This window comes from Chitinophaga sp. LS1 (assembly GCF_034274695.1).
GTDB lineage: Bacteria > Bacteroidota > Bacteroidia > Chitinophagales > Chitinophagaceae > Chitinophaga.
Window position 1 is genome coordinate 1,903,159 of sequence record NZ_CP128362.1, and the last position, 115,343, is coordinate 2,018,501.

97 protein-coding genes and 1 tRNA gene (2 of these 98 only partly in view) are annotated in these 115,343 nt (G+C 44.6%); 54 read left to right on the forward strand and 44 right to left on the reverse strand.

Translation table 11 applies throughout. The features are described from left to right. From QQL36_RS07855 to QQL36_RS07875, 5 genes are all read left to right on the forward strand, one after another. Positions 1 to 36, forward strand: the end of a protein-coding gene (locus QQL36_RS07855) for a FixH family protein (RefSeq protein ID WP_179091031.1). Its footprint begins 402 nt before the window's first position; the window shows 36 of its 438 coding nt (coding positions 403–438); its start codon lies off the left edge, out of view; its stop codon occupies positions 34 to 36. 17 nt (positions 37 to 53) lie between these two features. Next, positions 54 to 767, forward strand: a complete 714-nt coding sequence (locus QQL36_RS07860) for a sulfite exporter TauE/SafE family protein (RefSeq protein ID WP_083721937.1) — start codon at positions 54 to 56, stop codon at positions 765 to 767. Positions 768 to 772: 5 nt separating this feature from the next. Next, positions 773 to 2,131 carry an oxygen-independent coproporphyrinogen III oxidase gene (hemN, locus tag QQL36_RS07865; protein ID WP_321569459.1) on the forward strand — a complete coding sequence of 453 codons (1,359 nt, stop codon included), beginning with the start codon at positions 773 to 775 and terminating at the stop codon, positions 2,129 to 2,131. A 435-nt stretch (positions 2,132 to 2,566) separates the two neighbouring features. Then, positions 2,567 to 3,511 carry a UDP-3-O-(3-hydroxymyristoyl)glucosamine N-acyltransferase gene (locus tag QQL36_RS07870; RefSeq protein WP_083721935.1) on the forward strand — a complete coding sequence of 315 codons (945 nt, stop codon included), beginning with the start codon at positions 2,567 to 2,569 and terminating at the stop codon, positions 3,509 to 3,511. Between the two features lie 60 nt (positions 3,512 to 3,571). Then, positions 3,572 to 4,234, forward strand: coding sequence for a hypothetical protein (locus QQL36_RS07875; protein ID WP_083721934.1), 663 nt, complete (start codon positions 3,572 to 3,574; stop codon positions 4,232 to 4,234). Here QQL36_RS07875 and QQL36_RS07880 read toward each other — a convergent pair. From QQL36_RS07880 to QQL36_RS07900, 5 genes are all read right to left on the reverse strand, one after another. Next, positions 4,220 to 5,212, reverse strand: a complete 993-nt coding sequence (locus tag QQL36_RS07880; protein WP_083721933.1) for an SDR family NAD(P)-dependent oxidoreductase — start codon at positions 5,210 to 5,212, stop codon at positions 4,220 to 4,222. The two genes, QQL36_RS07875 and QQL36_RS07880, sit on opposite strands and share 15 nt — an antisense overlap. A 19-nt stretch (positions 5,213 to 5,231) precedes the next feature. Next, on the reverse strand, positions 5,232 to 6,092 hold the full coding sequence (locus tag QQL36_RS07885) for a 3-hydroxyacyl-CoA dehydrogenase NAD-binding domain-containing protein (protein ID WP_321569460.1): 861 nt from the start codon (positions 6,090 to 6,092) through the stop codon (positions 5,232 to 5,234). A gap of 104 nt (positions 6,093 to 6,196) precedes the next feature. After that, positions 6,197 to 7,225: a phenylalanine--tRNA ligase subunit alpha gene (gene pheS, locus QQL36_RS07890; protein ID WP_083721931.1), complete on the reverse strand. Its 1,029-nt coding sequence runs from the start codon at positions 7,223 to 7,225 to the stop codon at positions 6,197 to 6,199. Between the two features lie 24 nt (positions 7,226 to 7,249). After that, the gene (locus QQL36_RS07895; protein ID WP_083721930.1) at positions 7,250 to 7,939 is read right to left on the reverse strand and encodes a response regulator transcription factor; all 690 of its coding nucleotides are present in this window, start codon (positions 7,937 to 7,939) and stop codon (positions 7,250 to 7,252) included. A 16-nt stretch (positions 7,940 to 7,955) separates the two neighbouring features. Continuing rightward, positions 7,956 to 9,341 carry a HAMP domain-containing sensor histidine kinase gene (locus QQL36_RS07900; protein ID WP_321569461.1) on the reverse strand — a complete coding sequence of 462 codons (1,386 nt, stop codon included), beginning with the start codon at positions 9,339 to 9,341 and terminating at the stop codon, positions 7,956 to 7,958. A gap of 239 nt (positions 9,342 to 9,580) precedes the next feature. Here QQL36_RS07900 and QQL36_RS07905 point away from each other — a divergent pair, with 239 nt between their 5' ends. After that, complete coding sequence (locus QQL36_RS07905; RefSeq protein WP_083721928.1) at positions 9,581 to 10,363, forward strand: GLPGLI family protein; 783 nt, start codon at positions 9,581 to 9,583, stop codon at positions 10,361 to 10,363. 30 nt (positions 10,364 to 10,393) lie between these two features. Beyond that, a complete protein-coding gene (locus tag QQL36_RS07910; RefSeq protein ID WP_083721927.1) occupies positions 10,394 to 13,291 on the forward strand; it encodes an outer membrane beta-barrel family protein in 2,898 nt (965 codons plus the stop codon). Between the two features lie 185 nt (positions 13,292 to 13,476). Here the strand turns inward: QQL36_RS07910 and QQL36_RS07915 are convergent, their stop codons facing one another. Then, a complete protein-coding gene (locus tag QQL36_RS07915) occupies positions 13,477 to 13,782 on the reverse strand; it encodes a hypothetical protein (RefSeq protein ID WP_083721926.1) in 306 nt (101 codons plus the stop codon). 319 nt (positions 13,783 to 14,101) lie between these two features. On the opposite strand from QQL36_RS07915, the gene QQL36_RS07920 reads away from it, so the two are divergent. Continuing rightward, complete coding sequence (locus tag QQL36_RS07920; protein WP_321569462.1) at positions 14,102 to 14,884, forward strand: hydroxypyruvate isomerase family protein; 783 nt, start codon at positions 14,102 to 14,104, stop codon at positions 14,882 to 14,884. A gap of 12 nt (positions 14,885 to 14,896) precedes the next feature. On the opposite strand, the gene QQL36_RS07925 is transcribed toward QQL36_RS07920, so the two are convergent. From QQL36_RS07925 to mqnC, 3 genes are all read right to left on the reverse strand, one after another. Beyond that, positions 14,897 to 15,439: a GNAT family N-acetyltransferase gene (locus tag QQL36_RS07925; RefSeq protein ID WP_083721924.1), complete on the reverse strand. Its 543-nt coding sequence runs from the start codon at positions 15,437 to 15,439 to the stop codon at positions 14,897 to 14,899. Positions 15,440 to 15,504: 65 nt separating this feature from the next. After that, positions 15,505 to 16,113, reverse strand: a complete 609-nt coding sequence (locus QQL36_RS07930; RefSeq protein ID WP_083721923.1) for a hypothetical protein — start codon at positions 16,111 to 16,113, stop codon at positions 15,505 to 15,507. Positions 16,114 to 16,234: 121 nt separating this feature from the next. Continuing rightward, positions 16,235 to 17,359, reverse strand: coding sequence for a cyclic dehypoxanthinyl futalosine synthase (gene mqnC / locus QQL36_RS07935; protein ID WP_321569463.1), 1,125 nt, complete (start codon positions 17,357 to 17,359; stop codon positions 16,235 to 16,237). A gap of 109 nt (positions 17,360 to 17,468) precedes the next feature. Between mqnC and QQL36_RS07940 the strand changes: the two genes are divergently transcribed. The 5 genes from QQL36_RS07940 to QQL36_RS07960 all read left to right on the forward strand — a co-directional run bounded on the left by QQL36_RS07940 (position 17,469) and on the right by QQL36_RS07960 (position 22,806). Continuing rightward, positions 17,469 to 18,689 (forward strand): aspartyl protease family protein, encoded by a 1,221-nt coding sequence (locus QQL36_RS07940; protein ID WP_321569464.1) that lies wholly within the window; start codon positions 17,469 to 17,471, stop codon positions 18,687 to 18,689. 32 nt (positions 18,690 to 18,721) lie between these two features. Beyond that, positions 18,722 to 19,630, forward strand: a complete 909-nt coding sequence (locus QQL36_RS07945) for an aspartyl protease family protein (RefSeq protein WP_179091029.1) — start codon at positions 18,722 to 18,724, stop codon at positions 19,628 to 19,630. An 85-nt stretch (positions 19,631 to 19,715) separates the two neighbouring features. Further along, a complete protein-coding gene (locus QQL36_RS07950) occupies positions 19,716 to 20,951 on the forward strand; it encodes a M16 family metallopeptidase (RefSeq protein WP_083721919.1) in 1,236 nt (411 codons plus the stop codon). 15 nt (positions 20,952 to 20,966) lie between these two features. Continuing rightward, positions 20,967 to 22,250: a M16 family metallopeptidase gene (locus tag QQL36_RS07955; protein WP_083721918.1), complete on the forward strand. Its 1,284-nt coding sequence runs from the start codon at positions 20,967 to 20,969 to the stop codon at positions 22,248 to 22,250. A gap of 145 nt (positions 22,251 to 22,395) precedes the next feature. Continuing rightward, the gene (locus tag QQL36_RS07960; protein ID WP_083721917.1) at positions 22,396 to 22,806 is read left to right on the forward strand and encodes a lysozyme inhibitor LprI family protein; all 411 of its coding nucleotides are present in this window, start codon (positions 22,396 to 22,398) and stop codon (positions 22,804 to 22,806) included. On the opposite strand, the gene QQL36_RS07965 is transcribed toward QQL36_RS07960, so the two are convergent. From QQL36_RS07965 to QQL36_RS07975, 3 genes are all read right to left on the reverse strand, one after another. Beyond that, positions 22,807 to 23,697 carry a YitT family protein gene (locus QQL36_RS07965; protein WP_083721916.1) on the reverse strand — a complete coding sequence of 297 codons (891 nt, stop codon included), beginning with the start codon at positions 23,695 to 23,697 and terminating at the stop codon, positions 22,807 to 22,809. A 47-nt stretch (positions 23,698 to 23,744) separates the two neighbouring features. Beyond that, the gene (locus QQL36_RS07970) at positions 23,745 to 24,884 is read right to left on the reverse strand and encodes a formimidoylglutamase (protein ID WP_321569465.1); all 1,140 of its coding nucleotides are present in this window, start codon (positions 24,882 to 24,884) and stop codon (positions 23,745 to 23,747) included. Between the two features lie 169 nt (positions 24,885 to 25,053). Beyond that, positions 25,054 to 25,302: a hypothetical protein gene (locus QQL36_RS07975; RefSeq protein ID WP_083721914.1), complete on the reverse strand. Its 249-nt coding sequence runs from the start codon at positions 25,300 to 25,302 to the stop codon at positions 25,054 to 25,056. A 376-nt stretch (positions 25,303 to 25,678) separates the two neighbouring features. Here QQL36_RS07975 and QQL36_RS07980 point away from each other — a divergent pair, with 376 nt between their 5' ends. Then, the gene (locus QQL36_RS07980; RefSeq protein WP_083721913.1) at positions 25,679 to 26,773 is read left to right on the forward strand and encodes a glycosyltransferase; all 1,095 of its coding nucleotides are present in this window, start codon (positions 25,679 to 25,681) and stop codon (positions 26,771 to 26,773) included. A 104-nt stretch (positions 26,774 to 26,877) separates the two neighbouring features. On the opposite strand, the gene QQL36_RS07985 is transcribed toward QQL36_RS07980, so the two are convergent. Then, positions 26,878 to 27,234, reverse strand: coding sequence for an arsenate reductase family protein (locus QQL36_RS07985; protein ID WP_083721912.1), 357 nt, complete (start codon positions 27,232 to 27,234; stop codon positions 26,878 to 26,880). Between the two features lie 70 nt (positions 27,235 to 27,304). Between QQL36_RS07985 and polA the strand changes: the two genes are divergently transcribed. From polA to QQL36_RS08000, 3 genes are all read left to right on the forward strand, one after another. Then, positions 27,305 to 30,121: a DNA polymerase I gene (gene polA, locus QQL36_RS07990; RefSeq protein WP_083721911.1), complete on the forward strand. Its 2,817-nt coding sequence runs from the start codon at positions 27,305 to 27,307 to the stop codon at positions 30,119 to 30,121. A 162-nt stretch (positions 30,122 to 30,283) separates the two neighbouring features. Then, a complete protein-coding gene (locus QQL36_RS07995) occupies positions 30,284 to 30,805 on the forward strand; it encodes a GNAT family N-acetyltransferase (RefSeq protein WP_083721910.1) in 522 nt (173 codons plus the stop codon). A gap of 87 nt (positions 30,806 to 30,892) precedes the next feature. Further along, positions 30,893 to 32,041 carry an aminopeptidase C gene (locus QQL36_RS08000; RefSeq protein WP_321569466.1) on the forward strand — a complete coding sequence of 383 codons (1,149 nt, stop codon included), beginning with the start codon at positions 30,893 to 30,895 and terminating at the stop codon, positions 32,039 to 32,041. Positions 32,042 to 32,192: 151 nt separating this feature from the next. On the opposite strand, the gene QQL36_RS08005 is transcribed toward QQL36_RS08000, so the two are convergent. Together QQL36_RS08005 and QQL36_RS08010 are read right to left on the reverse strand one after the other, a co-directional pair. Beyond that, complete coding sequence (locus tag QQL36_RS08005) at positions 32,193 to 32,501, reverse strand: hypothetical protein (protein ID WP_083721908.1); 309 nt, start codon at positions 32,499 to 32,501, stop codon at positions 32,193 to 32,195. Between the two features lie 11 nt (positions 32,502 to 32,512). After that, positions 32,513 to 33,130 (reverse strand): L-threonylcarbamoyladenylate synthase, encoded by a 618-nt coding sequence (locus QQL36_RS08010; protein ID WP_083721907.1) that lies wholly within the window; start codon positions 33,128 to 33,130, stop codon positions 32,513 to 32,515. A 161-nt stretch (positions 33,131 to 33,291) separates the two neighbouring features. Here QQL36_RS08010 and mtgA point away from each other — a divergent pair, with 161 nt between their 5' ends. Beyond that, positions 33,292 to 33,966, forward strand: coding sequence for a monofunctional biosynthetic peptidoglycan transglycosylase (gene mtgA, locus QQL36_RS08015; RefSeq protein ID WP_235643535.1), 675 nt, complete (start codon positions 33,292 to 33,294; stop codon positions 33,964 to 33,966). On the opposite strand, the gene QQL36_RS08020 is transcribed toward mtgA, so the two are convergent. The 4 genes from QQL36_RS08020 to QQL36_RS08035 form a co-directional block, all read right to left on the reverse strand. Further along, positions 33,943 to 34,482: an ATP-binding protein gene (locus tag QQL36_RS08020; RefSeq protein ID WP_321569467.1), complete on the reverse strand. Its 540-nt coding sequence runs from the start codon at positions 34,480 to 34,482 to the stop codon at positions 33,943 to 33,945. The genes mtgA and QQL36_RS08020 overlap by 24 nt on opposite strands. Next, on the reverse strand, positions 34,461 to 35,081 hold the full coding sequence (gene pnuC / locus QQL36_RS08025; RefSeq protein WP_083721904.1) for a nicotinamide riboside transporter PnuC: 621 nt from the start codon (positions 35,079 to 35,081) through the stop codon (positions 34,461 to 34,463). The genes QQL36_RS08020 and pnuC overlap by 22 nt, the downstream gene beginning before the upstream one ends. A gap of 136 nt (positions 35,082 to 35,217) precedes the next feature. Next, positions 35,218 to 36,879: a PNGase F N-terminal domain-containing protein gene (locus QQL36_RS08030; protein ID WP_321569468.1), complete on the reverse strand. Its 1,662-nt coding sequence runs from the start codon at positions 36,877 to 36,879 to the stop codon at positions 35,218 to 35,220. A gap of 115 nt (positions 36,880 to 36,994) precedes the next feature. Further along, positions 36,995 to 37,588 carry a NifU family protein gene (locus QQL36_RS08035; protein WP_083721902.1) on the reverse strand — a complete coding sequence of 198 codons (594 nt, stop codon included), beginning with the start codon at positions 37,586 to 37,588 and terminating at the stop codon, positions 36,995 to 36,997. A gap of 213 nt (positions 37,589 to 37,801) precedes the next feature. Here QQL36_RS08035 and QQL36_RS08040 point away from each other — a divergent pair, with 213 nt between their 5' ends. Further along, on the forward strand, positions 37,802 to 38,254 hold the full coding sequence (locus QQL36_RS08040) for a methylglyoxal synthase (RefSeq protein ID WP_072358941.1): 453 nt from the start codon (positions 37,802 to 37,804) through the stop codon (positions 38,252 to 38,254). Positions 38,255 to 38,433: 179 nt separating this feature from the next. After that, positions 38,434 to 39,978 carry a glycoside hydrolase family 10 protein gene (locus QQL36_RS08045; RefSeq protein ID WP_321569469.1) on the forward strand — a complete coding sequence of 515 codons (1,545 nt, stop codon included), beginning with the start codon at positions 38,434 to 38,436 and terminating at the stop codon, positions 39,976 to 39,978. 105 nt (positions 39,979 to 40,083) lie between these two features. Here the strand turns inward: QQL36_RS08045 and pafA are convergent, their stop codons facing one another. After that, positions 40,084 to 41,727, reverse strand: a complete 1,644-nt coding sequence (gene pafA / locus QQL36_RS08050) for an alkaline phosphatase PafA (protein ID WP_321569470.1) — start codon at positions 41,725 to 41,727, stop codon at positions 40,084 to 40,086. Positions 41,728 to 41,880: 153 nt separating this feature from the next. Next, entirely contained in the window at positions 41,881 to 42,768 is an 888-nt protein-coding gene (locus QQL36_RS08055) for a glycerophosphodiester phosphodiesterase family protein (protein WP_321569471.1), read from the reverse strand. Between the two features lie 266 nt (positions 42,769 to 43,034). Between QQL36_RS08055 and QQL36_RS08060 the strand changes: the two genes are divergently transcribed. From QQL36_RS08060 to QQL36_RS08090, 7 genes are all read left to right on the forward strand, one after another. Continuing rightward, positions 43,035 to 43,805, forward strand: coding sequence for a DeoR/GlpR family DNA-binding transcription regulator (locus QQL36_RS08060; RefSeq protein WP_321569472.1), 771 nt, complete (start codon positions 43,035 to 43,037; stop codon positions 43,803 to 43,805). 331 nt (positions 43,806 to 44,136) lie between these two features. Further along, complete coding sequence (gltB, locus tag QQL36_RS08065; protein ID WP_321569473.1) at positions 44,137 to 48,663, forward strand: glutamate synthase large subunit; 4,527 nt, start codon at positions 44,137 to 44,139, stop codon at positions 48,661 to 48,663. A gap of 28 nt (positions 48,664 to 48,691) precedes the next feature. Continuing rightward, on the forward strand, positions 48,692 to 50,167 hold the full coding sequence (locus QQL36_RS08070; RefSeq protein ID WP_083721899.1) for a glutamate synthase subunit beta: 1,476 nt from the start codon (positions 48,692 to 48,694) through the stop codon (positions 50,165 to 50,167). Positions 50,168 to 50,416: 249 nt separating this feature from the next. Further along, positions 50,417 to 51,028 (forward strand): hypothetical protein, encoded by a 612-nt coding sequence (locus tag QQL36_RS08075; protein WP_321569474.1) that lies wholly within the window; start codon positions 50,417 to 50,419, stop codon positions 51,026 to 51,028. Positions 51,029 to 51,188: 160 nt separating this feature from the next. Further along, complete coding sequence (locus QQL36_RS08080; protein ID WP_321569475.1) at positions 51,189 to 56,255, forward strand: translocation/assembly module TamB domain-containing protein; 5,067 nt, start codon at positions 51,189 to 51,191, stop codon at positions 56,253 to 56,255. 1 nt (position 56,256) lies between these two features. Beyond that, on the forward strand, positions 56,257 to 58,557 hold the full coding sequence (locus tag QQL36_RS08085) for a BamA/TamA family outer membrane protein (protein WP_321569476.1): 2,301 nt from the start codon (positions 56,257 to 56,259) through the stop codon (positions 58,555 to 58,557). Positions 58,558 to 58,575: 18 nt separating this feature from the next. Beyond that, on the forward strand, positions 58,576 to 58,959 hold the full coding sequence (locus tag QQL36_RS08090) for a septal ring lytic transglycosylase RlpA family protein (protein WP_235643533.1): 384 nt from the start codon (positions 58,576 to 58,578) through the stop codon (positions 58,957 to 58,959). 65 nt (positions 58,960 to 59,024) lie between these two features. On the opposite strand, the gene QQL36_RS08095 is transcribed toward QQL36_RS08090, so the two are convergent. Further along, a complete protein-coding gene (locus tag QQL36_RS08095) occupies positions 59,025 to 59,576 on the reverse strand; it encodes a type 1 glutamine amidotransferase domain-containing protein (protein ID WP_083721895.1) in 552 nt (183 codons plus the stop codon). Positions 59,577 to 60,130: 554 nt separating this feature from the next. Between QQL36_RS08095 and corA the strand changes: the two genes are divergently transcribed. Beyond that, on the forward strand, positions 60,131 to 61,237 hold the full coding sequence (gene corA, locus QQL36_RS08100) for a magnesium/cobalt transporter CorA (protein WP_083721894.1): 1,107 nt from the start codon (positions 60,131 to 60,133) through the stop codon (positions 61,235 to 61,237). Here the strand turns inward: corA and QQL36_RS08105 are convergent, their stop codons facing one another. Further along, positions 61,238 to 61,741, reverse strand: a complete 504-nt coding sequence (locus QQL36_RS08105; RefSeq protein WP_083721893.1) for a DUF2480 family protein — start codon at positions 61,739 to 61,741, stop codon at positions 61,238 to 61,240. A gap of 214 nt (positions 61,742 to 61,955) precedes the next feature. Beyond that, positions 61,956 to 64,079, reverse strand: a complete 2,124-nt coding sequence (locus tag QQL36_RS08110) for a SurA N-terminal domain-containing protein (RefSeq protein ID WP_321569477.1) — start codon at positions 64,077 to 64,079, stop codon at positions 61,956 to 61,958. A 767-nt stretch (positions 64,080 to 64,846) separates the two neighbouring features. Here QQL36_RS08110 and nadA point away from each other — a divergent pair. Next, the gene (nadA, locus tag QQL36_RS08115) at positions 64,847 to 65,854 is read left to right on the forward strand and encodes a quinolinate synthase NadA (protein ID WP_083721891.1); all 1,008 of its coding nucleotides are present in this window, start codon (positions 64,847 to 64,849) and stop codon (positions 65,852 to 65,854) included. A gap of 950 nt (positions 65,855 to 66,804) precedes the next feature. Here nadA and QQL36_RS08120 read toward each other — a convergent pair. The 3 genes from QQL36_RS08120 to QQL36_RS08130 form a co-directional block, all read right to left on the reverse strand. Continuing rightward, complete coding sequence (locus QQL36_RS08120) at positions 66,805 to 67,503, reverse strand: SDR family oxidoreductase (RefSeq protein ID WP_321569478.1); 699 nt, start codon at positions 67,501 to 67,503, stop codon at positions 66,805 to 66,807. Between the two features lie 80 nt (positions 67,504 to 67,583). After that, on the reverse strand, positions 67,584 to 68,501 hold the full coding sequence (locus QQL36_RS08125) for a helix-turn-helix domain-containing protein (protein ID WP_321569479.1): 918 nt from the start codon (positions 68,499 to 68,501) through the stop codon (positions 67,584 to 67,586). 32 nt (positions 68,502 to 68,533) lie between these two features. Further along, a complete protein-coding gene (locus QQL36_RS08130; RefSeq protein ID WP_072358978.1) occupies positions 68,534 to 68,773 on the reverse strand; it encodes a FeoA family protein in 240 nt (79 codons plus the stop codon). Positions 68,774 to 68,903: 130 nt separating this feature from the next. Here QQL36_RS08130 and ybeY point away from each other — a divergent pair, with 130 nt between their 5' ends. The 4 genes from ybeY (at position 68,904) to QQL36_RS08150 (ending at position 73,753) form a co-directional block, all read left to right on the forward strand. Continuing rightward, complete coding sequence (ybeY, locus tag QQL36_RS08135) at positions 68,904 to 69,335, forward strand: rRNA maturation RNase YbeY (RefSeq protein ID WP_083721888.1); 432 nt, start codon at positions 68,904 to 68,906, stop codon at positions 69,333 to 69,335. 329 nt (positions 69,336 to 69,664) lie between these two features. Beyond that, entirely contained in the window at positions 69,665 to 71,533 is a 1,869-nt protein-coding gene (gene mnmG, locus QQL36_RS08140; protein ID WP_321569480.1) for a tRNA uridine-5-carboxymethylaminomethyl(34) synthesis enzyme MnmG, read from the forward strand. A gap of 659 nt (positions 71,534 to 72,192) precedes the next feature. Then, positions 72,193 to 73,332, forward strand: a complete 1,140-nt coding sequence (locus QQL36_RS08145; protein WP_083721886.1) for a lactonase family protein — start codon at positions 72,193 to 72,195, stop codon at positions 73,330 to 73,332. Positions 73,333 to 73,378: 46 nt separating this feature from the next. Then, the gene (locus QQL36_RS08150) at positions 73,379 to 73,753 is read left to right on the forward strand and encodes a hypothetical protein (protein ID WP_143708773.1); all 375 of its coding nucleotides are present in this window, start codon (positions 73,379 to 73,381) and stop codon (positions 73,751 to 73,753) included. A gap of 4 nt (positions 73,754 to 73,757) precedes the next feature. Here QQL36_RS08150 and cls read toward each other — a convergent pair whose 3' ends face one another. Continuing rightward, positions 73,758 to 75,236 (reverse strand): cardiolipin synthase, encoded by a 1,479-nt coding sequence (gene cls, locus QQL36_RS08155; protein WP_083721885.1) that lies wholly within the window; start codon positions 75,234 to 75,236, stop codon positions 73,758 to 73,760. 241 nt (positions 75,237 to 75,477) lie between these two features. Between cls and QQL36_RS08160 the strand changes: the two genes are divergently transcribed. Further along, positions 75,478 to 80,247 (forward strand): DUF3320 domain-containing protein, encoded by a 4,770-nt coding sequence (locus QQL36_RS08160; RefSeq protein WP_321569481.1) that lies wholly within the window; start codon positions 75,478 to 75,480, stop codon positions 80,245 to 80,247. Between the two features lie 119 nt (positions 80,248 to 80,366). On the opposite strand, the gene QQL36_RS08165 is transcribed toward QQL36_RS08160, so the two are convergent. The 8 genes from QQL36_RS08165 to QQL36_RS08200 form a co-directional block, all read right to left on the reverse strand. Beyond that, a complete protein-coding gene (locus QQL36_RS08165; RefSeq protein WP_083721883.1) occupies positions 80,367 to 81,497 on the reverse strand; it encodes a vWA domain-containing protein in 1,131 nt (376 codons plus the stop codon). A gap of 112 nt (positions 81,498 to 81,609) precedes the next feature. After that, on the reverse strand, positions 81,610 to 83,832 hold the full coding sequence (locus QQL36_RS08170) for a DUF5682 family protein (RefSeq protein WP_321569482.1): 2,223 nt from the start codon (positions 83,830 to 83,832) through the stop codon (positions 81,610 to 81,612). Between the two features lie 9 nt (positions 83,833 to 83,841). After that, a complete protein-coding gene (locus QQL36_RS08175) occupies positions 83,842 to 84,918 on the reverse strand; it encodes an ATP-binding protein (RefSeq protein ID WP_083721881.1) in 1,077 nt (358 codons plus the stop codon). 23 nt (positions 84,919 to 84,941) lie between these two features. Then, positions 84,942 to 86,417, reverse strand: coding sequence for a DUF5691 domain-containing protein (locus QQL36_RS08180; protein ID WP_321569483.1), 1,476 nt, complete (start codon positions 86,415 to 86,417; stop codon positions 84,942 to 84,944). 16 nt (positions 86,418 to 86,433) lie between these two features. After that, complete coding sequence (locus tag QQL36_RS08185) at positions 86,434 to 87,729, reverse strand: SWIM zinc finger family protein (RefSeq protein ID WP_321569484.1); 1,296 nt, start codon at positions 87,727 to 87,729, stop codon at positions 86,434 to 86,436. Between the two features lie 15 nt (positions 87,730 to 87,744). Continuing rightward, the gene (locus QQL36_RS08190; protein ID WP_083721878.1) at positions 87,745 to 88,083 is read right to left on the reverse strand and encodes a hypothetical protein; all 339 of its coding nucleotides are present in this window, start codon (positions 88,081 to 88,083) and stop codon (positions 87,745 to 87,747) included. A 20-nt stretch (positions 88,084 to 88,103) separates the two neighbouring features. Then, positions 88,104 to 89,018, reverse strand: coding sequence for a carotenoid biosynthesis protein (locus QQL36_RS08195; RefSeq protein ID WP_321569485.1), 915 nt, complete (start codon positions 89,016 to 89,018; stop codon positions 88,104 to 88,106). A gap of 77 nt (positions 89,019 to 89,095) precedes the next feature. Continuing rightward, a complete protein-coding gene (locus QQL36_RS08200) occupies positions 89,096 to 90,367 on the reverse strand; it encodes an MFS transporter (protein WP_321569486.1) in 1,272 nt (423 codons plus the stop codon). A gap of 105 nt (positions 90,368 to 90,472) precedes the next feature. Here QQL36_RS08200 and rpiA point away from each other — a divergent pair, with 105 nt between their 5' ends. Genes rpiA through QQL36_RS08225 form a run of 5 tightly spaced genes read left to right on the forward strand, consistent with a single transcriptional unit; the run spans position 90,473 to position 93,693 of the window. After that, the gene (rpiA, locus tag QQL36_RS08205; protein ID WP_320579896.1) at positions 90,473 to 91,147 is read left to right on the forward strand and encodes a ribose-5-phosphate isomerase RpiA; all 675 of its coding nucleotides are present in this window, start codon (positions 90,473 to 90,475) and stop codon (positions 91,145 to 91,147) included. 41 nt (positions 91,148 to 91,188) lie between these two features. Beyond that, entirely contained in the window at positions 91,189 to 91,743 is a 555-nt protein-coding gene (locus tag QQL36_RS08210; protein ID WP_083721875.1) for a methyltransferase family protein, read from the forward strand. A 13-nt stretch (positions 91,744 to 91,756) separates the two neighbouring features. Then, entirely contained in the window at positions 91,757 to 92,590 is an 834-nt protein-coding gene (locus QQL36_RS08215) for a sulfurtransferase (protein ID WP_321569487.1), read from the forward strand. Positions 92,591 to 92,607: 17 nt separating this feature from the next. Beyond that, positions 92,608 to 92,970 (forward strand): DUF1304 domain-containing protein, encoded by a 363-nt coding sequence (locus QQL36_RS08220; protein ID WP_321569488.1) that lies wholly within the window; start codon positions 92,608 to 92,610, stop codon positions 92,968 to 92,970. A gap of 21 nt (positions 92,971 to 92,991) precedes the next feature. Then, positions 92,992 to 93,693, forward strand: coding sequence for a class I SAM-dependent methyltransferase (locus tag QQL36_RS08225; RefSeq protein ID WP_321569489.1), 702 nt, complete (start codon positions 92,992 to 92,994; stop codon positions 93,691 to 93,693). 222 nt (positions 93,694 to 93,915) lie between these two features. Here QQL36_RS08225 and QQL36_RS08230 read toward each other — a convergent pair. The 3 genes from QQL36_RS08230 to recQ all read right to left on the reverse strand — a co-directional run bounded on the left by QQL36_RS08230 (position 93,916) and on the right by recQ (position 97,049). Further along, positions 93,916 to 93,988, reverse strand: a tRNA-Phe gene (locus tag QQL36_RS08230). Positions 93,989 to 94,063: 75 nt separating this feature from the next. Next, complete coding sequence (locus QQL36_RS08235) at positions 94,064 to 94,837, reverse strand: DUF3050 domain-containing protein (protein WP_321569490.1); 774 nt, start codon at positions 94,835 to 94,837, stop codon at positions 94,064 to 94,066. 10 nt (positions 94,838 to 94,847) lie between these two features. Then, positions 94,848 to 97,049: a DNA helicase RecQ gene (gene recQ / locus QQL36_RS08240; protein ID WP_083725029.1), complete on the reverse strand. Its 2,202-nt coding sequence runs from the start codon at positions 97,047 to 97,049 to the stop codon at positions 94,848 to 94,850. A gap of 283 nt (positions 97,050 to 97,332) precedes the next feature. Between recQ and QQL36_RS08245 the strand changes: the two genes are divergently transcribed. The 3 genes from QQL36_RS08245 to QQL36_RS08255 are packed head-to-tail and all read left to right on the forward strand — an operon-like array spanning position 97,333 to position 100,540. Beyond that, complete coding sequence (locus QQL36_RS08245; RefSeq protein WP_321569491.1) at positions 97,333 to 98,307, forward strand: KpsF/GutQ family sugar-phosphate isomerase; 975 nt, start codon at positions 97,333 to 97,335, stop codon at positions 98,305 to 98,307. Positions 98,308 to 98,311: 4 nt separating this feature from the next. Next, positions 98,312 to 99,403 carry a mannose-1-phosphate guanylyltransferase gene (locus tag QQL36_RS08250; protein WP_321569492.1) on the forward strand — a complete coding sequence of 364 codons (1,092 nt, stop codon included), beginning with the start codon at positions 98,312 to 98,314 and terminating at the stop codon, positions 99,401 to 99,403. A gap of 3 nt (positions 99,404 to 99,406) precedes the next feature. Then, entirely contained in the window at positions 99,407 to 100,540 is a 1,134-nt protein-coding gene (locus tag QQL36_RS08255) for a methionine aminotransferase (protein ID WP_321569493.1), read from the forward strand. Between the two features lie 64 nt (positions 100,541 to 100,604). On the opposite strand, the gene QQL36_RS08260 is transcribed toward QQL36_RS08255, so the two are convergent. From QQL36_RS08260 to QQL36_RS08270, 3 genes are all read right to left on the reverse strand, one after another. Then, positions 100,605 to 101,285: a carbonic anhydrase family protein gene (locus tag QQL36_RS08260; RefSeq protein ID WP_321569494.1), complete on the reverse strand. Its 681-nt coding sequence runs from the start codon at positions 101,283 to 101,285 to the stop codon at positions 100,605 to 100,607. Between the two features lie 48 nt (positions 101,286 to 101,333). Continuing rightward, positions 101,334 to 102,983 (reverse strand): SulP family inorganic anion transporter, encoded by a 1,650-nt coding sequence (locus tag QQL36_RS08265; RefSeq protein WP_321569495.1) that lies wholly within the window; start codon positions 102,981 to 102,983, stop codon positions 101,334 to 101,336. Positions 102,984 to 103,161: 178 nt separating this feature from the next. Beyond that, the gene (locus QQL36_RS08270) at positions 103,162 to 103,452 is read right to left on the reverse strand and encodes a hypothetical protein (RefSeq protein ID WP_083725041.1); all 291 of its coding nucleotides are present in this window, start codon (positions 103,450 to 103,452) and stop codon (positions 103,162 to 103,164) included. 289 nt (positions 103,453 to 103,741) lie between these two features. Here QQL36_RS08270 and QQL36_RS08275 point away from each other — a divergent pair, with 289 nt between their 5' ends. From QQL36_RS08275 to QQL36_RS08290, 4 genes are all read left to right on the forward strand, one after another. Continuing rightward, positions 103,742 to 104,071, forward strand: coding sequence for a PadR family transcriptional regulator (locus QQL36_RS08275; RefSeq protein ID WP_083725043.1), 330 nt, complete (start codon positions 103,742 to 103,744; stop codon positions 104,069 to 104,071). Between the two features lie 41 nt (positions 104,072 to 104,112). Beyond that, positions 104,113 to 105,894: a PspC domain-containing protein gene (locus QQL36_RS08280; protein ID WP_321569496.1), complete on the forward strand. Its 1,782-nt coding sequence runs from the start codon at positions 104,113 to 104,115 to the stop codon at positions 105,892 to 105,894. Positions 105,895 to 106,045: 151 nt separating this feature from the next. Then, entirely contained in the window at positions 106,046 to 108,181 is a 2,136-nt protein-coding gene (feoB, locus tag QQL36_RS08285) for a ferrous iron transport protein B (protein ID WP_321569497.1), read from the forward strand. 69 nt (positions 108,182 to 108,250) lie between these two features. Beyond that, on the forward strand, positions 108,251 to 109,153 hold the full coding sequence (locus QQL36_RS08290) for a M28 family peptidase (protein WP_321569498.1): 903 nt from the start codon (positions 108,251 to 108,253) through the stop codon (positions 109,151 to 109,153). Here the strand turns inward: QQL36_RS08290 and QQL36_RS08295 are convergent. Next, the gene (locus QQL36_RS08295; RefSeq protein ID WP_321569499.1) at positions 109,148 to 109,723 is read right to left on the reverse strand and encodes a hypothetical protein; all 576 of its coding nucleotides are present in this window, start codon (positions 109,721 to 109,723) and stop codon (positions 109,148 to 109,150) included. The two genes, QQL36_RS08290 and QQL36_RS08295, sit on opposite strands and share 6 nt — an antisense overlap. Positions 109,724 to 109,774: 51 nt before the next feature. Between QQL36_RS08295 and paaA the strand changes: the two genes are divergently transcribed. From paaA to nadD, 5 genes are read left to right on the forward strand one after another with little or no spacing between them, the layout of a single operon-like run. Next, on the forward strand, positions 109,775 to 110,776 hold the full coding sequence (gene paaA, locus QQL36_RS08300) for a 1,2-phenylacetyl-CoA epoxidase subunit PaaA (protein WP_321569500.1): 1,002 nt from the start codon (positions 109,775 to 109,777) through the stop codon (positions 110,774 to 110,776). 20 nt (positions 110,777 to 110,796) lie between these two features. Next, positions 110,797 to 111,162, forward strand: coding sequence for a 1,2-phenylacetyl-CoA epoxidase subunit B (locus tag QQL36_RS08305; RefSeq protein WP_321569501.1), 366 nt, complete (start codon positions 110,797 to 110,799; stop codon positions 111,160 to 111,162). Between the two features lie 5 nt (positions 111,163 to 111,167). After that, a complete protein-coding gene (paaC, locus tag QQL36_RS08310) occupies positions 111,168 to 111,911 on the forward strand; it encodes a 1,2-phenylacetyl-CoA epoxidase subunit PaaC (protein ID WP_321569502.1) in 744 nt (247 codons plus the stop codon). Between the two features lie 25 nt (positions 111,912 to 111,936). Continuing rightward, positions 111,937 to 112,413: a 1,2-phenylacetyl-CoA epoxidase subunit PaaD gene (gene paaD, locus QQL36_RS08315; RefSeq protein WP_321569503.1), complete on the forward strand. Its 477-nt coding sequence runs from the start codon at positions 111,937 to 111,939 to the stop codon at positions 112,411 to 112,413. Positions 112,414 to 112,459: 46 nt separating this feature from the next. Continuing rightward, positions 112,460 to 113,029 carry a nicotinate (nicotinamide) nucleotide adenylyltransferase gene (gene nadD / locus QQL36_RS08320; RefSeq protein WP_321569504.1) on the forward strand — a complete coding sequence of 190 codons (570 nt, stop codon included), beginning with the start codon at positions 112,460 to 112,462 and terminating at the stop codon, positions 113,027 to 113,029. Here nadD and QQL36_RS08325 read toward each other — a convergent pair whose 3' ends face one another. Next, positions 113,030 to 114,064, reverse strand: a complete 1,035-nt coding sequence (locus QQL36_RS08325) for an AI-2E family transporter (RefSeq protein ID WP_083725063.1) — start codon at positions 114,062 to 114,064, stop codon at positions 113,030 to 113,032. 273 nt (positions 114,065 to 114,337) lie between these two features. On the opposite strand from QQL36_RS08325, the gene QQL36_RS08330 reads away from it, so the two are divergent. The 3 genes in view from QQL36_RS08330 to QQL36_RS08340 are tightly spaced (at most 28 nt apart) and all read left to right on the forward strand, a layout consistent with a single transcriptional unit that may run on beyond the window. Then, complete coding sequence (locus QQL36_RS08330; RefSeq protein ID WP_083725065.1) at positions 114,338 to 114,535, forward strand: YtxH domain-containing protein; 198 nt, start codon at positions 114,338 to 114,340, stop codon at positions 114,533 to 114,535. Between the two features lie 26 nt (positions 114,536 to 114,561). Further along, on the forward strand, positions 114,562 to 114,993 hold the full coding sequence (locus QQL36_RS08335) for a hypothetical protein (protein ID WP_083725067.1): 432 nt from the start codon (positions 114,562 to 114,564) through the stop codon (positions 114,991 to 114,993). Between the two features lie 28 nt (positions 114,994 to 115,021). Beyond that, positions 115,022 to 115,343, forward strand: partial view of a hypothetical protein gene (locus QQL36_RS08340; RefSeq protein ID WP_321569505.1) — the 5' portion only. It continues 50 nt past the right edge of the window; the window shows 322 of its 372 coding nt (coding positions 1–322); it begins with the start codon at positions 115,022 to 115,024; its stop codon lies beyond the right edge, outside the window.

Consider the following 115,343-nt stretch of genomic DNA (forward strand, 5'->3'; position numbering starts at 1 on the left):
CACTACGTCCAGGAAGAGAATATATCGGTGAACTAATTTAAACAGCACACAATATGTTCCTGACATTTCTTTATGCGCTTTCGCTGGGTTTTATAGGCAGTTTTCACTGCATAGGTATGTGCGGGCCGATAGCGCTTACTTTGCCGGTTCAGCACCTGGAAGGTACGCGCAGGCTGGGAGGCATATTACTGTACAATGCAGGACGTGTGAGCGCTTATACAGGCCTTGGCATCTTTTTCGGATGGCTGGGCAGACAATTTTATCTCGGTGGCCTGCAGCAATGGCTTTCTATTACAGTAGGAGGGTTATTGCTGCTGGTCATTTTTTTTCAGTACGGATGGAAGTCCTTTCGTCTTCCTGCAATAGGAGGATTTTATACCAAAAGAATTAAATCGATCCTTGGCAACTTACTTCGTCAACGTCGTTTCAGTACACTTTATGCAATCGGTTTTTTCAACGGCTTACTGCCCTGTGGGTTGGTTTACTTCGCCATAGCAGGCGCGATAGCAACAGGTGCAACCTGGCAGGGAGCACTGTTCATGACAGCTTTTGGAACGGGCACCTTACCGGCGATGGTAGCGGTAAGCTGGTTCACAGAGCTGATCAGTCTGCGCTTCCGTAACCGCATCAGACGTTTCATACCCGTTATAGCCGGCATTATGGCCATCTTGCTGATCATGCGTGGCCTGAACCTGGGCATTCCGTATATCAGTCCGGTACTTTCTCCTCAGGAAGAGCGGGTTTCTTTACACTGTATTAAACCTTGACTACAATGACTCTCATTCAGAAATATAATACCGCTGCACCACGGTACACCAGTTATCCCACCGTTCCCTACTGGGATGAATCAACCTTTGATGCTACAAGATGGAAACAATCCCTGCAGGAGTCTTTTAAGGCGACCAACTCAACCGAGGGTATCAGCATTTACATACACCTTCCTTATTGCGAAAAATTGTGCACTTATTGTGGATGCAACAAGCATATAACCATCAATCATGGGGTAGAAAAGCCCTATATGGACGCTATCTTACGGGAGTGGGGCCTCTACCTTAAACTGTTTGAAAAACGCCCGAGAATCCGCGAAATTCACCTTGGAGGAGGTACGCCTACTTTCTTCAGCGCCGACAACCTGGCGCAACTCATCATTGGTATTTATGAACATGCTGACCTGATCTCTGATGCGTCTCTGAGTTTTGAAGGGCATCCCAATAATACCACTGTGGCACATATGCAAACCCTGTACAATTTAGGGTTCAGACGTATGAGTCTGGGTATCCAGGATTTTGATCCAAAGGTGCAGGATATTATCAACCGTATACAACCTTTTGAAACGGTGGAGCGGGTTACGAACGAGGCCAGGGAGATTGGATTTACTTCCATCAACTATGACCTGGTGTATGGTTTGCCTTTACAAACGATGACAAGTGTACAGGATACCATTAATAAGATTATCAATCTGGGTCCGGACAGGATTTCATTCTATAGCTATGCACACGTACCCTGGATCAAGGGAAATGGTCAGCGCAAATATTCTGAAACAGACTTGCCTAAGGATGAAGAAAAACGCGCGCTGTACGAATTGGGTAAAACGATGTTTGCTGAAAATGGGTATACAGAGATAGGAATGGATCACTTTGCCCGTCCACATGATTCCCTGTACCGCTCAGCACAGGAGGGTACCCTGCACCGCAACTTTATGGGTTATACAGATCATCATACTTCACTGATGATTGGTTTAGGTGCATCATCTATCGGCGATAGCTGGTATGCTTATACACAAAACGAGAAGACGATCGATCGGTGGATGGAAAGGGTAAACAACGATGACTTTCCGGTAGTAAGAGGACATATTCTGAGTACCGAAGACCTGTTACTTCGCCGCCATATTCAGGCACTGATGTGCAATTTTGAAACTACCTGGAACAAGGCAGATGTGCAGTGTGATGCGATTGTAGAAGGTTTGCAAAGACTGCAGGAACTTGAAAAGGATGGGTTGGTTGCTGTAAAACCAAAGAAGGTTTTTGTAACAGAAAAAGGACGTCCTTTTATCCGTAATATCTGTATGGCATTTGATGCTCGTTTATGGCGCAGACAACCACAATCACAGCTATTCAGTAGTGCTATCTAAATCTTATTGACTTCATTCTTATTGCTTTACGTTGAATGTGTATCCTGAGATTGGAATTTTTTCCAAAAAATGGAATAACCATGCTATGATAAATTATCACATAATTGTGATAGCACTATCGGCTGAAATATTGATGAATAAAGGGTTTGAGTGAGCATAAAAAAAGTCTGACCGTTTTTTACAATCAGACTTTCTTGTTATGTGAATGGGTTAGTAAGTACAGGGAACAAAAATTCCCTACACAATATTAAAAAGAATTTTATCACAAAAGAAAAAAAATGCAAACTTTTTTATTCACACCACTAAAAAAAGTGTGGATAACAACAGTTAAAAAGCACAACTGAAAGATTTTTTGTGCCGGCAATCAAACCAAATTTACACAAACGATAATATCCCGATTCTCACCTACCTTTGTTGCACTAAACAGCAGAATATATGAAGTTCAATGCTCCAATACCGGTAACCGAAATCGCTGCATACATAGGCGCAGAGCTGGAAGGCAACGATCAGCAAATGGCAACCGGCATTAACGAAATACATAAGGTTACTCCGGGTGATATTTCATTTGTAGACTTTGAAAAGTACTATGATAAGTGTCTGCGTTCTGCAGCAACAATTATTATCATCAATAAAAAAGTTGACTGTCCTCCCGGTAAAACATTGCTTGTATTACCTGATCCGTTCAGTGCTTATGTTAAAATTGTGAAAAGGTTCCGTCCTTTTGAACCAGCGACCAAACCCATCAGCGATACTGCGGTAATAGGGAAGGACACTATCATTCAGCCAAATGTGTTCATCGGAAATCACGTTACTATCGGCGAGAACTGTCTTATTCATCCCAACGTTACCATCTATGATCATACAGTAATTGGCAACAACGTAATCATTCATGCAGGTACCGTGATTGGCGCAGATGCATTCTACTTTAAGAAAAGAGCAGACAGGGAAGTGATGTATGATAAGATGGAAAGCTGCGGTCGCGTGATCATTGAAGACGATGTGGAAATCGGCGCTGGCTGTACCATTGACAAGGGTGTAAGTGGTGATACTATCATTGGTCGCGGTACTAAGTTTGACAACATGATTCATATCGGTCATGGTACCGTAATTGGTCGTAACTGTCTTTTTGCTGCACAGGTAGGAATCGGTGGTAAAGCACATATCGAAGACAATGTGATCCTCTGGGGTCAGGTAGGTGTATCCAAAGATCTGGTGATTGGTAAGGGAGCTGTGGTGCTGGCACAAAGTGGTGTACCAGCTTCACTGGAAGGAGGAAAAACGTACTTTGGTTCTCCGGTAGAAGATGCACGCATGAAGATGAAAGAACTGGCATGGATCAAACGTATCCCTGAAATCTGGGAGAAATTAACGTCTAAATAAACGCTTTTGTAAAATAGCTTCTGCCACCCTGCAGAAGCTATTTTTTTATACATTTGGAACATGCTTTTCCGAACATTGCTTCTCCTGTTTTCCACCCTGACTGCCGTAGCCCAGAAAGGGCTTACCGAAGTTCCTGTCACTATTAAAGACGGCTGGTTTACCGCCAAAACAATTTCCTTCGATAAGTATACCACAGGCGACCGTAAAAACGGTATCGATCAACCTGCTTCTTTCTCCTTCATAAAGAACCCCATTGACGCCTTCAATTTCCAGCTGCTATGTGATACCTGCAACACAGGGAGTAAGGCGCATATTCAGTCGCTATTTACCCCTCGCATCGCTTTCTCAGATCGTTCGTTACCATCCGTACTGGAACATGTTGAGGCTAACAATAAACTTACTTATATCGTCATCCAGGTTGCCGATTCTACTTTGGGTACCTGGGAAATGATCCTCCGGAATATGACTTATCTGGACCTGAACGACAACAAACAGGCAGGCATACTCCGCTCTTCACTGGGAGAGTTCAAAGTCACTGCCAATAACCATTTTGGCATCGTAAATTCTTATGAAAATATCCGGTACGAATTTGTGTACCGGAAGAAGGTAGTGGCGGCAGTCATACCTGGTAATAGTCCCCGGGTATGGTTAGACCTGAATAATTTAAAAGAGGAACAGCGCATTGTAGTTGCTGCAGCAATAGCGGCATTACTGCTTAGATGAGGACAGCATCTTTTTCAGATATGCTTTACTCATACGGGCCACCGTTTCTTTCAGTGGTGTAAACGTAAAGTCCGGCAATACCTCCTTTATCTTCCCGTTATTGTAGTATACTTTCAGTTGCGCAGTATGTGCAGTTTCTTTTGTTAACACGGCCTTTTTTCCGGTGATCTTACTCTTCAATGTTTCTATCCGCCATACTATCTCTGCCTGCCATGGTTTCACCAGTTTATGTGGCGGCTTTTTGCCCAGTTGTATCGCCATTTCTGTAAACAGATCTACATATCGCCAGTTGTCTGCGGAGATTACAAAACGTTGTCCGCTTACATTACTTTCCATCAGGCGTATCATCACTTCAGCCACGTCTTCCACATCTGTGAAACCAGTAATTCCTTCTGTATAATAAGGGAATTCTTTCCAGGCATTTTTAATGAGCAGACCGGAACCATCTTCCCAGAAATCAGGGCCCAGGATAATCGATGGGTTTACGATGGCAGCAGGTAATCCTTCTGCAATACCTCTCCATACTTCCATCTCTGCCCTGTACTTACTCACGGCATATTGTGAATTGTGATGACTATCCTGCCATTCAGTATTTTCATCGATCATCTGCCCGGTCTTTGCACGCCCCAGGGCAGCTACGGAACTCACATGTACCAGTTTTTTCACGCCAGCATCCAGCGCCAGATTTACCACATTGGCAGTACCATCTATGTTCACTTTCATTATCTGCTCACGCGCTTCCGGGCGGAATGATACTACACCTGCACAGTGATAGACTTTTTCAACACCTTCCATGGCTTCTTCCAGTGCGACTACATCCAGTACATCACCTTTTATCCAGGTGATTTTGTCTGCAATTTCTTTGAGCTGTTCAGGAATTTCCTTGCGGTATAATGCCCTTACAGGTACGCCTGTTTTCACCAGTTTTCGTAATAAATGACTGCCTAAAAATCCCGTTCCTCCTGTTACTAATATCATGTAATCTTGTTCCGTTTGTCTAAAGATAATTATAAAACCCTTTCCCGGTTTTCTTTCCTAAATCACCGGCCTGCACACAGGTTATCTGTAATGGACTCGGCGTAAAACGGGGAGCCTTTGCAAATGCATCGTACAATGATTGCGTCACGGCAAGGTTTACATCGTTGCCGATCAGGTCCATCAGGGTAAAAGGTCCCATTCTGAAACCTGCACTTTCCAGCAGGCGATCTATTGTTTTGTACGGTGCAATTCCTTCCGTTGCAACCTGCATGGCTTCTAAATAATAATGCCTGGCAACCCTGTTTACAATAAAGCCGGGAGTATCCCTGACCTGTACCGGTGTTTTACCCATTTTAACTGCCAATGCATGCAACAGTTGTGCAACACTGTCCGTTGTTTTTTCACCACTCACAATCTCCACCAGTTTCATTACCGGTGCGGGATTAAAAAAGTGCATGCCCGCTACCCGTTCAGGATGAGGCACCGCCGCTGCAATGGATGATATGGAGAGAGAAGAGGTGTTGGAAGCGAAGATCGTGTACTCATTATTCACAGCCGCTAATTCCCGAAATAATGCTGTTTTAATATCGATTTTTTCCACGATGGCCTCTATAATCACATCTGCCTTTACATCGCCGGTATGTGCCGTAAAATGCAGGCGTTGCATGATCTGGACCGCCATCCCTTCCTTCAGTTTTCCTTTCTGCTCCAGGGTGGATAATTGACTACTGATCTGTTGTCTGGCTTTGTCCAGCATAGCTGGTTGTACATCGAACAATACTGTGTTGAAACCGCTGGCAGCGGCTACCTGTGCTATGCCGACGCCCATGGTGCCAGCCCCGCATACAGCGATCGTTTGCATTTGTTCCAGATGGATCATCTTCGTCTTTTGGGGGTAAAAAAGAAAAACAGGAGAAAAGGCGTATGGATAATTCAATTGCGCGCTTTTCTCCTGCTTGTAAATATATTCAAATATGCTTGTTGCTAGACTGCTCCTTCAAATTGTTCCAGGAATCGAACATCATTTTCTGAGAATAACCGCAGATCCTTAATCTGGTATTTCAGCATAGTAATACGTTCTATACCCATACCGAAGGCAAAACCAGTGTATTTTTCAGGATCGATACCACAGTTCTCCAACACCTTCGGATGCACCATACCACAACCCAGGATTTCTACCCAACCGGTATGCTTACATACGTTACAACCCTTACCACCACAGATGTGGCAGGAAATATCCATTTCTGCACTGGGTTCAGTGAACGGGAAGTAGGAAGGACGGAAGCGGATACGGATATCTTCGCCAAACAGCTCTTTTACGAAGTGATAGAGCGTTTGTTTCAGATCAGCGAAAGAAACGTTTTCATCAATGTACAATCCTTCTACCTGGTGGAAGAAGCAGTGTGCACGGGCGGAAATAGTTTCATTGCGGTATACACGTCCGGGACAGATGATACGGATAGGCAGCTCACCTTTTTCCATTGCCCTTACCTGTACGGAAGAAGTATGGGTGCGCAGCAACCAGTCCGGTGCCTTGCTGATGTAGAAAGTATCCTGCATATCCCTGGCCGGGTGATTTTCCGGCAGGTTCAGTGCGGTAAAGTTATGCCAGTCATCTTCTATTTCAGGCCCTTCTGCAATCGCAAAACCCAGGCGTTCAAATATGCTGATGATGTTATTTCTTACTATGCTGATAGGATGACGGGTACCCAGGCGGTGAGGTTCCGCAGGCAGGGTAAAGTCCGCATCGGTAGCGGCAGCACCGGCACCATCTTTCAGGTGTTCAAATTGCGCATAGCGCTCTTCTACGAATTGCTTAAACCCGTTGAGCAGTAAACCGAATTCTCTTTTCTGCTCTTTGGGCACGTTCGCCATTTCTCCGGATATAGCTTTTACAATCCCTTTGGTACCAAGGAATTTGATGCGGAATGCTTCCAGGTCGGCAGCTGTGGCCGGTTCAAATGCCTGGATTTCCTGTTTGTAGGCAGCTATTTGCTGTTCTATGTGATCCATAAGACAGCAAAGATAATGATATACTCAGAAAATTAATTTATAACCCACGCCCCGGATGTTGACAATTTGTACCCTTGGGTCATCTTTGAGGTAGCGGCGCAATTTGGTGATGAAAACGTCCATGCTGCGGGCGTTGAAAAAGCTGTCGTCGCCCCACAAATCCAGCAGTATACTCTTCCTTTCTATTACCTGGTTCAAATTTTCTGACAGGCGCCGCAGTATCTCAGCTTCCCGGTGGGAGAGGAAAGCAGTTTCATGATTGCGGGTCAGGGTTTGCTTGGTGTAGTTGAAGTGGTACTGGCCAATCTGGATTACATCGGCACCAGAAGCCTCCTGCGCCGCTGGCTGATCATTGAACCGCTGCAGCAAAGCTTTGATCCTTACAATCAGCTCATCCATACTGAATGGCTTTTTCAGATAGTCATTGCCTCCCAGTTCAAATCCTTTTACCACATCCGCAGTCTGGGATTTGGCTGTGAGAAAGATAATCGGGGTCACTTTGTCCTGTTTCCTGATTTCTGTAGTAACGGTGAAGCCGTCCATGTTTGGCATCATGATATCCAGCACCACCACATCTGGTTTGTGCTGATGGTACAAATCCAGTCCTTCCTTTCCGTCAGTCGCGTAGAGCATTTCAAAGCCACGCATTTCCAGACTATCTTTTACGATTTGTCCCAGTTGCCATTCGTCTTCTATCAATAATACTTTAGCCATAGTTACAGATTTAATCTCAGACAGGTATCTGGATGATAAATTCGCTGCCTTTGTCCGGTTCACTGTGTACTGTGATACGACCATCGTGCAGTTCTACTATTTTCCTGACATAACTGAGGCCCAGTCCGAATCCCTTCACATTGTGCAGGTTGCCGGTCGGTACCCGGAAGAAAGTATCAAAAATATTTTCCTGGTATGTTTTAGGAATACCTATGCCATTATCTTTTACCCGAACGATCAAGTTACCGTTTTCTATGGAACTACGGATGTTTACCACAGGCAATTCTCCTGAGTACTTGATGGCGTTGTCCACGAGGTTATTGATCGCATTTGACAAGTGGGTACGGTCTACATTTACCAGCCGCTCACCGATCAGGTTATCATACCTGAATTGCACGGGTCTGTTAGTTTTGAGCTGGTGATTAGTAATGATCGTATCCATGATTTCGTTGATGTCCGTTTCTTCTTTGTACAGCTCTATTTCTTCTCTTTCTTCCGACGCGATGTGCAATACTTTTTCAACCAGGTCAGACAACCTTTGCAGCTCCTGCTTGGAGATGTCGAGGTAAGTTTGCGTTTTGCGCTGATCGTTGAGGGCATTGAAATTCTGCATGGCTTCAACAGCTGCATATACTGTAGCGATAGGCGTTTTCAGCTCATGCGTCATATTGTTGATGAAATCATTCTTTACCTCTGAGAGTTTCTTTTGTTTCAGGATGGTACGCAACATGTAGATAAAGCAGATCGTCGTCAGCACCAGCAAAACAAAGGAACCTACCAGGGTCCAGAGCATCTTGGCAAGGATGTATTGCATGGGTGATTGAAACACCGCCTGAACAAAAAGGTTGCTTGCGGGGTTGAATGGGATCTTGCTTGTCTTTTGTGGACCCCGTCTGCGCAGACTATCGCGGAAACTTTCCCTGGCAAAACCTTCAAAGTTGATATGAAAAGTATCCAGGTGGAAATCAGTTTTGATCTGACGGCCGTGGAGTTCTGCACTAAAGATGGAGTCCAGCTTTATCAGTTTGACACTATCGCTGGTAATATTGTTCAGGAGCAGGAAATCGGAAATTTGCCTGGCCAGCGTATCGGCATACACACGGCTGGGATTCTGATGAGGACCGGCATGATCGTTCGCATCGACCATTACGTGCATGCGACCTTCGCCCTCTTCGGGACCAGGACCAGGAGGAGGTATATCGCCACCAGGGCCTCTCAGGCTGTCTCCATGCTCTCTGTTAAAGCGCCTGAAGTACCGGCGTACGTCGGCAAACTGTTTGTTGTAGACAGCTGTACGCAATGATTCGTTAATATCTTTACTGAACTGTTCTAACTGTATGTGATAAGAGTTATATAACCAGTATCCCTGGAACATGTAGATGCCTAGAATGCATATACACATGAGTATCAGAATGTTTCGGATCCGCTGGCGCATTATATCAATGAATTTATCATGCAAAGCTATTTGATTATAGGATAATCATGGCTATCCCCTTAACAGTAATTAACAGTAAATAAGGAACCTTAACCATTGCGCCCATATTATGTTCTTTCATTAACAGTAATTAACAATAAATAAAGCTATTTAACCTGAAAATGCGTGCCGAATATTGACTTTTGTGAAAGAAAAAAAACAAACACATGAACCATTTATCAAAAACCCTCTTTGGTGCCGCCCTGATAGCCTTCACTGGCTTCACGGCACAGGCACAGGACAAGAACAGCGGTGTGATCGATTATGAATTGAGTCAAAAAATGCCTCCAAGAGGCGGTGATGGCGGCGATGAAGAAGGACAAGTAATCACTATAAACCAACATTTCTTTTTCGCAGCCGGCCACGGTAAGCTGGAAACAGAACGTCCTAACTTTGGTGGCGGCATGGATCGTCAGGGACCTCCTCCTCCTCCGGGTGAAGGTGGTGAACAAGGCCCTCCTCCAGGAGTTGGTGGTGGCCGTTTCCGTGGTGGATTTGGTATGATGGGTGGCGGATTCGTAGACCTGCAGAGCCATAAATACCTGCAAACATTTACCAAACCAGATGACTCTACTAAAACCTACTTTGCAGAAGAAGATTTCCGTCCGGCAAAAGATGTAAAACCGGGTGATAAGACTAAGAAAATCGCTGGTTACAATTGCAAAAAAGCTACTGTGACCGTAAGGGATGAAACTTATACCGTATGGTATACAACTGACCTGCCTTTCAGCTACAGCCCTGTAAATGGCCTGTTACCTGAACCAAATGGCGTCGTACTGGCTGCTGAAAGTAACAACCGTTCCTTTACAGCAAAGAAAGTAGACTTTAAACCGGTACCTCCTGAAAAAGTTTCCCTGCCTGGTAATGCGGAGAAAGTGAGTGAAGAAGAAATGCACAAAATGCGTCAGGAGGCCAGAGATAAATTCCGTGACAGACAAAACAGGAATTAAAAGACTACTACTTTAACTTACATCCTCCTCATGAAAAGGATCCCCCTTATGACTTTGTGCCTGATCCTGATTGCGCTTATATCCAAAGCGCAATCAGGTCAGGTTAAAGGAGAACTGACTGACTCAACCGCATCTCATCCTTTGGCTGATGCCACCGTAGCATTGCTGAATGGCAAGGATTCTTCTCTTGCAGCTACTGCATTTACTGACAAAAAAGGTGGCTTCAGCTTTACCGGTCTTTCTGCCGGTGGCTACCGGGTATATATTACTTACCTGGGTTATAAACCAATTTTCAAAAGCATTACTGTATCTGCTGCACAACCTGTAGTTGATATGGGTACCATTCACCTCCTGGGCAAAGGTATCACCCTGGGTGAAGTGGAGATCATACAGGAAATACCGCCTGTTGTGGTAAAAAAAGATACCCTCGAATTCAATGCAGATGCTTTCAAAACCCGCGAAAACGCAGTGGTGGAAGACCTGCTTAAAAAACTGCCCGGTGTTACTGTGGATAAAGATGGAGTGATCACAGCACAGGGTGAAACGGTAAAGAGAGTATTGGTAGATGGTAAACCATTCTTTGGCGATGATCCCAAACTCGCCACTAAAAATCTACCTGCTGAAGTGATCGATAAAATTCAGGTGATAGACCGTAAATCAGATCAGGCACAGTTTACAGGTATCGATGATGGTAATACTGAAAAAGCCATCAATATCACAATTAAAAAAGACAAGAAAAAAGGGGTATTCGGAAAGGCATCTGCCGGCTATGGTACAGATGATCGTTTTGCTATCAATGCAAATGCAAACGCCTTCCGCGATAACCGTCAGCTCTCTTTCCTGGGTAGTGGTAATAACGTCAATAACATGGGCTTTACCATGCAGGACGTATTCAACTTCTCCAGCAGCAACAATGGCAGTGGTGGTAGTAACGGCCGTAGTGGCGGCGGTGGCAGAGGTGCTGCTCAATCTACTATCAGCAACCTGGGTGGTAACAGCACCACAGGCATCACCACCAACTGGAATGCAGGTTTCAACTATAATCAGGACTTTGGATCAAAATTAAAAATCAATGGTAGTTACTTCATCAACGATGTAAAAACTGAAACTAAAAATCAGAACACAAAGCAAACTTTTACATCCGATAGTTCTTACTATTACAACTCTACTACCGGTTCCCTTACTCAAAATAAGAACAACCGTCTCAACATGCGGATCGAGTATGAAATTGACTCTTTCCACTCTTTGATATTTACCCCTACATTCTCCTATACTGATGGTAGTACTAATTCAACCAGCTACTACCAACAGCAGGATAACAATAAAGTAACCTCTATCGATGGCTCCAATACCAACCGTAGTGGTGCTTCTTCTCCAAACTTTTCAGGCTCTGCATTGTACCGTCAGAAGTTTCATAAAACAGGTCGTACGCTGAGCGCCAACTTTACGTATGGATATAATACTACCGATCGTCAGAACTATTATAAGTCGCTGGACGAATATGTAGCGACTGATACTACGTCCGCTTATACCAGCGGTTATGACAGGAAGACAAATGCGAATAACATCGGTAAAAATTATCAGGCAACATTGACGTACACTGAACCGTTGATGAAAGACAGATACCTGGAACTGGATTATACTTATAGCAATAATTATAGCTCTTCCAAAAACCTGACTTATGATGCAAATGCTTCCGGAAAATATGATGTGCTGAATGATAGCCTGAGTAACATTTTTGAAAATACATTTTCTTCTAATCAGGCAGGTATTAATATCCGTACGAACAAGTTCAAGTATGACTATACCTTCGGTATGAATGTGAGGTTTAATAGTCTGGTGAATGATAACGTAAGCAGGAATACACATATCTCTCAGTACACAGTGAACTACTTTCCATCTGCAAGTTTCAACTATAATTTTGAGCAGGGTAGAAGGTTCCGTTTCCGCTATAATGGTAGCACAACACAACCAACTATTTCTCAGTTGCAACCACTACCAGATCTGACCAATTCACTGTATGTACAGCAGGGTAATCCTAATCTAAAGCCTACGTTCACACATAGTCTGATGGCGGGTTACAACGCATTTAACAGAAGTTCATTCCGTGGTATTTTTGTAAATGCAAATGCAACATTCGCCAACAACCAGATTGTAAATGCGAACCGTACAGATGACTCTACCGGTAAGCAATACACTAAACCGATCAATACGAATGGGGTGTATTCACTGAGTGGTAGTATGGTGAACTCTATTCCCATCAAGAATCACATCACTTCTCTGAATATCAGTACGAACGTTTCTTACAAAAGAGATGCGAGCTTCACAGGTGAAGATGAGGATTTCAGCGATATCAAGAAATACTATACCAGAAACTTCAGTCTGACCGAAGGCATTACATTCAATTACTTCTTCAAAGAATTATTTGATGTATCTACATCTGGTAGTGTACAGTATGCAGCAGCACGATACGACATCCTGCCAAGCAACAACACCAACTATTTCAACTATTCATTCTCTCTGGATTTCAACATCAATCTGCCTGCAGGTTTTCAGGTGGGCAGTGACATGACATACACATTGAATGCAGGCCGGGCTGCGGGTTACAACGTAGATTATACTTTGCTGAACGGATATGTATCCAAGTTTGTGGGGAAGAAAAAACAGGGACAATTTAAATTCTATGCTTACGACCTGCTGAAACAAAATATCAGCATCAGCCGTACTACGGGTGAGAACTACATCCAGGATACACAGAACATGGTACTGCAACGTTACTTTATGATCAGCTTTACTTACTTCCTGCGTAAGTTCGGTACGAACAATAATAATAATCGTGAAGGCCCTCCACGCGAAATGCGCTTTATGCGTCCTCCGGGTGGCGGCATGCCGGGAGGTCCTCCTCCGGGCGGTGGCGGTGGAATGTAAAACAGAAAAGGAGTGCGATATGCACTCCTTTTTTTATGTATTATACATGTAAAATGACTCCAGATTTTTTGAAAGGTTGAAAGGAAATAAAGGTGACGGTGAAACATCTCCCCTCGTACCATCAGCTTTATAACCTTACAACCTTAATAACTTTGTCGTTTGACCATAGAGGCAGTACCATCGGATCATGCAACTTTGTATTTCGGCGCAGGGGATTTGCGCTCTCTTATACCATTAGCAATCCTGCGTACTATCCAGCTTAGTGTAAACGTCGGAATAAAGTCCAGACCCGGGAATAACTCCTCCATAAAGTTGAACACACTTCCGAATGCACCCATACTGCCACCAAACATTCTGTAGAATATGATAGCGGAAATGGGAGCCCAAATTACATCACTCACTTCGCCTAACACGGGCACTGCATAACTGGCACAGCCAATCAGGTCCATCAGTATACAAATCCATAAGGCCGGAGTAAATTTCTTTTCCATATTGACCTCCGCTTTAAATTGTGAACATTTTAGTATAATCAAATAGCTTACCAATTTCAATTACGGATGGTGGTATAGTAATTACGGAGTCTATGGCCGGGGCGATATTTTGGGAATAATGATTTGGGATACAATCCTTTAAAAAATGCTGATTTTTTCTTCTTTCTGGGATTACTCGTAATTTTTTCTAACTCAGGCGTAACTGTACTTCTATAACGTTTGATACTACTATAAAGTTACGAATTTCACCCCGGATTGGAACTACGCATTTCAAAAATGCGTAGTTCCACGTTATATTTATAAAAAATTCTATCGTTATATGTCCACTCTGCTCAAAGGTCGTATCCGTCATTCAGTGTGTGCCTGGCCTTATGAATCCATTCCACTGGACACCTTTTGCAAGGGTGCTAAAGAAATAGGGCTGGAATCCATCGATCTCCTGTATCCCCACCAGTTTGAAACCGCAAAGCAATTTGGCCTCACCTGTGCCATGGTAGCATCTGTGAGCGATGCATGGAATATCGCCAAAGGGTGGAACCGTGTGGAACACCACGATGACCTCATCACTTATTATCAGTACCTGATCGATGAAACGGCCAAAGCCGGCTTTCCTTCCGTAGTCTGTTTTTCTGGTAACAGAGAGGGACTGGATGATGGGCAGGGTATTGAAAACTGCGCTATGGGTTTGCAGCGCTTATTGCCGTATGCTGAAAAAAAGAAGGTGAATATCGTGATGGAGCTGCTGAACAGCAAAGTTGATCACCCTGATTATCAATGCGATCATACACACTGGGGCGTGGCCCTGAGCAAAAGGATAGGTTCAGAACGTTTTAGCCTTCTCTATGACATTTACCACATGCAGCTCATGGAAGGCGACATCATCCGCACCATTCGCGACAACCATACTTATTTCAGTCATTATCACACTGGCGGCGCGCCCGGCAGAAATGAGATCAATGACAGCCAGGAATTATACTACCCGGCTATCATGAAAGCAATTTATGAAACAGGGTATAAAGGTTTTGTAGCACAGGAATTCATTCCTACCAAAACGGATAAACTTTCGTCGCTGAAAGAAGCCGTGCTGATATGTGATATCTGATTCCTACTTAAATCAGTATTTCCAGTCATTGCGCAGCATACCCATAACTACCATGTCTACAAAATGTCCATGTAGTTTGGCATTGTGGCGCAAAATACCCTCTTTCGTAAATCCAAGTTTGATAGGAATACGGGCACTGCGGTCATTTTCCAGAGCAAAGCGAATTTCTACTTTGTTGAGTTTCAGGTTTTCGAAAGCAAAAGAGATGAGCACCTTGCAGCAGGCGACGACAATACCTTTGCCACGGCAATGTTCTGCCAGCCAATAGCCGATTTCGGCTTTTTGCAGCAGGTGATCCCAGCAATGTAGGTCCAATACTCCGCACAGCTGACCATTGTACCAGATACCAAAGGCAATTGCTTCCTGGTCTTCTGCTTTGCGCAGCATCATCTCTATAAAACGAAGGGAATGATCTTCATTGGTATTGTAATCCACCCATGGGAGGAATCGGCGCAACGCCTTACGGGATGTATCGAGGGTGCGATAAAGCACCGGTGCATTTTCAGGTTGTAACTGCCTGAGTAAAATCTGATCGTCTACGGCTAACTCCAGCATAAAAAATTAAGGTTTGGCCCCTATACCGTCCGGGGTATAGTGACCAAACCTCAAATATAATAAACTTAACTTTTTGCAAACAACTGTCGCCGCTGCATATCACGAACTATCTGACGGGCGAACTGTGATGCCTGCTTATAAGCAGTGGGCGGATCAATCGCTTCTGACTGTGCATTGTAGATCAGTTTTTTCTGTCCCAGGTCATACAGATTCGTATCCCATTCATACCGCACATTCGTGGTATAATAACCAGGGGTAAACATACCGCCGTACCATCCCCTGTAATAAGGGGCATAAGGGTAGGAGGGCACATAGCCGCTGGATTTTGTTTTATCTACCATGGCGATAGTGAGCACCTGGTCCACATCACCATTTCTAAATTTGTGCAGAGCGGCCTTCTCATCTCCTGTCTTCGACAGGGCGTCGTCCGGGCCGTATTTGGCAAATGAAGATACTGCGTTGAAGCCTTCTTTCTGTAGCTCATTGACGAGCTCATTTTCCATTAAAATGCGCAGTTTTTTGTCCCTGGGTGGAACAAGGGCTATCACAATCATTTTTTTGCTGGTATCCAGCCTGGCATCAGGTGTTTTCCAGGACGAAGTTAGTTTGGTACTGGTACAGGCTGTGATGGACAACAGCCCTATACATAATAGCAATACTCCTAGCCTTTTCATAATCTCCTCCTTTTAACTGTTGGTTAGACGGGAAAAAAAGAGGAGAGTTACATTGACCTGCTAAAAATAATAGCGGCTTGCGACGATTGGTCGCAAGCCGCTATACGTATATACATCAGTATTAATAATTAATCACCTGTTCCTGGATGCCCGCCGGGATTTCTCTGAACTCGTACAACTGGGTTCTCAGCTGCGGCTCGAAGCCAGCTTCCCTGATCGCCTGTTGCATGGATCTGTAGGTAAATCTGTGCGGAGCACCGGCAGCACTTACCACATTTTCCTCGATCATGATAGATCCGAAATCGTTCGCACCAGCGTGGAGACAGATCTGAGCAACCTGTTTACCTACTGTGAGCCAGCTAGCCTGGATATTCCTGATATTAGGCAGCATGATACGGCTCAAAGCGATCATACGGATATATTCTTCGGAAGTGGTCATGTTGTGTACCCCTCTGATCCTGGACAGCAGGGTATCTACATCCTGGAATGTCCATGGAATGAAAGCGGTGAAGCCATAATGACCTTCCGGTTTCTCGCTCTGTACCTGTCTGATATCCGCCAGGTGTTCAAAACGCTCCATTATAGTTTCCACGTGCCCGAACATCATTGTAGCGGAGGATGCGATATTCAGCTTATGTGCCGCCCGCATTACATCCAACCACTCCTGTGCACCACATTTCCCTTTGGAAATGAGCCTACGCACGCGGTCGTTCAGGATTTCAGCCCCGGCACCTGGTAAGCTGGCCAGACCAGCTTCTTTCAGTGCGCTCAGCACTTCTATATGTGTACTTTTTTCCAGTTTTGTGATGTGTGCCACTTCAGGGGGACCGAGGGCATGCAGCTTGAGGGTAGGATACAACTGTTTCAGCTGCTTAAAGGTATCCACGTAAAATGCCAGGCCCAGATCCGGGTGGTGTCCGCCCTGCAGCAGCAACTGGTCGCCGCCAAATTTCAGGGTCTCCTCGATCTTTACCTTGTACTCTTCAATTGACGTGATGTAAGCGTCTCCGTGACCTGGGATACGATAAAAGTTACAGAATTTGCAGTTAGCCGTACACACGTTGGTAGTGTTTACGTTTCGATCTATCTGCCAGGTAACTTTTCCGTGTGGAACCTGCTGTTTACGAAGCTCATTTGCGATGTGCATCAGCTCAGTAAGCGGTGCTTTTTCAAACAGATATACCCCTTCTTCCGGTGTAAGCCACTCAAAATTTAATGCTTTCCTATATAGATCTTTCAGTTCCATGATAAACAAAGGTAGCAAAAAACAATATCCCGCCATTGGTGGATTTTTAGGAGGTAATCGGCTTTTTTAATCCTACATTTATACAACTGTTATTCTGTCATTCTCTCGTATGCAAAAAGCAACATTGTCAAAGCACTGTTGTATCATTTTATTAGCTCTTTCTATATTCCACGCTGCAACCGCTCAATCAAAACTGCCTCAGGAAGAAGAAGGTACGCTGATCTGTCGCTTTCCATTCAGACAATACTATGGGGGCGTAGTGGTGATACTCGCACAGATAAAAGGGATTTCCGATACACTCCAGTTCATCCTTGATACCGGTAGTGCAGGCATATCTCTGGATACCAGCACCTGTGTCCGCTTAGGTATTCAGCTCACTCCATCTGACAAAGTTGTACGTGGGGTAGGAGGGTCCAAAAGAGTGGATTTCGCTATGGACCGAACGCTGCTGCTGCCAGGGTTGGAGGTAGACAGTCTCAATTTTCATGTTAACAGCTATGAGCTGATCAGCCAGGTATATGGCCTGCAAATAGACGGCATCATTGGGTATAGCCTGCTAAGCCGCTATAATGTGCTGGTAGACTATAATGCCGAAGAGATACTGCTGTTTACCCATGGGAAATTCACTTATCCTAAAGGTGGGTCATTATTACATCCTACCCTCACCCAGATTCCCATTGTCACCGGTCAGCTCCGCAATGGTAAAACCCAGCGTGAAAGCCGGTATTACTTCGATACAGGTGCGGGTATGTGTCTTTTGTTTTCCAAACAATTCGTGAGCGACAGTACCGTACTCTCCACCCGGAAAAAACAACGAAAAGTAATTCAAACCGAAGCCCAGGGCCTTGGAGGGAAAATGACTATGGATGTAACCACTATCGGGGAGTTCAAAATCGGCAATTTTAACTTTCGGAACGTACCTGTCTATGTCTTTGACGATCAGACGAATATCACAGCCTATCCTTTTCTTGGTGGCATGATTGGCAATGATCTTCTTCGCCGTTTCAATATCTATCTCAATTATGGCAAAAAGGAAATCTACCTGCTGCCCAATAATCACTTCAAGGAACCATTCGATTATTCCTATACCGGGCTGGTTATGTATATGATTGACGGAAAAATTGAAATCACCGATATTATCAAAGGATCTCCTGCTGAAAAGGCAGGATTAAAGCCCGGAGATATCATCATGGCGATCAATAACCTCTTCACTAACAATATACAGGACGTAAGGGAACAGCTAAAAAATGTAGGTACCCGGCCTATGTTACTCATCAGCAGGAACAATGAGCTCATGCTGAAAAAAGTACTCATCAAAAGTATTTTATAATACTTTGCATTATCTTTCGTTTGATGTGTAACGTGAAAAAGCTACTGTTCTACATACTTATTACTTTGCCGCTATTGTCGGCCGCCCAGGCACCACCTGTCTCCGCAGAACCGGTAGCCATTCTGCCATTCCGGGTCTATGATCACTCTTTGATTATCAGTGCCTCTCAGAGTAGTTCGGAGGATAGCCTACATTTTATATTCGATACAGGCGCCGAAGCCAGCACGCTGAGTAACGAAACGGCTAAAAAGCTGAAACTCGAAACCAAAGAAGATGGGGGACTGAGTGGCACCGACGATATTGTAGTCAGGGTACCCACCTCCACGATCAATCTGCTCTATTTTGGGAAGGCCCGATTACCGCTGGTAAAAGTGTATTTAGAACCGCTGCAGGAATTCAAAAAATCGCCTATTCATATCGACGGCATTATTGGCGTGGACCTGATCAAAATGTTCATCGTCCAGATTGACTATACCAACTCCCGGATCTTACTATATCGTCAGGGCAAAACACCAATGAGCGTACCTGGCAAGCGCCTGCCCATGACGCTGAATTTTGATACTCCTGTCATAGAAGCTGTGATAGAACTGCCTGATGGCCGATCCCTGGGTAGCCGTTACCACTTCATTACCGGTGGTGATTACGGTATTCTGTTTAACTGGCCTTTCGTTGAAAAATACCACCTAAGAGAGGTTCTGCCCATCGTCGGTACAGACAAGGTAGGAGACCTGTACCAGCAACTCACTTACCTCAATACCATCATTCCTTACCTGGCCTTTGGCGCTGTACGCATGGAAAAGGTCTCCGGTAGTTACTGTAAGGAGGTGAATGACGTAGGCGGATTAACAGAAGTGGCCGGTTCCATTGGCTCTTATATCTGGTCACAATTCCGCACCATTACCATCAACTATAAACAACGGGAAATCTACCTCGATAAATAAGTATTTAGCCTGCCTTTGGCAAAATCAATATGGACATTCCTCTTTATTTTTAATACCTTAACTTGCAGTTCTCATAAATAGGAATATGATCCATTATAATAAATTCACTTTAGCCAATGGCCTGCGCGTGATTGTGCATGAAGACCATACCACGCCAATGGCAGTGTTAAATGTTATGTACGATGTGGGCTCCCGCGATGAAGATGCTGACAAGACAGGATTTGCGCACTTATTCGAACACCTGATGTTTGGCGGCTCTGTCAACATCCCGGAATATGATGAACCGCTTCAGATGGCCGGTGGTGAAAACAACGCTTACACGACCAGTGACCTGACCAACTACTACATTCAACTTCCCGCAGAAAATATAGAAACAGCTTTCTGGCTGGAAAGCGACCGTATGCTCTCCCTGGCATTCAGCGAAAAGAGTCTGGATGTACAGCGCAAGGTTGTATGCGAAGAGTTCAAGGAACATTACATCAACAAACCTTACGGCGACATCTGGCACAAGATGCGTGACCTGGCTTACGCTGTGCATCCCTACAAATGGATGACCATCGGAAAGGAACTGGCACACATTGAAAATGCAAAACTGGACGATGTAAAAAGTTTCTTCTTCAAATATTACCGTCCGGTCAATGCCATTCTGGTAGTAGCAGGAAAAGTGACCACCTCCCAGGTAAAAGCGCTGGCAGAAAAATGGTTCGGCGATATTCCTGCAGGAGAGCCTATTCAACGTAATATTCCGCAGGAACCGGCACAACAGGGTGCGCACAAACTGGAAGTAAAAGCCAATGTACCACTGGATGCCCTGTACAAATGTTATCATATGCCGGGTCGTTTGGACAAGGACTATTACTCAATCGATCTGATCTCTGATATTCTGGGTGGCGGCGCTTCTTCCCGTCTGCACCAGGTACTGGTAAAAGAGAAAAAACTCTTCAGTAATATTGATTGTTATCATTTCGGCACGCTGGATGCAGGTTTGTTCACCATCGAGGGCAAACTGGTAAAAGGCGTGAAGATGAAAGATGCTGAAAAAGCGATACAGGAAGAGCTGGATAAAGTACGACAGGAAATCATCCCTGAAAGAGAGCTGCAAAAAGTGAAAAACCGCGTGGAAAGCATGCTCGCTTTTGAAGACATGGGACTTTTGAACAGAGCGAATAACCTCGCATTCTATGAGCTGATGGGCGATGCCTCGCTCATGAATGCGGAATTCAGCAACTACGAAGCGGTAACTGCCGAGCAAATGCACAAACAGGCAGCTATACTCTTTGACGAGAAGAACTCAAATACTATTTACTATTACGCAGGCTAATATTCACTAAGATTAATGATAAATCGTAAACTCGCCCCTGAGATAAAAGATGCCGTTGATTTTGAAGTCGCACTGAAACCGTATGAGAAATTCACACTGGATAATGGCATCCCAGTATACGTTATTGAATCGGATGAACAGGAAACCTTGCAGCTGGAAATGGTATTTCCCGCAGGTAGCTGGTACGAATCAGAAAACCTCATTGCGTCTGCTTCCAACTTCCTGATGAAGAATGGAGCCGGTAAGCATTCTGCACTGCAAATAAATGAAAGTATCGATTACTTTGGGGCTTACCTGAACAGGAGCTGCCACCATGAATTTGGTACTTACACCCTTCACTGTCTGACCAAAAGCTTTTCTTCCCTGCTGCCTACGCTGCAGGAAGTGATACTGGATCCGGCTTTTTCTGAAGAAGAACTGGCCACTTTCCAGCAGAACATGAAGCAAAGGCTGGCGGTGAATCTGCAGAAATGTGATTTCGTAGCGAACAGGCATATTGACAAATACCTGTTTGGAGAATTTCATCCTTATGGCCGCGTGAGCAGCATGGAGGCATACGATGCCCTGCAGACAGAAACGTTGAGAGCTTTCTATCAGCAACATTACACTTACAATAACTGCCGCATATTCGTGGCTGGCAAACTACCGGATCAATTGATCCCTCAGCTGAACCAATACTTTGGTACCACCAAATGGAATGGAGAAGCGACGATCATCAAACCGGAAATTTCCATCATGCCGGCGGAAGAAAAAAAATTCCGCATTTTCAATGATGAGAATGGGGTACAGGGTGCTGTGCGTATAGCACGTCATTTCCCTAATCGCTACCATCCTGATTATTCGAAGATGATGGTATTGAACACCATTTTCGGCGGTTACTTTGGTTCCCGCCTGATGAGCAATATCCGTGAGGAGAAAGGTTATACCTATGGTATTTCTTCGCAGGTATACAATTTCCGCCAGGCAAGTGCTATCAATATCCATACGGAAGCTGGCAGAGATGTGTGCGAAGCAACGATTGAAGAGATCTATAAGGAGATGCGCATCATGCAGGATGAAGTGGTGGATGAGGAGGAAATGGCGCTGGTACGGAACTTCATGATCGGGTCTATTTTGGGTGACCTGGATGGAGCTTTCCAGATTATACAGCGCTGGAAGAACCTGATCCTCAATGACCTGGATGAGAATTACTTCTATAATAATATCAAGACGATCAAGACGATTTCAGCGGAAGAACTGCATGTGTTAGCTAAGCAGTATTTCAAGCCGGAAGATTGGTATGAGTTGGTAGTTATTTAAAAATAAAATGGGTGGTCTTTCAGACCACCCATTTTATTTTCCAGCAAAAAGAGGTTGGGCCAAAGGCCCAACCTCTTTTTGCTTTTTAGATCCCGAAAAATAGTATTATCATTTTTTACTATATTTGTATACCTAATCATATCTTATGAAATTACTTTTACTATGCCTGCCATTGTGCATAACTCTGACCGTATTTGGACAAACCAGAAAAACAGCTGTAGACTCTATTGAATTACGCTATCAGGAATGTTTAAGTCAGGGAGGAAACTCTTATAACTGTGCACTGGCCTACTATCAGGAAATGGATAGCCTCCTCGCCGCCGTTTACAATCAGGTCTACAATAATCTGGACAATCCCCGCCGCGAAACTTTAGAAATCGCTCAGGCTCAATGGACAGAAAAGAAAGAAGCCTATTTCAAAGACATCGAAGTCCGTGCTGAAAAGAAAAGACCGCAGACCCTCGCAGGTCTGGACGACGATATGATCCTCACAGACAACAAAGCTGCATACCTGAAACACAGAGTGATAGAGCTACTCAAGAGCATCCATTCTTAATTAATGATGGGTGGCCCGGCGCTTGATCATGCCACCCTTTGTATCATTGATATTGTGTTGCACTATAAATGCTTTTTCATCTATTTTCTCTATTTCGTCAATGATTTTGTGCACTTCCAGGCGGGTAACCACGGTGTAGATAATATCAATATCCTTATCCACTGAACCACGCTTACCATAACCACTTTGTCCCTTGAATACGGTCACGCCTTTCCTCAGGGTCAGCGTCAATGTTTTGCGCACCAGTTCACTTTCATTGGAGATAATCGTGAGGGCGATGTATTCTTCAAAACCGGAGATTACATAGTCTACCGTTTTGGAAGCAGCCAGGTAAGTCAGTATCGCATACAGTGCTGTTTCAATATTAATGAGGATCGCCGCTACACTGAAGATGACCAGGTTGAAGTACATAATCACTTCTCCCATGGACAGCACTGTCTTGCGGTTGATGTAAAGGGCCAGTACTTCCGTACCATCCAATACGGCACCGCCTCTTACTGACAAGCCGATTCCGGCGCCTAAGAAGAAACCGCCGAAAATAGCGATCAGCAGGTGGTCGCTGGTGATAGTTGGTACTTTGATAAATACGAGGGCACAGGCCAATCCCACAATGGCACACATGGCCTTGATGGTAAATTCAACAGAAAGCTGCTTGTAAGCCAGTAATATAAAAGGGATATTAATGATGACCAGAAGTACGGAAATATTCCATCCGGTTAGTCGGTTGATAAGCAGTGAAATACCCGTTACGCCTCCATCCAGAAATTCATTGGGCAATAGAAACCCCTTTAGGCCAACGGCGGCCAGCAGCACCCCGATGGTAATCAGGGCGATGTCCTGCAGGTTCTGGATCAGGTTAATTCGGGCGCGGGTTTCCTTAGTGTTCGGCATGATAGGTACGATTTAATTACTATTATTTTCATTGCCGTTCGTGGTGTTTACATCCGCTCCTGGTGGCGCAACCATCTCTCCGGGATCTCATTATTGCTCGCCAGCAGGTAATCGTTATAGGCACAGGGTAAGAATTCTTTCCCAGGCATCTGCATCCACCAGCGCCCGGTCTTTTTACTTTTCAGGAATACGGTTTCAATGTCCCCGCATACAATATTAAACTCCCAGAATGCTTCGCGGTCCTGCAGCACGGCTTCTTTATGCCGGATAGCTACGCCATCCATAAAGTACCACATCATCTGACCAATCTGTTTAGCCGTCAGCTGGTTTCTATCCTTTTCAGGACGATAACCATAAATGCCGAAGGAACTCAGTCGGGCGCTCATACCTGCATAGCGGGAGAGCACACAGGCCTCATCGCCAGCCAACCCATTAGGGGAGAGGGTATTAGCAGGAGCATCGGAGTTTTTAATGACATTGATATCCAGGCTCAGCATATCTGTGTTCCGCAGCACCGGTTCCATCTCGTCCATGTTTTCTCTCACCTTGCCCAGGCGGTAGCAATCGAACCGGAGTTTATCCAGTGTTTCCAGCATCCGGGGATGTACATAGAAACTCTGAAAACCGAGGTGATTGTAATGACGGATGTAGTTGGGTTGTTCGGTGAACATTTCCATGAGGAAGCTGTCTGCCGGGATTGTTGAATCTTCTTTGAGGTCTATCAACGCATCGGCCACGGTGGCTTCTATCACATATTTCTGCGTTGCGTAAGCCTTGTATTGAGCATAGGTCAGGTCGTGAGAACCGCCCAGGATCATGACTGTTTTTTGGGAGTTAACCAGTTCGGCCACTACTGTTTTCAGACCGGCATAGGTATCAGTGAGTTCAATACCAGGGCGCAGGTTACCGATATCGGCGATCTTCACTTCTTTGTGCCAGTAGAAGAGGTTGAAGAATTCACGGCGGATGGCATCTGCAGCATCCGGCCCTTTTTTGCCGGGTCCATATCCGCGCTCATCAGCAGCACCTACTAATATAATGTCAGCCGCATCCAGATCAGGAATGTTTCCAGCTTCATAGCAATCACAGATGGCACCGATCTGGTACTCATCATATTCCAGTTCATTGTTCAGGTCTGCTTTTGAGATGGGAATCAGGTAATCGTGAAGTTGCGCGAAGTCTGCCATCAATAGAAATTTGTTTGCTCGCAAACCTACGAATCAATTGTGAATTAACGACAAACGTGAATAAAGATAGTAATCGGCTATGTTAGTGATACACGTAGCAATGCCTGACTGATGACATCAGGGTGTAGAGTGACGACCTGCCTGCCACTACAATTGAACTGTCTGGTATTTAGTTCTTATGTATGATGAATTCAAAAGGTTTGACTTCTTGTCTTGATAATGCTTTTTGCAGTACTGGACGCTTGCTGGTGATTTTGTTCCTGTTACAATCAGCCACTTCCATTACGTTACATAGATAGTCCATTGTTTCTACCATGGATAGCATTTCGTTAATCTGTCTTACTGCATTTTGAATTTGTTTCTCGCTGTACCTGTCTTCATGCAGGACAAACAATAAATCCCTTTCAACCTGTTTCATTAGAATAAATTGATTGTTCCCCTAAATGTTGTTTAAAGGCGTTTTCAGTAGGCGTAAGTGATTTGGTGTGCTCAACAACTGGATGTACAAGGTCTTTAATATGCGCGGGAACGATCCGGCTATTCTCAATAAAGATCAGTGCATGCGTTTTTTATTCATAGTAGGACATCCGCAATCGTTTTTCTTTAAAACTTTACAGCTCTGTCCGATTATACTGATTGTAGCGCAAAGAAGAAAGATAGTCAGCCATTTATTTGATTTCATACTCTATGTTGTTTCCTCAAAAATGTTATAGATGCCAGTCTGTACGAGAGTTTACCTTTTCTTAACAGTGCGCATTTCTAAATTAAGCTAATTTCGTAAAAATTTCAAATATTTGCCTACAAAATCTGCGCGTAAAACAGTTCTGGTAGTCCCTCTGGACTGGGGATTAGGTCATGCAACCCGGGATATCCCTATCATTCACGAATTATTAAACGCAGGCTGTAATGTAGTTATTGCTGCCGAGGGGAAACATGCTGCCTTGTTAGGCCAGGAATTCCCACAGCTGACTATCCTGCCGCTTCCCGGATACCGCATCCAGTATGCTCAAAAGGGCTGGTTCTTTGGGCCGAAAATTATTCAGCAGATCCCTCAGATCATCAAGTCTATCAAGTATGAGCAACGATGGCTGCAACAGGTTGTGAAGGAACACAACATCGATGCTGTCATCTCCGACAACCGCTTCGGCCTCTATCACCGGGACATCCCTACTGTTATTATCTCTCACCAGTTGTTGATCAAGACCCCGTTTGGCGGGATCATTGAGACCATTCTGCAAAAGATCAATTACAGCTACATCCGCAGGTATGGTGCCTGCTGGATACCGGACTATGCCGGCTCCAACAACCTTTCTGGTATATTGGGTCATCCAAAAGTGTTGCCTCCTAATACTACCTATTTAGGTTGCCTCAGCCGTTTTGAGAACAGACCAGATGTGCCTAAAAAATACGATCTACTGGTCCTGATTTCAGGTCCTGAACCTCAACGTTCCAACCTGGAAAAAATGGTACTGGAACAAGTAGCAGCATTACCTATCAGTGCGCTGATCGTAAGTGGTAAACCAGGTACGCCTGAAACGAAACAGGTCACACCACGTATTCAACAGGTAAACCACCTGAATGCAAAAGAATTGAATGAAGCAATGCTCGGGGCTGATATGGTGTTAAGCCGTTCTGGTTATACCACCCTCATGGACCTTGTAAAGCTGAATAAGAAAGCGATATTAGTACCCACACCGGGGCAGTCTGAGCAGGAATATCTGGGTAAGTTCCTGATGAAAAAAGGGTTCTTCTATAATGTGAATCAATCTGAATTCAGATTGGAGAAAGCATTGGAGGATATCAAAACATTTCCGTTCAAATCTTTTGAACATGAGGAAGATATGGAACAGTATAAACAAGTAGTCAGAAATTTTGCTGCCTCTTTATAAATGAAGATCAAAAATTCAGACGATTGCCTTCGGCAATCGTCTGAATTTTTATAGTTTTTGAAGTGTTGCGCCCAGAAGTCGCAACACTTCAAAAACTATAAAAATTATTTTTTCGCAGCCGCTTCCAGCCCTTCTACATTCTTCTTATCATTCCCGATAAAGATCTCTTTCCCCACAATACTCACAGGCCTCTTCAAAAAAGAATATTCCTGCAGGATCAGATCATGATAATCTTTCTCCGTCAGCTCTTTTTCATGTAATCCCATAGGACGATATTTCTGTGATCTGCGGCTAAACAACGCCTCATAACTTCCTGCCAGTTTATGCATCTCTTCCAGCTGCGCCGGTGTTATCTTCTCCGTCTTTATATCCTGCAACTCAAACCCATTCTCCTTCGCCTTTACCGCATCTATAATCTTTTTACAGGTATTACAGGTCGACAGATGGTATATTTTTTTCATGTGCGTTTCTTTGAGGGCAAAGATCCTAACTCAGGCGATATATTTCACAATTCATAGTTACTTTTGGCAGATGCAAAAGAAACTTTTTTTACTGGATGCCATGGCTCTCATATATCGCGCATACTATGGCCTGATCCGGAACCCTCGCCTCACCAGCGCTGGTCGTAACACCAATGCCCAGTTTGGTTTTACTTCCACGTTGATAGACCTGATCAATAAAGAAAAACCTACACACATGGCAGTGGCATTCGATACGCATGCCCCCACCGAAAGACATACCACCTTTGTCGATTACAAAGCGAATCGTGAAGACGCACCTGAAGATCTGCTTGACGCTATTCCCGATATCAAACGTATTATCACCGGTTTCAATATCCCTTGTGTTGAATTAGACGGTTATGAAGCCGATGATGTAATCGGGACCCTCGCCTGGCAGGCTGCCGAAGCGGGTTACACAGTATACATGGTGACACCGGATAAAGACTATGGCCAGCTCGTAAAAGAAAATGTATTCATTTATAAACCACCTTACATGGGCAGCAAAGAAGAAATTCTTGGCCCAAAAGAAGTGTGTGAAAAATGGCAGATCAAAGATGTGCACCAGGTTATTGATATCCTGGGGCTCATGGGTGATGCTGTCGACAACATTCCTGGTATTCCGGGGGTAGGAGAGAAGACCGCCATGAAACTTTTAGCCCAGTACGATTCCATCGAAAATGTACTGGCCAATGCAGACAAGATTGGTGGTAAAATGGGAGAAAAGATCAAAGCTGGTGCGGATAGCGCCATCCTCTCCAAACAACTCGCCACTATCATCACCGATGTTCCTGTGACCTTCCACGAAGAAGACTTCTGCATCAAAGACCATAACAAAGAAGCGCTCTCTGAAGTCTTCATTGAACTCGAATTCAAAACCCTGGGCAAACGTATTCTTGGCGATACCTTTGGCGCCAGTAGTGAAGTTACTACTAACGGTAAAGTTCAACTGGACCTATTCGGCAACGTTACCGCTACCTCCGCGGCAGCTATCACTGAAGATACCCCTGAACAGATAGTAAGTATCCTGGTTGCTGAAAAGAATATCAACAATACACCACATAACTACCACCTGGCAGACACACCTGAAAAAAGAGCCGAACTGCTGGCCACCCTGCTCTCCAAACAGGAAGTCTGCTTCGATACTGAAACGACAGGTACCGATGCAAATGCTGTAGACCTGGTAGGAATGAGCTTCTCATTTGCAGCAGGCGAAGCCTGGTATGTACCCGTACCTGCTAACAAAGCCGGGGCACAGGCCATTGTAGACGAATTCCGTCCGCTCTTCGAAACTACCCACATCGTATTCATTGGCCAGAACCTGAAATACGATATGCTGGTACTTAAGTGGTATGGTGTAGAGATCAAAGCACCTGTTTTTGATACGATGCTTGCCCACTACCTCATAGAGCCTGAAGGCCGCCGCAGCATGGATCTGCTCAGCGCTCAGTACCTGCAATACGAACCGGTTTCTATCGAAACCCTCATTGGAAAAAAAGGTAAGAATCAGGGCAACATGCGCGATGTGGAGATCGATAAGATCAAGGACTATGCAGCAGAAGATGCCGACATCACCCTGCAGCTAAAAGAAAAGTTCGCCCCACTGCTGCCTGCTAAAAACGTAGAAAAGGTATTTTACGAAGTGGAAAACCCACTCGTGAAAGTCCTCACCGATATGGAGTTCGAAGGTATCGCCATCGATATCCCGGCCCTGATCGATTACTCCCGCGAGCTGGATACTGAAATCAGAAGGGCGGAAGAAAGCGTATACACCCAGGCTGGTGTGCGTTTCAACCTCGCCTCTCCGAAACAACTGGGTGAGGTACTCTTCGAAAAACTGGCCCTTGATCCGAAAGCAAAAAAGACCCGTACCGGTCAATATGCTACAGGTGAAGACGTACTGGCAAAACTGGCCAGCAAGCACCAGATCGTAGACGACATCCTCGTATTCCGTGAGCTGAGTAAGCTGAAATCTACCTATGTAGATGCACTGCCAACCATGCTTAATAAACGCACAAACAGGATACATACTTCCTATAACCAGGCAGTAGCTGTAACCGGCCGTTTGAGCAGCACCAACCCGAACCTGCAGAATATTCCGATCAGAACTGACAGGGGCAGGGAAATCCGCAAAGCATTCGTACCCCGCAATGAAGAGTTTACCCTTCTCTCTGCGGATTACTCCCAGATAGAACTACGGATCATTGCTGCCATCAGCGAAGACGAGGCTATGATAGACGCTTTCCGCCAGGGTATAGATATCCACGCGGCTACTGCGGCCAAGGTATACGGCATTCCGCTGGAAGAGGTAACCTCTGATATGCGCCGCAATGCCAAGAGCGTAAACTTCGGTATTATTTACGGTGTGAGCGCCTTCGGTCTTTCCGAGAACCTGGGTATTCCACGTAGTGAAGCCAAAATGCTGATCGATAACTACTTCGCGCAGTACCAGGCGATCCAGCACTATATGGATAAACAGAAACAGTTTGCACAGCAGAATGGCTATGTAGAAACCCTGCTGGGCCGTAAGCGCTGGCTGAAAGACATCAACAGCTCCAACGCGGTGGTAAGAGGTTATGCAGAACGAAATGCCATCAACATGCCTATTCAGGGTACTGCTGCCGATATGATCAAGCTGGCCATGATCTCCATCCACAAAACAATGAAGGAGCAAAACCTGCGTTCAAAAATGATCCTTCAGGTACATGATGAATTGGTATTTGATGTGCATAAAGATGAGATTGAAATCATCCAGCCGATCATCCTGGAGGGTATGCGCAACGCACTGCCACTGGCGGTTCCGGTAGAAGCTGAAATAGGCCTTGGCCGCAACTGGCTGGAAGCCCACTAATTACTAATAAAGTGTTAAATATATTTACAATAAGGCCGGACAATTGATCATTGTCCGGCCTTTATTCACCATGGAATTTATAAGAAAAGATACTGCATTGCCGCAGCACTTAGTACTTACACCCCTCTTGTGTTTTCCAAATTCGTTTACTAGCTTTCGGCCATGATCCTGACCTCAAGGTTGCAAATATTGCCTTGTACATTACAGTACTTCGAAGCGTTGTTACAAGGAAAAGAAACGTTGGGCCATTTGTTGGATATTGATATACCTCTATTCTGGACAGAGTTCCCTGAAATTGTACTGATATCGTACGACAAATTGCGCAACGATCCCTCGATGCTTGGCTGGTTTCTATACCTGGTGGTTCACCAGGAAGATAAACGGCTGATTGGTACCGGTGGCTTCAAAGGCCGCCCCGATGCTAACGGCGTAGTAGAAATTGGCTACGAAATCACGACTGCCTACCGCGAACAGGGGTTTGGTACAGAGCTGACACAGGCCCTGATCCGTTTCGCCTTTGGGCACTCCTATGTGACCCGGGTAGTCGCCCATACAGAGGAGGAGTATACCGCTTCTGTAAAAGTGCTCCAGAAATCAGGAATGTCCTTTGCCGGCGAAAACCCCGACACGCAATTATGGCGCTGGGAAATATCCCGTGCGCAATACGAACTCCCCCAGGACTAACAACCGCTTACCTTAACTTTCTTTCTGAGTATAATTGGATTGGCTTACATTTGAAACCTCGTTTTCAAATCAAAACACCAAACCAAAATGAAGAAATGGATTTTAGGCCTGGCCGTGTGTTATTCCACCACGACTGCCATGGCGCAAACCACTAACAAAGAAGGCAGCAAATACCAATTTACCGTAATCAAGAACTTAGATGCAGGTGATGTAGAAAACCAGGGTCGTACCGGTACCTGCTGGTCCTTCTCCGGTCTGTCTTTCTTTCAGGCCGAAGCTCTGCGCAATGGCAAAGGCAAAGGCGTAAACCTGAGCGAAATGTTTGTGGTGAGAAAAATGTATCCTCTTAAGGCGGCAAACTACGTGCGTATGCATGGCAAAGCTAACTTTGGTGAGGGTGGTGGATTCCCTGACGATCTGCTCTGCCTGCGCGAATACGGACTGGTACCACAGGCAGTATACGACGGCAACCGCGATAAAGTATATAACCACGCTGAAATGGTCTCTATCCTGGAAGGTATGACCAAGACCATCGGCGCTAATGAAGGTACTGTCAATCCTAACTGGAAGAAAGCCGTTGATGGCGTACTGAATGCATACATGGGCGATGCTCCTGAAAAATTTGATTACCAGGGTAAATCTTACACGCCGCAATCCTTTGCAAAAGAACTGGGTTTGAATGCAGATGATTATGTACTGATTTCATCTTTCACTCACCACCCTTATTACCAACAGTTCGTACTGGAAGTGCCGGACAACTGGAATTGGGAAAGAGTGTACAATGTACCCCTGAATGAATTTACTGCTATCGCAGAAAATGCGATCCAGACTGGTTACACCATTGCATGGGCATCTGATGTATCAGAAAAAGGTTTCAACTTCCTTGAAAGCCTGGCTGTAGTTCCGGAAACTGACTTTAGTGACATGACCGCTGACGAGAAAAAGAAAGTATTTGAAGAACCGGTAAAAGAAAAAACCATCACTCCTGAACTGCGTCAGAAAGCTTTCGACAATTTCGAAACGCAGGATGACCATGGTATGCACATCATAGGTATGGCAAAAGACCAGAATGGTAAAGTATACTTCCGTGTGAAAAATTCATGGGGTACTACCAATCCAGGTAGTGGCTACTTCTATGCTTCTGAAAATTTCTTCGCTTATAAGACGACCTGCATCATGCTGAACAAAAAAGCACTGCCTGCAGATATCGCTAAGAAACTGGGCATCAAACAATAGTGTTCTTTTTCTCAATAAAAAGGGGCTTTTCCAATGGAAAAAGCCCCTTTTTATTACTTGCCGGAAGCAAGTAAATTATTTGCTTTTGTCAATAAAATTTCTCTTATTCCGCTATGAAAAAGGATTTTAAGCCACACAGAAAGCACATATTTTATTTGCCTTCAATGCGTTGCGCTTCCTGGTAGGTTCCTAACCTGAACTTCAACGGCACCTTTGTACGCTGCTCAAAGTTCCACTCCTTTTTGCAGAAATATCCGAAGCACTGATCATAATAGGAATGAGGAGTCAGGGGAGGAGTCACTTTCGGCGTGAAAGTTACAGCCGTAGTGGGTTTTACAAAAGTAATTGACGGCGTCATCTTTTTTTGAAGCGGATATAATGGCGCTACAGAGAGCTTATTTTGCCCTTTTACAACATTAAATCCTAAAAACAGCAGCAAAAAAACACTACATATTTTCATACTCAAATGTTTTAGACGATTTCTTCAAAACTGCCAATCCCTTCCCTGATCATTTCAGGTTCAGACCCTGTACAATCGATCACTGTAGAAAACTGCATACCACCAGGACCACCATCCACGACAATGTCCACGATGTTTTCAAACTTTTCATGGATGATCTCCGGATCAGTATATTCTTCTACGTAAGCTTCAATAGGCAACGATGTGCTCAGAATAGGATTACCTAATTCCTTCACGATTGCTCTGCTGATATTATTATCGGGCACGCGTATACCAACCGTATCTTTCTTTTGCTTCAGCATTCTGGGCACCTGCCTGCTGGCGGGCAGAATAAATGTGTATGGTCCCGGTAATGCCTTCTTCAGCATTCTAAAGGTAGGTGTATCAACACTTCGTGCATAGTCAGACAAATGACTGAGATCGTAACATATAAACGAAAACTGGGCCTTGGCAGGATTAATATGCTTGATGCGGCAAATGCGTTCTATAGCTTTGTGCTGTGAGATGTCACAGCCCATGCCGTAAACCGTATCGGTCGGATAGATAATCACGCCTCCATCTTTCAGACATTCCACGATCGTCTTTAAATGACGGGGATTCGGGTTGTCCGGGTGTAAAGTTAAAAGCATAGAGTAAATTTACGATTATACTACCAATTACCACACCAGCTGTATAAAAAGCTGACCATACTTAATATGGACATTAAATAATCTTACTATCTTTCCGCCCAATTTCCAAAATCATTTTGTGGATGAAGTTGAAAGGAATTGTTCCGAGAACATGGCGACACTTGAAGAGGATTCTCCTGGTCTTATTTATTGCTCATTTCGTGTACCTCATTGCATTAAAATGGGTCAATCCCCCCATTACTGTTACGATGATTTCAAGTTGGTTTGGCACATGGGGTAGTGACACGAAGTTTCATAAAACATGGGTAAATTATTCAGAGATATCTGAATTCACCAAGCTGGCAGTATTGTCCAGTGAAGACCAGTTATTCCCTGACCATAATGGCTTTGACTTTAAGTCAATCGAAAAAGCCATGAAGCATAACCAGAAGAGTAAGAAGATTCATGGCGCCAGCACGATTAGCCAGCAGGTAGCGAAAAACGTATTCCTGTGGCAGGGGGGAGGCTATTTCAGAAAAGGATTGGAAGTTTATTTCACCTTCATGATTGAAAAACTCTGGGGCAAGGAACGCATTCTGGAAGTATATCTTAACATAGCTCAGACCGGCAATGCAGTATTTGGTGTAGAAGCTGCTGCTCAGCAGTATTATCATAAAACAGCGGCAAGTCTCAACAGAGAGCAATCGGCTATGATCGCCGCCTGCCTGCCCAATCCAGTAAGATATACTGTGGTACCACCTGCAAGGATCACCCTGTACAGACAAAAGAAAATTTTAGTACAAATGCGCTTACTGGCCGGTGATCCGGATATATCAGAACTGATCAGTTCCAAGTAACTGATTTATCACCTTCACCGCCGTTTCCTGCCTTTCTTCAAATGTTCCGCGGATCTCCACCCAGCGTACGCCTGAAGATTGTACAATCTCTTTGTAGACATTATAAAAGTGTTCACGCATAGCCGGGGCCGGATGTTCTCTTTGCGGATCATCTTCCCATGGAATATCAATATAGGTGAGTAGGTACAGATCGTATTTTCTTTCTGCAATAGCTGCGAGTATCCATGGATCGCATTCACCATATTTATACTCGCTCCACACTCTGATCACATGCAGATCGGTATCGCATACCAGCAGGCGGTTTGCCAGCTTCGCTCTTGCTGCCTCCAGTTCCAGCTGCCCTTTTGCAATGGTCAGCAGGTCGGACTGCTCATATGGGCGAGATAATTCTTCTATATACTGACGGGCATATTCAGGCACCCACATCGTTTCGTAATGCGACGCCAGAAACTCACTGAGCGTACTTTTGCCGGTGCTCTCCGGACCAATAACCACTACTTTGTATAGCTCTTCCATATCTTCTTCCAGCTAAAATAACCCATCACTGCTACTATAAACAGGAAGATGGTCAATACCGCAGTTGCGACTAGTTTTTTATGAAATAATAACGGGACCGCTACCAGGTTAGATATATTCAGTAAGATCCAGTTTTCAATTTTCCGCTGTGCCAACAACCACATACCAGCACAGGCGGTGGCTGATACAAATGCATCTATCAACGGTACATCTGAGTTCGAGAAATGACTCAGCAGGTAATAGAACACTGCCCAGCCAATCAAAGTAATTGCTACGGTTACAACCCAATCCCTTCCGGATGCCCAGGCAATAGGAACTTCCGGTTCAGAAGCTTTCTTCCTGGCCCAGTGGTACCAGCCGTATACACTCATGATGAAATAATAAACATTCAGTGTCGCTTCAGCATAGAGCTTAAACTGCTCCCTGGATAACAGGTATGCATAAATACCCGTGCTGACCAGACCTGTTGGATATAACCAGATGCTGTTCTGCTTACTACATACTACACTGATGGCGCCAAAAATCGCTGCCAGGATTTCCAGCCAGCTCATGGCCCTGACTCCTTCTATCAGCGCCTGGTAAAATACATCCACATTCATGCCGCAAAGATAAGTGTACCCATACCCTAAAAAAATCGGGTAGTGTAACTGTTTGAAAATCAGTATTAGCTTATAGAAGCATCGAAGAAGCGTCGAACAACAGTCGAAGAAGCGTCGAACAACGTTTTTTTACATGCTATTTTTTCTCTCCCATCAATACTCCCGATACATTCCACGCGCTGAAAGCGGTTCCTTCTCTCTTTCCTAATGGAATCGCTATTTTAAATTCATGTACGCCAGGCGCCAGATCTGGTAGCGGGATATATACGGCCGGTGTCAAACTACCCGGGCACCAGTTGGACCTGCTAAGGTCGGAAGATGATAACCCGTTTGAGAAATTGCCGGATGATGGATTCAGCAACCGGTAAGTACCGCAATCTGTTCTCCATGGCACAAAGTGATATACCCGCTTGCCATCTACAAATATTTCATTCAGCTTAGGCACGAATTCATCGCCGTTGCCCCAGCCGCCATGACCAGTGGTGATGTAACGGAGCTGTAAGTTCTTTACACCTTCCGGAATATTTACTTTCACGGTCAGGGAATCATGGTCGAACATTGTACCATATTCCTGTCCTGCCATTTCCATCAGGTTAGTAGTATTGAAAATCGGCTGTAAATAATCTGGTGTCTGTAATCCTCCATCATCGTCACCTTTAAAGTACTTCAGACGCAGACTTACGATATGGCCACCTTTGTCATAGTTACCGATGAAAACCCCTAACCAGACATCACCTTCCATCCTTGACTGCAGCTCTGTGATCTCCTGGCGGAATACTGCAGAATCAGCCCAGTTATAACCAGCTATCTGGCTTCTTTCATTATAATGATGAATGCCAAAAGGGGTAAAGAAGCGCAGCAGTTCCATGGTAGGCTGGTAATCGTCAGTAGCGACTACGCCCTGGTATTTCTCCTTATAAACTGGCAGGTCCTTCACACCATTCTGCAGACCATTCAGGAAAGAACGCTGTTTATCCACAGGAATCATAAATACTGAACCGGTGCGGTCATAAGCATCCCCGTTGGAATACTGGGCCAGTTCTGCAAACAGCTGGCGACCGGGTTCGTATTTAGGCAGTTTTACTTTTTTCAGCACCACGGTACCACCAGCATAGTGATAGGTCACATCGCGCTGGTCCGCAGCAGGATTAGGTTTGTCATATCCAAAGGAAACCTGTTCCTTACTGAATACCGGAATGGTGGTATAGCGACTGTCAATCACTTCACGGGAGTAGTTAGCCTGATCTACCAGGGTACCCATTGCGGTAGCGTCCGGCCAGTTCAGGTCTTTCGGATTGATTTTGCCCTTCTTTACCTCGGTAGCTACGACCTCCATTTCTCCGTTTCTCACAGTCTTCAGCACCAATCCTAATCCAGGAGTAACACCTAAAGCCGGTGTCCCCTTTACATTCAGGGCATTGGTATACCATACTTCAACAGTATTGGAGCGGATGATAACTTTGGCTTTTTTACAGAGGTAGCCGGCTATGGTTGAAGTATCGGATAACAGCTCCGGCTTTTCGTAATCTTCTATTTTCTTTTTGAAGGTGACAGCTCTGCCTTCCAGGCGTAACACCTGCATGGTTATGTTGTCTGTATAGTCGATGTATTGCTGTTCTTTTGCGCCAGCGTCCGTATCCTTTATTACATGGGTCTTTTTACCATCAATAAATAAAGTGGAGGCGGCGTCTTTCATTTCTTCCCCATGATAGCGCACCTTGTAGTGGACTGTCAGGGCGTTCTGTGCATGTATTTCCGCTGCAAACAGCAAGCTGGCAGCTATAAAGAGATATTTCATAAGTATGAGGCCTGATTTTGTAACAGTCGCAAGATAGTGGCAAATGGGATAAATAAAAAAGCACAGTCAAAAAGACTGTGCTCATTTTTAACACTATCATTCTCTCAACTATGGCTTATTCCGCTTCAGCTACCACTTCCTTCACTTCCGGGATCATACGCTTCATCATGCCTTCGATACCGGCTTTCAGTGTGATCATGGAAGAAGGGCAACCTGAACATGAGCCTTGCAGCATCAGTTTCACAGTTCCATCTTCGTAGTCTTTGAACTGAATGGCACCGCCATCCATTTCAACTGCAGGCTTTACGTAGTTTTCAAGCAATTCTTTAATACGCTTTACCACATCTGTATCATCTGCACTTACTTCGTTTCCGGCTGCTGGTTTATCAACGATTTCGTCTTCGTTCAAAACAGGGCGGTTATCTTCCAGATACTCTTTCAGAAAAGCTTTTATAGTAGGGATAATATCATTCCAATCAGTTTCAGGAGTCTTTGTCAGCGTGATAAAGTTCGCCATAATAAACACACCTCTGATGAACGGGAAGCTGAACAGTTCGGCCGCCAGTGGAGATGGTTTCGCACTTGCTTCATCCGGGAAGTCGATATGCTTACCTGGGTACAGGAGCTTGTTAGCAACAAACTTCATGGTTTCCGGATTCGGCGTCATTTCCGTATATATGCTGATGATGGGATTTCCTGTTTTAATCATGGTATTCTAAACTTTTGATAGAACAAAGGTAACTACTTTCAACTAGAATCTGAGGGAATTCAGCCCTTTTAACTATTACTATTTTCAATGGGGATATAGACAAAATCATATAGGTAAATATCGAATTATCAACGTTCCAGAAATCTTTTTAAAAATATACATGGCACATTATTCTATATATTAACTTTATGGGAAATAACGCCATCATTGAGTATGCCCACTGTCAAAACCTTGCATGCACGCAAAAGAATAGCACTGATCGCACACGATCACAAGAAAGCTGAGCTCATAGAATGGGCCCTCTACAACAAAACCGTACTCTGCCGTCATGAACTTTACGCTACCGGCACCACAGGCAAGCTCATTGAAGAAAATCTCGACGTCCCTGTCAGAAAATTATTATCCGGCCCACTAGGTGGCGACCAGCAAATAGGCTCTATGATCGCCGAAGGCAAAATCGATGTCGTGATCTTTTTCTGGGATCCCATGGAAGCACTTCCACATGATCCTGATATCAAAGCCCTGCTCCGCCTTGGTGTAGTATGGAATATCCCTATGGCCAGCAATCGTACCTCTGCAGACTTCCTGCTTACATCTCCTCTCATGCACCAGGAATATGAAGTACGCTTACCTGACTATTCACAATATCTGGGTAGAAAAGTTTAGTAATCATTTCGTCCTCATCTGACCTTATCTTTTCAATAATCTGTCTTTCTTAGAAAGATCGGCACCGTTTGTGCTGCAAAGTACTCCTTACTAACCAGTTAGGTGTTTTCACACACCTTGTTGGAGAGTAATCAGGTTTCCTTATTTTCGCAATTTTTCAGGTCTTAACGTATTGTAGAATGGTGAAACACTTATTAGTGGCTGCTTTCCTCCTGGCAGGCTTTTTTAATCATGTCCAGGCACAGCTGCCACCCAAACGGGAATTAAGAGCCGTATGGATAGCAACAGTAGAGAATATCGATTGGCCTTCCCGTAGAGGGTTACCTGTTGAACAACAGAAACAGGAATTTATCAACCTTCTCAATACACAGCAGCGTAATGGCATGAATGCCGTGGTGGTACAAATTCGCCCGGTAGCAGATGCTTTTTATGCATCGCCCTTTGAACCCTGGTCGGAATACCTGACTGGCACACAGGGACAGGCGCCGAATCCTTATTATGATCCACTTCAGTTTATGATTGAAGAGACACATAAAAGGGGTATGGAATTTCATGCCTGGCTCAATCCGTATCGTGCGGTATTCAATGCCAGTCGTAACAATGTAACACCGAACCACATTTCCAGGATGCGGCCACAGTGGTTCCTCACTTATGATAACAAGAAGTACTTTGACCCGGGTGTACCAGAGGTGCGTGAATATGTCACTCAGATCATCCGCGACGTAGTACGCCGTTATGATATAGACGCTATTCATTTTGACGATTACTTTTATCCATACCGTGTGCCAGGTAAGGAATTTCCTGACAATGCTTCTTATCACCAGCATGGACAGGGAATGGAAAAAGACGATTGGCGCAGGTACAATGTGGACACCATCATCCATATGGTAAGCATTGCCATCAAGCAGGAGAAAGCATGGGTGAAGTTTGGGATAAGTCCATTCGGCATCTGGAGAAATAAAAGCAAAGATCCGGATGGGTCTTATACAAGTGGTACTACCAACTATGATGACTTGTATGCTGATGTACTGAAATGGTTAAAGAACGGATGGATAGATTATGTGGCGCCGCAACTGTATTGGGAAAGGGGGTTCAGGGTGGCAGACTATGAACTGTTGCTGAACTGGTGGGCACAGCATGCCTATGGTCGTCATTTGTATATCGGCCACGGGGTGTACCGGATCAATAGTAATGCGGCCTGGAGTAACCCAAATGAATTGCCGGTACAGATTACCGAGTCCCGAACCCTCAATACGGTACAGGGAAATGTTTATTATAGCGCTAAATCATTCAAGGGTAATCCAAGAGGGATAGAAGATAGTTTACGGAATCACTTCTATCATTATCCGGCTTTAAGACCTACGATGTCATGGCTGAATTTCAGAGCACCGGAGTCACCATATTTTGCAGATGCTTTTGAAAGGTCGAATGGATTACATTTGCATTGGGTGGATGGAGATACCACCAATCGTACTATGCAGTATGTGTTATATCGTTTTGAAGGAAGAGAGGTGATCAATCTGAATGATCCTGAGAAGATCCTGACGATCCTGACACAGAGTTCAGATCCGCAATATGTAGATAGTACTTATGAGAAAGGGAAGGAGTATACTTATGTGCTGACATCCCTGGATAGATTGCAGAATGAGAGTCTGGCGAGTGATCCGATGTATATAAGAATAGTAAAAGGGAAGGCGAGGTTTTACTTCGATCCCGAACCATAATTAAATTGAGAGGGTGTGTGGCCAGTGGCCACACACCCTCTCAATTTAATTGCGGAAAAAATCCGCTGCCAAAGGCAGCGGATTTTTTCGCAATTATTTATTCATTTATTTATAGACTTCCATCACAGCTCTACCCACACAACCACTCGGCATCTGTATCTTCAACATTGCCGCTACCGTCGCTGCTATATCCGTCATACTCGTCTTCTCATTGGTATACCCATGCTTCACATGCCAACCCATGAACACCATTGGGATATGCGTGTCATAAGGCGCCCATGTACCATGCGTCGTACCTTTCAGACTACCTTCATACCATCCTGGATCAGGAATCATAATCACTGCACCATCGCGTTTAGGATAATATCCATTCACGGCCATTTGCTTAATCGGTTCAGGCAATGCACTGTTTCCAATATTGTCCAGATCTGCGGCAAACTGAATACCCGGCACTGTCTGCAGGAAGTACACTGCTTCTTTTTTCACTGCATCATAATCCAGCTTCGCTGCTTTGATCCTTTTTACATCAAAGTCAACATGGTAGTTATTGGTATTCGCTACCAGGCTATCTACACCAAACACACCTTTCAGATCAGCATTCAGACCAGCGATGATCGCTTTGTCATTTACCAGACCAGAAGGAATATCATGTTCTTTCAGGAAACCTACAGAGTGAGAAGCTCCGTGATCTGCTGTGAGGAACACCAGGTAATTCCCCTTACCAACTTTCTGATCGAGGAAGGTAAAGAACGCTGACAGATCTTTGTCCAGGCGTAGATAAGTATCTTCTACCTCGATAGAGTTAGGCCCAAACTGGTGACCTACATAATCAGTAGAAGCACAGTTGATAGTGAGGAAGTCTGTCACCGGACCGCTACCCATGTTATATCCATTCACAGCGGCTTTTGCAAAATCCAGCGTGAGGGTATTACCATTTGGAGTGGCACGCAGGCTCCCTTTGCTTACTTTATAAATAGCAGGCAGATCGTGTGGGAACTTAGGGGCGGTTTCGCCTTTGTAAGTGTTTTCCCAGGTCACGTCGTCCTCAGTGCTTTGTACATATGTGTTGATAGGGTAGAGGGTCTCCCATGGTTTGGCCATCAGTTCAGCCGGTTCGTTTTTAGCATTGAAGTGTTTTACCCATTCCGGCAATTCTTTCATGTAATAGCTGCTGGTCACAAAAGATGCATTGCTGTCGTCCAGCCAGAAAGCGCCGTTGGCTATATGGCCGGCAGGTAGAATAGAAGCACGGTCTTTCAGGGATACGCCTACTACTTTAGAGCGGAAGTTAGTTGCCAGTCGCAGTTCATCAGTGATGGTGGAAGCCAGCAAACTGCGTGGAGACATTTTACCGGCGTCGGTGGTAGTACCCACAGGAGTCACGGTGGAATCTTCGGTGCAATAGAATTCTCTGCCGGTGGCCTGGTCGGTCCAGCCATTGCCCGTAATGCCATGGATAGCAGGTACGGATCCGGTGAAAATGGTGCTGTGACCTACAGCGGTGTAGGAGGGCAGGTGGGTAATGAATGCGTTTTCACATGTAAAGCCTTCCCCTAACAGTCTTTTGAAACCGCCGGTTCCGTAGCGGTCAGCATAACGGTACAGGTAGTCCCAGCGCATCTGGTCTACGACGATACCAACTACCAACTTAGGGCGGGCAACTGCCGGTTGGGTCTGTGCCATTACAGTATCTTTCTGGCCGAAGGTACTGGCGAGTACCACCGCCAGGGCGGATAATGTTTTGTTCATATTGGTCATAATATTGATAATTTCCTGATTGTCATTCGCAAAGATGTGTATTAATTAGGATAAACAAACTCCATTCATTAAATGAACAAGGCGATCTTTCGGATCGCCTTGTTCATTTAAATTTAAGCGACTGAAGGTCGCCTTCATAATTGGTTATATCTTATTTATCCTATCCGGATAATCCGTTATAATTCCATCTACTCCCATTGCCTTCAACCTTTTCATATCTTCCAGATCCGCCACTGTCCAGGGCACTACCTTCATACCTTTACTATGACAATAATCCAGCAATTCCTTCGTCACCAAAGAAAAATGTGGGTTATAGAACGTAGGCAGAAATCCCAAACCTTCCAGCTGCTGGTAAAAAGATACATTCTTATCGCCTGTCAGGAATCCCAATGTCACTTTTGGATATGATCTGTGCAGCACCTGCAACGGCCGCATATCAAAAGACTGGATCAGCAGTCTGTGTTTCAGTTTTTTCAGCTGTTTTACCTCCATCAGTTTTTCAACATATTCTTCCGGGGCCGGTTGTTCCTTGCCATCAGTTTTTTCAGAAGATTTGATTTCCAGTAAATAATAAACCGGCGGCTTGTGGTGTTTTTCATTATACGCTTCGACAGAATCAATCATTTCAGACAGCAATGGGGCATATGTCCTCATTCTTTGCTGCTGTGGAAAATTAGGATAGGGCTTTTCACCTATCCTAAAAGGCCTGATCTCACTATAATTCATCTGGTAGAAAATATATTTACCTCTCTCGCTGGGCTGAATCTCGCTACCATCGGGCCTGGTCGTATATGCGGGGTCAAAAGAGGCATCGTGGTACACCACTACTTGTCCGTCTTTTGTAATATGCACATCAAACTCCAGGGTATTTGCTCCATCTTCAATTGCATGGATCATGGCAGGAATCGTATTTTCCGGCATCATTCCCCTTGTACCCCTATGACCTACCTTAAAAAACGTTGGCAAAGGTGCAGCAGCCATCACAGCGGGCAACAGGGCTACTACCGACAACAATTTTTGTAAAGATCTCATCTTATTCATTGTATTTAATAACATTCTCTTTTCAAATCTTTCTTTTTATTTCGCCCTTTCTGGTAGTCCACTTTCGTTTTGACTTTCTATTCGGTGGCTGAAAATAATATTTTGTTAACTAGTTTTCAACATACTATACACCAAAACCACTTTTATACATCAAAAAGCGCACTTTTTCATAATATTTTTTTCCGTTTACATGTGTTAAATTCAACAACATGAAAGTAATTTTGTAACCAATTGAAGCAACAAAATCTTTTGCGCGTATGTCAATGATAAATATCGCTGAGCGACATAAATATATATTAGACCGGTTAGCGGAAAAAGGATATGTAAATGTAATAGACCTGTGCAAAGAGCTTGATGTATCTGGAGTAACTATCCGGAAAGACCTCAAGTTACTGGAAGATAAGGCCTTACTGTTCCGTTCGCACGGCGGCGCTACAGTCAATAATCCTTATATCAATGACAAGCCTGTAAATGAAAAAGAAAAACTGCGCCGGGATGAGAAGAATCTCATTGGTGCAGCTGCGGCTACCCTCATCGCACATAATGACGCGATAATTATTTCCTCTGGCACAACCGCCCTGGCCCTGGCCAGGAACATTCACCCTAAAGGCCATCTCACCGTCATTACCCCTGCACTCAACGTAGCACAGGAACTGCTACGCTATCCGGAAATAGAAGTATTACAACTGGGAGGCATTGTCCGCAACAGTTCTTCTTCCGTAACGGGTAACTATGCCGAACGCATCCTCGCCGATTTCTCCTGCAGTAAACTGTTCCTCGGCCTCGAAGGCATAGACATTGAATTCGGACTTACAACTACAAATTTAATGGAAGCACAGTTAAATCAGCGCATGGTGACTGCTGCACAAAAAACAATTGTCATTGCCGATTCTTCCAAATTCGGCAGAAGAGGGTTTGGTAAAATATGTGGCCTGGAAGATATCGATGAAATTATCACCGATAGTGGCATCTCAGCACATATTGTAAAAGCCGTAGAAGAGATGGGGATCAATGTGACTATCGTATAGTCCGGATCATACACTTAATAATTATATAACCCCATTTTATTGGTTGCTATAGCAACCAGTGAGGATTTCCTATACATACATTAAACTAATTTCCAACACGATCTACCCTTCTAAGGGTAAAATAAGCACACTTTTACCACTCATTCTTATTATATTCTAACAAATGCCTATACTTTTTTAATCTTTTCTAAATTTTTAGTGTTATAAGAAGGTTTTAATAAAAAATACCGGCATCCTTTAGTATCTTTATACCGTTCCCGAAACAATTACGGTACCTCCACCGCGCCCTGAAAAGGGTGAAGTGTGTGCCAAGGTCAAAAAATCTAAACGAATGCAAGAAGTGAAGCAATTGCAAGGACTGTACCACCCGGATTTTGAACATGATGCATGCGGAACAGGCTTTACTGTCCACATTAAGGGCCGTAAATCGCATCAGATCATCCGGGATGCGCTTACCATGTTGGAAAATATGGAACACCGCGGTGCATGTGGCTGTGAACAAAACACCGGTGACGGGGCAGGGATCCTTATCCAGCTCCCGCACGAGTTTTTGTACGACGAATGTCTAAAGATAGGCATTAGTCTGCCAGAATTTGGTAAATATGGTGTAGGTATGGTTTTCTTTCCAAAAGAACCACGATGGAGAGAAGAATGTCGCGAGATCCTGGCCCGAGCGGCGGAGAAACTTGGCCTCGATATTCTCGGATATCGTAAAGTTCCCGTTCGTCCTGACGGCATCGGAGAAAGCGCCCTTTCAGTAGAACCTGAAATCGAACAGGTATTTATTGCCTGTCCTCATCATATCGCCGACAATGACGAGTTTGAACGTAAACTCTTCGTGCTCCGTAATTATGTGTCTAAAACCGTTAGGAATACTGTTCCAAAGGAAAAAGCACTGTTTTACTTTGCCTCCCTCTCTACTAAAACGATTGTGTATAAAGGCCAGCTGACCACCTATCAGGTACGTCACTATTATGCTGACCTGAGCGACGAGAAGATGGTATCTGCTTTCGCAGTGATCCACTCCCGTTTCGCTACCAATACTTTCCCTAGCTGGAGACTGGCTCACCCTTACCGCTACATTGCACACAATGGTGAGATCAATACTCTGAAAGGTAACCTCAACTGGCTCCGCGCCGGCGAGAAGGACTTCGTATCCAAATACTTCTCTCAGGAAGAAATGGACATGCTGTCGCCTATCGTCGAAGAAGGTCAGTCTGACTCCGCCAGCCTGGACAACGTTGTAGAACTGCTGTTGCTTACCGGCCGCTCCCTCCCTCATGTTATGATGATGCTCATTCCTGAAGCATGGGATGGCAACGAGGACATGGATCCGGTAAGAAAAGCATTTTATGAATACCACGCTTCTATGATGGAGCCCTGGGATGGTCCTGCCTGTATCTCTTTTACAGACGGTAAAATCATCGGTGGTACCCTGGACCGTAACGGTCTGCGCCCTGCACGCTTCGTTGTTACAAAAGACGATCGCGTAATCATGGCTTCTGAAGCCGGCGTACTGCCCGTAGAGCCTAAAAATATTAAAGAAAAAGGCCGTCTGCAACCAGGTAAAATGTTCATCGTGGACATGGAAGCCGGCAGAATCATCGGCGATGAGGAACTGAAACAGAACATCTGCTCTCAGCAACCTTACGGCGAATGGCTGAACAAATACAAAATCCGTCTCGAAGAACTGCCAGAACCTCGTGTTACTTTCAGTCACCTGGAACCAGAACAGATCTTTAAATACCAGCAAGCCTTCGGTTATACTACCGAAGACCTGAACACCATCATCGCCCCAATGGCACTGGATGGTAAAGAGCCAATCGGCTCTATGGGTACAGATGCTCCCCTGGCTGTGCTGAGCGATCAGCCACAGCACCTGACCAGCTACTTCAAACAGCTGTTCGCACAGGTGACCAACCCACCTATTGATCCAATCCGCGAAAGACTGGTGATGTCACTGGCTACCTATGTAGGTAACAATGGTAACCTGCTGGACGAAAATCCTCTGCACTGTCATGGCGTGGCCCTGCGTCACCCCATCCTGAGCAACTATGAGCTGGAAAAGATCCGTAGCATTGATACCGGTCTGTTCCAGGCGAAGACCCTGCAAACTTACTTCCGTGCCGACGGTAAAGCCGGCTCTATGGAGAAAGGTCTGCAACGTCTGTGCCGCTATGCTGTAGATGCTGTTGAAGATGGTTATGAAGTAATCATCCTCTCTGACAGGGCGATCGACTCTGAACATGCCGCTATCCCGTCTATCCTCGCTGCATCTGCTGTACACCACCACCTCATCCGCAAAGGATATCGTGGTCAGGTAGGTATCATCGTAGAAGCCGGCGATGTGTGGGAAGTACACCACTTTGCCTGTCTGCTTGGTTTTGGGGTGACCGCAATCAACCCTTACCTGGCCCTGAGCACGATCCGTGCTCTGAAGCTCACCGGCAAACTGGAAACTGAATACGATGTTGACAAACTGAAGAAGAACTACGTAAAGGCTGTCTGCGATGGTCTGCTGAAAGTCTTCTCCAAAATGGGTATCTCCACCCTGCAATCTTACCAGGGTGCACAGATATTCGAAATATTAGGTATCAACCGTCAGGTAGTAGATAAATACTTTACCGGTGCGGTATCCCGCATCCAGGGCATGGGCCTCGACGAGATCGCCCGCGAAACCCTCGCTAAGCACTGGATGGGTTACGGCCGTAAAGAAACCCCTGTATCCCGTCTGGGTGTAGGTGGTATCTACCAGTGGAAGAGAAAAGGTGAGTTCCACCTCTTCAACCCAACCACTATCCACCTGCTGCAGTTATCAACCCGTATGGGCGACTACAGCATCTTCAAGAAATATTCTAAAGCGGTAAACGACCAGAGCGAGAAAGCAGCTACCCTGCGTAGCACTTTCGCCTTCAAACGTAACCGTCCGTCTATCACCCTTGATGAAGTGGAATCTGCAGAAAGCATTTTCAAACGCTTCGCAACAGGTGCTATGAGCTTTGGCTCTATCTCTCACGAAGCCCACTCTACACTGGCCATCGCTATGAACCGTATCGGTGCCAAGAGCAATACTGGTGAAGGTGGTGAAGATGAACTGCGTTTCGAAAAGTTGCCTAACGGGGACAGCATGCGTTCTGCTATCAAGCAGGTAGCTAGTGCACGTTTCGGTGTGACCAGCAACTATCTGACCAATGCAGATGAATTACAGATCAAAATGGCACAGGGTGCTAAACCCGGTGAGGGTGGCCAGCTGCCCGGCCATAAAGTGGATGACTGGATCGCGAAAGTACGTCACTCTACACCAGGTGTAGGTCTGATCTCTCCGCCTCCCCACCACGATATCTACTCTATCGAGGATCTGGCTCAGCTGATCTTCGACCTGAAAAATGCCAACCGTGCTGCCCGCATCAGCGTAAAACTGGTGTCTAAAGCAGGCGTTGGTACCATCGCTGCCGGTGTTGCCAAAGCAAAGGCAGATGTGATCCTGATCGCTGGTTTCGACGGCGGTACCGGTGCATCTCCGATCAGCTCTATCAAGCATGCTGGTCTGCCATGGGAACTGGGTCTGGCTGAAACTCACCAGACACTGGTGAAGAACAAGCTGCGTGGCCGTGTAACCGTGCAGGCTGATGGTCAGCTCAAAACAGGCCGCGACATCGCTATCGCAACCCTGCTGGGTGCGGAAGAATGGGGTGTAGCAACTGCTGCACTGGTGGCTGAAGGCTGTATCATGATGCGTAAATGTCACCTGAACACCTGCCCTGTAGGTGTGGCAACACAGGATCCTGAACTGCGCAAACGCTTTAATGGCGATCCTGAAAACGTAGTGAACCTGTTCAGATTCCTGGTAGAAGAGTTCCGTGAAATCATGGCTGAACTGGGCTTCCGTACCGTAAATGAAATGGTGGGTCAGTCTGACTGCCTGCAGGTACGAGAGAACATCACCCACTGGAAATATAAAAACCTGGACGTATCCCAGATCCTGTACAAAGAACCAGCTGATGCAACAACAGCGCTGTTCAAATCTGAAGAACAGGATCACGGTATCAGCGAAGTGATTGACTGGCAGCTGCTGAAAGCTGCACAGCCAGCCCTCGACAAGAAGACCAGGGTATTCCAGCAGTTTAATGTTAAAAATACTGACCGTTCCGTAGGTACAATCCTGAGCAATGAGATCTCTAAACGTTATCAGGGCCCGGGTTTACCAGAAGATACGATCCACTTTAAATTCGTTGGTTCTGCCGGCCAGAGCTTCGGGGCATTCAACACCAAAGGTGTAACCCTGGAATTGGAAGGTGAGGCAAATGACTACTTCGGTAAAGGTCTCTCCGGTGCTAAACTGGTCCTTTATCCAAATGCGGAAGCAGGCTTCAAAGCGGAAGAAAACATCATCGCTGGTAACGTAGCCTTCTATGGCGCCACCTCCGGTGAAGCTTACATCCGTGGTAAAGCAGGTGAACGTTTCTGTGTACGTAACTCAGGCGCTACCATCGTATCCGAAGGCGTGGGTGACCACGGTTGCGAATACATGACCGGTGGTAGGGCCGTCATCCTTGGTGAGACCGGCCGTAACTTCGGCGCTGGTATGAGTGGTGGTATTGCTTATGTATACGATGTGAAAGGCAATTTCGCCGGCCGTTGCAACAAGGAGATGATTGACCTCGATCCGCTGGATCAGGATGACGTTACCGCACTGCACGACCTGATCACCAAGCACCACGCTTACACAAACAGTACTGTGGCTAAGTTCATCCTGAAGGATTGGGAAAACCAGCTGCGTCATTTTGTGAAAGTATTCCCGAAAGAATACAAAGCGGTGCTGACAGCTTCCAACGCAAAGGAGAAGGTAGAGAAGTAGTAACATTAACAATCTAACGACAACCAAAATGGGCAAACCAACAGGATTCCTGGAATTTACAAGAGAGCTGCCTGGAAAGATAGCTCCTCGGGAAAGAGTCCAGAACTATAACGAATTCGTAGAAAGACTTTCAGATACCAAGCTGAATGAACAGTCTGCGCGCTGCATGAACTGTGGTGTTCCTTTCTGTCACAGCGGTTGCCCGCTGGGTAACGTAATTCCTGAATTCAACGATGCAGTCTATCACAAAGACTGGAAAGAAGCATATGAAATCTTAACCAGCACTAACAACTTCCCTGAGTTCACAGGACGTATCTGTCCTGCGCCTTGCGAAAGTGCGTGTGTACTGGGTATCAATCAACCTCCTGTGGCAATCGAAGAAATCGAACGCCACATCATCGAAATCGCTTTCGACAAAGGACTGGTACAGGCTAAAACACCTCGTATACGTACCGGCAAGAAAGTAGCAGTAATTGGTTCCGGTCCTGCCGGCCTGGCTGCTGCCGCTCAGCTAAACTACGCTGGTCACCTGGTAACCGTGTTCGAAAGAGACGATGTTCCCGGAGGTCTGCTCCGCTACGGGATCCCTGACTTCAAACTGGAGAAATGGGTGATCGACCGCCGCGTGAAAGTAATGGAAGAAGAAGGCATCACCTTCCAGTGTAATGCCAACGTAGGTGTGAACATAAGCGTGAACGACCTGCTCCGTGAATACAATGCGATCGTGCTGGCTGGTGGTTCCACCATCCCTCGCGACCTCAATATTCCTGGCCGTCAGCTGAAAGGTGTGCACTATGCAATGGACTTCCTGAAACAGCAGAACAAACGCGTAAGCAACCGCACTGTAAGCGGGGAAGATATTATGGCTACCGGCAAGAACGTAGTAGTGATTGGTGGTGGTGATACCGGCTCTGACTGTGTAGGTACATCCAACCGTCATGGGGCTGTGAGCATCACCCAGCTGGAACTAATGCCTAAGCCACCGGGAGAACGTACTCCTTATATGCCATGGCCTACATATCCAATGGTGCTGAAAACAACCTCTTCGCACGAAGAAGGCGCAAACCGCCACTGGGCTATCGGTACCAAAGAGTTCGTAGGTGACAGTAACGGTAACCTGAAAGGCCTGAAACTGGTAGATCTGCAATGGAGCCTGGGCGCAGATGGTCGTCCGGGTGGATTTACAGAAGTACCTGGTTCTGAAAGAGAAATTCCTTGCGAACTGGCTTTCCTGGCAATGGGCTTCCTGCATCCGCAGCATACCGGATTGCTTGACGATCTGGGTGTTGAAAAAGATGAAAGAGGCAATGTGAAAGCAGGGGAGAAGGCGTTCCAGACTTCTATTCCTAAGGTGTTTGCCGCAGGCGATATGCGCCGTGGACAATCACTGGTGGTATGGGCGATCAGCGAAGGCCGTGAGTGTGCACGTAAAGTAGATGAGTTCCTGATGGGAGTTTCCCACCTGGAAAGCAAAGACGCTTCTTTACCCGCACTGGCAGTGTAAACACATAATCTTGATGTGAATGTGCGTATCTTTTTTTAACCTGCTGATTGATACAAACACACATTAGTTTTAAAGATTCTCATAAGCAGGTTTAGATTTTGTTGTAACCTTCAGCCGGGCCGGGTCTTTACCCGGCCTTTTCTTTTTATAAAAACTCAAACCTTTCCGCGACCGAAGGCCGCGGAAAGGTTTGAGTTAATCAAAATGTCAGAGTCAAAGGCTCCGGCATTTTGATTATTTTTGTTTATCATGAAAAAGACGTTTTTATTCATCCTTCTGGCAGGAGCTTTCAATACCGCCTTCGCTCAGATAGGCCACACCATCTACGACACCCACAACTATAAAAAAGGCATTTACAAATCCTTCGAAGAGTTCCGCAACAACGAACCCTCCGAAACCGGTAATGTTGTAATAAAAGGGAAAACCGCCGCCGCCCAGGTCTACCTCATGTCTGCCCCTACGGAACTGGTCGCCATCGACAGCGCCGGCAAAGAACATAAAGTAAAAAAATACTGGGGGTATTGCGACGGCACTAACCTTTACGTGAGAGACAATGGCCTTCAAAAAGTTGAAGAAGTTGGCTACTACTGCTTATACCAGGTGCGCGCCATTACCTCCGCTACACCAAACACCGCTACCGGCGGCATGGTATTCAGCAATACCCCGCCTGCTGCTGTGAACAAAAAAGTCATCAACCTCACCACCGGCAACTTCTACGACCTGACCTTATATAATATGAAGAAATTCATCCTCCCACACGATACTGCTTTAACAAGGGAGTTTTACCAGGATCCTAAAAATAAGGACCGCCTGGTCTACTACATCCAGAAATTCAATCAGCGGAATATTCCCAATTGGTAATTCCACCCATAAATACTCATAAAAAGCGCTTTTATCGACGATAAAAGCGCTTTTTTAATTAAACCCCTTCTGTAGGTACAAATTTTGTTTAACACTCTATGTTTAAACAAGGGTCCGCCTAATGCGTTTTAACTCAGTATTTTCTATGTAATCCTTTTAAATGACAGCACCCGCAACTAACGATGAAAAACATCACGGCCGGCCATGGTGGCGTTGGCTCTTATGGGGAATTGTAATCCTGCTCATTATACCGGTAATGGCTGTTCTTGTATTGCAGCTTGAATCTGTACAGGACTTCATCCGTCGGCAGGGAGAACAATATCTCCGGAAAAAATTGCATACAACTGTTCGTATCGGCTACCTCCGCGTACGCGGGTGGCAGTACCTGGAACTACGTAATGTATACGTAGCAGATACTTCCAAACAGGAATTGTTCTACTCCGGAAATCTGAAAGTCCGCTACAATCTGTTGGCATTTCTCAACAATGAGCTGAGAATTAATAGCCTTGAATGGGATTCTGTCACGGCCAATATATACCGTAACCCCGGAGACTCTTCCTTCAACTACCAGTTCATTGTAGACGCCTTCGTTACCAAAGATTCGATCCCGGACACTGTAAGCACCGGCACAGGAACTACGCTTCAATTCCTCATCAAAGACGTTACACTGAAACATGTATCGCTTCGGTATTTAGATGCCCCCGAAGGTATGGACGCCGTGGTCACCTTCCAGGAGCTTCATGTAGATCCTGATGATCTGCTCGTGAACCAGGGATTATACGCTGTTCGTGGGTTGAAGATCGATGGACTCAAGGGTTACTTCAAACAGGACTACCGGCCAAAGGTACTGGCAGCAACAGCGCCGCCTCCTGCCATGGATACCACCAGTACACCCTTCCACCTTATTCTCAAAAAATTAGAAATAGAAAATAGCTCCTTCCTGTACGCCGATCAGGGCAGTGGCCTGAGCACTGGCTGGAAAATAGGTAAGCTACAGCTCCTCAATTCCAGCATCGATATGGACTCCACATTCATACAGGTAAGTGAGCTGTCCATCAGGAACGCAGGCGGCATGGTCACCATGAATATCGCAAAAGATACTTCCGCTCCTGCTGACAGCGCTGCTCCAAATACATGGAGAGTGCAGGCCACCAAAACGGATCTGGAACATATCAACCTGCGGTACGATAATAATACCGCACCTGCTCCAAGAGGTGCCGGTAAAAAAGATCCTGACTACAACCACCTGTTCCTCAAAGACCTTGTGGCTCACGTAGGCAATATCAATTATAACCCGGACACTATCAGTGCCGTATTGCACAAATTGTCCGTACAGGAGGATAAATCAGGTTTTGGGATTAAACAGGGTCACTTCGATGTATTATACACAGCAACTACCATCGCCCTGCGCAACCTGCTGCTGGAAACAAACCGGAGTATCCTGCGCAAACAGATTGTGCTGAATGCCCCAAACTGGTCTTCTATTTCTGACCATCTCGACCTTTTACAGTTGCAGGCTAACCTGGACTCTACCCACATCACCCTGGGTGAGTTCCTCCCTTTTGTGCCTGACAGCCGTAATAACCCGTCCATGAAACCACTGTGGGATAAGGAAATCTTCCTGACTACTTCCCTCAAAGGCAGCCTGGGCAAACTGATCATCGAAACACTCAATCTTACTGACAATAAAGGCAACCGTATCAATGCCAAAGGTGAAGTAGACCATGTAACAGATGTAGATCACCTGTATGCCAACCTGCCTTCGCTCTACATCCTTTCCGGAAATAAGGCCCTGCGTTCCTGGCTGCCGCCAGGTACTATGCCGGATACGCCCCGACTGCCTGAGCAGATGATCATTACCGGTAGCTTCCTCGGTGGCATGAAAGACATGCAGACAAAGCTGGACCTGAAGAGTAATGCCGCCAATGCCAGTCTGACCGCCCATCTCATCAACATCACCGATAGTATCCATAGCAGTTATGACCTCAACCTCACCTCTTTCCGTGTTCAACCAGGTTATTTTCTCTATGATACCACCATCGGCTGGATCAGTGGCCGCATCATGGCTTCTGGCAAGGGATACACCTTCCCGGGTATGATTGCAAAAGCAGATGCCCACATCAACGAAGCGACTTATAACAGGTATACCTACCACGATGTAAGTATCAAAGCCAATATCGACAAGCAACAACTACATGCTGAAGGTCAGAGCAACGATTCCAGTATCAACCTCACCTTCAATGCTGATGGTACACTGAATGATACGACCCTCCAGTCACTGAAAGCCAATGCCCAGATACAACGTGCAGACCTGTATACCACACACCTGTACAGTGATCCATTTGAGCTGAGAGGAAATATGGATGTAGATTTCAGCAGCCTTACTCCCAACCGCCTGGATGGGAATGCATTCCTCACCAGCTGGCAGGTGGCCACCAACGGGCAGGTCTTCGTATTAGATACCATTTCTTTATTAGCTGAATACAAGGACCAGCAATACCTGCGCCTCACAGGTCCATTTGGTTTTATCAACGCCAATGGTAATATCGATTATACCAAAATCGGCCCTGCGTTCGGACAAATCATCAACAAGCCATTAAGTCCTTATGACAGTGCTAAGCTAGTGCAACTGCCGACCGGCCAACTGTTATTTTGGAATGCCTCTTTGACTTTTCCGCGCAGCTTACAGGCTATGGCGCCGACCCTGCGCATGGAATATCCATTGCTCATCAGCGGCCGTCTGAATTCTGACAGTAGCCTGCTGGTGCTCAATGCCGCCCTGCCTAAGCTGAGTTACGACTCTATCTTAATAGATAGCCTGGCCATTAATGCCAATATCTTAGATACCACCCTCAAGGCACAGGTATCTCTCGCAGATATTCATCATAAAGTAATGCCCCTGTATCACACGTCCCTGACGGCAGCTGCTACAGCTGGGAAAGTAGACTGGGACCTGCTGCTGGATGACATAAAACGCAATCCGAAATATAAAGTAGGCGGCTTCGTGGAATTCCTGCCGGACAATGCGCTGGCACTTTCACTGAAACAAGATCTGCTGCTGAACCGTCAGCAATGGCAGGTGGATAAGAACAACCGGATCCACATTCACAATGGTGGCCCGGATACTGCCCACATCCAGTTATCATACAATGACCAGTCCATCGCCATCCAGACAAAACCTGATAGTAGTAGTGCCAATGGCAAACTGCCCACGCTCGAAACGAATATCAAAAACTTCAAGCTCTCTACTATCACCGCATTGCTGGCTGCCGATACCTTACTTGCCAATGGCCTCCTGAATGCGCAGGCCACTATACGCAACCTGGATCAATCGCCGCTGATCAGTTCAAAACTCACGGTCGATAGTCTGACTTTCAGGGCATCTGACCTGGGTACACTAACTGCCGAAGTGAACACGCCACAGCCTAACCAGTATAGCCTGGACATGAATCTCAAAGGCAATGACAACGACCTGCAGGTAAAAGGAACGTACGACTCTATTATCAATGCCACTGTGGATATCAACCAGCTGAACATGAAATCGCTGGAGTCATTCACCTTCGGTAATATGACCCGCATGCATGGTAGTGCTGATGGCCACTTCAAAATCACAGGTACTACCGACATGCCTAAAGCAACCGGGAACCTGCATTTCAATGATGCTGGTGGTACTATCACCTATGTAGGCGCCAATATCACCATGCCTGATGAGAACATCATACTGGATGAAAAAGGTGTACAGTTCAACAAATTCGTAATAGCAGATAGCCTGCAGAATGAGTTAGTGCTGGACGGTCGTATCAATACAAAAGACTACTCTAATTATAACTTCAACCTCAATATCAACGCAGACAACTTCATGATCCTCGGTAAACAGGTAGACCCTCAGCAAATGTATTACGGGCCTGCTTTCGTAGACACCCGTATCAAAGTAAGGGGCAACCTGGATCTGCCAAGAGTAGATGCTTATGTGAAGCTGCGCGACAAATCGAATGTAACCGTCACCCTGCCATCCGAAGAACCGGGGGTAGCTAACAGGGAAGGGGTTATCATATTTGTAGACAAGGACAATCCACTGGATTCTTCGCTGGTGAAAATGGTAGACAGCACTAAACTGCAAAACCCAAAGCTGAAAGGCATCAACTTCTCAGGCAATGCTGAGATAACGCCTCAATCTACCATCCGTATCATCATTGACCCTGTGAATGGTGACTATGTAGAAGCAAAGGGTACTGCCAGCATCAATGCGACCCTGGATGCCAGTAGCAAAATGAGTCTGACCGGCCGTTACGAAATTTCTGAGGGTAAGTACGAAATGTCGCTGAACCAACTGATCAAACGCTCTTTCTCCATTGAAAAGGGAAGTGCCATTACCTTTAGCGGAGACGCTACCGATGCAGATCTGGATATCACGGCAAAGTATACCGTGAATGCAGAAGCGGCGGACCTGGTACAGGATCAGCTGACCAGTCTCTCCCAGACAGACAGGAACAAGTACAAACAGAAATTACCATTCTATGTATACCTCCATATCAAAGGCAATCTGCTGAAACCAGACATCTCCTTCGAACTGGATATGCCGGAGGCAGAACAAAATGCATTTAGTGGTAGTGTGTATAACCGCATCAAACAGATTAACCAGATCCCATCTGAACTGAACAAACAGGTAATGGGTCTGCTGGTGCTGAATAGCTTTATACCTGAAGATCCGATGTCAGGCGAAGGTAGCAGCGACTATGGCGTGAGCAACATGGCTCGTCAGAGTGTGAGCAAGATCCTTTCTCAACAGCTGAATAACCTGGCTGGTAGCCTGATCAAAGGTGTAGACCTTAACTTCGACCTGCAATCAGACGAAGACTATTCATCCGGTTCCGCACAGCAAACCACCAATCTGAAAGTAGGTGCTTCCAAGAGCCTGTTCAATGATCGCCTCTCTGTATCCATTGGTTCCAATGTGATGCTGGAAGGTGAATCGCAGGCAAACCCCAGCACACTGGTAGGTGACGTATCAGTAGAATATAAACTGACCCGCGATGGCCGTTATCGTGTAAGGGTGTACCAGCGTCAGGACAATACCACTGTTATCGAAGGGCAGGTAGTAGAAACCGGTGTAGCCTTTGCATTGATCATGGACTATGATAATTTCCGCGAGATATTCCAGCGGGCGAAAAAAGATACGCAATCTGAAAAACTCCGTTCCCAGAAGAAAACCAGTACTAAGAAATAAGATGGTTAAAAGCTATAAACATATAATTTCCCCGATACTGGCAGCATTGTTCGCCATGGGCTTTTATTCGTGTAGTTCTACTAAGTCAGTACCGGAAGGCGATCGCCTTTATACAGGAACCTCCGTCAAGTGGGTTGGCAAAAAGCCAAGGGATTATGGTACGCTGAATGCCAGCCTGGAAAGCAGTGTAAGGCCGAAGCCGAACAAAAAATTCCTGGGTATGCCCATCCGGCTCTATCTATATAACCTTGGTAAAAAACCAAAAGGAAAAGGTCTCAATCACCTGTTACGCAATAAATTGGGAGAAGCTCCTGTGTTATTAAGTTCTGTAAAGGCAGATTACACTGCTAATGTATTGGAGCAATATCTTGTGGATAATGGTTTCTTTCAGGCGCTGGTCACTTCTGAAATAAAAACTTCCGGTAGTAAAAAAGCATCCGGTGTTTACACCGTAACGCCCAATCATCGTTACCGTATTAAGAGTGTGACTTACCAAACAGACAGCAGTGATCTGGGTAAAGCCATTGCTGCTGCTTATAAACATACCTCTCTCAAGATCAACCGCCCTTACAGGCTGGATAGCATCAAGGCCGAAAGAGTGAGAATCAATAATATACTGAAAGACCAGGGCTACTATTACTTCACTGTCGATCACCTGCTGGTGGAAGTTGATAGTACCAACAATGGTATGGTTGATCTTTATCTGAAAGTAAAAGACGAAACTCCTCCACAGGCAAAGCGACCGTACACGATGAAGAACATCACGCTGTACCCGAATTATTCACTGGACCAGGATTCGCTCTCCCGAAAGGGTACGCCGGTAATATATAACGGTATTCGTATTATAGATTCTACCAAAAAATTCAAGCCGAGTGTATTTGACAGAATGGTATTCCTGAAGCCGGATAGTATGTACAGGTTGAGTAATCATGACATTACCCTACATCGTCTCACTGACCTGGGTACGTTCAAATTTGTGAAAGGGCAGTTCCGGCAGGTGAGGGGAGACAGTTCCAGGCTCAATGTCAGTTTCTTCCTCACCCCTTATCCAAGGCGTAGCTTGTCCGCCGAGTTGAGAGGTACATCCAAATCCAACAACTTCGCCGGTTCCGAAATAAAGATCACATCCAAAGACCGTAACTGGCTTCATTATGCTAATCTGTTGGAAATCTCATTATCCGGTGGTCTGGAATGGCAGGTGGGAGGCAAGGGTACCAATTCAACTGTGGTTGGTGGTAACTCATATAACCTGAAGGCAGAAGCAGCGATGACGATTCCCCGTTTCTATCAGCCATTCTGGAACCTGAATGTACATACACCTTATGTACCCCGCACCCGCATCAGCGTGAGTTATGAACTGTATAGCCGTAGCCAGCTGTATAACCTGAATGCTTACAACTTCCAGTTCCAGTACATCTGGCGCAAGACGCAGTTCCTGGAGCACAAGTGGGCTCCGGTATCTATCACCTATGTACTGCCTACCAAGACGACAGCAGGCTACGACAGTATATTACTGAATGATCCAAGCCAGCGTTCAGCAATTGAGAAACAATTTATTCTTGGCGGTAACTACGATATCACCTACGATAACAAGGCTACGAATAAGGTGCATACCTTCTACATGAATGGGAACATCGATTACTCCGGTAACCTGGCTGGTTTGATCATTCCCAGAAATGATACAGGTATGAAGACCATTTTCGGTAGTCCATTTGCACAATTCATCCGTTTGTCTGCCGATGTGCGTCACTACTGGAAACTGAACAGGTCACTGACCTGGGTGAACAGGATCTTTGCCGGTTACGGTATGCCATATGGCAATTCTACCACCCTGCCTTTTGTGAAGCAATTTTTCATAGGTGGTAGCAGCAGTTTAAGAGGTTTCCGCGCCAGAACACTGGGTCCTGGTAGCTATCGTGATACCAGCAGTAAATACCTGGCAAATGAAGCAGGTGATGTGAAGTTGGAATATAACTCTGAAATACGTGCACATCTCACCGGCATTTTCAATGCCGCTGTATTCCTGGATGCTGGTAATATCTGGCTGAAGAAGGAAGTACCGGAAAAACTGGGTAGTCAGTTCAGCACCAGTAGATTTGTTAGTCAGATTGCAGTAGATGCGGGTGCCGGTTTACGTGTAGATGCATCTATCCTGGTAGTACGCCTGGATCTGGCCTTTCCGCTTCGAAAACCATGGTTGCCGGAAGGGGAGCGATGGGTCATGAAAGATATCAAATTTGGAGATCCGGACTGGCGCAAAGAGAATCTGATCCTGAATATTGCGATCGGTTATCCTTTCTAATTGGTTTAACTTAGCGGCATGCCTATGATTACAAAGAAACACACAAGATGGATGCTCGTGCTGTGTAGCGCGATGCTTATTTTATTCTCCTCCTGTAGCAGGAAAATTACCGAGAGCGGAAAAGCATCTTATTATGCTGACAAATTTGAGGGAAGGAAAACCGCCAGTGGCAGTATTTTTCATCAGAACAAAATGACCGCCGCACACCGTACCTTACCATTTGGTACAAAAGTAAAAGTGGTGAATATCGCCAACGGCCGCTCTGTAAAGGTAACCATCACAGACAGAGGCCCCTTTGTTGAAGGAAGAGTGATAGACCTATCAAAGAAAGCCGCAAAGAAGCTGGGCATGATTAGTACCGGAATGGCGCCAGTAGAAATAAAATATAAAAAGAAGAAATAAAAAAATGTGGGCAGTAACAAAGAGGAATCCCTCCTGTACTGCCCACATTCACTTTACATGCCTGCTCAGGCGTGAACACCTTCTCCAATCTCTTCCACCATTTTCCTGCAAAAAGCAGGCAGATCATGTGGGTTACGACTGGTAACCAGTCCATTATCTACTACAACCTCCTCATCCACCCAGTTGGCGCCAGCGTTTACCAAATCCGTCTTTAAAGAAGGATAGGAGGTAACCCTTCTTCCTTTTAACTCACCTGTTTCAATCAACGTCCACGGACCATGGCAGATAGCAGCTATTGGCTTGCTATCATCAAAAAAGCCGCTTACAAAGTTTACGGCATCCTGATTCTCACGTAAATGATCAGGATTCATCACACCGCCTGGTAATACCAGGGCATCATAATCTTTCGCATTGGCATTGCTTACTGTCAGCGTAACGGGATAGCTTTTACCCCAGTCTTTTTCAGCCCACGCTTTTACTTCTCCATCGTGGAGGGATACAACGTCTACTTCCGCACCAGCATCTTTTAATGCCTCCATGGGCTTGGTAAATTCTACTTCTTCAAAACCATCTGCCACCAGGATGGCCACTTTCTTATTACTCAGCTTGTTTTCCATAATTCATGTTTTAAAAATGATGGTGTTTAAGTGCTGATTATGCCAGTACAAAAACCCTTCCTTTTAGTCATCCACTACCAGCGGGTATTTTAACAGATGATTTCCCCATTTGGATTGTCCACATTTTTACTCAATGCAGGTATCGTTACTCATTTTTCTTACATTTTTGTAGTATTTATTCTATTTTTTTTGGAATTCTTATGACAGTAGTGTTATTTGCAGGACAATCAGTGTGAACCATATACCTTCTGAGAATGACGAGAAATACCATCACAACAAAATGGAAGTGAGTGTCATGGGATGTGTTTGAAACTGACTTAATTTTTACCCATTCTTTATTTGTAATTCCCTATTTCTGGTACTAACGTCTTTGTTGTTCCGTAAGTTTTACGGAAGCGGAAGTATTATAATACCTAGTCTCCATATCCTATCTTAATAACCAATCTTTTGCTGCTGGTGGAACGTTCACCTGCAGTACCTTTTGCAAATGAAAGGCCATATCTTTAGAAGCGCTTTGCTACATAGCAAAGCGCTTTTTTGTTTAAATTTATAACATGCGTAAGTCGAAGTCCATCATACCCATTCCGATTCCGGATGTACTGAACCCATTCAAGGTGAGGAAACAACGGATTATGAACTATAACCCAGTGACAGGCCCTACTTCACGCCCGCCGGGAAGATGTGAGAAAGTAACAATTTTTGATTACACTCCGGTTCATTTCACAGAGAGCTCAGGGGAGGATCATCGCACGATTTTCAAATACATTGATACACCAGAAGCAACCTGGATCAATGTAGATGGAATCAACAAGGAAACGGTGCATGAGATCTGTACAAAAATCGGCATTCACCTGCTGCTGGAAGAAGATATTATGAGCGTCGGACAGCGGGCCAAGATGGATGAGATAGGGCAACACCTGTTTGCCTTACTGCCGATGGCGTATTACAATGTAGAGACTGCAACTATAGAATATGAACAGGTGAGCATTGTACTAGGAAAAAATTATGTCATTTCCTTCCAGGAAGAAGCGACCAGAGATGTATTCGATCATGTAAGAGAAAAACTACGGATAGAAAATTCGCGGATCCGCAGCGCAGGGGCAGATTATCTATGTTATAACCTGCTCGATGTGATTGTGGATAGCTACTTCCTTATTCTTGATAAACTAGGTGACCGTATAGAGCTGATGGAAGATCTGGTGCAGCATCAACCTAATACCCGCACACTGGCGCGGATCAATTACCTGCGCAGGGAGCTATTGTTATTTAAAAGAGCGATCTCACCGGTACGGGACCTGATCAATGGGTTTATGAAATGCGAAAGTCCGCTGCTGGATGAGCGGACTATGAAATATTTTAAGGACGTGTATGATCATATCATACAGGCCAACGATCTGGCGGAAAACTACCGTGAAGCACTCCTGAACGTACAGGAACAATATCATACCCAGATCAACCTGAAGATGAATGAGATCATGAAGGTACTGGCGGTGGTGACGACACTGATGGCGCCATTAACTTTGGTAGCAGGTATCTACGGGATGAACTTTGAGTACATGCCGGAGCTGCATACCCACAACGGGTACTTTATCGTATTAGGATCTATGATCTTCATGCTGGTGGGCATGATCATTTTCTTCAGAAAAAGAGGATGGTTCTGATTATTTCTTTTTGAAGATCGGTACGGTGGAACAAGGTTCTCCGTACATGATGCTTTTTGCCACCGGGCGCAGCAAACGGGTGATTTCCACATAAGCGGCTTCGCCGGCGCCTTTATCTCCACAACCTTTCACAACCACACGTTTGTCTTCGTAAGCGGTCATGTCAATTGCATTGAGGCGCTTCATGAACTGGGTTTTGAAGATTTCTTCTTTAGAACCAAAGGCTGCATAGTGTGCGATGGGTTCCAGGTAGGTCATGACGAGCATGTAGCCCCAAAATGGAACTACAGCATCTGCAGAACAGATGATGGCGACATTTTTATTGCGATATTGTTCCCAGTCTAATTCTTGAAGGGCGGCACGGAAATCTTTCTCTTTCAGGATCATCTCCATGAAAAGATATTGTTTCAGGTCGAAAACAACAGTTTCTTCCTGAGGATAGTAGTCTTCCAGATCTAATGTGAGGAGTCCACTTTGCGCTACTTTGTTTACTATCTCTTCCATGAATCAAATTTACTAAATAATCGCATGTAAGAACGAATGAAAGCGAAGGAGGTCAGACGAAGGCTTCGCCTTCGTCTGACCTCCTTCGCTTTCTAAAAATTTCGCTCCCAGCAAAGCTGGGAGCGAAATTTTTGCTCATTTAAAACAATACCCCATAAACAAAAAAGCCCTGGGCGTATGCCCAGGGCTTAATATTTATCAGTTATTATATTCCTTAAAAGAATTTAGCACGATTGTCTTCAATCTTATTCAGTTTCTTCAGCACTTCATACAGTTGACCACCCTGATCCAGTGTACCTTTCACAGTTTGCTCATATTGAGTTGCCATAGTAAGCGGATCCATGCCCTGTGTATTTGGTACAAAGCTATCAACCTTCACTACATACACACCAGCATTACCTTCAATTGGTGCAGTAACTTTACCAACACCCCATGCTTTATTGAAGATAGCACCTACTACTCTTGGTTCAAAGCCCATGGAAGCAACAAACGGGGTAGCGAAGTTTACATTGTCAGCTTTCAGCTGTGGCTGGTTTACAGCGGCAGCAGCAGCTTCCAGGGTAGCAGGAGATTTCAGCTTAGCAATCAGCTGCTCAGCTTTCTTCTGTTTCTTCACCAGTCCTTCTACTTCTGGTCTTACTTCATCCAATGTTTTAGTACCTGCTGCACGAATACCGGTCAGGACAGCTACTACATATTTACCATCGAAAGTGAATACATTGCTCACGTCACCTTTCTTAGCTTCGTAAGCCCAATGAACTAATTCGCGGGCTGCACCGATACCTGGAATTACGAAATCCATAGGACGGAGATTATCAGCAATACGTTTGTTCAAACCTTTTTCCTGTACTGTCTTTTCGAAAGTTTTTGCGTCATGGTTCTGAGCAGCAAATTCGTTGGCAGCAGCATAAGCTTTACTATCAGTTTCATTGCTGGCTTCCACTGGTTTACCCAGGTAAGCTACTTTAAGCGCAGGACCAAAGTTCTTCTGGCTCATAATCTGGATCAGGTGATAACCAAACTGGGTTTTCACTACTTTAGATTCACCAGTTTTACCATCCAGTGCGAAATCTTTGAATTCAGGAACGAAAGAAGAAGAAGGAGTTACATCATACTCACCACCATTTTCTTTGCTACCAGGATCATCAGAGTACTGAGCAACCAGTGCTTTGAAATCTGCGCCACCTTTTACAGCAGCTGCAATGCTATCGATACGGATCTTAGCCAGAGAATCTGACAGACCTGCACCAGTCTGAGGATTAGCAGTAGCAATTAATATATGACGCACTTTTACACTATCAGGTAAAGTTTTGCGATCCATCATTTTTGCAAATACGATCATGCTACCGTCGTAGTAAGGTCCGAACGTGCTACCAACTGGCAGACTAGCGATGGTATCTTTCTGAGGAACCATCAGTGCGGATTTAGCAACATAACCATCAAAGTATGCGATATCAGAATTGCGTTTTACGAAGTTTTCAATATCTGCAACACCAGTTGTATCCATTTCATCTTTTGCTTCGAGCAATACTTTCAGTGCATTAGCAGTATCCTGAGCGGAAGGCAGTGCATTGAAAGAGATGTAATCTACACGACGGCCTTCTTCAGATTTGAAGTTAGCTTTGTGGTTATTAATATATGTATTCAGTTCACCATCGGTTACAGCGATAGTAGAATCTGCAATAGATGCATATGGAACAGATACATAAGATACATTCGCAAACTGTGAATTATCTTTTATCTGAGCGTCAGCCAACCATTTAGGATAATATACACCACCTTTAATAAGAGATACATATTTTTCCTGCATTCTTGACCTTACAATATAGTTTTCCATTTGTTTCAGCGCGTTTCTCATTCTGCCGGTCTGATCCTGACCTACAGAAGACAGTGCCTGCTGTAAAGCAGCGCGGTCGAACTGACCGGTCTTTTTGTCTGTGAACTGCTGTAATACAATTGGATTTGGTTCTTTACCATTAAACTGATCAACCAATTCATTTTCAGTTACCTGAATACCCAGTTTATCATACTGAGCAGTCATGATCTGTTCGCTTACGAACTGATTCCAGGCCTGCTCACGTGCATACTGTTGGATCTGTTCAGTCACGGCACCGGTTGGGCTTTGCTGACGAGCAGAAGCTTCCGCATCCTGGATCATTTGTTGGTACGTAGAGAAGTCTAATTCTTCTCCATTTACTTTACCCACCGTGGTAGAACGGCGCATGATGGAATTTCTGCCGAAAAAGGCATCCTGCAGCAGGAAACTGACAATAGCCACGCAGATCACCACTACGATCACCACGGCATATTTATCCCTGATCTTCTGAATAACTGACATATATTATATAGTCTAAATTTTTTAAGGAAAGCAAAAATAGAATAAAATAACTGTAACTACAAAACAGTTTTTTTTGTCTCAAACCCAATACAGTAAAGGATTTCATCGCAAATCACGGTATAGGTATTTTATCTTTCATTCACAGGTTATCCACATTAAGGTTAAAAAAGACAGTATTGTGTACACTCCAAAATCACCTCCCAGAGGTCCGCTACTGACGTTTATTTCGGGCTTAAACCACTTAATCAATTTAAGGATTCAATATTCACATTTTAGATTGTCCAGATTCCTGATTCACATCTAAATGTGTACAAAAGTGAAAGTAAAACTAAAAACGGGAAATGCATAGAGAAATAATTTTTGAGCTCGTTTTATCCACATGACCTGTTAAAAAACCCTCCTTTTTTGTTCAATAACCTCTGAAAAACCCGAGTTCGTTGACCGTAAAACTAAATTTGTTATTTCCTTAAATGTTGGTCTGAATGAAAAATGGTCCGTTTTGTGAATTGTTATACCCGGTAGTTAACACTTTCTTAATACTGGGTGCCCAAACAAAATATTCACGCCATGAGAAATCCACCTATGTGGATATTAGTACCAAAAATCAATACTATGGCCGAAATGGGCTGTTAATTTCCTGTGAATAGAACAGGCAAAAAGAATAACAACTACATTTGTACACGGTGGCAAAAATTACTTTCCCCATATTCACAGCCCTAGTAGTAGTGGGTTTTTCTTTTTTAAAAGAATAAATTATAAATATAGTTATGATAAGGGAGCTCGAAATCGCAAAAAAAGATTTGCAACGAAAAGGTTTTTTGGATTTGCCGGTCAATTCGCGTTTGGATCTTTTTGAAGAAATCGAAAGATTAAAAAAAGAAAAAAATGCAATCGTCCTCGCGCACTATTATCAGGAACCAGATATCCAGGACGTAGCAGATTACATCGGGGACAGTCTCGGACTTAGCCAACAGGCTGCCAAAACCGATGCTGACATAATCGTTTTTGCTGGTGTGCACTTTATGGCCGAAACCGCAAAAATTCTAAGTCCGCAGAAAAAGGTGCTGTTACCTGACCTGAAAGCGGGTTGTTCACTTGCCGATAGCGCACCGCCGGAGTTATTCCGCAAGTTCAAAGAAAAGCATCCTGACCATCTGGTTATTTCCTACATCAACTGTTCTGCGGGAATCAAAGCGCTCAGCGATATCATCTGCACCTCCTCTAATGCCGAAAAGATCATCGATAGCGTCCCCACAGACCAGCCCATCATTTTTGCCCCCGACAGGAATTTAGGGGCTTATTTGGCCAAGAAAACGGGTAGAAACATGTTACTCTGGAATGGAGCTTGCATGGTTCACGAGATTTTTTCCCTGGAAAAGATCACCCGTCTCAAGATCCGCCATCCCAAAGCCAAAGTTTTGGCGCATCCGGAATGTGAAGCAGCTGTGCTCGAAATCGCTGACTATATAGGATCCACCACTGGTATCCTGAACTTTTCCAAAAAAGATGATGCCAAAGAATACATCGTGGTGACCGAAACAGGAATTCTCCACCAGATGCAAAAGGAAAATCCAGGCAAAACCTTTATTCCTGCACCGCCCAACAATGCATGTGCTTGTAATGACTGCCCACACATGAAACTCAATACACTCGAAAAGCTTTATTTGTGTATGGAATACGAGGAACCGGAAATCACTATGAACGAACAACTCCGGATAGCGGCCAAAAAGCCCATTGAACGGATGCTGGAGATTAGTGCACAGGCTGGTCTGTAATTTAAAATATTGAAATACAAATAGTTACAAATTAATTATTTGATTCTAAAGCCCGGTTAGTCATTTAACCGGGCTTTTTTGTGCCCATGAGTGACCTGTAGTTGTGCTGTACTATATATAATGATGTGGATATCTATGGGATTAAATTGTGAAAGGCTTCCTGAATGAACCGCTTGAGAATTCAATAAAATATCTATGTCAAGGGGTAGATAAGGTACACTTAATTCTCAGGGCTTTCGCAAATTCAGATTATATGCCTGCTTATCCACAGCTGATTCACAGAATGTGAAAATTGATACTTAAAATAAAAATGAAGGCCCTGAGAATTGCGTATAATTATTCTGCTACACCCATTGTCCACATCACTTCATTCTCGAGCCCTTCAAATAGAAATTTGCTCTCCTTATTCACAAAATTCTTACACGTCCCCTATGTGTATAATGAAGCTTATTAGAAATCAATCGGTAATTAACATACAATGTGAATTACTATATAGTTAAATGTGGAAGCGTTGTTGATTGAAGGGCTTGAGGTTTTAATGAAATTCATTGATATGGGGTAGGTTAGGAGTCATTTCATTCTCAGGCTCTTTAAAAAAGAAGCCTTTATAATTGCGATGAAAATTGACTATCAAGCATAGAGCAAATGTCATTCAATTCTCAGGCCCTTCATATATAAAGGGCTTGAGAATCGTGTGGAAATGTTAATAATTGAGATGAAATAGGTTCGTTTAATTCTCAGGGCGTTCATAAAAGCAGATATTTTAAACAATTATCCACATAAAATTCACAAAACGTGAAAAAGTAACTAAATTTCAAAATTAAGGCCCTGAGAATCACGTATATAATGAGCAACTGGGTATCACATAAGTTGTTTGATTCTCAGGGCCTTCAAAAATGAAATTAGTCCGCGCACTTTTCCACAAATGTGTGTAAATACGAATTCACAATTCACATCAGTCCCCCATTTACATTGAGTACTGAGCCGTTTATATATGAATTATGCACAACAGTTTCAATGAGGTTAGACACATCCTGTGGATTACCTATTCTGCCTACAGCAATGCCCTGTGCATAGCTTTCAAAGGCTGCACTTTTCTCCTCACTGTTTAAAAAGTTCCACCAATCAGTATCGATCACACCTGGTGACACAGCATTGATGCGTAATGGTTTTAATTCCTTTGCAAGAATAGGTACCATGATCTCCAGGGCGCCGTTGATCGCCGCCAAACCAGCTGTACCAGGTAGTTTTGCCGTGGAGGATGCTGCAGTGATGATAGTAATGCTACCATCCTTATCCAGCCATGGGAGTGCAGCCTGAATGGTCTGTAAGTGTGGCCAGAATTTGCCATCAAAGCCGGCACGGAGATCAGTCAGATTTATGGTGGCGAATGGGCCACCACCTTTTGAACTACTCAGGGTGAGGATCAGGTGGTGAAAATGACCAGTTTGTGCAAAGAAGTATTTCAGTGCATCGGCATCGGTACTGTCTAAAGAAATGGCTGTGATACCAGGGGCTGTTGACCTGGCAGCAGCTAACTTTTCTTCACTACGGCCGGTTACTATTACAGATGCACCTTTTTCGGCGAGCAGTTTTGCAGTGGCTAGTCCAATTCCGGATGTACCACCGGCGACGATTATTTTTTCCATTGTACGTATTGTTTGTTTCAACCGTACAAAGTTGCAAATACCAGGAGGGGAAAAATTGTTTGAATGATGTGTTGAATTGATCAGATTATGCTTCTGTATTGGAGTGGTGTTCCTCCGGTGGTTTTGCGGAAGAAGTGATTGAATGCAGCTGGCTCACTAAAGTCCAACTGATAAGCAATTTCTGAAATGGAGAGTGAGGTATTTTGTAATAATACTTTTGCTTCCTGCACCAACATTTCCTGAATGGCATCGGAGGCAGTGCGGTTAGTCGTACTTTTTACAACCCTGTTCAGGTGGTTGGGTGTGACATGGAGCATACGGGCATAGTCGCTCACCTGCCGGTATTGCAGGAAGTGCTGGCTCACCAGTTTATAAAAGAGCGTGACCATATGGGTCGTTGCTGGAACGTTGTTGACTGGCGATTGCCTTTCATAAGATCTTTTGGCTGTCAATAGTAACAGATAGACATACATTTTGATAGCAGTCAGTTTACCTGAATGATCTGCCTTTAGTTCTGTATCTATTTTTCCTATGAAATTTACTATTTCATTGATTTCCTGCTCGTTGCAATTTAGTAGCTGGGAACCAGCATAGTCATAGAAAGGGAATTCGGCGCTCATATGCACATGTGGGAGCAGGCCTTCAAGAAAGGTTGGGTCAAATAATATATAGTAACCGAGGATGTCAGGGCTGGCGTTAGACTTACTATGTACTTGTCCGGGGATAGAGAATGTCAGGCTGGAAGGTCCTATATCGAAATGCTCCAGACCTAACTGCATATGGAGATTGCCCTGAAGGATAATACCGACTCTGTAAAATGTAGATTTTGCCGGACCATAATCCGGTATCATGCCTTCGGTGGAGTACAACTCAAATCCTGGGATCTGATGTTGTACTGGTAAATTGTTATACCCAAAGATGACATTGGAAGAAGTACGATGACGTTCCTTATGAAATGTATTAAGGTGATGGGTAGGCAAAGAATTGGATGAGGGCATGGATCAGGTATTTATTTGAGAGGCGGAAATCTTTAAGAGAGTTCTTCTACCCAGATATAATCTGCTTCGGTTTTGCGGAGGGAAAGATTATATCCTGCTACCATAATTGAGATGGGATCTCCAAGAGGTGCGATTTTTTCAATCTTTACTGTTTCACCTGGCACACATCCCATTTCCATTAATTTTATATGTAAATCGTCGCTTTCGAAAGCAGTAATCACGGCACTTTTTCCTATCGCAAGGGAGGACAATTTAATCGCACTTTTTTTCATCTCATGTGGTGTTTAATCAATGGTGCAAAGGTACTGGCTACTGGGGAGACCCCCAAAGATAGTGTGCTGTTAATCAGAAATTTCACTATACTTTTACATATAGATTTACACTATAAAACAGCAGTTGTATATGGCGATTAATTTTACTTCCCACGAGGTAAAGGTAAACCTAAAAGAGAAAACAAGGTTGAAGGCATACATAAAAGAGAAGTTTGCAAGAGAGGGACAAAAATTGAAGGACTTACAATATGTGTTTTGTTCAGATGAGTACCTTTTGGAAATTAATCAGCAGTTCCTGCAACATGATACTTATACAGATATCGTAACTTTTGAATTGGGTACAGATCCTAATGTAACGGAAGGGGAGATCTATATTAGTATAGATAGAGTGAAGGATAATGCAGAGAAGTTCAAGGTACCTGTAGAGCAGGAATTGCATAGGGTTATTTTTCATGGAGCACTTCATTTATGTGGATATAAGGATAAGTCAAAAGAGCAGTCGGCTGCCATGAGGGCAAAGGAAAATGAGTGTCTGAAGGAATATTTAGGTATTACGGTATAAATGTTCCACGTGGAACATTGTTTATTTTTTTGAAAAGCTACCTCAATGGAGGTAGCTTTTTTTATTAGCACTAGAATTATTTTTTCTTTTTAGGTATACCATTGCCATATCATGGCTACGGTGTAACGCCGTCATTTAATCATCACCAAAAGTACACCAAAAGGTCACCTCAATATCCCAGGGATATTGAGGTGACCTTTTGGTGTACTTTTAGTGATATGTTGGCAATGAAGTTATACTATAGCTTCACCCTATTTGTGAATGTTCCACGTGGAACATAATATGTGGTTCCTTGGTTGTACCTTTGCATCTCTAGTATAATTATAATTATGTTTCCATCTTACGATGTTATAGTGGTAGGCGCAGGACATGCCGGTTGCGAAGCAGCGGCGGCTGCCGCGAATATGGGTTCAAAGGTTCTTCTGGTAACCATGAACATGCAGACTATTGCCCAAATGAGTTGCAACCCAGCTATGGGAGGTATCGCAAAAGGACAAATAGTAAGGGAGATCGATGCCATGGGTGGATATTCTGGTATTGTGACCGACCAGTCCATGATCCAGTTCCGTATGTTGAACAGATCTAAGGGGCCTGCTATGTGGAGCCCCCGTACCCAAAATGATAGAATGCTCTTCGCAGCCAAGTGGAGGGAAGCATTGGAGCAAACCCCAAATGTGGATTTCTATCAGGATATGGTGAAAGGCCTTCTTGTAAAAGATGGTATTTGCTATGGGGTAGTGACAGGTCTTGGACATGAAATCAAAGCAAAAAGTGTTGTTCTCACCAACGGAACTTTCCTGAATGGGGTAATGCACATCGGCGATAAACAATTCGGTGGAGGAAGGGTTGCAGAGAAAGCTGCGACCGGAATTACCGAACAATTAGTTTCTCTTGGTTTCGAAAGTGATCGCCTCAAAACAGGAACACCTCCGCGTATCGATGCCAGAAGTTTGGACTATTCCAAAATGGAAGAACAAAAAGGTGATGATGTCATCACAGGTTTCTCTTACCTGGATATTGAGAAGATAAAACCTGAGCAACAAAGAAGTTGTTTTATTACCTATACCAGCAATGAGGTACATGAAATGCTGAAGACTGGTTTCGACCGGTCACCTATGTTCCAGGGTAGAATACAGGGTAGGGGACCTAGATACTGTCCAAGTATCGAAGATAAAATAAACAGGTTCGCCGAAAGGGATAGACACCAGTTGTTCGTAGAACCAGAAGGTTGGAACACCGTAGAGATTTACGTGAACGGATTTTCTACCTCCCTCCCTGAAGATGTACAATATAAAGCCCTGCAATTAGTGCCGGGTTTTGAAAATGTAAAAATGTTCCGTCCGGGGTATGCTATCGAGTATGATTACTTTCCACCTACCCAGTTGCAGTTCTCACTGGAGACCAAACATATTCAAAACCTGTTCTTTGCAGGTCAGATAAATGGTACTACCGGGTATGAGGAAGCAGCATGTCAGGGTTTGATGGCAGGTATTAATGCTCACCTTAAGGCAACTGGTCAGGCACCTTTTGTACTGAAAAGAAGTGAAGCATACATCGGGGTACTCATAGATGACCTGATCAACAAGGGTACAGATGAACCTTACCGTATGTTTACCTCCCGTGCAGAATTCAGAACATTGCTTCGTCAGGATAATGCGGATCTAAGGCTGACCGAACGGAGTCATAAAATTGGCTTGGCAGGAGAGAACAGGATGGAAAAAGTAAGATCGAAATCAGAAGGAGTAGAAAAAATAAAAGCGATTCTGAAAGAATTGCCTATCGATCCGGAAGAAATTAACCACTTCCTGGCAGAGAAAAATACTTCTCCACTGCCTCAGAGAATTCGTGCTTACCAGATTTTGTTACGTCCATCTATGGATATTTTCTCTATGAGGGATAATGTGACAAGGATGAAAAATGCACTTGCTGCATTTGATGATGAAACTTTGGAACAGGCAGAGATCCAGATCAAGTATGAAACATACATCGAAAAGGAAAATGAACTGGTAAAAAGAATGAGTCAACTCGAAGACCTGGTGATCCCGGATAGTTTTGATTATACAAAATTGGTATCATTGAGTGCAGAGGCAAGGCAGAAATTTAATAAAATCAGACCTCGTACTTTGGGGCAGGCATCCAGAATCAGTGGGGTAAATCCAAGCGATGTACAAATTCTGATGGTGTATATGGGGCGATAAAACTCGTATTTTAATTTTTTATTTATAGAATAAAAAATACATGCTTTTGTAGAGCATGTATTTTTTTTTGACTATATTCGTTTCTATAAGTACTGAATCATATCCCTCAATGAAACGACACAACTATGAGCACTAGACCAATATATATTTTCCCTGTAGTATGATTCCTACTTTAAACCTTATGAAATTATCCACCTTTTAGAAAATAAAACTGAACATACGTTTTTATAAATTCCTGTATTCGTAGCTTAAGAAATTTGTCATGAAGGGCAAGGTATTCCCTTGCCTCAATATTACTTAAAGTGAAGGTTAAATTAGAAGTATAATAAACACCCGGTCCCTTTCTTCGGACTGGGTTCTTTGTTTTTAAATAGGCCAATGAAAATGGCGTTATGAATATTTACAAAGACAAAATTCATGGTGTCCATCGAAAATCATGACTTTTTCGATTGATAAGGCGTTATTTCTTTTAATTTATTGAAAATCAATTATTTATGTTATTTCAAAATGACTTCATTATCTCCTTAAATTTCGACGATCATTTAATGACCTATACCAATCCTTCAAAATAAGGGTCAAATTAAAATTACCCCCTTAAAATGCGTTTTCCTGTTATTAGATACTTTTAGTAATTTGTTTAGGCATAACAATTCCCGAATATGATCAAAATCTTACTCACCAGCACAGCTTTACTATTTGCCTCTACTTTGCTTGCACAAACAGATACATCCGCTGAAAAATATTTACTCATCGGTGCCTATACCAAAACATCAGATGAGGGTATCAGCGTCTATGCTTTCAACACCCAAACCGGTACCTTCCGGTTTGTAAGCACTGCGAAAAATGTAGAGAACCCTTCTTACCTGGTTATCTCTCCGGATCACAAATATGTGTATGCCGTGGATGAAACCAATGGAAATAATCCAGGGAATGTAAGTGCCTTTGAATGGGATACTATTTCCGGCCAACTTACCTTTCTAAATAAACAACCTTCAGGTGGTGACGACCCTTGTTATATCACCACTGACCAGGATGGAAAATATGTGGTAGTCGCCAATTACTCAGGGGGTAGTTTTTCTATTCTCCCTGTGAAACCAGATGGCCGACTCGAAGCACCTGTACAAACTATTGAACATACCGGCTCCGGTCCCAACAAAGAGCGACAGGAAAAACCACATGTGCATTGTGTGTATTTCAGCCCGGATCACCAGCAATTATATGTATCCGATCTGGGCATAGATCAGATAGCTATTTACAATTATCGTCAGGGTGATGTACAACCAGTGGTACCAGCTAATCCTGGATTTGCACCTTTCCCTCCGGGGTCAGGTCCCCGCCACCTGGTATTCCATCCCAATGGAAAATGGGTGTATGTATTGCATGAACTGGATGGAAAAATTACAGCCTTCCATTATGATAAAGGAAAGCTGACACCTTTCCAGCCAGTGTCCATTCTTCCGGACAATTTCAAAGGCAAACCCTGGGCTGCCGACCTCCACATTTCACTGGATGGAAAATTTTTATACGCAACAAATCGTGATCCTCTTAATAATATTTTGACTTTTTCTATCAATGCCAAAACAGGGAATCTGGTGAAAAAAGGAGAGATCGCAACAGGTGGAAAAACACCAAGAAATTTTGTGATCGACCCGAGCGGCAACTTCCTGTTGGTGGCTCACCAGAATTCAAATAATGTGACTGTCTTTAAAAGAGACAAAGTAACCGGACTCCTCAAAAAACAAAAGGAAGAGCTGAAGACACCTAGCCCGGTATGTTTGAAATTCATAGGCAGTAATTAAATCGTATTGGCATAACTTTTTCGATAAATACTTAAAAGATCAAGCCATGAAAAAAGAAAACTTAAAAAATAAAGATGGGAATGAACACATTCCAACCCAGGATGAATTAGCGGAAAAAAGAGATCAGACATTTCCGGGATATCCTACTTATCCTGCCAGTGAAGACATCATGAACAATGAAGAGAGAGAGGAACTGGATGTGGAAGGCGTAACAGGATCTCGAAGAATCAACAATGAAATAGCCAGAGAAGAAGGTTCCGTTCCGGAAGAATTTAATGATGAAGATGACCTGGATGTACCAGGCAGTGAACTGGATGATGCGGATGAAGAAATTGGTGAGGAAGATGAAGAAAATAATTATTACAGCTTAGGCGGAGACAGGCATGAAGATCTGGACGAGACGAATGAAGATGATATTTAATCAATTACAATAATGGTGTGAACAATCTGCACACTGCATCTATAAAACGCTGCCAGATAGAGCGGTTTTTCCAGGTGCGCCGTTCGATCTGAACGGCATCCTGTAAATCCTGTTCAAAGGCAGCGTTTAATTTATGTACTACCGGCCGGTCATATACGACTACTGCAATTTCACTGTTCAAATAAAAGCTTCTGTTATCAAGGTTTACAGTACCTACTATTGCCAGGTTATCGTCGATCACGATGGTCTTGGCGTGAATAAATCCTTTCTGATAGAAATACACTTTTGCACCTGCATCCAGCATAGGTTTCACGTATGATTGTGCAGCATGTTGTACAAAGAATGAATCGCCACGCGAGGGTATTATTAGTTCTACATTTTTCCCTGCCAGGGCGGCCATCTGCAATGCACTCAGTATCTGATCATTAGGAATGAAATAAGGATTGCTGATACGGATACTTCTTCTTGCTACATTGATCGCCATAAGTATGGTCTGCATCGACATAGGAAAATCTGAATCAGGTCCGCTGGCTACGATATCTGCAAAGCAATGTTCTTTTATACTGGAACGATGAAAGTAAGGATCACTGAATGGAAATGTATTCTTACTGCAATAGCGATAACTCATCATGAACTGTAACTGCAACAGGTTTACCACATCACCTTCCAGCTGCAAATGCGTGTCTCTCCAGAACACAGGATGCTTACCGTTATTGAGATACCGGTCATCCATATTGATGCCGCCAGTGAAGCCGATATTGCCATCTATGACGATAATCTTACGGTGATTACGATAGTTTGCATTCAGGTAGAAATTGATGAGTACAGGTGAGAACTTAAATACTTCCGCACCATGTTCTTCCAACAGATCCGGGATATCGCCAATGTCACTGCATCCCAGGTCATCGTATACAAACCTGACTTCTATACCTTCTTTTAATTTCTCTATGAGTATGTCTGCTACTTCGTTGCCTACATCATCTGCGGCAAAGATGTAGTACTCCATGTGTATATGATGTTTGGCTTCCCTGAGTGCTTTCATCACTGCCGGGAATTTCTCTTCACCATTGAGTAAGATCTGGACTTTATTATTCTGAGAAAGGACGGAGTTTCTGGTATTCAACAGCATAGCAGAGATCTCCTGTTTGCTGGCTACGGAATTGCGGAGGGCGAGCTGCATGTGCTCAATTTCTCTACGCTGTGATTCCCAATATCTTAGCATCAAAGTCTCGTCCTTACTGCCTTTCAGCGTAAAGCGGCGACGCTTGCGGAGGTCACGGCCCAGGTAGTAGTATACAATCAATCCGAGAATGGGGACGAACACCAGTAACATGATGTAAGACAACGCTTTGACAGGGTTACGGTTTTCCAGCAGGATAGTGCCGACCACCCCTATAAAGGAAAGGCTGATCAATACATAGCCGATGATCTTGATGGCGATGTGCCAGTTCGTGCCCCAAAGAAAATATAATACCTGATACACGTGTTGTTATATGGTTATGTATGATAAAGATAGTGCTGAAATTCTATATCGAACGAATTGATGCTGCCAGAGACAGCATCAATTCGTTCGAAGGGCATTTGGGAAGGCTTTCGCCAAAACCTAACACCCGCATTTATAAACTGTTAATTTTCTAACTACTCAGCTATTGTACCAAATAATTATTAATATCATTCGTTCTAAAAATAATTAGTAATTTTTTTGTTGTAATAACAAGCTGTACATGCAGGAATCAATCCTCTCCAAACTGGAAGCCTCGAGAAGGGAGTTGCTCGACCTGGGGCTGCGTAACCCTTTATTAAATTATCGCTTACCGGTTAGCCGTGGAGTTCATATCGATCAGGAAAAGAGTGCCAACGTATATGAAGTGTTGGTGAAACAGGGTAAGGCGATGACGTTTTTACCCAAACCAGGAAATAAAGAAAACAAAGAGAAAGCTGTTGCCCCGGAAGATAATGCAGCTAGTATGCTGGACGACCCCAATGCATTTTTGAAAGAAGAAGTATTGGTAACACCACCTGCTACTGACGATGCAGGACTTCCGAAAGAAGAGCAAAAAGAAGGATCTACCGCACTGCCTGAAACAGTCGTGTACGATACCCGTTTGCAAACTACGGAAGCTGCCGCCGCACTACAAAACAGATTACTCAATACTTACTATGCAGCACGTACCAGTCTGGAAGAACAAGGTGTAAATATCCTCTTCCTTACTTTAGGAATGTTGCAGTGGTATGAGAAAGACAATACCAAAGAAGCAAGACAAGCACCTTTGATACTCATACCAGTATCACTGGAAAGAAGTAGTGCACGTGAGCGTTTTCGTTTACGGTATACAGGTAGTGATGTAGAGATGAACTTAAGCTTACAAACCAAGATCAAAACTGACTTCGGAATTGTATTGCCAGACATGCCGGAAACGGATGAAATTTCTATCAATGACTACCTGCAGGAAATTGCAGATGCGGTATATGGTATGCCGAAGTGGGAAGTGAAAATGGATACTGTTGAATTAGGATTTTTCTCTTTCGGAAAACTGATGTTGTACCATGATCTGGATAGTGAAAACTGGCCCGCGGATGAACAACCAGCTGTGCATCCTGTATTGCAAAGTTTATTCGGTGCAGGATTTAGTGAAGGTGAATCCCGTGTAAGTGACGAAACATTTATCGACATTGAAACCAATGCACATGAAATGCATCAGGTAGTAGATGCGGATGGTTCACAACTACTCGCTATGCTTGCTGTACAGGAAGGGAAAAATCTTGTGATTCAGGGTCCCCCCGGTACTGGTAAATCACAGACCATTACGAACCTGATTGCAAATGCCATTGGTGAAGGAAAGAAAGTACTTTTCGTTGCAGAAAAAATGGCAGCGTTAGAAGTGGTGAAGAGAAGACTGGATAGTATTCAACTGGGCGATGCATGTTTAGAACTGCATAGTCATAAAGCAAATAAAAAAGAATTACATCAGGAACTGCGACGTACACTGGAACTAGGTAAACCAGCGATCATGCAATTGCAACAGGAAGTTGCTTTACTGCATGAGTACAGACGAGAGTTGAATGATTATTGCTTATCAGTAAATGCACCTGTTGGTAAAAGTGGATTGACGCCACAACAACTGATGGGTTACCTGTTGCAATTAAAAGAAGAAGCAGGTGATCTGATCTTACCACGCATACCGATTCCTGACATTGCAAACTGGGATGCCAGCAATATGCAGCGTGCAGAAAATATGGTGAATAGAATCACTGCGCGCTTAGGTGAAACAGGTATGCCATCTGCATTATTATTCTGGGGGAGTCAGTTAACTATTTTAACACCATCAGAACAAGAGAAACTGATACCGCTCATGCAACAAACTGTTGAGACAATCAAAAGTCTGCAACATGAAAGTGCGATGATTGCTGCGCAGGTAGGTACACCAATGCCACTAAATAAGAAGGATACGATGGATCTTTCTTATGTGGTACAAATGGCTTCTGTACGTCCTGAATTAACAGGTGTGAATATTTCGAATGTAGCCTGGCTGCAAAGAAAAGAAGACATCAAAGAACTGTTGCAAACAGGAAAAAGATTAGCACAGATCCATCAGGTGTATGATGCAATTTTGATACCTGAGGCATGGGAACAAAATGTGCTGGAGATCAGACAAAACCTGTTGGCATATGGAGAGAAGTGGTTCAAGTTTGCTATTGGCGATTACAATCGAAGTAATCGTCAGTTAGCTGCATTGTGTAGAAATGGTGCACCTGCTGATGTAGCTGCTAAACTTGCTTGTGTAGATGCAATCATGGAAGCAAAGCGATTGGATAAGCAAGTGCAGGATGATGAAAAATTGGCTAAAGATCTGTTTGGTCAGCGCTGGCAAAAAGGATTGAGTAACTGGAATGAACTGGAAGCAATCACTAATTATTTAAGTGATGCACATAGACAGGTAAGTATCGGTTCATGTGATAAAGTGATCCTCTTTTATCTTGAAAAAAATGAGCCTGTTGCTGCAGCGAAAAAATATCTCGATACGCTGTTAAAATATTTACAACAGCATGGAGCTGCTATCGAACAAATTGTGACAGCCACTGCATTCAATGAACAAATTCGTTACAAAGAAATCACTCCTTTATTACAACGTTCTTACGAAGATCAGATCGTACTGATGGAATCATGGATTGCAGGATTACCTGAAATACATTTAATGATTTCGTGGAACAATTTAGCCACATCTGCTATCAATGAAGGATTGGAATCTTTGATCGATGCAGTTATTTATTGGCCGGAAGCACTGAAAGGTTTGAAACCTGCTTTGCAAAAAACATGGTACGAATATCTGTATGAACAGGCATTGGTGAAACATGCTGCATTGAGAAAATTTGAAAGAGCGAGTCATGAATCATCAGTGAAACAGTTTGTAAAACTGGATACACTCAACCTGCAATACAATCGTGCGCGTGCTGCATTAAAACATTGGGATGGAATACCTCCCCTGGATGCGGGTGGACAGGTAAATGTACTACGTACTGAATTCAATAAGAAAGCAAGACATATGCCTATCCGCAAACTGATGCAGGTAGCGGGATTGGCAGTGCAGGCTATCAAACCTGTATTCATGATGAGCCCATTGTCTATTGCTAATTTTTTACCACCGGGATCATTGCAGTTTGATCTGGTAATATTCGATGAAGCTTCGCAGGTAAGACCAGTCGATGCATTGGGTGCATTGCTGAGAGGAAAACAATTAGTGGTAGTGGGTGATAGCAAACAGATGCCACCAGGTAGTTTCTTCGATTCATTATTAAAGGAGACTGATGATGAAGAAAATGTGACTGCGGATATGCCAAGTATATTAGGTATGTGTGATGCACAGGGTGCTCCACAACGTATGTTGCGCTGGCACTATAGAAGCCGTCATGAATCATTGATCGCTTTGTCTAACCAGGAATTTTATGAGAACAAACTGGTGATCTTCCCAAGTCCTGGTGCGACGCATCAGATGGGATTGATTTATCATCATCTAAAAGATACTGTTTACGATCGTGGTAAAACACGTACTAATCCACAGGAAGCAAATGCAATTACAGAAGCGGTGATCAGACATGCAAAAGAACATCCTGATTTAAGTTTAGGTGTGGTGGCATTTAGTACTGCACAAATGCAGGCGATACAGGAATCACTGGAAGCAGCGAGAAAGAAACTGCCTGAAGTAGAATCATTCTTTAAAGCACATCCACATGAACCATTCTTTGTAAAGAACCTGGAGAATGTACAGGGTGATGAACGTGATGTTATTTACATTAGTATAGGATATGGTCGTACTGCTGATGGATCTGTGAGTTTAGCATTTGGTCCGTTGAATAATGAAGGAGGTGAGAAGAGACTGAACGTATTGATCACGCGTGCGAAACAAAGATGTGAGGTATTTACGAACCTGACTTCTGATGATATAGATCTGAACCGTACGGAGAGTGAAGGTGTGAAAGCATTGAAGAATTTCCTCTACTTTGCACAGCATGGACAATTGTATACACCATCTGCTGATGGATTGCCAGCGAGAGTTCCTTTTGAAGAAGAAGTAGCAAAACACTTACAGGCAGCAGGATATGTTGTACATAAACAAGTGGGTAGTAAAGGATTTTTTATTGATCTTGCTATTTCTGATCCTGAACATCCGGGTAAGTATATGATAGGTATTGTGTGTGATGGGGAAGGTTATAATTCTGCACGTTCTGCAAGAGACAGAGATAGGTTGAGACAACAGGTGATGGAAGATATGGGATGGAACTTATATCATGTATGGAGTACAGATTGGTTCAGACATCCTGCGAGAGAAATCAAGCGATTGTTAGCTGCGGTTGAACAGTCAAAAAAGAATGAAGTGATTCCTGAAGAAGAACCAGACATAGCAGAAGATTTTACCATGGTGAGAGAAGAGGAAGATATGACGATGCCAGAGCAGCCCTTGTATGAAACTGCTATCTTACCGATGGAGATTTCTTCTAAAGAATTGCATGCACATGGGTTGGATAAATTGAGAAGCTGGTTAGAAAAAATTGTGCAGGTAGAAAGTCCGGTACATACAGAGGAAGTAGCGAGAAGAATGATTGAAGCAGCAGGCGTAGCGAGAGTGGGTAGTCGTATACGTGAAACGTTGAAACAGGCGATATCAAGTGCGGAAGAGAGCGGGAGTATTGTGGTGAAAGAGCCGTTCTTGTGGGATGCGAAAATGGAAGTACCGGTATTGAGGAATAGGGCGAATATGCCTGCGGCATCAAGGAAGGTGATGTATATAGCACCGGAGGAAATGACGGTGGCGATAGAGAAGGTGGTGAGGGATGCGGTGGCGATTACGGAGGAAGCGGCAATACCTTTAGTGGCGAAGGCGTTAGGGTTTACGAGAGCGACGGAGGAGTTGAAGCTGGAGCTTTCTAATGCGATTAAACAATCTATAGAAGCAGGGGTGATATCTCAGGATGATGAATGGCTGAAAGTATGTTGATATTACCTGTCAATAACATCTTTTAATTGTAAATAAACCCAAAAGGTCCTGCCACTGGCAGGACCTTTTGGGTTGAGTAAATGAATTTGGGTGTGGCTCTCAGCCACACCCAAATTCATTTACTTTTTTAATACAAGATCTTCCCTTGCTGCCCAATTATTTATATCCTGTTTACTCAACGCTGCCGCCATCATATCCGGAAACTTATCCGGTGTACATGCAAATACAGGTATACCTAAATTAGAAAGGAACTGTGCATTGTCATGATCATAATAAGGTGCACCATCATCATTTAATGCAAGCAATACTATTACCTGTACACCAGCTGCTACTAATTCAGCAGTACGCTTACGCATACGATCATTACTACCTCCTTCAAATAAGTCAGTGATTAATACCAGTACAGTATCTGTTGGTCTTGTAATAATCTGCTGGCAATAATTCAGTGCTAACTGAATATCTGTACCGCCACCTAACTGCACACCGAATAATAGATCAACAGGATCTTTTAATTCTTCTGTGAGATCTGCAACGGATGTATCGAATACAACCATCTTTGTTTTGATAGCAGGAATAGATGCCATGACAGAACCAAAGATACCGGAGTATACAACTGACGTACCCATAGATCCACTTTGATCCAGACAAAGTACCACATCTTTTAATGATGTTGTTTTACGACCGTAACCAATACGTGTTTCTGGTATGATCGTTTTATATTCAGGTTGATAGTGACGCAGATTTTTCAAGATGGTCGCATGCCAGTTGATTTCATTATGCTTAGGACGGCGATTGCGGATACTGCGATGTAAACTGCCGGTAATAGCTTGTTGTGTAGGTTGTGTGAGTTTCTTCAATAATTCTTCAACCACTCTGCGTACCACTTGTCTGGCCGTATCTTTTGTTTTATCAGGGATTGCATGACGCAACGTTAATAACGTTGCAACCAGGTGTACATCTGGTTCTACATTTTCCAGCATCTCTTTTTCAAAGAGCATCTGTGTGATGTTTAATCTTTGCAATGCATCGCGTTGCATAACTTGTACGACAGAAGCAGGGAAGAAGGTGCGGATGTCACCTAACCAACGGCTTACGTTAGGAGAGGAGGGACCGAGTCCGCCTTTCTTTTCACTATCGTAGAGGGCTTCGAGGGTTTGGTCCATTTTCAATTCATCACCAGTGAGATTGAAGCCGGTGCCGTCTGATTCTTTACCACCGAGTACGAGTCGCCATTTATGTAAGTTGTCCATAAGGTTTCTTTTTATTGAAATTTCTGGTGCTCCCGAATGAGAGCACCAGAAATTTCAATAAGCTGCACTGAAAGGTTTTGCCGAAGGCAAAACCTTTCAGTGCAGCTTATTTTTATGATTTAAGTCCCAGCATTTTCATTACAATCGGAATACCTTTTCCTGCACGCGCTTCATCGAAATGCAATTCGACAGCTGCAGCCGCACTACCTGTGGAGACACCACTTTTTGCTTTCTCACCGAGCTTTCTTCTTTCAGGTTTACTGAATCCTGAAAATGTTCTTCTCAGTAAAGGCAGCAGTTGTGTGAATGTATCCTGCTCCAATTGGTTCATCCAGTTATTCACCACTGTCCACAGATCATTATCTACTAACAGTAATGTACCACTTCCTTTTAAGAAACCTTCCAGCCATGCCGCAGCTACAGCAGGAGGATTGGCAGTAGACATCGCGAAGCTGAATGCTTTGACCAGTTCTGCGCCTGTAATTTGTCTGTGATCAGATAACAAGCGGGTAGCATATCCACCGATCACAGGCGAAGTGTTATTATTATGTGCGATATAAGATAATGTCTGTTGCCATTGTGTAGTGAGATCATCCTGTTGCAATAGGAGGATTGCATCGTTCATATTGTAGAATAACTCTAACAGCTGTGTTGCCGCATCTTCTGCAAGACTTGTACTGGCAGCAGGTAAACTGATGCAGATACGGGTGATCATACCATTGATGATACCTTCTACCAGTGCAGCATCTGTTTTCCGTACGTTACCATATCTGCTGATTTGTACAAGGTTTGGCAATACCGTCATCAGCTGCATTACATCGCCTGTGGCAGCAGCTAGGTTATTGATCTGCCGGATTAATAAATCGACGGCAGCATCCAGTTCTGCAGGTATCGCGCTTTCCAGTAAGTCGCATACTTCTTTCAGGGAAGTTGCTTCCTGTGCACGATATTTTACATAACTGTTGGTGGCTTCTTCTACCGTGTTGCCCCAGCTACCTCTTTCAATGATATCGATAGATAAAGAGGGATCCCATTGCAATCGCCATTGTTCCTTGAATGTACCTTTACCAGATACATCATAACGATCCCCCCATTTAATACCCAAGAGTTCAAGACGATGCAGGAAGATACTTCGTTCCAGGTCGTTTTCTTTTCTGAGGTCTAAAGTGTAATCTTTGAAATCGGCTGTCTGTGGTAAGCGCAGTTTCTTTTGTAGTTTTTCGATATCAGTCTGCAATGGCGGACGAGGTACATCGATAGGTACGTCACCAATCTTATCACTGACGATCAAAGATTTCTCGATCAGTTTGATCAGGATGTCTTCACCATTACAGAGTACACTGAGTGTTGCTTCATTTAGCTCTTCCAATCCTGGTCTTGGTAAACCACGAAGTGATGCTAATGCTGTGGCAAGACGAACTGCTTCCATCACATGTGCGACGGAGATATCTTTTTGTTCTTCCCTGAACAGTCTTGCTACGCGAGCCATCCAGCGGGTACCATCATCAGCGGGATAATTCCAGATATGCTCATACCAACCGGGTGAATTAATGCCTGCACCATAACCACTGTTGTAACTCAAACGGTTATATGTCCAGGGTACCCACGATACCGCTGTTTTTACTTTTGGTAATCCTTTGAGCAGTTCATTATCATCTTTTGCTTTAGGCATGTGCGTGAGTGCAGGCGCATGCCATGCACCACATATCACTGCAATCTCTGTGTACATTTCTTTTTCTGCCTGACGGATGGTTTTACGCATCCATGCTTCACGCAATTGTTCTTCTCTATCGTAGGGGAGAGGAAGGTCTGTACGCAGGGCATGCATGCCTTCGGTGATGGCTTCGAATACCTGTTCCTCATCCTGGCGGTATTCGAATTCATGTTCCCACCAGGTTTCTTCTTCTTCAAAACCAGCAGCAGCAGCCAGCCATGCGATAGGATTACGCCTGAGTGTTTCTGCATCAGGAACCACCACATTATTATTCAAAGAAGAATCAGCAGTGGGTTGATGCCGCAGTTCAAACTGATGAGCCATTGGCAGATCCATGAATTTGACAGGGATCTTATTTTGTCTTGCATACAGGATTGCCTGCCATTCCGGAGAAAATTCCGAGAATGGGTAGAACACAGCTTTCTTTGGATCATCGGGTTGGAATACGAGAATTGCTACCGGTGGTTTCAATTCATCATGTCCCACCCATTCCAGTATACCATCAGCATCTGGCGGGCCTTCTACCAGCACGATGTCCGGTTTGATCTTTTCCAGGGCAGAGCGTACTCTCCTGGCAGAACCGGGGCCATGGTGCCGTATGCCCAGTATATGAATTGACATAGTATACGTTTACAGGTCCCGGAATGCCCGGTAAATATCTTTCCACTCTTCTCTTGTTTTGATGACAGTCTCAAGGTATTCCTGCCATACAATTTTATCCTGCACGGGATCTTTAATCACAGCACCGATAATACCTGCAGCGATATCGGCTGCTTTGAGAGAACCATCACCAAAGTAAGCAGCCATGGCCAGGCCATTGTTCACTACAGAAATTGCTTCGGCAGTGCTGAGTGTACCACTTGGTATTTTGATCTTGGTCTTACCATCGGCAGTGATACCGCTACGCAGTTCGCGGAAGATGGTTACGATACGACGGATCTCTGTCAGGGCTGGTTTCTCAGCTGGCAGGTCCATTACCTTTTCATAACTTTCTACTCTTCTCCTCACGATGTCGATCTCTTCTTCCATGTTGTCAGGAACAGGGAGAATAACAGTATTAAAACGGCGTTTTAAGGCGCTGGAAAGGTCGTTTACACCTTTGTCCCTGTTGTTGGCTGTCGCGATGATATTAAAGCCTTTTTGGGCCATTACTTCAGTATTCAGCTCAGGGACAGGCAGTGTCTTTTCAGAGAGGATGGTGATGAGGGTATCCTGTACATCTGCACCGATACGGGTCAGTTCTTCGATACGGGCGATCTTACCATCTTTCATGGCACGCATTACCGGAGTTTCCACGATAGCGCCCAGGGTGGGTCCTTCTGCCAGCAGACGGGCATAGTTCCAGCCATAACGGATAGCTTCTTCACCAGTGCCGGCGGTACCCTGTACGATCAGGGTAGAGTCGCCACTGATAGCAGCAGCAAGATGTTCACTTACCCAGCTCTTGGCAGTACCAGGCAGGCCGTATAACAGCAATGCCCTGTCTGTAGTAAGAGTGGCTACTGCGATCTCCATGAGACGGCGGTTACCAATGTATTTAGGCTGTATTTCAAATCCATTTTTCAGTGTACCACCAATGAGGTAAGTAACTACGGTTTGTGGAGATAATTTCCACATGTAAGGACGCTTTTCAGTATCCTGCTTTTGCAGTTCTTCCAGTTCCTGTGCGAACAGTTGTTCCGCGTGTTGACGTAAAATGTTGGACATTTTTTATCTGCTTAAAAAGGTGATCATTTTTTATTGATGAAAGCTTTATTGATGGCTGCCTTGCAGGTCAATAATCTTTTGATGTGTTCTGTCGTATTGTTCCAGGTAGCCTGATAGGCGGGCAATTCAGGTGCGAAACTTTCCAGCTCACCTGCTATTGACAAGGGTATATTCTGTACCTGCTTGTCAAAGAAATTGCGGTTGTACTGGTAAGGGTTTTTAGCAATCCATTTGAATAGTTCTCTGGTCACAGGAAGTCCCCATTCATAATCACGTTCGCTGAGAAAGCGGATCAGAAACTGTGGTTCTTTTTCAAAGAATCTCAGTGCATAGGCTTCCTGTTCGTGAACGGGTAAGGTATCCAGTGCATCTTTGAAAAACTCTTTGCTTTCTTTCAGGATCAGCTGCAGCCATTCCAGGTCTTTGAAGCGGATGGCGGCTAAACCCAATGCCTGATTAAATTGCTGTGTGAGCTCAGTATTGTTGAAATAAGTGATTACACCTTTCTTATCTGTTTGCAGATAATTTTCCCACCATACAGGTGGTACATATGTTGTGAGCTGATAGAGAATGAAAGCATCATCGCTTACGCTTTTTGAACTGCTTAATAACTGGATGCCTGAATCAGCAATCCGCTTATCAGAAGGTAGTTGCAATTCGATGTCCAGCGACTTCTTATTCAGCAATCCTTTTTTAGAAGGTGTGATGCTATGCTGCAATAACTGCCAGTAAGCCTGGATGATAGCAGACGTGGGGAGTTGTTTGAGCAATGTCCATGTTTCGTCTTTTACTTTCGAGCTTTTGTCGGTGAGCAGTGTTTCCAGCCAGGGTACATCTTCTTCACCTGCATTGATCTGCAATACCTTCAGAAGTTCAGCACGGGTAGCAGCGTTTTCCTGTGACCAGGTTTGTTGCAGCCATTCTCTGGCTTGCACAGGGTTTTCCTGTCTGATTGAAGACAGTACCTGTTTGCGTTCTTCCAGTGATCCTGTTTGCCAGCATTCTTCGTTGGTGTCAGCTTTTTTGAAAGCCCATGCCGGATTGAGTTGGCCGAGCCATTCACCTCTCTTGCCACAAACGGTGACAGCGATATTTCTCCATTGTTTTTCCCTGATGGCCATATCCATCAGGGTAGGAATGAATTCAGGAGGCGCCAGTTGTTGTGCTGCGGCACAGGCTTCCATCCAGTAGAGAATGAGTGCCTGTAGTCCCATGTCGATCGCAGTGTGTAATGCCTGCCATGCAGCAGGATTACAGTAGGGCAGTGCTTCGGCAGGTGCAGGTTCGAGGGTGACACTGCTGTCTTGTAGTGCAGTGACGCCACTCTGGCGATAGTTGAGCGCAATAGCGGCGAGGTGCAGAAACTGTGTTTCCACATCCAGCGATTTATTTCCCAGTACGGTATCAGCTATGGCAGATAATGCAGGTGGGAAATCGTCTTTGCGCAGTTGCTTTTTGCCTGTACCTAACAAGACGGTGTTAACAATATTATTCCACATAAGTTTTGTCCCGCGATTACAATAGTTTATAAGAGCCGTTATGCCATGCGCCTAAAGGTTCGTATTGTTGTTCTTTGCCCAGCAGTGCCATGTTCAATGGTTGACCACCACTGAGGGCGAGTAGTTTCCAGATGTTTGCATAGCCTGCTTTCAGGGGCATCAGTCTTTCTTCCTGGTCTTTTAGCCACCATTGCAGATTGTGCTGAACAGGTGTTAATTGCTGTACAATGTAAGGTCGCTCACTGCGTACAGGCATCTGTTCGTACAGCGAAGTTTCAGTATCTGTGACCTGTGTCCAGCCTTCCATACCTGATACTGCTGGCAGCGAAATGTTGGAGACAGGATATTTGATAATGGCTCTGAGTGGCGTAGGCGAAGGAAAGTAAACCAGTTCACCCTGTAGTGCAATACCGGGTGTAATCAATACTTCAGGACGTGTCTGGTTCTTAACATAAAACTGAAGTACCAATGCGGATTGCTTACTATGTTGACCATAGAGCCAGTAGCGTTCTGTGATCAGGTTTTCTTCTTCATTGATCTGTTTACTGAGTACCAGCCAGGTGTCTTTGATACCGGGTTGTTGCTTCAGGAATTCCTGGTTTTGGGTAAAACCGATCAGGGCACGGAGTTCCTGTTGTAAAGGTTCATCTAACCCAGCACTTTGGGTATACCCCTGTACCACGAGATAGATGCGCAGGAGCTGATCGAGAAACGCATTTTGCCAGCCTTCGCTATAGAAGTTTGTTTCGCCAAGTGCACGTACCATTCCTGCAAGGCCGGCCGCTTGCGCATCGACCATTCTTCGTGCCATATTTTCCCAGTAGGCGTCTCCTTTTTCAGGTATCTGCAACAGGCCGTTGCGGACGATATCTTTCATCCAGAGCATGAGTTCTGTGATGCCATCGGCTACTTTTTGCTGGCGTGCCTGTAGTCTTTTTGCCTGCGCAGTTTCGTCTACAGGTTTATCTGTTTTTTCGATTTTCTTTTCAGTGCGTTTGGACAGCCATTCACTCACCCAGGCAGGGGGTGTATTGTCCGTGAAGGTATCTTTTTGCCGGGCATAGAGGAGCATGAGTCCTATACCATGTTTGCAGGGGAATTTTCGACTGGGGCAGCTGCATTTGAAAGCTACGTTTACGATGTCTACCTGGGTTTGATACGGCTTGCTGCCGCTTCCCTGGCATTCCCCCCATAATGCGTCAGAGTTGGCGCCTTTGCTTACCCATTTTCCCGGACCTGCCAATGCGGATCCCGCTTTACGGGAAGCGTCATCCGGGGCCAAGGCGAGTACATGTTCTTCTGTCAGGAGCAATGGAGTAGATATTTATTATACAAAAATGAGCGAATATAACCTGATGTAAATGATGGTGATATACGCCAGCAGGATGACTGCATTCAGTACCAGCAGCCAGTTGTAATCAATAACGGCGTATTTCTTTTTGATGACCAGTATGATCAGGGTGAGCAAGCCTACAAAGAGCAGGGCAGGGGCTATCAGGGTCAGTTTATTTGGGATGACGAAGTGTGCACCTTCCAGTCTTTTACTCCAGGGTTGTTCGCCTGTGACAAAAGGGAGTGCGCCTACAAATACGATGATGACAAATAAACGGATGGCCGATTTTGCTGCAATTTTGCTGATCTTAAGTGCCCTTGTTTCCTTTTCCATGATTGATTAATTAGAGGTCACTAAGTTCGGGATTTAGTATTTAAAATCAATAGCCAATGGATAAGCGTTCCTACTAATAAGCTCAGGACGCTGAGAATGGTCATCCAGGTATTTTCAGCCGCAAAGCCACCGATGAATAACCAGCAGAAAAAGTAGCTATGAAACCATGCCGGTACCAGCCAGGTGATGAAGGGTAAGTTCAGTGGTTGTCGTTTCATTTTAATTATCTCAATTGTTGTTAGCATTGCAAAGAAAAGGAGGGTAAATACTAGCTTATCTGCGCTCAGGATATTAAAATGATCTTTTAGAAAAAAAGATATGGGGAAAAGGGTGACGTATAAGGCGATTTGTGAAATGAGAATGGCAAACAGGGGAATTGCTATTTTCCAGATGTGGGTCTTTTCTAAATAGCGGGAAAAGAGGGAGTAGAAAAATACGACGCATAACCAGCCGTAGAAATTGCCCCAGGGTACGCCGAAGTATTGTGCACTTAAGGCGACGGATGGATTGATGATCGTTTCCCAGTTCCAGTGCCACATGTGGAGGCGATACGCGACTACATCCATGCTCCAGTCGATGCTTAGAGCGAGGAGGGCTTCCATGGCGGCGGCAGGCCAGGTGCGCATGTTCATACTTTCGGTAATGAGGCGGGAAGTGTACATGATGATGCCCCAGCCGGCGCCGATGCCTACGGGGATGTCGCCGATCATGAGGAGGAAGTGGCCGTATCTGTAACCTGCATTGGCTCTTACGTTTACATATTCGAGGAGGAGGCCGAAACCAAAGCCGCCTAATAAATAGGCGAGTTTAGAAATACCTTGTTTCCATGCGTGGTAGAGGCATCCTAAAAAAAGAATGTACATGCATATCTCGGTAAGGGGATAGCAGATGGAGGGGGGATAGCCGTAAGGCATATCGGCAAATGGACGATTCATGTATAATTAAGTTTGGATTGGTCTGCGGCAGCAGGGAAGATTTTTCGGCTGGATTTGAAATTCCCTATGGCAGCGTTTTATAATTCTTTATTCATGTAGGATGTCTTTTTTGTATCGCGAGAAAATACATATACGATCAGGGAGATGAACACACAAATTGTCACATACCAATAATACCAGGGTTCATGACCGATCTTCTTACAATACAGCGCGATGTATTCCGCAGTGCCGCCAAAGATGGCGACTGTCAATGCATAGGGTAAACCTACACCTAGTGCACGTACCTGTGCAGGGAATAATTCCGCTTTTACCACAGCATTGATAGAAGTATAGCCACTTACTATTACCAGGGCTGTTAATAATAAAAGGAATGCAGTCGTTTCTGTGCTGGCATGACTTACCGCAGTGAGGATAGGGACTGTAAATAAGGTACCTGCCACCCCAAATGTGATTAATAAAGGTTTCCTGCCTATCTTATCACTCAGCATACCACAGAGGGGCTGTATGCAGGCATAAATGAGCATGAGCCAGAAGGTGAGCACAGTAGATCTTTCTTTGGTAAGATGTACGGTATTCACCAGGAACTTCTGCATATAAGTGGTGTAGGTATAAAATGCCAATGTACCACCCATTGTTAATCCTACCACAGTCATAATCGCTCTGGGATGTTCATTGAATAATACTTTCAGGGAACCACGTTTTTCATCGCCTTTTTTTACAGCAATCGTTTCTTCCATATGCCGGCGGATGATGAGTGCAAAGAGGGAGAGGAAGGCGCCAATTACAAATGGTATGCGCCATCCCCATGCATGCAATTGATCGGGGGTGAGAAATACTTTTTGCAATACTAATTGTACCCCGAGTGCGATGAGTTGTCCGCCGATGAGGGTTACGTATTGAAAGCTGGAATAAAAACCTCTTTTATCAGGTGTAGATATTTCGCTCAGGTAGGTTGCAGAAGTACCATATTCACCACCCACACTCAGGCCTTGTAATAACCGCGCCAGCAATAATAACACAGGAGAAAACAGGCCAGCAGTCTGATACGTAGGGGCGACTGCAATCATGAGGCTTCCCAGTGACATGAGCAATACTGACATTGTCATCGCAGTTTTGCGACCCGTACGATCAGCAATCGTTCCAAAGAGCCAGCCACCTACCGGGCGCATGAGAAAACCAACTGCAAAGATAGCTGCTGTATCCAGTAGCTGAGCAGTAGGATTTCCTTTGGGAAAAAAGGACGGAGCAAAGTAAATTGCAAATGCAGCATAGGCATACCAGTCATACCATTCTACGAGGTTGCCGACAGAACCGGTGAAGATAGCCCTGATACGAAGTAGTGTGGTCATTGATCCTTTGTGCGGGTCGATATTCATAATGTGGTGTAAGGTGGATCGTAAAAATAAGGCTTATATTGCTGTACACTAGCATTAAATTTCAAAAGAGTCATATACATGGATGCAATCACAAAAGCTAAGAAAGCCGCTGGCGAAAAGGCCGCTGCTTTGGTACAACCAGGTATGCTGGTAGGATTGGGTACAGGATCTACCGCTTACTGGGCGATTGAAAAGATCGGTCAGATGGTGAAGGAAGGATTGAATATCCAGGCAGTGGCTACCTCCATTGCTTCGGAAAAACAGGCCATCAAACTGGGCATACCGATCACTTCATTCAGCGAAATCCAGACGTTGGACCTGGATATAGATGGGGCAGATGAAATCAGTGAAGAAGGACAGCTGATAAAAGGCGGCGGTGGTTCCCTGCTCAGAGAAAAGATTGTGGCGCTGGCCAGCAGAAGACGTGTGATCGTAGGTGACGAAAGAAAATTTGTAAAGACGCTTGGAAAATTTCCATTACCAATAGAAGTCGTACCTTTTGGTTGGGAGCTGGTATTCAAAACACTGCAGGCACTGCAGGGAAATCCATCTCTCAGAACGAAAGACGATCAGCCTTATATTACCGACAACAGCAATTACATCATCGATTGTTCATTTGGCGTAATCCGTGAACCGGAGCTGCTGCATCAACAATTAAAAGCGCTTACGGGCGTTGTAGAAACAGGCCTGTTCCTGAATCTGAAGCCTACTGTGATCATTGCCTATGAAAACGGAGATGTAAAAACCATCTAAAAAGATTGAGCGCCAGACCCTTTTGAAAAACCTGCATCTTTATGTTATACACAACTATTGTCGCTATCTGGCTGGCTTCAGAGATCTTTCTGAACCGCATTTTCCGTTCCGGTCCTCAGGAAAAACAGGAAACAGACAGAAAATCGTTGCTCTGGATATGGGTGACGATTATGGCTACATTGCCGCTGGGATCTTTTTTAGCGGAATATACAGCAGCTCCGATCACGAGCTACCCTTATTTTTCTAAACTTGGTATAGCGGTGATTGTAGTAGGAATGTTATTCCGGTTCTGGTCGATCTATACGCTAGGTCATTACTTTACGGTAGATGTAACGATCCGGGATGATCACAGGATAGTACAAATTGGTGTGTATAAATATTTACGACATCCGGCGTACCTGGGATCGCTGATCTCTTTTGTAGGCAATGGAGTTGCGATGAATAACTATATTGCTTTTCTGATCACGGTATTGCCTGTAACCGGTGCATTTTTGTTTAGAATGCATGTAGAGGAACAGGTATTGATCAATAACTTCGGGGAGGAGTATAAACAGTATAAAAAGAAAACATGGCGACTAATACCGTTCGTGTTTTAAAAAATAAAAGATTATGAGCTATACTACTTTCATTCAGCCGAAAGAGGCCCTTGAAAATTTGCATGACCCCAATTTTCTGTTTGTTGATTGCAGCTATTCCCTGGCGGATAAAAAATGGGGAGTAGAAGAATATAAGAAAGCACATATTCCGGGTGCAGTATATGCAGATCTGCATTATGACCTGTCCGGCGAAATTATAGCTGGTAAAACCAGCCGTCATCCATTACCAAGAAAAGAAGCTTTGGTAAAGACGCTTTCCAAACTGGGTATTGATGCCAATGTACAGGTAGTGGTGTACGATGCGACTGCGGGTTTTATGGCGGCAGCGAGAATGTGGTGGCTACTACGTTGGGCCGGGCATGAGAAGGTAGCTGTATTGAATGGTGGTAAGGCTGTGTGGGCAGCGGTGGGTTATCCTTTGACGGGTGATATTTTGCCTTTGCAACCAAAGCAGTTTGTAGGAAATTTTAATGATAGTATGCTGGCTTCTGTGAGTGAAGTAATGGCATCGATAGAAGCGGGTAATACCTGTTTGGTAGATAGCAGAACTGCTGACAGGTATGCGGGGCAGAATGAAACCATTGATCCGGTAGCTGGTCATATTCCTACGGCGATTTCTAAACCTTTCAATGCACAGATAGGTGCAGAAGGGGTAGCAGCTCCTGCTGTATACAAAGATCATTTCAAAGAAGAATTTGCAAAGGGGAATGTTGTATTTTATTGTGGCTCTGGTGTAACGGCGGCGTACAATGTATTGCTGTCTGTATACGCCGGGTATCCTTTTCCTAAACTGTATGCGGGTTCATGGAGCGAATGGATCACAGATCCTGCACGTCCGGTAGCATAATCAAAACAAACTTAAATATGGTCATTATTGCGAAGATCTTTGTAGGTCTGGTTGCATTGGAACATCTGTACATCTTATGGATGGAAATGTTTGCGTGGGAGACTGCGGGCAAACGAACGTTCAAACAGTTGCCAGCAGAAATGTTTAAGCCAACCAAGGGACTGGCTGCCAATCAGGGGTTGTACAATGGTTTTCTGTCAGCAGGGTTGATCTGGTCATTCTTTATCAGTGATCCTGCATGGCAAAAGAATATTGCGGTATTCTTTTTGATCTGTGTGGTGATCGCGGGAATCTTTGGCGCCCTGACAGCGGCAAAGAAAATATTCTTTGTTCAGGGACTACCGGCATTGATTGGGTTGGTACTAACTTTATTGGCGTAAAAATGTATTTTTGATGTCACTATGAAAAATGTAAGCAAAGATTTCAATCCGACAATCAATCAGTCGTTCTATATAACACGTAATCTGTTGATCAGTAATCTGAAAAAGCAGTTTCATGTGCTTTATGGACGTATGCTGGATTTTGGTTGTGGTAGCAAGCCTTATAAGACCCTGATTAACGTAGATGAATATATTGGTGTAGATTTTCAGGGGGAGGGGCATAGTCATGAGAATGAGCAGATTGATGTGTTTTATGATGGGCTGACATTGCCGTTGGAAGACAATTCGTTTGACAGTGTATTGTCTACCGAAGTGTTTGAGCATGTGTTCAACCTTGAGGATATGATTTCTGAGCTACATAGGGTGATGAAACCGGGTGCCACTATATTGATCACAATGCCGTTCCTGATTGCTGAGCACGAGGCCCCGAATGATTGCAGCCGGTATACTTCCTTTGGCTTAAAGAGTTTGCTGGAGCGAAAAGGATTTGAAATAGTCCATTACGAAAAGCTGGGTACTTCTATTCAGACACAGGCCCAGATCAGGATGTCTTATATGGATAGTTCTATTCTATCCAAGCTGAACTTTTTCATGCCTTTAAGAAAGCTGGTGACTAACATTACTTTTGCGCTGATGAATATATGGGTCATGGTGTTGGATGCGATCCTACCAAAACGATATGATGCGTTTCTGAACCATATTGTGATCTGTAAAAAGAAATAAACTACTGATATAAGGGTCATCTGCAAGGATGGCCTTTTTAAATTTTGATTGTTGATGTTTATTGTTTTAGCCCTGCTTATGGTTATGGTATGAAATATGAATTTGTACCACATGTGCTGACAGATGATCCGAAATTTCCCGAATATCTCAAAGGGCATTATTCATATGCTAGGAGCCGGCTAAAAATAAAAAAGCCTCAACATTTGTTGAGGCTTTCCTTTGTGGTGAGGGCCGGAATCGAACCGGCGACACAAGGATTTTCAGTCCTTTGCTCTACCAACTGAGCTACCACACCATCTCTTTTCTCACATCCTTCATTCGAAGGGAGTGCAAAGATAACAAAATATGAATTTAAAATCCAAATATTATTCTAAGAAATTGTTGCAGTTGCACGAATTTCTTCCAGAATGCCTGTCCACAGCGCGTTTCGCTGTTCCAATGCTTCGCGACATGCGCTAGCAGCTTCTTCCCACTTGTGTACATCATTGCCACAAAGCTCTTGTACCATCTCCATGCCGAGGTGACTGTGGTGATCACCATCCACTTCAATATGGCGTTCCAGATAATACTTGAACAGGCTGATCTGTCCAGGGAATTGTTTGTCCAGATCGTTTACCAGCGCCACGAACATATCTGGGATGAGGTCTTCACGGCCAAAGGTGAAGACAGCAGCCTGCACATGTATCGGTGCTTTTTCGATCAGGTCAAATGTATGTTGTACAAAATCTTTGGCAGCAGGAGGGAAGGTCTTGAAGATATCGGCAAGGGCTATACCTTTTTGCTGTGACTGCAGGGCTGTCTCCATTACTGAAGTATCGGCACCTACCTGTTTCATCGCATCCAGGTATAGTTCGAAATGGCTTACACGCTTACCATCCGGATCGATATCACTCTCTTCGCCCGTTACGATCTCATTGATCAGAAAGCGGGTAGCAGCACTCCCTACAGGTACCCATGGCAGCGTCGTGCAGGTGAGGTTTCGTTGCAATGATTTTAAGAGTGACATGAAATCCCATACGGCGAAGACATGGTACTGCATGAAAGACCGGATGTCTTCCATGCGTTGCATTTCATTGTATAATGGATGTTGAATAATCTGTTCTCTTACAGGCGCAATCGCTGCCCTGATCAAATCCTGTCCCATAGTTGTTTTTTTAGTTCCCGTATACTACGAGGAACTTAATACGCATCAATTTCAATTGTTCAAGGGTATAGTCGCTATCGATGAGTTCTTCGCGGGCCAGTGCCAAACTGGAAGTCTCGCAGCCTTTGAAGTATTCAAGGATCTCGTCCTGGGCATAGTCGTCCAGTTCTTCGTCGATGCAATAATCGAGATTGAGTTTGGTGCCGCTTGCCACGATGGTTTCCATTTCGTCAAGCAATTGAGGAATGGTGAGTTCTTTGTTGCGGGCGATGGTTTCCAGTGGCATTTTCTTATCGATATTCTGGATAATGAACACTTTCAGCCCGCTCTTATTCACCACGCTCTTCATGACGAAATCGTCCGGTTTTACAATGTCATTTTCGGCTACATATTTAGAGATGACATCTACGAACTGTTTGCCATAGCGTACGGCTTTACCCTTGCTCACACCCTGTATTTTTTCCAATTCCTGTACGGTGGTAGGGTACTGGGTCGCCATATCTTCGAGGGAGGTTTCGAGGAAGATGACGAATGGGGGTAGGTTCTTTTCTTTCGCTACCTTTTTACGGAGCTCTTTCAGCATTTCGAAGAGAACAGGGTCTGCGGATGCCTGGGCTTCTGCAGCTACTTCATCTTCTTCATTGCCTTCTTCTTCAAATTGGTGGTTGAGTGAGACCATGATAGAGTAAGGCGTCTTGAGGAACTTTTTACCCTTATCAGTGATCTTTAGCAGGCCATATTCTTCGATGTCTTTAGCGATCAGGTCTTCCAGCATCATCTGACGGATGAGGGAGTTCCAGAAGTGTGCATCGAATTCTTTACCCTCGCCGAACACTTCCAGCTGGTTGTGTCCGTAGGTGGTGATCTGAGGGTTGATCTTGCCAGTGATGATATTGACAACGTAGTCGGTCCCAAAGCGTTCTTCCAGTGACTGGATGGCCTTCAGTACGATGACTACGCGGTTTTTTACTTCAATTTTCTCTTTTGGATTGCGGCAGTTGTCGCAGGCGCCGTTACACTGTCCCTGATCGTACTTCTCACCGAAGTAGTGGAGGATCACTTTGCGGCGGCAGGCAGAGCTTTCAGCATAGGCAACGGTTTCGTTGATGAGCTGGGCGCCCATTTCCCTTTCGCTGAGTGGCTTGTCGCGCATTAGATGTTCCAGCTTCTGTACGTCCTTGTAGGAGTAGAAGCAGACACAGATACCTTCCAGTCCATCACGACCGGCACGGCCTGTTTCCTGGTAGTAGTTTTCCAGGCTCTTAGGAATGTTGTAGTGTATAACAAACCGAACATCCGGCTTATCGATACCCATACCGAAGGCGATAGTAGCTACGATCACCTCGCAGTCTTCGTGCAGAAACATGTCCTGACGTTGTGCGCGGGTACCGGCATCCAGACCGGCATGGTAGGCAACAGCCTTAATGTTGTTGGCCGTCAGCATATCTGCCAGTTCTTCGGTAGTTTTACGGTTCAGTGTATAGATGATACCGCTTTTACCCTTATGAAGGTGGATAAACTTGACGATTTCGCGAATGGTTTGTTCCTTCTTCCTTTTCGGGCGGATCTCATAATAGAGGTTGGGCCTGTTAAAAGAGGAGAGATATACCTCGGGACTGCGAAGACCCAGGTTTTTAACGATATCGCTTTGAACTTTAGGTGTCGCGGTGGCCGTGAGGGCGATGATAGGCAGATCGGGATTGATCATATCTGTCATTTCCTTGAGGCGGCGGTATTCCGGGCGGAAATCGTGTCCCCACTCAGAGATACAGTGCGCTTCGTCCACTGCTATGAAAGAGATTTCCAGTTCCTTGAAAAACTCAAGATTTTCGGTCTTGGTCAATGTTTCCGGGGCTACGTATAACATTTTAGTCTTTCCAGATAGGAGATCAGTTCTTACTTTTTTGATTTGAGCTTTAGAAAGGGTAGAATTTAGAAAATGCGCTACATTATCCTTGCTACTGTAGGAGCGTACTAGATCTACCTGGTTTTTCATTAAAGCTATGAGCGGAGAGACGATCAGAGCACATCCTGGACTCATTAATGCCGGTAGCTGGTAGCAAAGAGACTTTCCACCGCCGGTAGGCATGATGACAAAAGTATCTTTCCGTGCAAGAATGCTTTTAATTATAATTTCCTGATTCCCTTTGAAAGAATCGAATCCAAAATGTTCCCGTAATGCATCTATCAAACTTACCTTTACAACAGCCATTGCATTCAAAATTTAAAACAAATAAACTCTAAAGAAAGTAACAAATTATGGATATTGTTTATGTGTTTTTTAGGGGACACGAAGTTAACTAAAATTGCATTGACCCCCAATTAAATTTATCCGAAATGAAGTCCAGTACTGCTTTGGCATGCGGTTTAACGGCAGGGTCAACAGGTGGGGGCTACGGCAGGTAAGTAGTAGGGTAAGAATAAGGCAATTCATTATAAAATAGGTCCATGTATAGGACTGAATCTCCTGAATACTGGTTAACTTTGCAGTGCTCATGAAAAACAGAACGGATATTAATATAGCAGCTATAGCAAAAAGGACACTTCAGATGGAGGCTGCAGCGATAAACAATCTAAAAGAGTTTATCAATGCTGACTTTGAGCAGGCAGTGGCACTCATAGCCGGATGTTCCGGCCGGGTAGTGATCACTGGTATCGGCAAGAGCGCTATCATTGGCCAGAAAATTGTGGCTACACTTAATTCCACAGGTACCGCCGCCCTCTACATGCATGCAGCTGATGCTATTCATGGAGATCTGGGGATGATCAGGGACGAAGATATTATTCTCTGTATTTCGAAAAGCGGCAACTCGCCGGAGATTAAGGTACTGGTACCATTGATCAAGAGTTTTGGCAACAAACTGATTGCCATAACGGGCAATGTCGAATCTTATCTGGCCCGGGAGGCTGACCTCTTTTTAAATACCACCGTAGACCAGGAGGCCTGTCCCAACAACCTGGCGCCTACCACGAGCACCACTGCCCAATTGGCAATGGGGGATGCGCTGGCTGTGTGTTTGATAGAATGGCATGGTTTTACGACAGCTGATTTTGCAAAATTCCATCCGGGGGGTACACTTGGTAAGAAATTGTATCTCAAGGTATTGGATCTATGCCGTCAGCACGATGCGCCCAAGGTATACCTGGACAGTTCATTGAAGAATGTAATCGTGGCTATTTCTTCCGGCATGCTGGGAGTTACGGCCGTTTTGGATAGCAATGACCAGCTTGGCGGGATTATCACAGATGGTGATCTACGCCGTATGCTGGAAAAGAGTATGTCAACTGACAATGTGACTGCCAGTGATATTATGTCTCGCCACCCTAAAACGATTCAATGTGATGAACTGGCGGTAAATGCCCTGGAGTTGATGAGACAACATGATATTACGCAGTTGTTAGTGCTGGACGACAAGAAGTATATAGGTATTATTCATTTACATGATTTAATCCGGGAAGGAATTATTTGACACGATGACTTACGTGAACAGGCATTTTTATGTGGCCATTATGGCCGGAGGTATAGGTAGCCGGTTTTGGCCCTTTAGCCGCACGGAATACCCAAAGCAGTTCCTCGATATTTTAAATACCGGGAAAAGCCTTCTGCAATGGACATATGAGCGATTCTCCCAATTTATTCCACGGGAAAATATTTTTGTAGTTACGCACCAACATTATATTGGCAAGGTGCAGGAACAGCTACCGGATGTGGTTTTCGACAATATTGTCGCCGAGCCATCCCGTAAGAACACGGCACCCTGCATAGCATATATTTCGCACAAGATCTATGGTCAGGACCCTAAGGCGAACATCATCTGTGCGCCGGCCGACCACCTGATTATGGATGCGACTGCATTTACCAGCACCTGTCTTAATGCCCTGATGTTCGTACAGAAACACAGCGCACTAGTGACCCTGGGCATTAAACCAACCCGCCCTGATACAGGATTTGGGTACATACAGTTTGAAACCCAACAGGTTGCGGATAATGTATACCCTGTGAAGACCTTCACAGAAAAACCTAACTTAGAGCTGGCCAGGACCTTTATACAAAGTGGAGACTTCCTCTGGAACGCCGGTATCTTTGTTTGGAACGTGAAAACTATTCTCGCCGCCCTTAAAATCTACCTGCCGGAGGTGGATGAACTCTTTCAACAATATAGCGCCGCCCTGAATACCCCTAATGAGAAAAAGGCGATTGAGACCATCTACCCTCAGTGTTCCAATATCTCTATTGATTACGGTATCATGGAAAAGGCGGATAATGTGTACGTGATTCCTGCCAATTTCGGATGGAGCGACCTGGGTACCTGGGCATCGGCCTATGAGAACCTGGAAAGGGATGACGCAGGCAACGCCATTCAGGGTAAGAATGTGATGATGATAGATACCACAAACTGTATGGTAAAAGCACCCCATGATAAGTTGCTGGTATTACAGGGGCTCGATGAGTTCATCGTGGTAGATACTAACGACGTACTGCTGATCTGCCGTAAAGATAATGAGCAGCAAATCAAGGAATACGTGGCGGAGGTAAAGCGCAACAAAGGAGAGAAGTACCTTTAAGATATGTCCAAATTACCCAATGTAGGAACGACGATCTTCACGGTCATGTCGGGCCTGGCGGCGCAGCATGCTGCCATCAACCTGTCGCAGGGGTTTCCTGATTTTGATTGTAACGAAACCCTGAAGCACCTTGTAAACGAAGCCATGGAGGCGGGCTATAACCAGTATGCTCCCATGGCGGGTATTCTACCTCTGCGCGAGGCCATTGCCGAAAAGATCCACAATCTGTACGGTCAGACCGTCAATGCGGATACAGAAATCACCGTGACACCGGGTGGTACGTATGCTATCTTCACTGCCATCGCCACCGTGATTGGTCCTGGTGATGAGGTGATCATTTTTGAACCAGCTTACGACAGCTATATTCCCAATGTACTGGTGAATGGTGGCGTACCGGTTCGCATTCCTCTTTCATTTCCTGACTATCATATAGACTGGTCACTGGTACGTAGTAAGATTACGGCCCGTACTAAAATGATCATGCTAAACACGCCCCACAATCCGACTGGCAGCATTCTCACTGCGAATGATATTGCCGAATTGGAAAAACTGGTGGCGGAGCACAATATCTACATCCTTTCTGACGAAGTATATGAGCACCTCGTATACGATGGCAAGGAGCACCTGAGCATGTTGCGCTATCCTTCCTTACTCAAAAACAGCTTTGTTACTTTCTCTTTTGGAAAGGTATTTCACATCACCGGTTGGAAAATGGGCTATTGTATTGCGCCGGCTCACCTGATGGCGGAATATAGAAAGGTTCATCAGTACCTCTGTTTCTCAGTGAATACACCTATGCAGTATGGACTGGCTAAGTTCCTGCAACAACCGGATCAGTACCTGGGGTTGCCTGCATTCTTCCAGGAAAAGAGAGATTACTTCCTGTCGCTGATGAAGGATACCCGGTTTACGCCGTTACACTCATCCGGCAGTTATTTCCAGCTGATGAAATATGACCGTATTTCTGATGAAGGGGATAAGGATTTTGCGATCCGGATCACCAAAGAATTTGGGGTAGCGAGCATTCCGGTATCTGCCTTTTATGAAGATGGCAAAGATGACCACGTAGTCAGGTTCTGTTTTGCCAAAAAGAATGAAACACTCGAAAAGGCCGTAGAGCGCCTGAGAAATATATAAAAAAAAAGCCGCCCTGTAATCAGAGCGGCTTCCCCTTTGTATATGACTACATGCAGAGCTTGTCTTACACGGTCACAGCTTCCAGTTGCTCTTTCACTACATCCTCACCGATAATCAGTGTGTTCTCCAGGAAACTTACTATGCCCGTTTCGACATCATACATGGCTCCGATAATACCTACTTCTCCACTCAGGATCATTTCGCGTAAAATGGTACTTTGCTCCATAATCGCCTGTACAGAACGTTCTGTATGGATATGCGTAACTGCATCCACGAAAGCAGGATTATGAGAGGTTCTATCTTCTTTGATAGTTTTTTCTGCATACACAGCAGGGGTGATCCTACCCAGCAGCGCAGTCAGATTACCCATTTCTACTTTGTCGCAGGCGCCTTTGATCGCACCGCATTTGCTGTGGCCCAGCACAACGATGAACTTGGAACCGGCTACTTTACAAGCATATTCCAGGCTACCCAGTACGTTTTCAGAGATAACGGCACCAGCCAGACGGATACTGAAGATATCGCCCAGGCCCTGGTCGAAGATCAGTTCTGCAGATGTACGGGAGTCCATACAGCTCACGATAGCAGCCATTGGCCATTGACCATCGCGGGTTTCATTGATCTGGTCCAGGTGGTCGCGGTGCAGGCGGAGGTTTTCCACGAAGCGTGCGTTACCGTTTTTCAGCAATTCCAGGGTAGTAGCTGGAGTCAGTTTGTCTTGCAGAGATTTATTTAATGTTTTCATTCTTTTCACTTGTTTTATTGGTTTTTAAATGGCGGGTTAACAATATGATTAATTAAGCTGCAATTCCTTCAGTAATTGTTCATGATTACCGGTGGATATTGTATGTACGTGTCCGGAGGTAATATTGGCTTGGTAATCTGCCGGAATATTTTCCGAATTCTGTATTTTATATACGTCTTTAAACCCCGTCAGCACCACGTTAATATTCTTTTGAGCCGCTTTTACATCTTTAAATTCCCTGATAGATTCCAGGACATCGAAATCTATATAGGTTGTATTGCTCGCATCGATGACCACGGTAGTATTTTCCGGCAGGTGTTCGAGCGTGAGCAGGATGCTGGCTTTGTTCAGGAAAGATACTTCCTGTGCCAGTTCCAGCTTGATGCTGTCACCATTGTGGTATTTTTCCTTACGGAAGTAGTAGGAGCTACGCATGTTACCCCTGAGGATGGCAATTACACTCACCGCCATACCAAGTGTGATACCAATCAGGAGGTCAGTAAAAACGATAGCGAGTACAGTTACCACGAAAGGCACCCATTGATACTTACCATTTTTGAACATCTCTTTGAAGATGGAGATCTTGCAGAGCTTATAACCGGTCACCAGTAGTACGGCAGCCAGGGTAGCCAGCGGAATCTTGTTCAGGATGGTAGGGATCAGGGCAGCACATACCAGGAGCAGTGTACCATGAGCAATAGTAGCGAGTTTGGTACGGCCACCTGCATTGATATTGGCAGATGAACGTACGATCACTGAGGTGATAGGCAGACCGCCGATCATACCACTTATAATGTTACCAATACCCTGTGCCTGCAGTTCACGGTTAGGAGGTGTATGTCTTTTCAGCGGATCCAGTTTATCAGTTGCTTCTACATTGAGTAGTGTTTCTACAGAAGCGACGATTGCGATGGTAGCGCCTACGATCCAAACTTCCTTGTTGGTGATGGCACTGAAATCAGGCGTGGTAAACTGGCCGATAAAATCTCCAAAGCTATTAGGTACCGGCAGGCTCACCAGGTGAGAGGGAGCGATGGCCAGTTTGCTACCTAAAGCAATGAAAATTCCATTCAGCACGACAGCGGTAATTACGGCTACCAGTGCCGCGGGGATCATCCCTACTTTAGGAATTTTGTTCCAGTAGAGGATGATCAGCACGGAAATAATACAAATCAAAGTCGCACCCAGGTGAATGTGGTTGATAGTGGACAGCAAAGCAGAGATGCTATTATGGCCGTCTACCTGGATAAAGGTAAAGTCTCCTTCAGAATCAGCATCATAGCCAAAGGCATGTGGAAGTTGCTTGAGTATAATAATAATACCGATGGCGGTGAGCATCCCTTTGATCACATTGGAAGGGAAGTAGTTGGCTACGGAACCTGCCTTGAGGAGGCCCAGCGCCAACTGAATCACACCACCGATCACAACTGCCATGAGAAATACGTCGAATACGCCAAATTTGGTGATGGCAGAAAGCACGACAGCAGTAAGACCGGCAGCAGGACCGCTTACACTCAGCTGTGCGCCGCTGAGGGAGCCAATCACCAGGCCCCCGATAATGCCTGCGATCATACCTGAGAACAGGGGTGCTCCGGATGCCAGTGCAATACCAAGACATAAAGGCACCGCAATCAGGAATACAACAAGACCGGAAGAGAGGTCGCCTTTGACGTTCGAAAATATATTTTGCCTGCTCATAGTCAATAGCATTTAAATACGCTTGCGCGTGGTTGGTCACAGGAATAGCGATGCCAGTGCGCCTTGTGGCGTGAGCATAACCTTCCTGTTGGAATTTTGTGTTTGAGTAGTAAATGTGTAAAAGCGGCATCGAAAGGCATACTATGCCTGATGCAAAAGAATTAAAGAAAATGAGCAGTTAGCAGTTTGGAGGAGGGCAGTGTATTTCCCGGGCGGGTCCCTGGGGAATAGCTTCCATTAATGTATAATGGATCTTGCTGAGATAAAGGGAAGGTTCGTGAAGAGAGTGATCATGGTGTTTCAGCCATTTTAAGTCTTTGGCGATCTTAACTCCATCGTCACCCGAGCACCCATCTGAGGGGTGCTCCTCCACAATCTGATTATTAAACAGTAACCTTCCCATCTCCTTTATTGGAAGGAGCTGGATACACATCAGTGTAAGAAGGAATATGCCGATAATCTTTTTCATGTGTCTTTACAAAAATAACAAAAGCTGAGACGTATCGTAAATATACGATTTAAAAATATGTTAAAGATGGTTTTTCTTACCGTTCATCATTATTTTTTAATAGCCCTAAAATATTAATTCATTGAATATTAATTGTTTATTTCTTTTTAGGTAATAAACAAAGCAAATTATTTTGCTTAAAAAGGTATTGTGTATTGCATAGTAGTATAAAACTCCTTATCTTTGAATTGTAAATATCAAAAACCAATCATAATGCAAATAAGAAGACAATTAATAAAGCTCACTTGCCATGAACATAGATAACACACAATCACAGATGCGAAAGGGCGTGCTGGAATTCTGCATCCTGAGCATCATCAAGCAAGGAGAAGCTTACCCTTCAGATATCATAGAAAAAATGAAAGAAGCGAAGCTGGATATCCTGGAGGGCACTCTTTATCCTTTATTAACACGGTTGAAGAACGCAGAATTACTGAAGTACAGATGGGAAGAAAGTATGTCGGGGCCTCCAAGGAAATATTTCTCCATGACCGACAAAGGAGAGGCCTTTTATCTGGACCTGGAAAAGACCTGGAACGAACTGGCAAATGCGGTACATCAGCTAACAAGTAAACAATAACAAAATCATCCAAACTAAAACCTATTAAATAGCAATCAGCAATGAAAAAGATTATTAACATAAACCTGGCCAGCCGCCTTATTCCCATAGAGGATAGCGCATATGAGATATTGCGGCAATACCTGGACAGTTTGAAAAAATACTTTGCAAGGGAGGAAGGTGCGGATGAAATTGTGAGTGACATTGAAGGCCGAATTGCAGAGATCTTTCTGGATAAAATAAAGAAAGGTGCTCACTGCATCACTGATGAAGATGTAGTAGGCGTGAAAGCTGTGATGGGTACACCTGACCAGTTTGAAGAAGGCAACGATACAAATACCCAACAACAGCAGTCCGCTGCTTCCAACGATCCTATCTACGATAGTTTCCGCACCCGCAAGCGTTTATTCCGTGATCCGGATGCGAAGGTACTGGGCGGTGTGTGCGGAGGTCTGGGTGCTTACCTGAATGTAGACCCGGTTGTCTTCCGTATCATCTTCGCTTTGCTGGCGATTGGTGGTTTCGGTTCCGGCATACTGGTATACTTTATTCTCTGGGTTGTAACACCCGAAGCAAATACTGCCGCTGAAAAGCTGCAGATGAGAGGAGAGCGCGTAGATGTGAACAACATCAGAACTGCTGTACAGGATGAAATTAACGCTACCAAGGCCCACTTAAAGGACATTAAATATGAAATGCGAAATTTTTCTCAGGGCCGGGGAAGACAAGTTGGAAATGATATAGAACGCTTTGGCCGTAGCTTATTTGATGTGTTAGGCCGCATTCTTATCGTACTGACTAAGGGCTTCTTTTTCTTCCTGGCTGTAGTCATTCTCCTCATCCTGCTGTTTGTAGGTGTAATGATCACAGTTGCTTCTCCGGTCCTGCTGCCATTCAAAGCCCTGCTGCTGGCAGGCACACTGCAAAATCTGCTCTTCTGGCCAGCTGTATTCCTCTTGCTCGGTGTACCGGTTGTGGGGATTATCATATTCATCATCCGCAAGCTCACAGGAGTAAAACAGACTAACCGCTATGTGGGTTATACCCTCAGCTTCCTCTGGTTCACCGGTCTGATATGTGCTATACTGGTAGGGGTGTCTGTGGCCAAAGATTTCAGATTACGTAATACCGTAAAAGAAAATTTTGCCCTTGTGCAACCTTCTAAGGAGAAGATCGTCTTTAAAGAGGCAGAGAACCTGGTTCAGGTAGAAGAAACTTTCTTTGATGATGACCTGAAGCTCGCTGACGATACTGTTATTATTAATAACTATCGTTTGAGTGTCGAGAAAAGCAAGAATGACAGTTTCTATATTGAAGTGCAACGTAGCTCCCGGGGACGCAGCATTGCACAGGCAAGAACGCTGGCAAGAGAGATCTCTTATCCGATCACACAGCAGGACAGCGTGATTTACCTGCCTGCAGGTATCTCTATCCCAAGAAACAGTAAGTTCCGTGACCAGCGCGTACGCATCATTGTACGGGTACCGGTTAACAAACAGGTGGAAATGGACAGCAAAGTTCGTGACCACTACCATAACTGGAACTGGGATTGGGACAACGATTGGGATGATCATCACCGTTGGGACGATAATGACGACAACGATGATAACAATGACAACGGTGTACATGTACTGAAAATGACTCCTGACGGAATCGATAAGAAGGACAACAACCGTGTAACAGACAAAGATTCTTTAGAAAATAATTACCGCTACAAAGGAAAACAGGAGCGTAACACAACGCCGGTAGAAGATACCAGCAAGTCAGCGAACGCTACCAGCAAAGGAAAAGTAGCCTTTGAAGGAGATGCCATCAGCTACAGCCTTTTCAACCTTTTGAGCTAAACTTTTCATCACAATAAGTTCAATAGTTAAAGAAATGGAAATTACCACGGTCTTCACCGTGGTTTTTTATTTAACGATCTTTTTCCCGAATTGATCAAACAGCTGACATTTAAATGCCTAGTTTTGTTTTTTTAACCGTCGACGATAAGGAATGCAGGCTACAAAAACTGGAAAGATCAATATTGCGCTGGTAGGGAATCCGAATAGTGGCAAAAGCTCGTTATTTAATGCTTTGACAGGACTGAACCAGAAGGTTGGTAATTTCCCGGGGGTTACTGTTGACAAGAAAACGGGTGCGGCCAACATCTCTGCCTCACTTCAGGCCAACATTATTGACCTGCCCGGTACCTATAGCCTTTATCCCAAAAGTGCCGATGAATTAGTAACGTACGATGTACTGGTAAATCCTCAGGGAGAGGAAATTCCAGACATTATCCTCATTATTGCCGACGCTTCCAATCTAAAACGTAACCTCCTCTTTTGTTCCCAGATTATAGACCTGAAGATCCCCGTTATCATTTGTCTGACCATGATGGACATTGCCCGTAAGAAGGGTGTGGAAATCGATGAAGCTGGTCTGGAAAGAGAATTGGGTGTACCTGTGGTATCCATCAATCCCCGCAAGAACAAGGGGCTCCCGGAACTCAAAAAGATTATAGAACTCGTAACCCGGGAAAAACAGGCTGTTCCTCCCCGGGATTTTATAGATAGCCGCGCCTTGGCTCCTGAGCTGATCACCGATATCAAAAAGATAGTACCGGTGAAGAGTGATTATGCTGCTTTGCACATTGCCGTGAATCACAATGAACTGCACTTCCTGAACAAGGCACAAAAAGAAACCATTACCCAGACAATTCAGACCCACCAGTTTAATAAAACCAAGGTACAGGCGGATGAGATCATGCAGCGCTATGCGCGTATCAAGCATATCATGCGCAACTCGGTAGTAGAGGCCGATCCTTTGCAGAAACAGTTACAGACAGAGAAGATCGACGATCTGCTCCTGCACCGTTTCTGGGGGTATGTGATCCTGCTGGGGATCATGGCCATCATGTTCCAGAGCATTTTCTGGCTGGCGTCTTTTCCAATGGACTGGATTGAAGGTGGATTTGGCGCACTGAGTGGCTGGCTTTCTGACGTACTGCCACAGAATCAAATCTCCGACATCTTTATTAATGGTATCATCGCCGGTTTGGGTGGAATTGCGGTATTCGTACCACAGATCATGATCCTCTTTGGGTTCATCACCATTCTGGAAGATACCGGTTATATGGCCAGAATCAGTTTCCTCACAGATCGCCTGATGCGTCAGGTAGGTTTGAATGGGAAGTCTGTAATGCCGCTGATCAGTGGGGTGGCTTGTGCCGTACCTGCTATCATGGCAACACGTAATATTGAAAACAGAAAAGAAAGGCTGATTACAATTCTGATCACACCACTCATGAGTTGCTCTGCCCGTCTGCCTATTTATACTGTGATGATTGCCCTTGTAATTCCTAACAAACCTGTACTAGGCATTCTCAATTTGCAGGGTGTGGTGATGATGGGGCTATACCTGTTGGGTTTTGTAATGGCATTGATCATTGCAGCGATCCTGAAACTGTTTGTCAGGATAAAGGAAAAGAGCTACTTCATTATGGAACTGCCGGTATACCGTGCTCCCCGCTGGATGAATGTAGGCACCACCATGCTTCAGAAGGCAAAGATCTTTATTATGGATGCCGGTAAGGTGATCATGGTTATCTCCATTATCCTCTGGTTCCTGGCATCGTATGGACCTTCGAAAAAGATGGAGGCGGTCGCTATCAAATACGAACAACTAAAAGCCGCACAACCTGATAAAATTGAAGCCCTGGATAGGGAAGAGGCCATGGAAAAACTGGCGAATTCCTATGCTGGAGGATTGGGCCATGCAATAGAACCTGCTATCCGTCCACTGGGTTTTGACTGGAAGATCGGGATTGCATTGATCACTTCCTTTGCCGCCCGTGAGGTATTTGTGGGTACTATGGCCACGTTGTATAGTGTGGGTGAATCGGAAGAAGACAATGATGCAACTTTAAGACAAAAGATGAGCGGCGCTACCTGGAGAGATGGGCGACCAGTGTACACACTGGCGAGTGGCGTATCGCTGATGCTTTTCTATGCCTTTGCCATGCAGTGTATGAGTACACTGGCGATTGTGAAGAGAGAAACCAAGTCGTGGAAGTTGCCCGCCATTCAGTTTGTATATATGACAGCACTGGCTTACCTGAGTAGTTTGCTGGCATTCCAGCTGTTGAGTTAATACTTTTTACCGGCAGGGTGATAGCGCGCAGTGAAATAGTTTATATTGCGAACTATCATCCAGCTGATTATGAAAACAACCATACTGTGTGCCCTGTTACTGACAGGTGTATTTGCAAAAGCGCAGACCAATATCGATTCTGTTCAACTCATTAAAGACATCCGCACTTTATCGTCCGATAAATTTGAAGGCCGCCGCACTGGCACAAAAGGCAGCCGGATGGCCCAGTTCTATCTCTTAGGTCGTTTCAAACAATCTGGTTTACAACCTTTTAATAAGACCTATGAGTACCCTTTTTATTTCAGAGAGGGAGACAAACAGGTAATGGGTACCAATCTGTATGGCTATATCAAAGGCAAGTCAGATTCCATAATCGTCATCACCGCGCACTACGATCACTTAGGTATTAAGAAAGATCAGGCAGGAAAAGACAGCATCTACAATGGTGCAGACGACAATGCTTCGGGCGTAGGTAGTCTGCTGGCGGTGCTGGGATATTTTAAGAAACATACGCCGCAACATACGCTCATCTTTGCCGCTTTTGATGGTGAGGAAGAAGGGCTGAAAGGTGCAGCCGCTTTTCTGAAACAACTTCCTGTAGCAGTTAACCGCTTTATCCTGAATGTAAATCTGGATATGGTAAGTCGCAATGATAAAAACGAACTGTATGTATGTGGTGTGACGCCGTATCCTTTTTTGAATACGTTTGTGGATGCAGCCAAAGCAAAATCAAGCACTGTAAAACTAATAGCAGGGCACGATCATAAAGAAGATGGCGGTCAAAACTGGATCAGCCAGAGTGATCAGTATGAATTTCATAAACAGAAGATTCCATTTTTATATTTCGGGGTAGAAGATCATCCTGACTACCACCAGCTTGGTGATGAATTTGAGCATATTCAACCATCTTTTTATTATCAGGCTACACATCACATCCTGAATGTGATATTGGCTGCAGACAAGGGGCTATAAGGCTTTGAGCGAATCTGAGATGGCCTGTCGCCACCGATACTGGGCGGTATAGTTTTGTCCATGGCTGGTTTCATTGTCATAAGCTTTCTGTAACCTATTCATTTCCCTGAAAAATTCGATGTATTCGTATTGAATCATGCTGTCGTAGTCATCGGCAGTGAGTGCCATATGTGTGACCTTTTTCCTGAACCGCAAGGCCACCAGCCAGGTAATGTCGAAGTGCAGTTGTTCGTGTGCCAGGCTGTAATCATCTCTTACAGCAGGGGTCACCCAGGAAGCGCTTTTGATATGAAATGTCTGTAGCGTGAGGTTGATGTAGAGGGTATCTATTTTTCGGATACTGCCCCCTTCGTAGGCAAAGCTGCTGTAAGATACGGCGCCGCTCCTTGGGTGGGCCGGCGGAGTAGCCTGAAAATCGGACCATTGCAATTTTCTATCAGATTGATAAAAGAGTGTATCAGATTGAGAATTCTCTGGCCTGTTGTCGGGTACAAAGACAACTTTGATGATGGGGTTGGCACTCATCAGCGATCCCAAAAGGTAACAGGTCCATATGATTTTACTGAGCACAATTTAAAGGTACATTTTTCGTAACTTACAGGTTACCAAAACAATCACACTATGTATGGTGGCGGATACATCTTTGAAGAGCCGAAACGGCAACTCCAGTCTACACAAGACCAGGACGACCCCGAAAAACTGGCCGCTTTTGAAAAGCGCATTGCTAACGGGGAAAAAATCGAACCCGGCGACTGGATGCCGGCCGAATATCGCAAACAATTGATCCGGCTCATAGAACAGCACGCTCATTCCGAAATCATCGGTGCTCTGCCAGAAGGCACCTGGATCACCCGTGCTCCCGGTTTTAAGCGCAAACTGGCGCTCATAGCCAAGGTACAGGATGAAATTGGCCATGGCCAATTGCTCTACAATGCAGCAGAGACCCTGGGCAAATCGAGGGAAGCAATGATCAACGACCTGCTCAGTGGCAAGTCTAAATACTCCAATGTATTTAATTATCCAGCTGAGACCTGGGCAGATGTGACTGTGATCGGTTTCCTGATTGATGCTGCGGCTATCGTGAACCAGGTGGCGAATGCCAAAGGATCTTACGGCCCTTACTGCCGGGCACTGGAACGCATTTGTTATGAAGAAAGTTTTCACCTCAAGCAGGGACATGATGCTTTCATAGAACTGGCCACGGGTACCCCTGCGCAGAAAGCAATGCTGCAGGATGCACTGAACCGCTGGTGGCAACCGATCATGCACTTCTTTGGTCCTCCTGACAAAGCGTCTAACCACAGTGAAAAGCTGATGCAATGGAAGGTGAAAATGGCCAGCAATGATGATATGCGTAATCAGTTCCTGGATGCTTATGTTCCCAAGATATTAGAGTTGGGGATGACCCTGCCTGATCCATTATTGAAGAAGAACCCGGATACCGGCAAATGGGAGTATTCTGACCCGGACTGGGACCTGTTTTTCGAAGTGATCAAAGGGAATGGCCCTTGCAATAAAGAAAGACTGGACGTAAGAAAATGGGCGGAAGAAAATGGCCGCTGGATCAGAAAAGCCCTGATGCGACCAGAAGAAATGAAACGACAAACAGCCCCCGTAGCTTAACAAGTATTTTTTTCACGATTATGAATGACTCACTAGATCCACGTGTCAACCGGCTCCGGTTGAATAATATTGACGCCCCCTTTACCATAGAAGAAGGAGAAAACTGGCAGGCCTATGAAGTATTTCATCAGGAAAAACGTGGTGCGCACCATGAGCATGTAGGGTGTGTACATGCGCCAGATCCGCAAATGGCCCTCATCTTCGCCAAAGAACAGTTTGGCAGAAGGAAGAAATGCGTGAACCTATGGGTGGTACGCAGTGCCGACATTCTGGCTTTCGACCTGGAAGATGAAGACATGTTTGCCAACAATATGGAAAAAACCTACCGCGACGCCAGCGGATTCAAGGTGATGGAAAAGATCAATAAGTTCAAAGGTAAGCCCTGACAATAATGGAACACTTAATAAAAGAATTCGTCACCAAAATGGCTGACGACGCCCTGATACTGGGCCACCGTAACTCAGAATGGACGGGGCTGGGGCCTGTAATGGAAGAAGACATTGCTTTCTCTTCTATGGCACAGGATAAGATCGGACATGCCTGGGCGCTTTATCGCATCCTGCAGGACATGCCGGGAGGTCAGGATCCGGACCAGTTCGCATTTCTCCGGCGGGAAAATGAATACAAATGCTGTCATCTCACAGAAATGCCAATCGGCACATATGAATTCAGTCTGGTGCGGCATTTTCTTTTCGACCATGCGGAAACAGTGAGATACAATAGTTTGCTGGAAAGCAAATTTGTACCTCTTCAACAGCTGGCTAAAAAAGTAAAAGGAGAACTAAAATACCATACCCTGCATGCAGATGCCTGGATGCTACAGCTTGGCAAAGGGGGGCAGGAAAGTCATGGGAAAATGCAGGTGGCGCTGGATAATTGTTTCCCGCTGGCCTGTGGCATTTTTGAACCAGGGCCGGATGATGCACAATTAAGTGACATTTATCCTGGAGAGCAGGCTCTTTATGAGCGCTGGTTAGATAATATTTACCCCATTCTTACAAAAGCTGCCCTGAATCTGCCAGAAAAAGTAACACCTGCTTATGGAGGCAGATATGGTGAGCATACACCACATCTTCATTCCTTACTGGAAGAAATGGGCGAAGTGTTCAGACAGGATCCCGCAGCCGCCTGGTGAACTTTTTAACCTGAAGTATATGGATATGATCAAGATCATTTATAAATCTTTGGAGAAGGTCATGGACCCGGAAATCCCTGTATTGAACGTATTGGAAATGGGAATGATCACAGATGTACAGCAGGACGAAACAGGGATTCACATAAAAATGATCCCTACTTTTTCTGCCTGTCCGGCTATATCTGTGATCAAACAAACGATCAGCGATACAGTGGGGAATGATTTGCAACTGCCGGTAGAAGTCACCGTAGATCCTGCTATACAATGGAATAGCAACAGACTGACCGAGACGGCGAAGGAAAAACTTCGTGGATTTGGCATAGCGGCACCGCCTGTACATCAGGGTGAAATAGAAGCCGATATGCTGCTGCATGTCACCTGTCCACACTGTGGAAGTGAAAATACATTCATGCGTTCTCCCTTCGGTGCGACCCTGTGCAGGGCCATGCATTTCTGTCGTCAATGTGGGATGATGTTCGAACAGTTTAAGCCCCTTACCTGATTTTTCCTCATATTTATTTACTTTCACGCTTCAAAAAGCAAGGGGCATGAAGATAGGCTTGTATTTTGGATCCTTTAATCCTATACATACCGGTCATATGATCATCGCGAATTTCGTGGCATATCATACGGATCTGGACAAAGTGTGGCTGGTCGTTTCTCCACAAAATCCATTAAAAGCATCGGCATCATTACTCAATGAACATAACCGTTTTCACCTGGTAGAACTGGCCATACAGGATGAGCCTAAGCTCAGGGCCAGTAACATAGAGTTCTCGTTACCTAGACCATCATTTACTGTTGATACATTAGCTTACCTGACTGAGAAGTTTCCGACACAAGAGTTTGTGATCATCATGGGGAGTGACAGTTTTCAGAACATTTCCCGCTGGCGCAACTATCAGCACATAGTGAGGAACTATCCGATCTATGTGTACAAACGGCCCGGGCATGAGGTGACAGAGACACATGGCGCCACAGTAAAAATACTGGAAGCGCCTATGCTGGATATATCAGCAACTGATATAAGGAATTGGATAAAAGAAGGAAAATCAATTCGATACATGGTACCTGACAATGTAGTGGCATATATTACAACCAATAACTACTACAAGTAATTACTTTTCTATCCTTACTTCCCGCTTCTTTACGAGGAATTCATTTGAATAGATCTCCAGCAGCAGGATGAACATAGATATCAACAGTGGTCCGAAGATCAGTCCTATAAACCCGAAGAGGTTCACGCCAACCAGCACACCGAATATGGTAATCATAGGGTGTACATCACCAATCTTTTTAGCCAGTACAAATCTGAAGATATTATCTGACGTACCTACTACGGCAAATCCGTAGACGAGTACGGCAATTCCCTGCCAGGTACTGCCTATGCCCAGGAGGTATATGCCCATGGGAACATATACGGCAGCGGCACCTACTACAGGCAGCATAGAAGTACAACAGGTGACAGCAAACCAAAATATTGGTTCGGGTACTTGGAAAATAAGGTAGCCGATCAGGGAGACGATACCCTGTATGATAGCAATGAGGGGAATTCCCACCGCATTGGCAATCACCAGTTTGCGGAATTCTGAGCCCAATCTTAGTACGTTTTCATCTTTCAGCGGAATATATTCGTAGAGGTAAGCTTCCATTTCCCTGCCGGATACCAACATGAAATATAAAATAAAATAGAGGATAGCGATAGTGGTAAGCGTGTTGAAGGTGGCGCCCACCAGGCGGGGGAGAACAGCGGTCAAATAGCCCTGCAATTGTTCCAGTTTTACCTGTGAGAGCACATCTATTTTAGTAGCACCATGTATTCGTTCATTGAGCGATTTGAGACCAGCGATGAGTTCTGATGTGTGTGCAATGGCGTAGCTTACTTTGTCAGTGAGCATGTTGATCATCAGCCCTACTGGCAGTAGAAAGATAATGAAGGAAAGGATCATTAACATGGCAGCGGCCAGCGGTTTTTTCCAGTGGCGCTTTTCTACCAGTCTGAACATGTAATTGCGGGATATCACATAGAGTGTGATTGCGCCAAGGAAACCGGGGAAAAATGAATACAGCTCCATGAAGAGGAGGGAAGCCAGCAAAACGATGATAAGCAGGAAACAGATCTGTTTCAGGCGTTCGTTGTCAATGACGCTCATAAGGTTGATAAGTTAATGTAATAGAATGTGATACAAAAAGAATACCGTTCGCGGCCTTTTTGTTCATTTTAGATACATGTAGTTTTAGCAATGGCCTTTGGCCTTTGCTAAAACTACATGCGGGTGGTTGATAGGTCAATGGCCGATCAACCACCCCGCAGTATTATTTTTTTAACATGTATTTTTCCTTAATTTTTAATTCTTGGAATAGTGTTTGTACCTGTCATATTCCAAATATGTTAATCTAATTACTCACCTTAAAAACCAAAAATTATGGCAAGCAACGGATCAAAAGCAGTTGTATCATTCATTGTTGGCGCAGCAGTAGGTGTTGCGGTAGGTTATTTCCTGAATTCTGACAAGAAAGATGAAATTGTAGACAAGCTGAAATATCAGGCAGACAAACTGAAAGATAAACTGAAGAAGAAAAAGGAGCAATATGAGGATGCCCTTGAAAATGAGCTGGCTTAATCCCTTATTGCACTAAAATCATTTGCATGGAAGATAATTTCAGCAACTATTTTAACCAGACCGGCAAGGTTGCCAAAGAATATCTGGAAACCCGTCTGGACCTCATTAAGCTCCAGGCAGCAGGAAAGCTATCAAGGGCCCTCGGGCTCTTTTTCTCTTTGATACTGGCTTTCCTGCTGTTCTTTTTTGTTGTCGTATTTCTTGGAATGGTACTCGGCTTCTGGATAGGAGAAATGACCAATAGTTATACAATTGGATTTTCTTGTTCCGCAGGGCTTTTTATCTTTTTACTCCTGATCCTCTTATGGTTTCGCGTGCCGCTTATTCAGCGCCCGCTATCCAATATGCTGATCAAAGAATTAGTGAGTGAAATGGAGATGGAAACCAAGGAAGAGGTAGAACTGGAAAAGGAATTGGACAAAATGGAGGAGGAAGATGAATATCATGAGCAGTTATAATTTAACCATCATGAAAAAATAATTACACATGCCCAAGGTGAAGATCACCAACTCAACCACACTACAAAGTGAGATCCTGAGATTAAAGAGAAAATCCCGTGCGCTGGAAAATGAGCTGGGAGACCGCGTTGATTATTTCAAAGGCAATTATGGCAAGATGGCCCTCAATTCTGTCATACCCGGCAGTGCGAAGCATTCGGGTTGGATGGGTATTGCAGGCAAGGTAGCGAAAGTAGCCTGGCAAAGTAGCAATGCCAAATCATTCGCTACCAATGCCCTGATGACTGCATTGGAATTTATTGGTGTCAGATTGGGAATCAATCTCTTTGATAAATTTCGCAAGAGCAGAA

Bases quoted from the DNA above. Each gene is read 5' to 3' on its own strand.
- QQL36_RS08225 (WP_321569489.1), top strand. From the start codon at position 92,992: ATGAAAAATGTAAGCAAAGATTTCAATCCGACAATCAATCAGTCGTTC.
- QQL36_RS08250 (WP_321569492.1), top strand. From the start codon at position 98,312: ATGACTTACGTGAACAGGCATTTTTATGTGGCCATTATGGCCGGAGGT.
- QQL36_RS08260 (WP_321569494.1), bottom strand. From the start codon at position 101,285: ATGAAAACATTAAATAAATCTCTGCAAGACAAACTGACTCCAGCTACT.
- QQL36_RS07870 (WP_083721935.1), top strand. From the start codon at position 2,567: ATGAAGTTCAATGCTCCAATACCGGTAACCGAAATCGCTGCATACATA.
- QQL36_RS07910 (WP_083721927.1), top strand. From the start codon at position 10,394: ATGAAAAGGATCCCCCTTATGACTTTGTGCCTGATCCTGATTGCGCTT.
- QQL36_RS08195 (WP_321569485.1), bottom strand. From the start codon at position 89,018: ATGAATCGTCCATTTGCCGATATGCCTTACGGCTATCCCCCCTCCATC.
- QQL36_RS08125 (WP_321569479.1), bottom strand. From the start codon at position 68,501: ATGCCCTCATCCAATTCTTTGCCTACCCATCACCTTAATACATTTCAT.
- QQL36_RS08040 (WP_072358941.1), top strand. From the start codon at position 37,802: ATGCCCACTGTCAAAACCTTGCATGCACGCAAAAGAATAGCACTGATC.
- QQL36_RS08165 (WP_083721883.1), bottom strand. From the start codon at position 81,497: ATGGACAACTTACATAAATGGCGACTCGTACTCGGTGGTAAAGAATCA.
- hemN (WP_321569459.1), top strand. From the start codon at position 773: ATGACTCTCATTCAGAAATATAATACCGCTGCACCACGGTACACCAGT.
- QQL36_RS08110 (WP_321569477.1), bottom strand. From the start codon at position 64,079: ATGTCAGTTATTCAGAAGATCAGGGATAAATATGCCGTGGTGATCGTA.
- QQL36_RS08210 (WP_083721875.1), top strand. From the start codon at position 91,189: ATGTTATACACAACTATTGTCGCTATCTGGCTGGCTTCAGAGATCTTT.
- paaD (WP_321569503.1), top strand. From the start codon at position 111,937: ATGATCAAGATCATTTATAAATCTTTGGAGAAGGTCATGGACCCGGAA.
- QQL36_RS08200 (WP_321569486.1), bottom strand. From the start codon at position 90,367: ATGACCACACTACTTCGTATCAGGGCTATCTTCACCGGTTCTGTCGGC.
- QQL36_RS08280 (WP_321569496.1), top strand. From the start codon at position 104,113: ATGAAAAAGATTATTAACATAAACCTGGCCAGCCGCCTTATTCCCATA.
- QQL36_RS07915 (WP_083721926.1), bottom strand. From the start codon at position 13,782: ATGGAAAAGAAATTTACTCCGGCCTTATGGATTTGTATACTGATGGAC.
- QQL36_RS08175 (WP_083721881.1), bottom strand. From the start codon at position 84,918: ATGTCCAACATTTTACGTCAACACGCGGAACAACTGTTCGCACAGGAA.
- ybeY (WP_083721888.1), top strand. From the start codon at position 68,904: ATGGCGATTAATTTTACTTCCCACGAGGTAAAGGTAAACCTAAAAGAG.
- QQL36_RS08150 (WP_143708773.1), top strand. From the start codon at position 73,379: ATGAAAAAAGAAAACTTAAAAAATAAAGATGGGAATGAACACATTCCA.
- gltB (WP_321569473.1), top strand. From the start codon at position 44,137: ATGCAAGAAGTGAAGCAATTGCAAGGACTGTACCACCCGGATTTTGAA.
- QQL36_RS07930 (WP_083721923.1), bottom strand. From the start codon at position 16,113: ATGAAAAGGCTAGGAGTATTGCTATTATGTATAGGGCTGTTGTCCATC.
- QQL36_RS08020 (WP_321569467.1), bottom strand. From the start codon at position 34,482: ATGGAAGAGCTATACAAAGTAGTGGTTATTGGTCCGGAGAGCACCGGC.
- QQL36_RS08215 (WP_321569487.1), top strand. From the start codon at position 91,757: ATGAGCTATACTACTTTCATTCAGCCGAAAGAGGCCCTTGAAAATTTG.
- QQL36_RS08190 (WP_083721878.1), bottom strand. From the start codon at position 88,083: ATGGAAAAGGAAACAAGGGCACTTAAGATCAGCAAAATTGCAGCAAAA.
- QQL36_RS08005 (WP_083721908.1), bottom strand. From the start codon at position 32,501: ATGAAAATATGTAGTGTTTTTTTGCTGCTGTTTTTAGGATTTAATGTT.
- recQ (WP_083725029.1), bottom strand. From the start codon at position 97,049: ATGGCTGTTGTAAAGGTAAGTTTGATAGATGCATTACGGGAACATTTT.
- QQL36_RS08335 (WP_083725067.1), top strand. From the start codon at position 114,562: ATGGAAGATAATTTCAGCAACTATTTTAACCAGACCGGCAAGGTTGCC.
- QQL36_RS07940 (WP_321569464.1), top strand. From the start codon at position 17,469: ATGCAAAAAGCAACATTGTCAAAGCACTGTTGTATCATTTTATTAGCT.
- pafA (WP_321569470.1), bottom strand. From the start codon at position 41,727: ATGAACAAAACATTATCCGCCCTGGCGGTGGTACTCGCCAGTACCTTC.
- QQL36_RS08325 (WP_083725063.1), bottom strand. From the start codon at position 114,064: ATGAGCGTCATTGACAACGAACGCCTGAAACAGATCTGTTTCCTGCTT.
- feoB (WP_321569497.1), top strand. From the start codon at position 106,046: ATGCAGGCTACAAAAACTGGAAAGATCAATATTGCGCTGGTAGGGAAT.
- pheS (WP_083721931.1), bottom strand. From the start codon at position 7,225: ATGGATCACATAGAACAGCAAATAGCTGCCTACAAACAGGAAATCCAG.
- corA (WP_083721894.1), top strand. From the start codon at position 60,131: ATGCGTAAGTCGAAGTCCATCATACCCATTCCGATTCCGGATGTACTG.
- QQL36_RS08055 (WP_321569471.1), bottom strand. From the start codon at position 42,768: ATGAGATCTTTACAAAAATTGTTGTCGGTAGTAGCCCTGTTGCCCGCT.
- QQL36_RS08145 (WP_083721886.1), top strand. From the start codon at position 72,193: ATGATCAAAATCTTACTCACCAGCACAGCTTTACTATTTGCCTCTACT.
- polA (WP_083721911.1), top strand. From the start codon at position 27,305: ATGCAAAAGAAACTTTTTTTACTGGATGCCATGGCTCTCATATATCGC.
- nadD (WP_321569504.1), top strand. From the start codon at position 112,460: ATGAAGATAGGCTTGTATTTTGGATCCTTTAATCCTATACATACCGGT.
- QQL36_RS08180 (WP_321569483.1), bottom strand. From the start codon at position 86,417: ATGTGGAATAATATTGTTAACACCGTCTTGTTAGGTACAGGCAAAAAG.
- QQL36_RS08245 (WP_321569491.1), top strand. From the start codon at position 97,333: ATGAAAAACAGAACGGATATTAATATAGCAGCTATAGCAAAAAGGACA.
- rpiA (WP_320579896.1), top strand. From the start codon at position 90,473: ATGGATGCAATCACAAAAGCTAAGAAAGCCGCTGGCGAAAAGGCCGCT.
- QQL36_RS08095 (WP_083721895.1), bottom strand. From the start codon at position 59,576: ATGGAAAACAAGCTGAGTAATAAGAAAGTGGCCATCCTGGTGGCAGAT.
- QQL36_RS08265 (WP_321569495.1), bottom strand. From the start codon at position 102,983: ATGAGCAGGCAAAATATATTTTCGAACGTCAAAGGCGACCTCTCTTCC.
- QQL36_RS08075 (WP_321569474.1), top strand. From the start codon at position 50,417: ATGAAAAAGACGTTTTTATTCATCCTTCTGGCAGGAGCTTTCAATACC.
- QQL36_RS08080 (WP_321569475.1), top strand. From the start codon at position 51,189: ATGACAGCACCCGCAACTAACGATGAAAAACATCACGGCCGGCCATGG.
- QQL36_RS08305 (WP_321569501.1), top strand. From the start codon at position 110,797: ATGAATGACTCACTAGATCCACGTGTCAACCGGCTCCGGTTGAATAAT.
- QQL36_RS07950 (WP_083721919.1), top strand. From the start codon at position 19,716: ATGATCCATTATAATAAATTCACTTTAGCCAATGGCCTGCGCGTGATT.
- QQL36_RS07860 (WP_083721937.1), top strand. From the start codon at position 54: ATGTTCCTGACATTTCTTTATGCGCTTTCGCTGGGTTTTATAGGCAGT.
- QQL36_RS08060 (WP_321569472.1), top strand. From the start codon at position 43,035: ATGTCAATGATAAATATCGCTGAGCGACATAAATATATATTAGACCGG.
- QQL36_RS07900 (WP_321569461.1), bottom strand. From the start codon at position 9,341: ATGTGTATATGCATTCTAGGCATCTACATGTTCCAGGGATACTGGTTA.
- QQL36_RS07960 (WP_083721917.1), top strand. From the start codon at position 22,396: ATGAAATTACTTTTACTATGCCTGCCATTGTGCATAACTCTGACCGTA.
- QQL36_RS08030 (WP_321569468.1), bottom strand. From the start codon at position 36,879: ATGAAATATCTCTTTATAGCTGCCAGCTTGCTGTTTGCAGCGGAAATA.
- paaA (WP_321569500.1), top strand. From the start codon at position 109,775: ATGTATGGTGGCGGATACATCTTTGAAGAGCCGAAACGGCAACTCCAG.
- QQL36_RS08130 (WP_072358978.1), bottom strand. From the start codon at position 68,773: ATGAAAAAAAGTGCGATTAAATTGTCCTCCCTTGCGATAGGAAAAAGT.
- QQL36_RS08170 (WP_321569482.1), bottom strand. From the start codon at position 83,832: ATGTCAATTCATATACTGGGCATACGGCACCATGGCCCCGGTTCTGCC.
- mqnC (WP_321569463.1), bottom strand. From the start codon at position 17,359: ATGGAACTGAAAGATCTATATAGGAAAGCATTAAATTTTGAGTGGCTT.
- QQL36_RS08010 (WP_083721907.1), bottom strand. From the start codon at position 33,130: ATGCTTTTAACTTTACACCCGGACAACCCGAATCCCCGTCATTTAAAG.
- QQL36_RS08085 (WP_321569476.1), top strand. From the start codon at position 56,257: ATGGTTAAAAGCTATAAACATATAATTTCCCCGATACTGGCAGCATTG.
- QQL36_RS08045 (WP_321569469.1), top strand. From the start codon at position 38,434: ATGGTGAAACACTTATTAGTGGCTGCTTTCCTCCTGGCAGGCTTTTTT.
- QQL36_RS07875 (WP_083721934.1), top strand. From the start codon at position 3,572: ATGCTTTTCCGAACATTGCTTCTCCTGTTTTCCACCCTGACTGCCGTA.
- QQL36_RS07880 (WP_083721933.1), bottom strand. From the start codon at position 5,212: ATGATATTAGTAACAGGAGGAACGGGATTTTTAGGCAGTCATTTATTA.
- QQL36_RS08220 (WP_321569488.1), top strand. From the start codon at position 92,608: ATGGTCATTATTGCGAAGATCTTTGTAGGTCTGGTTGCATTGGAACAT.
- QQL36_RS08290 (WP_321569498.1), top strand. From the start codon at position 108,251: ATGAAAACAACCATACTGTGTGCCCTGTTACTGACAGGTGTATTTGCA.
- QQL36_RS07955 (WP_083721918.1), top strand. From the start codon at position 20,967: ATGATAAATCGTAAACTCGCCCCTGAGATAAAAGATGCCGTTGATTTT.
- QQL36_RS08105 (WP_083721893.1), bottom strand. From the start codon at position 61,741: ATGGAAGAGATAGTAAACAAAGTAGCGCAAAGTGGACTCCTCACATTA.
- QQL36_RS08000 (WP_321569466.1), top strand. From the start codon at position 30,893: ATGAAGAAATGGATTTTAGGCCTGGCCGTGTGTTATTCCACCACGACT.
- pnuC (WP_083721904.1), bottom strand. From the start codon at position 35,081: ATGAATGTGGATGTATTTTACCAGGCGCTGATAGAAGGAGTCAGGGCC.
- QQL36_RS08235 (WP_321569490.1), bottom strand. From the start codon at position 94,837: ATGGGACAGGATTTGATCAGGGCAGCGATTGCGCCTGTAAGAGAACAG.
- QQL36_RS07995 (WP_083721910.1), top strand. From the start codon at position 30,284: ATGATCCTGACCTCAAGGTTGCAAATATTGCCTTGTACATTACAGTAC.
- QQL36_RS07925 (WP_083721924.1), bottom strand. From the start codon at position 15,439: ATGCTGGAGTTAGCCGTAGACGATCAGATTTTACTCAGGCAGTTACAA.
- QQL36_RS07975 (WP_083721914.1), bottom strand. From the start codon at position 25,302: ATGAAACAGGTTGAAAGGGATTTATTGTTTGTCCTGCATGAAGACAGG.
- QQL36_RS07965 (WP_083721916.1), bottom strand. From the start codon at position 23,697: ATGCCGAACACTAAGGAAACCCGCGCCCGAATTAACCTGATCCAGAAC.
- QQL36_RS08275 (WP_083725043.1), top strand. From the start codon at position 103,742: ATGAACATAGATAACACACAATCACAGATGCGAAAGGGCGTGCTGGAA.
- mnmG (WP_321569480.1), top strand. From the start codon at position 69,665: ATGTTTCCATCTTACGATGTTATAGTGGTAGGCGCAGGACATGCCGGT.
- QQL36_RS08070 (WP_083721899.1), top strand. From the start codon at position 48,692: ATGGGCAAACCAACAGGATTCCTGGAATTTACAAGAGAGCTGCCTGGA.
- QQL36_RS08255 (WP_321569493.1), top strand. From the start codon at position 99,407: ATGTCCAAATTACCCAATGTAGGAACGACGATCTTCACGGTCATGTCG.
- QQL36_RS08090 (WP_235643533.1), top strand. From the start codon at position 58,576: ATGCCTATGATTACAAAGAAACACACAAGATGGATGCTCGTGCTGTGT.
- QQL36_RS07905 (WP_083721928.1), top strand. From the start codon at position 9,581: ATGAACCATTTATCAAAAACCCTCTTTGGTGCCGCCCTGATAGCCTTC.
- nadA (WP_083721891.1), top strand. From the start codon at position 64,847: ATGATAAGGGAGCTCGAAATCGCAAAAAAAGATTTGCAACGAAAAGGT.
- QQL36_RS08035 (WP_083721902.1), bottom strand. From the start codon at position 37,588: ATGATTAAAACAGGAAATCCCATCATCAGCATATATACGGAAATGACG.
- QQL36_RS08270 (WP_083725041.1), bottom strand. From the start codon at position 103,452: ATGAAAAAGATTATCGGCATATTCCTTCTTACACTGATGTGTATCCAG.
- QQL36_RS08120 (WP_321569478.1), bottom strand. From the start codon at position 67,503: ATGGAAAAAATAATCGTCGCCGGTGGTACATCCGGAATTGGACTAGCC.
- QQL36_RS08160 (WP_321569481.1), top strand. From the start codon at position 75,478: ATGCAGGAATCAATCCTCTCCAAACTGGAAGCCTCGAGAAGGGAGTTG.
- QQL36_RS07970 (WP_321569465.1), bottom strand. From the start codon at position 24,884: ATGGCAGACTTCGCGCAACTTCACGATTACCTGATTCCCATCTCAAAA.
- QQL36_RS07885 (WP_321569460.1), bottom strand. From the start codon at position 6,092: ATGATCCATCTGGAACAAATGCAAACGATCGCTGTATGCGGGGCTGGC.
- QQL36_RS07895 (WP_083721930.1), bottom strand. From the start codon at position 7,939: ATGGCTAAAGTATTATTGATAGAAGACGAATGGCAACTGGGACAAATC.
- QQL36_RS07985 (WP_083721912.1), bottom strand. From the start codon at position 27,234: ATGAAAAAAATATACCATCTGTCGACCTGTAATACCTGTAAAAAGATT.
- QQL36_RS07920 (WP_321569462.1), top strand. From the start codon at position 14,102: ATGTCCACTCTGCTCAAAGGTCGTATCCGTCATTCAGTGTGTGCCTGG.
- QQL36_RS08330 (WP_083725065.1), top strand. From the start codon at position 114,338: ATGGCAAGCAACGGATCAAAAGCAGTTGTATCATTCATTGTTGGCGCA.
- paaC (WP_321569502.1), top strand. From the start codon at position 111,168: ATGGAACACTTAATAAAAGAATTCGTCACCAAAATGGCTGACGACGCC.